We start from the raw sequence: 115343 nt of genomic DNA, 5'->3' as shown, positions 1-115343 counted from the left end.
ACAGGCGCAACCCTTAAAGCCTTGGCGGGTGATTGGGCTTTTGCGGGTAAGAGCGCCATCAGTGCCACCATCCAAGGATTAGCGGGCGAAGCGGCGATTGCCGACTTGATGATTAACGCCAATGGTGAAGCGCTGCTCGATTTATCCAAGCATGAGTTTGCCGCCCTCTATATTTACCAAGGTGGCTTGAGTAAGGGCGAAGGCTCACTGTGGTCATTCAATGAAGGCGAGTTTTTAGTGCTCGATAGCCAAACGCCATTGCAGCTTAAGGCCGATGATCGCGGTGCGGGCATGTTACTGTTTGTGGGTAAACCGATTCGCGAAAAAATTGTGCAGATGGGTCCCTTTGTGATGAACACCCAAGCGGAAATTCAGCAGGCGATTCGCGATTATCAAGAAGGCCGTTTTGGCCAAATCGCTTAATCTGTTAAGTCTGCCGCGCTGAGCAAAACCAAAGCCTTGTATCCCAGCAGGGCTTTTTTATTGCTGTTTACGCCGACGATTTCGATTGTTTAAGGACTTGAGTTTAAGGATTTGAGGTAAAAGTTGCCCGTTGTTGCTACAATAGCGGTACTTTTGGGTTGAGCGAATGCAGAACTGAATTCTTGCCTTACGTAAACCTGAATCTTGATAAACCCGTTTAATCGATAAGTAACGCAATTTTAGTAACCTAGCAGCCGCTTCGTTACCCACCACAGGATATTCGCCTTGAGCAATTCAGATACTAAGCCTACTTCATCACTGGCTTTCTTGACCCTTAAGCTAAAAACCGAACTGCTTGAGAACCTTTCTTCTATGGGCTACAACGAGATGACGCCCATTCAGGCGCAAAGCTTGCCAGCCATTTTAGCGGGCGAGGATGTGATAGGTCAGGGTAAAACGGGGTCAGGTAAAACGGCGGCCTTTGGTCTAGGTTTACTAAATAAATTAGACGTTAAGCGTTTTCGCATTCAAACCTTAGTGCTGTGTCCAACCCGCGAGTTGGCCGACCAAGTGGCGCAGGAGATCCGTACTCTCGCCCGTGGTATACACAACGTGAAAGTATTAACCCTGTGTGGTGGTGTGCCAATGGGGCCGCAAATTGGCTCTTTAGAGCATGGTGCCCATATTATTGTGGGAACCCCGGGGCGGATTGTCGATCACTTAGACCGCAATCGTTTAGATTTAAGCAATCTAAGTATGTTAGTGCTTGATGAAGCTGACCGTATGCTCGAAATGGGGTTCCAACCTCAGCTCGATGCGATTATTGAACAGTCACCACGCGAGCGCCAAACGCTGCTGTTTAGTGCAACATTCCCTGAGCAAATTCAATCGATTGCTAAACAAATCATGTATAACCCTGTGATGGTTAAGGCCGCGGTTACCCATGAAAAAAATACCATCGAACAGCATTTTTATCAGTTAGATGACGATAAGTCGCGCATGCAAGCGCTGCAATTATTACTGTTAGAACATAAGCCAGAAAGTGCCGTGGTGTTTTGTAATACCAAGCGTGAAACGCAAAAAGTGGCCGACGAACTCGAGGGTTTAGGCTTTAGTGTCTTGGCCTTGCACGGCGATTTAGAACAGCGCGATAGGGACGAAACCCTGTTGCAATTTGCCAACAAGAGCGCCTGCGTGCTGGTGGCTACCGACGTGGCCGCCCGTGGTTTAGATATTGATGCGCTAGATGCCGTATTTAACTACCATGTGGCCTACGATACCGAAGTGCACATTCACCGTATCGGCCGTACTGGCCGTGCGGGCAGTAAAGGCGCTGCTTATACCTTTTACAACGATCAAGACGGTTACAAGATCGCCTTACTAGAAGAGTACTTAGATCGAGAAATTACCAGTGAATCACTGCCATCATTAAGCTTGCTTGGCAGTGCGCCTAATGCGCCAACCATGATCACTCTGCAAATCGATGGTGGTAAAAAAGAGAAACTTCGCCCTGGTGATATTCTTGGCGCCCTGACCGGTGATAATGGCATTGAAGGTACGCAGGTGGGCAAGATCCTCGTGACCGACTATCGTGCTTATGTGGCGGTAAACCGTAAAGTGGCTAAAAAGGCACTGAGCAAGATCACCAGCGGCCGCATTAAGGGTAAGTCTTACCGCGCGTGGTTGATGAAATAAACTGCTATTAAGTGAACAAAGAGCGAAGCCAAATGGCTTCGCTTTTTTGTTTTTAGCGCATCTAACTTGATAGTGCCTTGTCATAATCCGAGTGCTTGGTCGTAACTAGCGACACTTGCCATTACGGCATCGGTGTCGATGCAGAGTATGATTGCTAAATGAGGAAAAGGGTGATTTACTTTTTTATTCAATCACATAGTTACTGACATCTTTTTGCCATGGGGTGATGAGGGCTGAGCTGCAATAAATCCCAACGGTTGCCATAGAGATCTTCAAATACGGCAACAGTGCCGTAATCTTGCACTTGTGGCTCGCGAATAAAGTGAATGCCTATTGACCGCATATGCTCATAATCGCGCCAAAAATCATCGGTATTTAAGAATAAAAACACTCGTCCTCCGGCCTGATTACCGATAAATGATTCCTGCTCGGGTTTGGAGGCTTTGGCTAATAGTAGGGCCGTACCATGGGAATTAGGCGGCGCAACCACAACCCAGCGTTTATCTTGCTCGGGTTGATAACTGTCTTCAATCAATTCAAATTTGAGTTTATTAACATAAAAATCAATCGCCTCATCGTAGTCTCTTACTACGAGTGCGATATGGACAATAGTCTGTTCATCTCGGTATCTCGGTTTTTGATCGCGACTACAACCGCTATTGCAATCGCTATCGCAATGGTTAGCGCATTGCCGCGACAGCACAATCAACTCATGGCGAAAGTGAGTGGCTTGAAGTCACTCACTTATTAGCTGCTCATTGTAAAAGCTAAGGGCAAGGTAATCTAAATTGATCTGAGAGTTCATTTAGACGGCTGAGTAACTCAGGGGAGAGGCTGACTTTTAAGCTGTCGATATTCTCTTTTAGCTGGTATAAATCTGTGGCGCCAATAATGTTTGAGCCAACAAATTTACGTGAATTAACAAAGGCTAGCGCCATTTGCGCGGGGGATAGATTAAACTCGCGGGCTAAGTCTACGTAGGCCGCTGTGGCATCGAGTGCCATTTGCGAACCAGTATAACGGGCGAAGCGTTTAAACAGGGTTAAGCGCGCGCCTTCGGGCCATTGGTTGTTGCAATATTTGCCGCTCAGGGCGCCAAAGGCTAAGGGCGAGTAGGCTAGCAGCGGTAACTCTTCGCGGTGGCTGATTTCACTCATGCCCACCTCAAAGCTGCGGTTGAGCAGGTTATAGGGGTTTTGCACTGTGACAATGCGCGGCAGGCCGTGTTTTTCCGCCAGTTGCAGGTACTTCATCAGTCCCCAAGGGGTTTCGTTCGATACACCGATATAGCGCACTTTACCTTGGCGAATGACTTCGGCGAGGGCTTCGAGGGTTTCGAGGATCGGCGTTTGCTGCTCAATCTCTTGCTCGTCGTAAAATAATTCCCCGAAGAAGTTGGTATTGCGATCCGGCCAATGAACTTGATAGAGATCGATAGTATCGATTTGCAGGCGTTCGAGCGAGGCATCAACTGCTTGGTGAATGTTGTTCCAGTCTAGCGCCATGTTTTTGCGAATATAGTCACTCTTGCCACCTGGCGCGGCAATCTTAGTGGCGATAACTAAGTCATCACGGTTGCCACGGGCCTTGATATATTGGCCCAAAATGCGTTCGGTTTCCCCTTGGGTTTCCGGCTTTGGCGGCACAGGGTACATTTCCGCAGTATCAATAAAGTTGATGCCACTGCCTATGGCGTAGTCTAGCTGTGCAAAGGCTTCGGCTTGGGTATTTTGTTCGCCCCAAGTCATGGTGCCTAAACAGATTTTGCTCACCTCGAGATTAGAATGCGGTATGCGTCTGTATTCCATCTATTTCTCCTACGGAAACTATCTTAGTTCGAGGCTATCAAGCTTTTGCTGTAAAGCAAAGGTTAATGCGGCGCTAAGAATGTTAGTGGGTTAAAAATAACCAATGCCTTGTGGGGATTTTGCTAGGTTTATTGCGACATATTGTGCACTAACTCGCCACTGACTCTGGGTTTTGTGCCTTTGCCCCGATTCGGGGTCTAAGAGGGGGATTTTTGTCTGTTTTTATATAGTTAAGTTATTTCTAAAACAGTTATGACGTAATTATGAATTATTTGTTATAAAACTACATTTGAAGTTTTTGTTCAGAATCCGACTCGATCTTCATCACAAAATAATGCAATTTTACGTATATTACTTACGAAATTGCAGCGGAATGTGACGCCACTATCGGATTATCTGTTAACAAACATCTACCCTAAATTTATCTAAAAATTTTCATGGTTGATATTTGTGATGGCAGATTTTTCAAACCAAGTTATAACGATCAAAAAAGGCCTCGACTTGCCGATTTCGGGTGAGCCTAGGCCGATCATCGAACCCGGTAATAGGCCATCCCAAGTGGCCCTGTTGGGTGAGGAGTATGTTGGCTTAAAACCGACGATGTTGGTGGAAGTCGGCGATAAGGTCAAAAAAGGCCAACCTTTGTTTGAAGATAAAAAAACAAAGGGCGTACTGTTTACCGCTCCCGCCAGTGGCGAGATTGTGGCAATTAACCGTGGCGAGCGTCGAGTCTTACAATCCGTGGTGATCCGCTGCAATGGCTTAGACGCCGATGAGCAGATCCGTTTCGATATCCACACCGATTTACAGGCACTTTCTGCCGAGGTGGTTCAGGCGCAATTAGTTAACAGTGGTCTGTGGACTGCGCTGCGTACCCGTCCTTTCTCCCGTGTTCCCGCACTCGATGCCAAACCCGCAGGTATTTTCGTGACGGCGATGGATACCAATCCACTCGCCGCCGATCCTCGATTGATTATTGCCGAGCAGAGCGATGCCTTTAAGGCGGGCTTAGCGGTACTGAGTCATTTAACCGAAGGCAAGGTTTACCTCTGCCAAGATAAGGGTGAGACCTTAGTCGGCGCCGACTTACCTAAAGTGCAAGTGCGCCGTTTTACTGGGGTACATCCCGCCGGATTAGCCGGAACTCATATTCACTTTACCTTGCCCGTGAGCATTGAGCGTCAGGTATGGCACATCGGCTATCAAGATGTGATCGCCTACGGCAAGCTGTTCCAAACAGGTGAACTCTATACCGACCGCGTGGTGGCTTTAGGTGGTCCAAGTGTGCTTAATCCACGTTTACTGCGCACTCAGTTAGGGGCAGAGCTGAGCGCCTTAGTGGCCGATGAGATTAAACCCGGTAATAACCGTGTGGTGTCAGGCTCAGTGTTATCGGGCCATACCGCCCAAGGCGTACATGACTTTTTAGGCCGCTTCCACAACCAGGTATCGGTTCTCGCCGAAGATGCACAGCACCAAGTATTGCCTTGGGTGCGTGGCGGTTCGGACAAATTCTCTATCACCCGTGCGGTAACCTCCCGTTTATTTGGCCTGACTAAATCCTTCGAATTTACCACCCATCAGGGCGGCTCTCAGCGCGCCATGATGGCCTTTGGTCAGCTCGATCGCGTAATGCCGCTGGATATTTTACCCACTCTGCTAGTGCGTGACTTAGTGGTGCGAGATACCGATGAGGCGCAGGCGTTAGGCGCATTGGAGTTAGATGAAGAAGATTTGGCCCTGTGTACCTTTGTGTGCCCTGGCAAGTATGACTTCGGTAAAGAGCTACGTGCTTGTCTAGATGTTATCGAGAGGGAAGGTTAATGACGACACAACCTAAAAAACCTGATTTACAGGACGCCCCTGATTTGCAGCAAGAGTATTACGCCACGGGTAAATCGATGAAGGGCTTTGTGCGCTCATTGGTGATCGCCAGTGGTCGCAGCACTAAGGGACAAGTGCACGTACGTGACGCCATTGACGTAAAACGTACCATGACCTTAGTGGGCCTTTGTTTATTGCCTGCCATTTTATTTGGCTTATATAACGTAGGCTTACAGGCTCAGCTCGCACTAGCAAGCGGCTTAAGCACTCCAGATACCTGGAAACTCGTGCTGTTTAACGCTTTAAGCGGTGGCTTAAGTGCCGAGACAGGCGTGATTGGTTTATTCCTCTACGGCTTAAGTTTTTATCTGCCGATTTACTTAACGGCATTGCTGACAGGCCTGTTTTGGGAAGTGGTGTTTGCCAAGGTGCGTCGCCAAGAATTGCACGAAGGTTTCTTTGTCACAGCCTTGTTATTTACGCTGATTTTACCTGTTTCGATTCCGCTCTGGCTGGTGGTAATGGGGATTAGCTTTGGGGTAGTGATTGCCAAAGAGCTGTTTGGTGGTATGGGATATAACTTCCTTAACCCCGCATTAGCTGGCTTGGCCTTTATCTATTTTGCCTATCCATCTGAAGTCACAACCGTTAAGCAACTGGTTGCCGTGGATGGTTTTTCTGGCGCGACAGCCCTAGCGCAAGCCGCTGCCGGTAAGCTGCAATTTGCCGATTACGCTTGGTACAGTGCCTTTAGCGATCCTAACTGGTGGAATAATTTCTTCGGTTTTACCGTGGGCGCGATTGGTGAAACCAGCACTCTCGCTGTGTTGCTTGGTGGTTTATTGCTGCTGATCACCCGTTTAGCCGACTGGCGCATTGTGGTGGGTGTGATGCTGGGCATGATTGCCACTGCAACCTTGTTCAATGTTATTGGTTCAAGCACAAACCAGATGATGGCAATGCCTTGGACATGGCACTTAGTCACGGGCGGCTTTGCTATCGCGATGATGTTTATGGCGACCGATCCTGTCACGACCTCTTATACCCGCCAAGGCAAGTTCGCCTACGGCGCCTTGATTGGTTTTATGACAATCCTTATCCGTGTGGCTAACCCCAAAATGCCAGAAGGCGTGATGTTAGCCATCCTGTTCGCCAACCTGTGGGCACCGCTGTTCGATTATCTGGTGGCCCGTGCCAACATCAAACGGAGAGTAAAACGTCATGGTATTTAAGAAAGATACTGTGGTGGGGACCATGATCTTCACCATTACGCTCTGCCTTTTGTGCTCCTTTATGATCACCGGTACCGCAGGCGTATTAAAAGAACGCAAACTCGCGAAAAAACGCGATGAGTTACAACGTTATGTGTTGATGGCGGCCGATGTCAATTTAGGCCAAGGTAATGAGTTTAGAGAGATTTTTGCTAAATCCGTTAAGCCATTATTGATTAATCTCGACACAGGCAAAGTGGACTCTGATGCCAATGTACTCGACTTTGACGAGCGCATGGCGGCGATTAACCCTGAAACCTCAAGCGCCCCTAAAAAGGATATCGCCAAAATCAAGACCCGCGCCAACGATGCCCGCGTGTTTAAGGTGTTCGATGATAGCGGCAAATTAACCAGCGTCGTAGTGCCTTTCTACGGTAAAGGGCTATGGTCGATGATCTACGGTTACGTGGCCGTCGAGCCTGACTTTAATACTATTAAAGGCATGGTGGTTTACGAGCACGGTGAAACCCCAGGTATCGGTGACTTTGTGACTGACCCACATTGGTTATCCCTGTGGAAGGGTAAACAACTCTTTGATGAAAAAGGCAAGTTTGCGATGCGCCTCGTGAAAGGCGGTGCCAAAGAGGGTGATATCCACGGTGTTGATGCTGTGAGTGGCGCGACCATGACAGGCCGTGGCGTACAGCGCGCAATGGAGTTTTGGTTTGGCGTCGAGGGTTTCCAAACCTTCTTCAACCAATTAAAGGCATCGGCTGAGCAAGGTGAGTTGGGAGGTGCAAAATGAGCAACAGTTTATCCATGCGGGACATGCTAGCAGGCCCTGTATTTGCCAATAACCCAGTGGCGATGCAAGTGCTGGGGGTATGTTCGGCGCTGGCGGTGAGTAACTCCATGCAGACGGCCGTGGTGATGACACTGGCGGTGACCTTCGTACTGGTGTTTTCTAACCTGATTATCTCCGCCATTCGCAACTTTATCCCTAATAGTGTGCGGATTATTGCCCAGATGACGGTGATTGCCTCCTTGGTGATTATCGTCGACATGGTATTGCAGGATGTGGCTTACGAACTATCTAAGCAACTCTCTGTATTTGTTGGGTTAATTATCACTAACTGTATCATCATGGGCCGCGCCGAAGCCTTTGCGATGAAGTATCCACCGCACTTAGCTGTGGTCGATGCCGTGGGTAACGCGGCGGGTTATGGCTTGGTGCTGATCAGTGTGGCCTTTGTGCGTGAGCTGTTAGGCACGGGCAATCTATTTGGTCATAGCGTGTTGACTACGGTTGAAAACGGCGGCTGGTACTTACCTAACGAGATGTTTAAGTTGCCACCAAGCGCCTTCTTCCTGATTGGCCTGCTGATCTGGACCATTAACGTGATCCAGCGTAAACGCGGTTAAGGAGCGGATATGGAACACTATATTAATCTGTTTTTACAGGCCACATTCTTAGACAACATGGCGCTGTCGTTCTTCCTCGGTATGTGTACCTTTTTAGCCGTGTCTAAAAAGGTGTCGACCGCTTTCGGCTTAGGCGTTGCGGTTATCGTGGTGATGACCTTAGCTGTGCCCTTAAACCAACTGATCTATGCGAAGGTACTAGCACCGGGCGCATTGGCTTGGGCGGGCATGCCTGGCATCGACTTAAGTTACCTGCAACTGATCACCTTTATCGGTGTGATTGCGGCCTTAGTGCAAATCCTTGAAATGTTTTTAGATAAATACATTCCAAGCCTGTATGACTCCCTCGGGATCTTCCTGCCACTGCTCACCGTAAACTGCGCGATTTTTGCCGGGGTGATTTTTATGGCTAACCGTGATTACAACTTTGCCGAATCGGCGGTGTTTGCCATGGGTTCGGGCACGGGTTGGGCGCTGGCGATTGTGATGCTGGCAGGGCTGCGTGAGCGGATGAAGTTTCATGCGATTCCCGAAGGCTTACAGGGGATTGGTATCACCTTTATTACCACAGGGTTGATGGCACTTGGCTTTATGTCTTTCTCGGGGATCTCGCTGTAACGCGTGGCTGAGAAAGTGAAACCGCATTCTGTTTAGAAAAAGGGTTATCGAATGGAAATGGCAATAGGCATAGGCATGTTCACCCTAGTGGTGTGCCTACTGGTGATAGTAATCCTTATCGCCAAAAAGAAATTAGTGACTACCGGTGAGATCACTATCGGGATTAACGACGATGCCGAGAAAAGCATTAAAGTTGCCGCAGGCGACAAACTGCTTGGCGCCTTGGCGAGTAAGAATATTTTTATTCCCTCAGCCTGTGGCGGCGGCGGTACCTGCGGCCAGTGCCGGGTGAAAGTCAAATCGGGCGGTGGTGATATTCTGCCAACAGAACAAGGGCATATCACTAAAAAAGAAGCCAAAGAAGGCTGTCGTCTCGCCTGCCAAGTGGCGGTGAAGACCGATATGGAACTTGAGCTAGAAGAAGAAATCTTTGGCGTGAAGAAGTGGCAATGTGAGGTGATCTCAAACGATAACAAGGCCACCTTTATCAAAGAGTTACTGCTAAAACTGCCCGAAGGTGAAGACGTGCGCTTTAAGGCGGGTGGCTATATCCAAATTGAAGCGCCAGCCCATGTGGTGAAGTACGCCGATTTTGATATTCCGGCTAAGTACCGCGACGATTGGGAAAAATACGGTCTGTTCGACTTAGTCTCCACCGTTAATGAAGATGTGCTGCGCGCCTATTCAATGGCGAACTATCCCGATGAAAAGGGCCGCATTATGCTTAACGTGCGTATTGCCACGCCACCATCGGCCAATGTGCCACCGGGTAAGATGTCTTCTTACATCTTTAACCTCAAGGCGGGGGATAAGGTGACTATTTCTGGCCCATTCGGTGAGTTCTTTGTGAAGGATACCGATGCAGAAATGGTATTTATCGGCGGTGGTGCGGGCATGGCACCGATGCGCTCACATATTTTCGATCAGCTAAAGAGTAAAAAGACCAAGCGTAAGATGAGTTTTTGGTACGGTGCCCGTTCGACCCGTGAGGTGTTTTACCAACAGGATTTCGATGCATTAGCGGCTGAGAATGACAACTTTGTTTGGCATGTGGCGCTGTCGGAGCCGTTACCAGAGGATAACTGGACGGGTTACACTGGCTTTATCCATAATGTGATTTACGAAAATTACCTTAAACATCATAAGGCACCAGAGGATTGCGAGTACTACATGTGTGGTCCTCCAATTATGAACTCCTCGGTGATCCGTATGCTTGAAAGCCTAGGGGTCGAGCCTGAAAATATCCTGCTCGATGACTTTGGTGATTAAGCGGTAAGTGGTAAGTGGGATAGAAAATCGCGTTAGGCAAAGCTAGAACAGCGGAGCCTAACGCGATTTTTGTTTATAGGGCTTTTAGTTGGCTTTGATATCTAGCTAAAGGATTTACCGCCATGGTGGCTTAAATAGCTCACCATACGCTGACTTTCAGTGGTATAGCATCCCATGCGAAACTCTCCTTGCCAGTAAGCAATATCGAGCGGACGATACCCCAGCGCATTTGGATGATTCACATCGGCACCCGCATCCACTAATAGTTTGAGCAGTTCAAAAGACTGTAGATCACAGGCATGCAACAGTGCCGTCATCCCATTCTCGTCAACCCCTTGAATATCAGCGCCATTAGCAATAATGCGCTTAACCGCAAGTGTATCCTTGGCTTTAACTGCATGGATAAGTTCAGTGCTCATAGGGATATTTAACCTAATGATTTATTGGTTATTCGAGTCTTTGATGGTGCGATTTTTTGTAAAAAAAACAGCCAATAAGAATACACATAAAAGCAGAGTATAAAATGTGGTTGAATTGCCCCATATCGATTGAGTTAGAAAATCATAAGTTGGCATTGATATGTGTACCACTAGCCAAATCATGGCATCTTTATCTGCTAGATAGTCTGCCAATAGAAGTAATTCACCAAGTTTTGGGTGAAAAAAACTGATAGCACCGCGAACGATAAGAACATATGCCGTGACTATGAATATCACCGTAAACATTCTTTTTAATCGTGCAATATATAAATTTTTAATTTGCGATTGATTAATTTTCTGCTTGGTAGCCATGTCACACTTGCTTGTTAGTATTTTTATGTTCAAAGCCTCTAACAATGACATATGCGATAAGGGCAAATATAAATACGATAAGGTACATCCATGCAATACTTTGCAACGTTTCAATAATCGTCCGATAAATCTCAATAGTCCAACGTTCTAGTGTTAACTGAAGAATCTCTACATCTTTATGTCGAGCGGTAATGTAACGCTCTAAATCATAAATCCTAACGCCACCAGAGATGCCCACAACATATGTGGCAAAAATGATATATTTTTGCCAAGCGGCACTGATTGAATCTTGAATAATTCGAGAAAATATTTCGCCTAATGGTTTTTTAAAAATTGAAACAACCAGAAATGAAACAGTTATAGATAGTGCAAAGGTAATAAACAGTAATGTAAAAAACATGCTCTCTCCTTAGAACAAATATTCAAATTGAAATCTTTACCAGTCATTTAAAATCAACAACATAATCTGTTTTATGCTTACGTTCAAGCGAATAGTTATTGAGGTTGCTCTAAAGATAGGTGCCGAGTGCTGAAGAATCCCCTGATGATTTACAAATAAATCATCAAATTAGGGTGGAAGCGCATCTTGTTGCATGATCAAATGGTTTCGCCAAAAACTACACTTGGACAACAAGATGCGCGAAGCCAATATCCTACTACATTCTTTACACCAATACTGCCCAGAACTTCACCTAAAACGATTAAACAGCTTGATGCTGGCCTCTAAGGCGCTGATTGAATGTAAGACACTGACCTTGACTGAGTTAGGTCGAAATTTACCAACCACGGCCCGAACCAAGCACAACATCAAGCGCATTGATCGTTTGCTCGGCAACACGCATCTGCATCAAGAACGGTTAGCTGTCTACCAATGGCATGCCAGCCTCATCTGTTCTGGTAACCCTATGCCGATTGTGCTCGTCGATTGGTCAGACATCCGAGAGCATAAACGCATCATGGCTCTGCGCGCCTCAATAGCCTTCAACGGCCGCTCTATTACCCTGTATGAGAAGTCCTATCCCCTATCAGAACAATGCTCTAAGGCCTCCCACAACGGTTTTTTAGCGGACTTAGCCAAGATTTTACCTTTGCATGTTACCCCTCTCATCGTGACTGACGCGGGGTTCAAAGTGCCTTGGTACAAAGAGGTTGAGGCGCATGGTTGGTTTTGGCTAAGCCGTATTCGCGGTACAGTTCAATTTGCAGATATTGGCGCTGAAAATTGGCGTGCAGTTCGCAGTACACATGACTTGGCCAACGGTCAAGCGAAGAGCCTGGGTTGTAAGACCTTGACCAAAACTAACCCTATCAATTGCCATCTCACGCTTTATCGTAGCAAACCTAAGGGGCGTACAAATCAGCGTTCAACGAGGACTAATTGCCACCATCCATCGGCAAAAACGTACTCAACATCGGCGAAAGAGCCTTGGGTGTTAGCCAGCAATTTACCACCAGAATCTCGGAGCCCAAAGCAGCTGGTAAACCTGTACGCCAAACGTATGCAAATAGAGGAAACCTTTCGTGACCTCAAAAGCCCGGCATACGGCTTTGGCTTACGCCAAAGTCGTACCAACAGTCCAGAGCGATTCGACATCATCCTACTGATAGCGTTGATGGTTCAATGCCTGTTGTGGCTAGTTGGTTTACACGCACAGCAACAGGGCTGGGATAAGCATTTTCAGGCCAATACCATTGGGCATCGAACGGTACTCTCAACGATTCGCTTGGGATTGGAGGTACTCAGGCGGCCTGATTATCAAATCACGGAGAAAGAATTGCTGGCGGCCTGGGTATTATTCGCCAATCAGTTGCTCAAATATGGCTATGCTATGGCTGATTTATGAGGGGATCCTTCAGTGCCGAGTGGCAGTCAAGGTTTGTGAATGACTTTATATTAAAAACTCAATCCATACTTTGATTGCTCATCTCAAACGCCGCAACACTATGAAAACTTATGATAAGCTGGCCGCTTTCTAATCAGGCAGTATTTGCTAATTAAGTTAAGGATAACCCATGCGTTTGAGTGTTATCGGCTCCCTGCTATCGGGGTTGTTATTATTCCCAAGTGCCAATAGTGTTGGCGAGTCGCTTGAAGCTGCGATTGTGTCGGAAAGCGCGCAAGGCGGTCAGTCAGTTAAGCTTGAAAGCCAAACCGCATCTTCTGCCTCAAAGAGTGCGGAGATTAAGAGCTTAATCCAAGCCGCGATCAAGGATTCGCCGCAGCCATTGAGTGGCAGTGTTATCCTGCTTGAGCGGGGTAAGCCGCTGTTTGAATTGCAAAAGGGTGAAGGTATTAGTAAAGATTCGCGCTTTGTGATGGCATCGCTCTCTAAACAAATCACTGCAACCTTGATATTACAGGCGGTCGATGCGGGGAAACTCGATTTAACTCAAACGCTTAATCATTACCTTTTGGGTGATGCGAAGGGAGATAACAAGGCACTAAAAGCCGTTGTGGCGGGCACAAATTCAAGTGCAAACGCTTTAAATCCCGGTCGATATGATGAGCGGATTACGCTGCATCAACTGCTGACGCATACATCGGGGGTCGATAAGCTAGGTAAGGCCAATCGATTTGAGCCGGGTAGCCAATTTGAATATTCCAACTTTGGTTATTCACTGCTTGGGCAAGTGCTTGAAAAGGTCAATCACCAATCCTTTGCCGAGCAGGTGACGCAATTTGCTGCGCGATACCAGCTTAATGGCCTGAGTGCTGAGCAGGGTAGTCTTGAGGCGATTCATGCCAAAGTACCTAGCTTGGCGGTGGGATTACAGGAAAGTGAAGTGATTGCACCTGCTGAGCTGGTAATTGATGAAGCGTTATTGCCCGCTGGTGGATTAATTGCCTCGGCGGCCACTTATGCCGATTTTCAGCAGCAATTACATGCTGGCAAGTTGTTGAGTCCAGAGAGTTATCAAAGGATGACAACGGCGTATACCGAGATCCAATTTTTGTGGCCGAATATGCGTTATGGTTATGGAATAAGGATCAATAAGGACGATGGCCTCGTCGAATACAGTCATACGGGCTATTTAACTGGTTATATGTCGATGACCCTGCATTATCCCGAATTTAATTTGGACTTAGTCATGCTGGAAAATCTATCGCTAAATCTTAATGATCGCGCTCGAGTATTTGAACTGCATAATCAGATCCGCCAAATTATCCGTAGCCAGTTGCTGCTTGCTAAAGCCGCTAATGTTTAAGCCTTTGATGTTTAAGCTTTAGCTTTCGCCATTATGTTGGCTAATAGGCGGCCAATTGAGTTGATGTGAGTCTCGAAAGCATAAAGCCCCAGCGTTGGGGCTTTATGCTTGGTCTTTTTAGTTGCCAAGGTGCTAACTGCTACCAAAAGCGTTTTCTAAGTGCGGTTTCTATCTCAATATCAACCCTAAAGTATTGCAAAATCGTCCAAACGGAATCGACTAAGGCTTCGGTAAGCGCGGGGTAATCATCCTCGATAATCCCGTTAATTTCTTCGACGGTTTCATCGATATATTCCTGAACACCTTCCTCAAATTCGGCCTTTGTCGCTTGATTGCGGAAAAAGCTAAAGTTGTCGAGCTTTTCAATCAATCGTTCCACCTGCTCTTTAACCGAGTTTAACTGTTGAGCTGTGATGCTTGGATCGCTGGCTATCGGCTTAAAGAAATGCTGCACTCTGTTTTTGAGATCAAACAGCGTCGGGATTTGGCTTCTATCCACCGCCGCATCACTGACCTCTAGTCTAGTTTTTTGGGGTTGAGCGGTTTTTGGCGCCTCCACATGGGTTGTGCCACATTCAAGAGTAAGCGATGCGACTTCTGGCTTCGCTACCTTATGTTCGATAATTGTGGGGGCTGCTGGTATTTCACGCCCTAGCTTTTGTAATAGCCGACGTTGGAAATAACTTTGTGGCTGGGCTTTGCTCAGGGCTTGCTCAAGTTGTGACTCACTGTAGGGGACGATTTGCAGTAGTACTTCGAAAATCTCTTTATATTCCTGCTCCATAGTCACACTCAGCGGGCTATAACCTAAGCTGTTACTTACGGTTAAGTCGCCGCCATGTTGCTGCAACAGTCTTAAGATCCGCACCGCTGTTGATTCAAAGCGTGGAAACTCATTCGAGCTGCCGCCCATCACGGCGCAAAGGGCTGGGGTGGTGTCTTCGGCATTGATGGCATTGGGGTTAGCACCTTGCTCGAGTAACACTTCAACGCAGGACTGCGCGCCGTAATAGCAGGCGCACATCAGAGGCGTAAATTGTTCATCTACTGAGAATTCTTCAATTTTGGCTCCGTGGCGCAGTAATAGTTCCACAGTATTACGTCGCATCGGGCCTGTGATTTGATCCCACCAGTAGGTTGAAATTGCCTTGTGCAATATGGGCGAATTATCATGGCCGCAATGGGTGAAAATATCTCCGCCTTGGTTAATCAACCTGAGCTTCGGATAAGAATTTAGCTCCCAAAAGGAACTAAATGCTCGTTCCCTGATCCGATCATTCGACCAAGAGTGATTAGAAAAAGGAACGAGCATGAACAAACTAGTTGAAACTTACTGTGATGTCGATGATTTCTGTCAGTTATTTATCCCACATTGGCAACGCTTATTGCTTGATAATGGTGAAATGAAGCGTAATAGACCTTGTCGCCTTTCTCCCGCAGAAGTGATGACCATTATCATTCATTTCCATCAATCACATTACCGAGATTTCAAAAATTATTATCTGCACTATGTTTGTCGCCAGCTAAAACCCTATTTTCCAGAGTTGTTGAGCTACACTCGTTTCCTTGCATTAATGCCTAGCGTCGTTGTCCCTATGTGTAGCTATCTGACTTCAAAGCTTGGAAAGCCAACGGGAATTCAGTTTGTCGACTCCACTAAAATTGAAGTCTGTCATATTATTCGAGCGAAGCGAAATAAGGTTTTTGAAGGCATTGCCGAACATGGAAAGGGAACTATGGGCTGGTCGTTTGGATTTAAACTGCATCTTATTATCAATCACTTGGGTGAAATTGTAGCGTTAAAACTGACGAAAGGTAATGTCGATGACAGGCAACCTGTCAGTGAAATGGCTGAGTCTCTTTTTGGTAAGCTTTATGGTGATAAAGGCTATATTAGCCAAGCCCTAACAGGTGAGCTTTTGGAAAAGGGCGTTGAGTTAATCACCACAGTTCGTAAGAACATGAAGAAAAAGTTTATTTCTCTATGGGATAGAGCAATCTTAAAAAAGCGATTCATCATTGAAACAGTGAATGACCAATTGAAGAACATTTCCTATATTGAACACTCAAGACACCGCAGCGAGCATGGGTTCATGCTCAATCTACTTGGTGGATTGATTGCATATTGTTTAAAAGAAGAAAAGCCATCGTTAAATCTAACAGCTCAGGAGCTTGAACTGTTAGATAGCTCTAATTTAGTGCTGGCTTAACCAGATCTGAGGTTAATCAGCCATTCGAGAACTTGGGTTCGACAGGCGATGGCCGCAGCGGACACGTAGTTAGTGTTGTAAATATTGGTAAGGCTTAAATCGAGTCCCTTGGTGAGCAGATATTCCATCACTTGGATAAGTGTGGCTTGATCTTCCTTACCCGAACCACGTTGGCAGATAGTCAGCAAGCTTGGTTCATCCACCGCACCAAACTTTTTATTGATATCCATGCCATATTTTATGAAGAGGTCGAGAAACTCCGGTAGAAAGGTTTTCTTCTCGACCATCGGATAAACCAATAGTCTCAAGTTCGACCAGGCTAACATTTCATAGGGTTTACCCGCATTCATAAATACGGAATTTGGATCCGCGCCATATTTGAGCAACAGATCTAGAGCTTGATAGATATACTCCCGTTTATTCACATCGGTAAATTGGGCGTTATCAATAAATTGGTTGAGCACGGGGGAATGGTCGGCGTCAGGCGGTGTCATCCTATAGATGCGATTGATATCGACGGTCGCCTTAATCAATTTTTCGATAATTCTGAGGTCAAATTCTGAGGTCAATGCCGCGTAGAGCAAACTTTTCGCGTGGGAGTCGGCTTTGAGCTGCGGATAATGATCCAGCAGAAATTCAGTGTATTGCTGCGCTTTTGCGTAGACACAGAATTCGAGTAAATTGGCGTCATCCCAAAAGCTGCTATCGTTGGCCATAATATAACGAGGCTTTTTAAACTCAGGATAGCGTTTTACTAATGGCGCGAAAGCTTCTATTCCCCAAAAGTCACTGGAGAAAATAATCTCTTCTATCAGACTTAATTGACCAATATCTAAATAAAGGTCTTTGTTAATAATATGTAGGAATAGCTCTTTGCTGCGCTCTGCATAAAGGATTTCTAAGGGATGATTTAACTCGCCATTGGTCCAGAAACTCACCGAATGATTGATATCCAGCCCCTGTTCAAGCAGCAGATCTAGCATAGCGATGCGCTGATTATCTTGATAAATATACTGAGGGTTAGGGTGAAATAAGTAGTTTAACCAGCAGTTATTAAATTGATTTTGGTAGTAAAGATTTGCGCCAGCCTTGAGGTAGAGCTTTACCAACTCAGGACTGAAGAATCCCCTGATGATTTACAAATAAATCATCAAATTAGAGTGGAAGCGCATCTTGTTGCATGATCAAATGGTTTCGCTAAAAACTACACTTGGACAACAAGATGCGCGAAGCCAATATCCTACAACATTCTTTACACCAATACTGCCCAGAACTTCACCTAAAACGATTAAACAGCTTGATGCTGGCCTCTAAGGCACTGATTGAATGTAAGACACTGACCTTGACTGAGTTAGGTCGAAATTTACCAACCACGGCCCGAACCAAGCACAACATCAAGCGCATTGATCGTTTGCTCGGCAACACGCATCTGCATCAAGAACGGTTAGCTGTCTACCAATGGCATGCCAGCCTCATCTGTTCTGGTAACCCTATGCCGATTGTGCTCGTCGATTGGTCAGACATCCGAGAGCATAAACGCATCATGGCTCTGCGCGCCTCAATAGCCTTCAATGGCCGCTCTATTACCCTGTATGAGAAGTCCTATCCCCTATCAGAACAATGCTCTAAGGCCTCCCACAACGGTTTTTTAGCGGACTTAGCCAAGATTTTACCTTTGCATGTTACCCCTCTCATCGTGACTGACGCGGGGTTCAAAGTGCCTTGGTACAAAGAGGTTGAGGCGCATGGTTGGTTTTGGCTAAGCCGTATTCGCGGTACAGTTCAATTTGCAGATATTGGCGCTGAAAATTGGCGTGCAGTTCGCAGTACACATGACTTGGCCAACGGTCAAGCGAAGAGCCTGGGTTGTAAGACCTTGACCAAAACTAACCCTATCAATTGCCATCTCACGCTTTATCGTAGCAAACCTAAGGGGCGTACAAATCAGCGTTCAACGAGGACTAATTGCCACCATCCATCGGCAAAAACGTACTCAACATCGGCGAAAGAGCCTTGGGTGTTAGCCAGCAATTTACCACCAGAATCTCGGAGCCCAAAGCAGCTGGTAAACCTGTACGCCAAACGTATGCAAATAGAGGAAACCTTTCGTGACCTCAAAAGCCCGGCATACGGCTTTGGCTTACGCCAAAGTCGTACCAACAGTCCAGAGCGATTCGACATCATCCTACTGATAGCGTTGATGGTTCAATGCCTGTTGTGGCTAGTTGGTTTACACGCACAGCAACAGGGCTGGGATAAGCATTTTCAGGCCAATACCATTGGGCATCGAACGGTACTCTCAACGATTCGCTTGGGATTGGAGGTGCTCAGGCGGCCTGATTATCAAATCACGGAGAAAGAATTGCTGGCGGCCTGGGTATTATTCGCCAATCAGTTGCTCAAATATGGCTATGCTATGGCTGATTTATGAGGGGATCCTTCAGAACTCAGGATTATTAAATTCAAGCGCTGAGTGTAAGGCGCTAAAACCATTGCATTCAATTTTAGCGCCATTATCCAGCAGATATTGTATTAATTCGAGGTCGGATTCAGGGCTACGAGAAAGCGGGACTAACACATTACAGGGGGAAATATCGGGATCAATAAAATTAATATCACCGCCATTGGCGAGGTACTTATTAATTTTTTGAATTTTCTTGGCTGTAGACAGCTCGTTATTAACACATATTTCCCGCAGGGTGAGATTATTATCACCAAAAATCCAATTTAGCATGGGCTTCCCTATTTAATGCTTTAACAATAATGCAGCAAAATCATTTCAAATAAACATCATTTAACTGAATGATTTTATGTGTATTTTAATATGGTTAGCCACTAAAACTCTATGCTAATAAGGAGAATTAAAGACTGATTTTAGTTGAATAAGTGATTAACTGTGTTGGTTGGCATTGATTGCCGCTTATTATCAGGCAGGATGTTTAGCGAAGAATATAGCGGGGATTTACTCGGTTGGCAGACCATCCGTGGTCTGCTAAATGGAATTATTTAGGTTGCAATGGTAATAACATCGGGATCTCACAGGCATCGTGGCCGGTATTTCCTAGTGGTGCGCTCAGAGAGTAAAAACCTAAGTGTTCATAGAGCTTGAGTGCTTCTTTTAATATCGCAGTCGTTTCTAAGTAGCAGCTTTGGTAACCCGTTTGACGGGCAAAGTCGAGAGCGAGTAGTGCTAAACGCTTAGCTAAGCCTTTACCGCGGATTTCGGGCATAAAGTACATTTTTTGTAGTTCACAAATGCCTGCATTATTGGCAAGTGGGGCAATGCCTGCACCACCAACGACTCTACCTTCATATTCAACAACCCAATATTGAGCACCCGCTTGCGAATAAATCTGACTTAAACAATCTAAGGTCGGGTCGGCCACGCTATAGCCTTTATCTGCGGTTAAACCATATTCGGCAGATACATCGCGGATAACTTGGGCTATGGCGGCATCATCGGTGGCTGAGGCTGCACGAATTATGCAGCCTGACTGTTGTTTGGCTTTGTCTATTGCTTGGTTGTACTGCATGAGGGCTTGCTCAATATGGTGGATTTGATCAGAGGTGAGTTGCGCTAAGATTTCTTGAAAAAGCTGATTTTGTTGGCTATTGAGTTTTGCGAGTAACTTTTTACCTGTAGGCGTCAGTTGTACGACAAGGCAACGACTATCCTTAGGGTGCATTTGGCTCTGGGCGAGATGCTTATCGATTAAGTGCTTTATTGCTCGGCTAGCATTGGATTTATCAATGCTTAGTTTACTGGCGAGATCTTTAATGGTTTGCGGTTGATTACCGATCTCAAGCAAAGCATGGGCTTGCACGGGGGAGAGAGGTAAATCACCGACTGCTGCGTTAAGCATGCCTAGATGCCTCACCATATAGCGAGAGAGCTGCCGGAGTTGGCTAGATGAGTCTAAATCATTTGCCATAGTTTAATTAAACGCCTTTACGTTATGCAACGTTGAGCCTGACGAGTATTGCAAGCCGGTGGGCTAGCTAGGCTTATATCGCATAATTTAGTTGCAAGTTACAACTAAATTAGCGGGCTTTACGTTGTTTTGCAATATTTTATTAACAAATTTATGGGTAAATCTCGGGATTTAAAAACGGCGCCATCGCGAGGATGATCGCTTGGGTATAATTGCTTTCACGGGTGGCATGGCCGTGGGTGAGCAGGCCTATTGCGCCACCTTTTTGTTTGATATTGACAGTATTAAACAGTCTATCCATCACATGACCCAGCTCTTCACCCGCTTCAAGTGCCTGATAAACCTGCATCGGCAGCGGTAACAGTGCGCCACGGCCAATGCTTAAGCGTTGCTGGTGAGCAATCGCAATATAGGCAAAGGTTGCTGGGCCAAACTCGAAATGGTCGACGCCGCCTTCCATCGCAAAATAATAATCAGCTTCGGTATGCCGTTGGCAATAGTTAACGCGATTCACTGCACCTTGGCGGGTATCGCTATCTGTCATGGGTTGGGCGGGGACGCCAGAAGGTGCGTCCATGCTGAGGGTTTCAATCTGGGATTCAGGAAACAGCAGCTTCATCGCATTGGTCGCAGCATTCACTTTGACGGGGTTTTTCGACCCAACGATTACCTTGATAATATTTTGTTGCATATAAGTTATTTATTTTGATTTTTAAAGTGGACGCTCATATGGATCATTGCTTAAATGGTCGGAGGTGTCTCGCCTATGGGTTTTCTATTCTGCCATATTCATTGCTATGACTCAGTAAAAACAGCTCAGTAAAAGCAAATGTTTGGGAAGCAAATAGCCATAGCAGAGCATCAGGAAGCGACATGCCATTATTGCTCCTTCAGTAAGTTAGCTGATTTAAGCAGTAAAGCGATGTCATTAAAGGAACCAAAATTAAGAGATAATAATAATGAAATTCAACAAACTCATGATCGCGATGGGGATGGCCTGCGGGGTGATGCTCACAGGCTGTAACGATAGCGAAGATAGTACTCCACCAACCGAACCTGAAACCCAACTGCAAACCTTTGCCCCTAATGGCTTACTCAAAGCCAATATCCGACGAACCACCTACGGCGTACCCCATATCCAAGCCGACAATTTAGAAAGCCTAGGTTTTGGTAGCGGTTACGCACAAGCGCAGGACAACCTCTGCGTGCTCGCCGATGGTTTCATTAAGGCGAATTCCCAGCGCTCTATGTACTTTGGCCCCCATGCGTCGATAGATTTCACCACAGGGCTACCTACCGCCGAAGATAATGGCAACTTAATCTCCGATTTTGCCTACAAAGCCTTAAAAATCCGTGAGCAAGCCGAAGCTAAGTGGCCGCAGTTTAGTGAACGCTCTCGTGCATTGATCCAAGGTTTTACCGCGGGTTATAACCAGTATCTTGCGGATGTGGAGGCGGGCAAACAAACAGCAGAACCTTTCTGTGGCGGCCAACCTTGGGTAAAACCTATCGTGCCTGAAGATGTGGTCACTTATTTGTTTTCCATTGCATTGTTACCCGGAGCGGCTAACTTCCTCGATTTGATTTTCTACGCTAATCCCGGGGATGCACAGGAATATATGCCACGTATCGTGGGTCCAGCGCCGAGCCAAGAGCAGACCGCGTTTGTCAGCGATATGCAGTCTAAATTGATTGCCCGCGCAGCCCGTATTACCACGCCAGAAACCAATCCACGGGATTTAGGTTCTAACGGCTGGGGACTCGGTAAAGACAAGACCGAAAATGGCCGCGGTATGGTGCTCGGCAACCCGCATTTCCCGCACACGGGTAACCTGCGTTTCTGGCAATCCCATATCACTATTCCTGGGCATTTAGATATGATGGGTGGCTCGCTGGTGGGGATGCCTGGCCCGATCAATATAGGTTTTAACAAAGACTTAGCTTGGACTCATACCTTCTCAACTGCTGAGCATTTTGTGATGTACAACCTTGAGTTGGTCTCGGGCGATAGATTGCAATATCTGTTTGATGGTAAGCCCATGCCGATCAATAAAGAGACGGTTTCTATCATAGTGAACGCCGGTCCTGCGGGCATGTTAGTGGCTGAAAAGGATATTTACACCACGGCCAAAGGCCCTATGGTTGAGGCGCCACCTACGCTTGCGCCTTTTGGTTGGGATGATGGCAGTGCCTTTATGATCCAAGATGCCAATATGGCGACAATGGATCCTGTCGATCACTGGCTCGCCATGAACTTAGCGACCAATAAAGATGAATTTCAACAAGCCTTTAAAGATTACGACGGGGTTATTTTCAACAACACTATGTATGCCGATAAAGAGGGCAATGCCTTCTATATCGATGACTCGACAGTACCCGGTTTGTCCGAGTCTGCCGTTGTGCTGTTAAAGACTTCGCCCGATATTAAGGCGGCAAAAGAGAAAGCAGGCTTTACTATTTTGCCGGGTAATACTTCCTTGTTTAGCTTTAGTGGCCCCACGCCCTATGAACGTGCGCCTAAGCTGGAGCGTAGTGACTTTGTGCAAAACTCCAATGACTCCTTCTGGTCAACAAACTTGAATGAGCCCCTGACCTACTTCTCGCCTATGTATGGCCCAGAAGCAGGGCAATTATCACTGCGTACCCGTATGGGATTAACGCTAATGCAGGATGCGGCAGGCAGCGATGGTAAGTTCAATCTCCAAGAGTTGGAGGCTGCCGTATTATCAAATCGTAGTTACTTGGCTGAACTGGTCTTGCCGGCATTAATTGCCCAATGTGAGGCACAAGGCAGTACGCCTGTGGTAGTGTCTGCCAGTTTATCAAAAGATCTCACCTCAGCTTGTGCGGCGTTAAAAGCCTGGAATGGTAAGCAAGATAATGACAGCAAAGGCGGCGCCTTACTGCGCGAATTTGCCCATCAGTTTAATCAAAAGACGATGCTGACCAAGAGATTTGATCCCGCGAATGCGGCGACCACTCCGAATACACTGGCTACCGACGGCAGTGCATTAGTGGCGCTTGCCCATGCGGTGCTGAATTTAGAAGCCGCAGGTTTTGCTTTAGATGCACCGCTAGGTGATGTGCAGTTTGTCGAGAAGTCTCTTCCCGATGGCACTGCCAGCGGAGCGCGTCTACCTTGGCCAGGGAGTCACAACGCTGAGGGTGGTTTTAACGTGTTTTCAACTAGCTTATCAGGCGACGATACGTTAATTCCACAACATAAATATGCGCCTCTGATGGACGTCGTTACAGGCAAAGCCATGGGTTCTGGCTTAACGGCGAAGGGATATCAAATACGTTATGGTTCAAGTTGGATGATGGCGGTGAGCTTTACCGATGAGGGCCCTGTTGCGCGCGGCATACTCACTTATTCTGAGTCGAGCAATATACTGTCGCCTTCGTTTACCGACCAAAGCAATCTGTATTCCAGCAGTAAGAGTTTCCGTCCTTTACTGTTTAAGGAAGCTGATATTGCGCCAGCCGTAGTCTCAACCACTGAGTTGGTGCTGCAAAAAGCCCAATAATGCTGCGCTAGTCGGGTGGTGATTCATTGGCCCACTTAGGTGGGCCTTTTTATTGGGTGGGCTTTTTATAGGTTGTTCAACGTTACAAAATGTAAAAATTTAACAATGCCGCTAGTGATCTAGTTCAAGTTTTTATAGTGGTTGTTTGAGCTTTGTTGTATTTATCGGTTTTTTGCGACTTAACACGTTTTTGTGGCTTTTATCGACGACAGAGTAATGTCGCCATTTAGGCTTAAGGGTAAATTTACTGTACTTTCTTGGTGATTAATTGTGATCACTTTGATGCACCATTGAAAATTTATTACATAAATTCATAGATCTAGATCTCAATCCCAGCTTTATTTGAAATTCCATTACTTAAAATGGTTTTAGATCAACTTTTGCTTAAGCTTTTTCGCTATCCTTACGCCGAATTTTTTATGCGGTTTCACCGTAAGGTAATTTTACTATGCAAAAAGATGCGATCAGTGTTTTAGAAACACCTCAAAGCACGCAAGAAAGCACAACAAGACGCTTACCTTGGACGCGCCAAGATACTACTTGGATGCTGAGTTTATTTGGTACCGCTGTGGGGGCGGGCATTCTCTTTCTACCTATCAATGCGGGTATGGGTGGTTTTTGGCCCTTAGTCTTGATGGCCATCATCATCGGACCTATGACCTATTTGGCCCACCGTGGTCTTTCACGCTTTGTTTGTTCATCGAGCATTCCTGGCAGTGATATTACCCAAGTGGTTGAAGAACACTTTGGGATTGGCGCGGGCAAGGCGATTACGCTGCTCTATTTTTTAGCGATCTATCCGATTGTGCTGATCTATGGCGTGGGGATCACCAATACTGTTGATAGTTTTATCGTCAACCAATTGGGCATGGCATCACCGCCGCGTTTTCTGCTTTCTGGTATCTTGATTTTCGGCATGATGGCCGTGATGGTTGCCGGTGAGCAATTTATGTTGAAGGTGACTCAACTGCTGGTGTATCCGCTGGTAGGGATTTTGGCCTTTATGTCTTTGTATCTTATTCCTGAATGGAAAATGGATGCACTGCAAGTTGTGCCTGAAACCGGCGCCTTTTTAGGCACAGTATGGCTAACCATCCCTGTACTGGTGTTTGCCTTTAACCATTCTCCGGCGATTTCGCAATTTTCGGTTTCCCTTAAGCGCGACCATGGCGGCAATGCCGCACGTAAGGCCGATGTGATCCTGCGTAATACGTCAATGATGTTAGTCGGCTTTGTGATGCTATTTGTGTTCTCCTGCGTGTTGTCATTGTCGCCTGAACAATTGGCCGAAGCGAAGGCAAAGAACCTGCCGATTTTGTCCTATTTAGCAAACGTGCATGATAGCGGTTTTGTCAGTTATTTCGGGCCTTTCATTGCCTTTATCGCGATTGTTTCTTCCTTCTTTGGTCACTATATGGGCGCGACTGAAGGTATGAAGGGCATTATTGTTAAGCAATTACGCTCAAGCAATAAGCAAGTCTGTGACAATAAGCTGAACAAGTTTATCCTCGTGTTTATGTTTGCCACCATTTGGGGCGTTGCGATTAAAAACCCAAGTATTCTGGGAATGATTGAGGCGCTAGGCGGCCCAGTGATTGCGGCGATTTTGTACTTAATGCCAATGTATGCTGTGTATAAAGTGCCGGCACTAAAAGCTTATCGTCACCGTATCAGCAATGTGTTTGTGGTGATTGCGGGTTTACTGGCGATGACGGCGATTCTATTTGGTCTACTCAGTTAAGACTGAGATATATAAGCGGTTTAAATGAAAGGATCGAGCATTGCTCGATCCTTTTTTATTACTTTTCTTCGTACATTAGATAGTAACTTTGCTTCATCCCTAAGGCTTGGTAGGTTTGCTGGGCTGCGAGGTTTTCCTGCTCGACATATAAACGGAAGCTGGCGGCGCCACCATTGGCCTCGGCCAATTGTTTTACTTCAGCATAGAGTCTGCCATAAATCCCCTGACGGCGATTTTGCGGGCGAATATATACGCTCTGGATCCAGTAGTAATCTTTGGCGCGCCAGTCGCTCCACTCGAAGGTAACCATCAGCGAGCCGACAATTTCTCCTTCGATTTCAGCTACCAGATAAAAGCCTTTTTCGGGATGATTAAGTAGGGTATTGACGCCTTTGATAAGCGTGGTTTCATCTAAGGCAAGACCTTCAGTCTCTTGCGCCATTGCCTGATTAAATTGGACTAGGGCGCTAAGATCTTGCACTTTAGCTTTACGGATCAACATTTAACAACTCCTCGGCGGTTAATGGCATTTACCGCTCTTGTGTTTGGGATGACGCTGATGTATCGGGATGAGTTAGGCATACACTGTAGCACGGAACCCCCCATCAGAACGAGTGAGCACAGATCCCTATCGCCCTTTAATTGCGGTTAAATTTTGTACGGCTAAAGTCTAATCTGCTAGGCTTGAATAAGGTTTTCACTAGCAGAAGTGGCGCGATTATGGGATTCGTTAAATCAACTCGTCGGTTTAAACCAATATTCTTACAACCTTATGATGCTCATAAAGATTTTCAAGTTAACCATGGGATGCACTTTATGCTAACTTTAGTTACCTTTGGCTTATGGGGGTTGGTTTGGTGGTATTTGATCCTCAAATCTCAGGGGGAAAATCAGTCACTCTTTAGCGGTTTCGATGATGACTACTGGAGCTACCTTATTGAGCGCGAGCAGCCGCCTGCATCGTTGTATCGTCAACGTTTTGCTCCGTCAGACAATACGGCGCAATTCGAGGCCTAAGCGATGCTTTAGCTGGATTTTGCCGCGGTTGATATCAACGTGATATAGATCATCCTTAAAGTTTTATTGCTTATGGTAGACTCGGCGGCTGGCTAATTGAAGGTTAGTCCCGCCAAGGATAAGGCTTTGCCCTATCATCATTTCAAATTCAAGGTTATAAACATGTCAAAACAAAGGTCATCAGCCTTAGGCCGGATCTGGTCTTCTTGGATGTCAGTGCCCCTGTGGCTACAAATTTTCGTTGGTATGGTGCTCGGGATTCTGGTGGGGGTCACTTTAGGCGAGCAGGCTTCCTACCTAAAACCTATTGGCACGCTGTTTGTGAATACCATCAAAATGCTGATTGTGCCTTTAGTCTTTTGTTCCTTGATTGTTGGTGTCACCTCAATGGAAGATACCGCCAAAATGGGCCGGATTGGTTTTAAATCCTTTGCGTTTTATCTCTGTACGACGGCGATTGCGATAAGCCTAGGCTTAGTGGTGGGCTATGTGATTCAGCCTGGTGCGGGTGTTCCTTTGTTGCAACACGAGGCGGTAAGTACGGCCAAAGAAGTACCCTCGGTGATGCAAACGCTTATTGATATAGTGCCCACCAACCCCGTAGCTGCATTGGCGAGTGGCCAGATCCTACAAGTCATTGTGTTTGCCGTGGCACTTGGGATTGCATTGGTATTGATTGGCGACCATGGCAAACCTGCGATTAAGGTGTTTGAGAGCCTTGCTGAGGCCATGTACAAGTTGACCGATATGGTGATGAAGCTTGCGCCCTATGGTGTGTTTGGTCTAATGGCATGGGTTGCGGGTGAGTATGGCATCGATATGCTATGGCCACTGATTAAAGTCATTATTGCCGTTTATATTGGCTGTATTATCCATGTGTTAGGTTTCTACAGCATAGTGCTGCGCCTATTTGCCAAGCTTAATCCGTTGCATTTTTTTAAGGGGATCAGCAATGCGATGGCGGTGGCATTTACCACCTCAAGTTCGGCAGGCACTTTACCTGCAAGTATGAAATGTGCGAGCGAATATCTTGGGGTAAACAAGAAGATCTCCAGTTTTGTATTGCCCTTAGGCACCACCATCAATATGGATGGTACAGCCCTATACCAAGGCGTGACCGCGCTGTTTGTGGCGCAGGCCTTTGGGATTGATTTAACGTGGGTCGACTATCTAACGATTATTTTAACCGCGACGTTAGCCTCAATCGGCACCGCGGGGGTACCGGGCGCAGGCTTAGTGATGTTGACTCTAGTGCTCTCGACTGTGGGCTTACCCTTAGAAGGTGTAGCCTTGATTGCGGGGATTGACCGCATTTTGGATATGGCGCGAACTGTTGTGAACGTCTCTGGTGACTTAGTGGCGACGACTGTAATTGCCAAATCGGAAGATGAACTCGACGTTGAGCATTACAATGCTGATATGGTGCAGAGCGCCGTGATTGCAGAGCAAAATGCCGCAAACGAAAGTGCTGCGACTAAGAGTTAATCGATCGAGTTAAGATTTGATTCGAATAAAAAACCGCCAATCGGCGGTTTTTTATTATCGATACACTTTTATTTCAGTTGGGTTAACACTAAAACAGGTTTATCGTCGCTGCTGAGTAATGTCAGACGTCCTTGCACTAATTTGGCTTTAGCGACCAGTGGTAGTGCTTGCATGACTTTATGCTCTTGCTGCATCAATGAATCGACACAGGCTTTCATGGTGCTGCCACCAGGGATGATTTTCAGCTCTTGCCCTTGCTGGTTATATTGGCCAAAAAAGTTATTGCAGCTGTTATTGCCAGAAAGCTTACCTTCTGCATCGAAGGTGATTTGAGCTGAGCTGTAATCAACAGTCGGTTGTCCTTGGACTGCTTCAATATGCCAGCTTCCCTGTAATGACACAGTGTCTTGATGGGCGACGTCAGTACTCTGACAAGCCGTTAAGCCAAAAAGTAATGCGCTTAATAGAAATGTTTGTTTTAACATTGTCTCAGTTCCTTTTTCGATATTCATGGCAATAGTGTACAAGTTTAGCGAGAGATAAAAAGAGGTTTATATGCAAGATAGTATTAAAAGCACTATGAATTTGTTGAAGTTTTTACATTGGTTAGGGGTTTTGATGTTAGTTTGTGGACTTGGGTTTTATATGTTGACTCAATGGAGTCTAGAAATCAGTGGGATGTTATTGATCGCAAGCTTAATTGGCTTAGGCTTAGTGTTGATGTCACCTTATCCTGTGGTGTTATTTATCCAATGGGCGAAGCGTCAGGATGAGTTGCCAAAATAATAGCGTTTGCGACTTTTACAACTCGGCCGAGTCTGCAGCGGGGTTGTTATAAAGCTCGGCATTGATCCCTTTTGCCTGATTACTGCTCGATTGTGTTGGCTCTTGCAACATAGATTTTAGTTTACAGCGAGCATCTTCCATCATGGGCGCTAACTTAGCCGTCGATTCAGGGGTAAAGAAACTGTAACTGGAATCGAGTTTAAGGTGATGATTTTGCTGTTCTAATTGTTTTTCGACCCGCTTTATAATGTGCAATATATCGCGTTCGCTATCGACAAAGGCTAACACCACAAACTGAGTCGCGCTGAAATGGGCTGCAACATCGGCTGTGCGAATGGTATCTTGAACCAAATTACCGAGGAGCCTGTGATGTTTCTCTTCTAAGCGTTTTTCCGGCGAGTCAGCTTCAATCAATTCGAAGAAAAGAATCCCCGCATGGGCGCCAAAGCGTCGTCCAAGATTGAGTTGCCTAGGAGCCATCATCATAAAGCCGTAATGGTTGAGCATGCCGGTCTCTTGATCGCGCATTGATAGCGATTCGATTCTATGGTTTTGACATAACAGGGATAATTCCTGCTGAAGCAGGATTTGGAAAGGTTCAAGCATGGCGCTGTTGCTTAAAGGATCGGCCATATGGGGGTTTAACACGCATAGTGAACCAAATTGACTGCCATCTGGCCATGCAATAGGGCGGGACAGAATGTATTGAATTCCGTCAAAATCTCTTGGAAGTTCATCGAGCATAAAGCGGCTTAAATTGAGATAATCTCCGTCTATGTTGCTATTTTTTAATGCTTCAAAGAGCGGGAAGTTATTTGGAAAAAGCGTGCCAGAAGTAAAAAGCGGCGTTTCGCTGACAGAACTGACGATCACTTCAAAACCCGATTGCGTTATCTGTAATACAAACACGTGGGTAGCGCTGTAGTAACTTTTTATTAATTCGCATTGTTGCATCCAACGACCTAAATTGACTTGAAGTAGATCGTTGTCAAGCACACTGATTTGGGGATTGATAGTCTCTGGCAGCATAAAATGGCGAGTGAATGACCTACAATTCAATAAGTGTGGGAAACAATAGCGTTATTAGCAAATTTTTTCCTAAAAGATAAAGTCTTTAGTATTTATTTAAGTATACTGACGCGCTTAAAATCTAGCGATAAGCTCAACTTGGACATACCTCTGATGCAAACGCGATTAGCAACTAAACAAGATGTTGATATATTGGCCGCGTTAGAGCGCCAGCATCTCAATGATGAGTTAATGTCTAATGGTGTCAATTTGGAAGGGCAAGCATTTAATCGTAATGAATTAACTCAGCTAATTGATAAGCATTGGATTGTGGTCGCTGAAATTAACGGACGCATTATAGGTTATGTGATTGCGGGACGTTGGTCGTTTTTTGAGACCTGGCCAATTTATCGCAATTTGTTGAAAAGATTGAATCGAATCAATGGCGATGGTTCTCAATTAACGGTGCAAAACAGCTGCCAATACGGTCCTATCTGGGTTGATAAAGCATATCGTGGCCAAGGCGTTTTTGAGGCACTTGTTACTCGCATTTACCGAGAAGCTGCGCCTAGTTTTACTTATCTGGTGACGTTTATAGCTGATGAAAATGAGCGTTCTTTGGCGGCGCATACTCGTAAAGCTAAAATGCAAGTTGCAGATTTTTTTACTTTTTCTGATAGGGATTATTATATTATGAGTGTTGATATTCGCTCATATGCACTCGCTCATCGTTAACTCGTTTTCCCGCCATATTTTACGTTGTTCTGCTTTCAAAAATCAGTATTTTTTAGGTTGATTGTGTCCTAAAAGATTGATCGACTATGTTTTATTAAATAGTTGTCAATAATAACCCTGATATCATGTTTGAACTTCGAAATTTTCTGGACAGAAGTTTTCTTATCTCTGTACGTGAGTCCTTTATCGCGTTACTGCCATTTATTCTTGTTAACTCACTACTATCACTGGTTATAGCGTTATTAAGTAGTTGGATCCCGGAATGGCAAACAACGGCATTTTTTTATGGCTTAACATTTTTTTCTGTGCAGCTTGCAAAGATATTTCCGTTGCTTGCGCTTATTTCTCTTTCCTTCCATTTTGCCAAATATCTTCAGCTTTCAGCGATTGTTGTGTGCTCAATCTCCTTTAGCATCATACTGGCTTTGCATGTGCCAACCACAGAGGAAGTACTTAGCATTGATTATGTTGATGTGGTTTTAGGTGATCCTCGGGTGGTTTTATTACCGATTTTAACGGCATATCTATTGCGCATATTGGTTACTTGGCGATGGCTAGACTTAGTAAAAGGAAAAGCATTGAGTCGATACTTAAAACAGCATCTGAATATTTTTTTGCCAGTAGTTATTTGTTTTATGGTTATATTGATGCTTGTTACCGAAGCATCTGCCTTACTTAGTTGGTTTTTTCGCCACTAATTGATACTTTGCAAACCGCTAGTATTGGGATCCAATTGTTTATCCGTATTTTATTAACCCATGTGCTCTGGAGCTTCGGTGTGCACGGTGATAATGCATATCTACTATTAATTGGTGTCGATAATGGCTTGACTGAGGTTGTACCTAATCTAACCGCGAGTCAATTTATGGATTTGTTTATTCTTTACGGTGGCAGCGGGGCGACGTTATCGCTCATTATTGCTATTTTCATTAGTTCTAAAGACAGTGCAACACGCCATATTGTTAAGATTGCAACGCCCTTTGCATTTTTCAATATCAATGAAATATTGATTTATGGTTTACCTATTATTTTTAACCCTAGATTATTATTGCCATTTATACTCTCGCCCATAGTGAATTTTATATTAGCCTATAGCGCCATCAGTATAGGTATTCTAGAATTTGATGCTCATAGCTTTCCTTGGATAACACCTCCATTTATTAATGCTTATATGGCGAGTGGGCATTTTAGTTCTGTGTTATTTCAATGTTTTTTGATAGCTATCGGTGTGTTGATTTATCTACCATTTGTACAGCGATTTTCTTTAATGAGTGAACACTATGAGTTCGATCGTGAGCTTATAAAAAGGATTCAATTTCAAGCAGATATTGAGCTGATGAATGAAACACATTATCTAAAAAAACAGTCAGAGTCTTTAAAGGCTGAAATTAATTTAGAGAAAACCATCAAAGAGGTGTTAGCCGGTGAATTGCAGCTTCACTATCAACCTAAGATTGCTTTAATTGATGGTAAAGTGGTTGGATTTGAGGCGCTAATTCGTCTTCGGGATGAGTATGGGGCCTTAAAAGGCCCTTATTTTATTGATGCGTTTCAACGTGCGGGCTATTCCCACATTATTGATCGTTTTGTAATTAATACCGTTGCAGAAGATCTTGCTCGTTGGGCATTAGAGGGCTTTTTTCCTAAGGTCAGTATCAATATTGACCCAAATAACATCACCGATAGTCAATTATTAGCGATTATGAATGATAGATTAGGTAGTGTTGCTCATCAGGTCGAAATTGAGATGTTAGAATCGGCATTCATGTTGGATATAAGCCGCATTGATAGCAGTATCAAACAGCTTAAGCAGTGTGGTTTCCGTTTTTGGTTGGATGATTTTGGTACTGGGTTTTCGAGTTTAAGTCTACTGAGTCGAATCAATGTCGATGGTATTAAGCTCTGAAGGATCCCCTCATAAATCAGCCATAGCATAGCCATATTTGAGCAACTGATTGGCGAATAATACCCAGGCCGCCAGCAATTCTTTCTCCGTGATTTGATAATCAGGCCGCCTGAGCACCTCCAATCCCAAGCGAATCGTTGAGAGTACCGTTCGATGCCCAATGGTATTGGCCTGAAAATGCTTATCCCAGCCCTGTTGCTGTGCGTGTAAACCAACTAGCCACAACAGGCATTGAACCATCAACGCTATCAGTAGGATGATGTCGAATCGCTCTGGACTGTTGGTACGACTTTGGCGTAAGCCAAAGCCGTATGCCGGGCTTTTGAGGTCACGAAAGGTTTCCTCTATTTGCATACGTTTGGCGTACAGGTTTACCAGCTGCTTTGGGCTCCGAGATTCTGGTGGTAAATTGCTGGCTAACACCCAAGGCTCTTTCGCCGATGTTGAGTACGTTTTTGCCGATGGATGGTGGCAATTAGTCCTCGTTGAACGCTGATTTGTACGCCCCTTAGGTTTGCTACGATAAAGCGTGAGATGGCAATTGATAGGGTTAGTTTTGGTCAAGGTCTTACAACCCAGGCTCTTCGCTTGACCGTTGGCCAAGTCATGTGTACTGCGAACTGCACGCCAATTTTCAGCGCCAATATCTGCAAATTGAACTGTACCGCGAATACGGCTTAGCCAAAACCAACCATGCGCCTCAACCTCTTTGTACCAAGGCACTTTGAACCCCGCGTCAGTCACGATGAGAGGGGTAACATGCAAAGGTAAAATCTTGGCTAAGTCCGCTAAAAAACCGTTGTGGGAGGCCTTAGAGCATTGTTCTGATAGGGGATAGGACTTCTCATACAGGGTAATAGAGCGGCCATTGAAGGCTATTGAGGCGCGCAGAGCCATGATGCGTTTATGCTCTCGGATGTCTGACCAATCGACGAGCACAATCGGCATAGGGTTACCAGAACAGATGAGGCGGGCATGCCATTGGTAGACAGCTAACCGTTCTTGATGCAGATGCGTGTTGCCGAGCAAACGATCAATGCGCTTGATGTTGTGCTTGGTTCGGGCCGTGGTTGGTAAATTTCGACCTAACTCAGTCAAGGTCAGTGTCTTACATTCAATCAGTGCCTTAGAGGCCAGCATCAAGCTGTTTAATCGTTTTAGGTGAAGTTCTGGGCAGTATTGGTGTAAAGAATGTTGTAGGATATTGGCTTCGCGCATCTTGTTGTCCAAGTGTAGTTTTTAGCGAAACCATTTGATCATGCAACAAGATGCGCTTCCACTCTAATTTGATGATTTATTTGTAAATCATCAGGGGATTCTTCAGTATTAAGCTAGATCGCAGTATTCTCGCCAATGCCAGTGAGCCTAAAGGTCGTACTTTATATCTGCAAATTTGCAAGCTTTGTAGTAGTTTAGGTTTTAGCTTGACAGCTGAGGGGGTTGAAACCCGTGTTGAAGCCGAGTTTGTAAAAGAAGCTGGTGTTGCTTATGTGCAAGGTTGGTTATATGCCAAGGCAATGCCAGGACCCGATGCTAAAGCCTTTTGGTTGGAGATAAATGGTGAGTAAATCCTTGGTCAATATCTTGTTGGCTAACTATGCCCAGACTAGTTTATCGGCGTGGGACAACCTGCGCGTATTATTATCCGAGTGTGCCTTGCTGCAATGTGAGGCCCGAGGATTTGAAGTCGATTGCGACGATAGTCGCCCCCATTATTGGTTACAGATTGAAGATTGTTGGCTCGATTGCGGCCGCACCAATGCTTACAGTGCGGCTATAGTATGTTTAACGCCCGAGGTCGTTCAAGGTGCAAGGATAATTGGCGAACAAGAGTGTGCACTGTTATCCGCCGCGCAGATAAATCTGCTGTGTATGCAAAACGCCCATTTTGACCATTGTTAATCTGGATCACAGGATTAACCATTTCCCCGTCGGGTAATTTCCTTGATAGCCAAAAGGAAGCCGTCCCTGCAAGTACCAGGCTAAACGTTCTTGTGTGAAGTCGCATAGCGTGACTTCGGCTAACAATAAGGTGGCTAAGGTTTCGGCATCATCTGCGACTAGTGCGCAAATCTCGGCAACGGGCATTATTTTCCACGTTTCCAGATAGGCGGTTTTCGCTATTTGAGCGACGATTTCGCTAGAGACTTGGGGCTTTAATCTGTCGGCTTGTTGATGGTCGCTAACACATAAGCTTTCATAGGGTTCAGTGTAGGGCGGTTCGAAAAAACGGTCGGGATCCCTTTCAAGGCAAGTGGCTATGTCTTCTAGGCTACCTAAGGTGTTGGCCATGGGCTCGTAATGGCCCACTTTGTTCGCCCAAGAACAGGATTGGAGTTGTGCGATTAACGGCTTCATTGAGTCTCTGTCTTTTGCATAGAGTAAAAGCCATCTTGCTGAGAGGAATGGAGTTAGGCAATACATCCTAAGCATAAAAAAACCGCCATTAGGCGGTTTTTTCTTGTAAAAGCATGAGCTTAATGTAGATTACAGACCTGCATCGGCGCGCAGTGCGTCAGCTTTATCCGTCGCTTCCCATGGGAACTCGCTGCGGCCAAAGTGACCATAAGCGGCTGTCGCTTGGTAAATTGGACGAGCTAAGTTCAACATCTCAGTCAGGCCGTATGGACGCAGGTCGAAGTGTTGACGGACTAACTTGATTAAGACTTCTTCAGATACTTTACCCGTACCGAAAGTCTCAACACTGATAGAAGTCGGTTCAGCTACACCGATAGCGTAAGACACTTGGATCTCACAACGGTCTGCCAGACCCGCTGCTACGATGTTTTTCGCAACGTAACGGGCAGCGTAAGCAGCACTACGGTCAACTTTTGATGGGTCTTTACCAGAGAATGCACCACCACCGTGACGCGCCATACCACCGTAGGTATCCACGATGATCTTACGACCGGTTAAACCACAGTCACCCATAGGACCACCGATCACGAAACGGCCAGTTGGGTTAATGAAGTATTTAGTGTCCTTGCTCAGCCATTGTGCTGGCAGAACTGGTTTGATGATGGTTTCCATCACGCCTTCAATCAAATCCGCTTGAGCGATATCAGGGCTGTGTTGGGTAGACAATACGATCGCATCAATACCAACAATCTTGTTGTCTTCGTAGGCGAAGGTCACTTGGCTTTTCGCATCTGGGCGTAACCATGGCAGGGTGCCATTTTTACGCACTTCTGATTGACGCTTCACTAATGCGTGGGCATAAGTAATAGGTGCTGGCATCAGAATGTCAGTCTCGTTGCTGGCATAACCAAACATTAAACCTTGGTCGCCGGCACCTTGCTCTTTTGGATCTGCGCGGTCAACACCCTGGTTGATGTCCGGTGACTGTTTACCAATCGCGTTTAATACGGCGCAAGAATCGGCATCGAAGCCCATATCTGAATGGATATAACCAATTTCACGAACCGTTTTTCGGGTAAGCTCTTCAATATCAACCCAGGCAGAGGTGGTCACTTCGCCACCTACTAATACCATGCCAGTTTTGACATATGTTTCGCACGCAACGCGCGCTTTAGGATCTTGGGCCAGAATCGCGTCTAGCACAGCATCAGAAATCTGATCTGCAATCTTATCGGGATGACCTTCTGAGACCGACTCAGAAGTAAACAAGTGCTTTGCCATAGTAGGAAAATCTCGTCGTTAGCAATCAAACGTGTAGAAGCATCTACATCTAGACGGCTATTTTAGTGGAAATTCATCGCCATGACACCCCCAAAGCTAAATATTTCTGTACTTAGTGAGGTAAATCTCAGCTTTAAAATTTGAACTAAAAAGCGTTTAAGTTAATTAACTTTTTGAAAATTATAATTAAAAACTATAATCACTCTCTGCAAACCGTTGGGTAAACTTGGAATCGTTGCTGTTTTCCCATCACGGACTCTTTAAGGTTAATGACACTGAGTGATTGTCATTGCGAGTTTAGTACGATGTTTTGGCTTGAATAGTTCATCTTTAAGCTATTTTTTTATCGTAAAAAGTCCCATTGGGAGTGCGAAGACAAGATTGTGGTGAATTTTCGTTTGCGTCGCTTCGCTATGTAGGGGAAAATATGCATCCAAATTGCCCGCTAGACCCCCACAAATTAAGCAGGAGAGAGCATGCCTTCCCGTAAAGTACTCGCCAACGCAATCCGTGCGTTAAGTATGGATGCAGTTCAAAAAGCAAACTCAGGCCACCCTGGCGCCCCAATGGGCATGGCAGATATTGCGCAAGTGCTGTGGAATGATTTCCTTAAGCACAATCCGAACAATCCGAAATGGGTAGATAGAGATCGTTTTATCCTCTCTAACGGTCATGGCTCTATGCTGATCTACTCTTTATTACACCTCACGGGCTACGATCTGCCAATGGATGAGCTGAAGCAATTCCGCCAGTTACATTCTAAAACCCCAGGTCACCCAGAATATGGTTACACCCCAGGTGTTGAAACCACCACGGGTCCATTAGGTGCGGGGATCAGCAACGCTGTGGGTATGGCGATTGCAGAAAAAACCTTAGCGGCACAGTTTAACCGTGAAGGTCACGAGATTGTTGACCACTACACATACTGCTTCCTCGGCGATGGCTGCTTGATGGAAGGTATTTCCCACGAAGCGTGTTCTCTGGCTGGTACCTTAGGCCTAGGCAAACTGATCGCATTTTGGGATGACAACGGCATCTCTATCGACGGTCATGTTGAAGGCTGGTTTACCGATGACACGCCAAAACGTTTCGAATCATACGGCTGGCATGTGATTGCTAACGTAGATGGTCACGATAGCGATGCGATTCGCGCGGCTATCGAAGCGGCTAAAGCGGTCACCGACAAACCAACCATGATCTGCTGCAAAACCATTATCGGTTTTGGTTCGCCAAACAAATCTGGCAGCCACGATTGCCACGGCGCGCCATTAGGTGATGCGGAAATCGCCGCGGCCCGTGAATTCTTAGGCTGGCCACATGCGCCATTCGAAATTCCTGCCGACGTATACGCTGGTTGGGATGCTAAAGAAGTGGGAGCAGCCCGTGAAGCGGCATGGAACGATAAGTTTGCCGCTTACGCGAAAGCTTACCCAGAACTGGCTGCTGAATACGAGCGCCGTGTACTGAAAGGTGAATTACCAGCCGATTTCGAAGCCAAAGCACAAGCCTTTATCCAAGAATGCCAAGCCAAAGGCGAAGGTATTGCGAGCCGTAAAGCGTCACAAAACGCGATTGCAGCCTTTGGCGCTATGCTGCCTGAACTGTTAGGCGGCTCAGCAGACTTAGCGGGTTCTAACCTCACCTTGTGGGCAGGTTCTAAAGGGATTCAAGACGATCCAGCGGGTAACTACGTGTACTACGGTGTGCGTGAATTCGGTATGAGCGGCATCATGAACGGTGTGTCTCTGCACGGTGGTTTCATCAACTACGGCGCGACTTTCATGATGTTCATGGAATACGCACGCAACGCTGTACGTATGTCTGCACTGATGGGAATTCAAAACATCTTCGTTTACACCCATGACTCTATCGGTCAAGGTGAAGACGGCCCAACTCACCAACCCGTTGAGCAATTAGCTAACCTGCGTATGACGCCAAACATGGCGGTATGGCGCCCATGTGACGCGGCTGAAACCGCAGTAGCGTGGAAAGCGGCTATCGAACGTCGCCATGCTCCAACATCACTGATCTTCAGCCGTCAAAACCTGAAGGCTCAAGCACGTACTGCTGAGCAATTAGCCAATGTGGCAAAAGGCGCTTACGTACTGCAAGACTGCGCGGGTACACCTGAGTACATTCTGATCGCTACTGGTAGTGAAGTGCAATTGGCGGTAGAAGCTGCTGCGGCCCTGACTGAACAAGGCAAACAAGTTCGCGTGGTATCTATGCCATCAAACACTGAGTTTGATAAGCAAGATGCTGCTTACAAAGAATCTGTACTGCCAAAAGCCGTAACTAAACGTATTGCTATCGAAGCGGCCCATACTGACTTCTGGTACAAGTATGTTGGTTTCGAAGGCACAGTTGTGGGCATGACTACTTTTGGTGAGTCTGCGCCAGGCAACGTGCTGCTGAAGCACTTCGGTTTCACCGTTGAAAATGTGCTGAACGCTGCAAAATCACTAGGCTAATTGTTTAGGTGATGGGATTACCGACAAAAGGTTAAACTTTTGAAAGGTTAATCTGTATAATGCGGCCTGCAATTGTTTGCAGGCCGTTTTTGTATATGCAGTATTGTTAAGAGGAAATAAAGACCTCAATGATCCGAGTCGCAATCAATGGTTATGGTCGTATTGGCCGCTCAATCCTTCGTGCTTTATATGAGTCCGGAAAACGCCAGCAAATCCAAATTGTCGCAATCAATGAGTTGGCTAAGCCTGAAGCCATTGTCCATTTGACCCAGTACGATACTACCCACGGTCGATTTCAGCCCAGAGTCAAATTAGTCGATGATCAGATGCTGATCGGCGATGACGCCATCAAAATTCTCCATGAACCTGATCCAGCCAAGCTACCTTGGCGCGAGATGGACATCGATATCGTCTATGAAGCGACAGGTGCCATTTTAGATCGACAAAGCTGCGAGGCCCATATCCACGCGGGTGCCAAACAAGTCTTAATCAGTCATCCTTCATCGGCCGATGTCGACGGCACAATCGTTTACGGTGTGAATCAAGAATTACTGCGCGCCGAGCATACAGTGGTCTCCAATGCCTCTTGTACCACCAACTGTATCGTGCCTGTGATTGATGTACTGGATAAACACTTTGGTGTGAAAAGCGGCGCGATTACCACCATTCATTCGGCGATGAACGATCAGCAAGTGATTGATGCCTATCATGATGACTTACGCCGCACCCGAGCTGCGGGTCAGTCAATTATCCCTGTTGATACTAAACTTGCCCGTGGTATTGAGCGGATTTTGCCGCACATGAAGGACAAATTTGAGGCGATTTCGGTGCGAGTGCCGACGATTAACGTTACCGCTATCGATCTTTCGGTAACATTAGATAAAACAGTGGATATTGCGACCGTCAATCAAGTGTTAGAATTGGCCGCCAATGGACGATTTAACGGCATCTTAGGCTATACTGACGAGCCGCTGGTATCCTGTGATTTTAACCATGATCCGCGCTCCAGTATTGTCGATGGCACCCAGACTCGGGTGAGCGCAGGGCAGTTGGTTAAACTGTTGCTGTGGTGCGATAACGAGTGGGGCTTTGCCAATCGCATGTTAGATACCAGTTTAGCGATGATTGCAGCTAAACAAAGCTGAAGATAAGAATTGATACCAATGGGTTAAAGCGTAGTGGCCAATTCGACGGGATGTCGAGTGCCGAATCGCCATCTACACTAACCGATTGATGAAAAACCAGTTTGTTTTTTGATTATAAAAGGAAGCGTTACCATGGCAATTATCAATATGTCAGATTTAGATCTCCAAGGTAAGCGAGTGCTTATTCGTGAAGATCTCAATGTGCCTGTCAGCAACGGCGTCGTCACCAGTGATGCACGTCTGCGTGCCTCACTCCCCACTATCGAGTTAGCCCTTGCCAAAGGTGCAGCGGTGATGGTGATGTCTCACTTAGGTCGTCCAACCGAAGGTGAGTACAACAGTGAATTCTCCATGCAACCTGTAGTCGATTACTTGGCCAAAGCCCTGTCTTGCACCGTCCGTTTAGCGACCGACTATTTAGACGGCGTTGAAGTTGCGGTAGGCGAAGTGGTTGTGTTTGAAAACGTTCGCTTTAACAAAGGCGAGAAGAAAAACGATGAAGCGCTGTCAAAGAAAATGGCAGCCTTATGTGATGTGTATGTGATGGATGCTTTTGGCACGGCTCACCGCGCAGAAGCCTCAACGAATGGTGTTGGTTTACACGCCCCTATCGCCTGTGCTGGTCCATTACTGGCCCAAGAGTTAGATGCTTTAGGTAAGGCGTTAGATAATCCTGCTCGTCCATTAGTTGCGATTGTTGGTGGCTCTAAAGTGTCAACTAAGCTGACCGTATTAGAAAGTTTATCCGGCATTGTGGATCAATTAGTGGTTGGCGGTGGTATCGCCAACACCTTTATCGCTGCGGCGGGCCACAACGTGGGTAAATCCTTATACGAAGCGGATTTAATTGATGAAGCTAAGCGCTTAGTGGCGAACGCCCAAAGCCGCGGTGGCGATATTCCTGTGCCTACCGATGTGGTTGTGGCGGGTGAGTTTAGTCCAACGGCTGCTGCGACCTTAAAAGCAGTGAGTGAGGTTGGCGATAGCGACATGATTTTCGACATCGGTCCCGACAGCGCCGAAGCGTTAGCGAAAATCATTGAGTCTGCTGGCACTATCGTATGGAACGGTCCTGTGGGCGTGTTCGAATTCGACCAATTCGGTGAAGGCACTAAGCGTATCGCGCAAGCTATCGCTGATTCTAAAGCCTTCTCTATCGCTGGCGGTGGTGACACCTTAGCGGCGGTCGATAAATACGGTATCGCCGATAAAGTCTCTTACATCTCTACTGGTGGTGGTGCTTTCCTCGAGTTCCTCGAAGGTAAAGAGTTACCCGCTGTAGCTATGTTGAAAAAACGCGGTGCCTAACATTGAGTTAGGTATTGCGCTGTCGCGGCACTGCGCCGCGACAGCACAAAAAATGATAAAAAATTATAAAAAAAACCGCTCCTTCTCTAAAGGGATTTACACATCACTAGAGCGATTGAGCATAAAAATCCATCCAAACGATAGCGACCTCGGTGACCCAGCGTTAATGTGAAGTCACCCTATTATTGGAGTTAAAAAAATGGCGTTAATTTCCCTACGACAACTACTCGATCACGCGGCAGAACATGGATACGGTGTGCCAGCGTTCAACGTAAACAACCTTGAGCAAATGCGCGCCATCATGCAGGCCGCAGAAGCCACCGACAGCCCTGTTATCGTGCAAGCCTCTGCGGGTGCGCGTAAATATGCGCGTCCACAATTCTTAAAATACCTGATGACGGCTGCACTTGAGCAGTATCCCGATATCCCAGTTTGTATCCACCAAGACCATGGTACTGACCCTGATATTTGTCAGCGTTCTATCCAATTAGGTATGTCATCAGTAATGATGGACGGCTCATTAATGGCCGACGGTAAAACCCCAGCGTCTTACGAGTACAACGTTGATGTGACTCGCAGAACTGTTGCATTCGCCCACGCGTGTGGTGTGTCTGTCGAGGGCGAAATCGGTTGTTTAGGCAGCTTAGAAACCGGTACTGCCGGTGAAGAAGACGGTGTGGGCGCTGAAGGCGTATTAAGCCACGACCAACTGCTGACCAGCCCAGAAGAAGCGGCACGCTTCGTTGCTGATACCCATGTTGACGCGCTAGCGATTGCAATTGGTACCAGCCACGGCGCATACAAGTTCAGCCGTAAACCAACGGGTGATGTACTGCGTATCGACCGCATCAAAGAAATCCATGCCCGCATTCCTAACACTCACTTAGTGATGCATGGATCTTCTTCTGTGCCGCAAGAATGGCTTAAGATCATCAACCAATACGGTGGTCAAATTCCTGAAACTTACGGCGTGCCATTAGAAGAAATCGTTGAAGGTATCAAACACGGCGTGCGTAAAGTGAACATCGATACCGACTTGCGCTTAGCGTCTACTGGTGCGGTACGTAAATACTTGGCCGAACACCCAAGCGAGTTCGACCCACGTAAGTTCCTGAAAGCCTCTATGGAAGCGATGGCAGACATCTGTACCGTTCGCTACGAGGCCTTTGGTTGTGCGGGTCAAGCCTCTAAGATTAAGCCTTTGTCTTTACAAGCAATGTACAAAGCGTATCAATCAGGTGCTTTAGACCCTAAGATCAACCTGTAAGCCTTAAATCACTTTTCAAAGCCCGCTGATTAGCGGGCTTTTTTATGCAAAAAATCGATGAATTTTTATTTTTCAATCGTAAATGTTAGTATTACGCAGATTTTTAGGGGATTAAACGGAACAGGAACGGATAAACATGAAGAAAGTACTGACCGCTGCACTATTGATGACGGCGCCATTTATGGCGAATGCGGGAGCCGATTTTGTTAAAGGCGATAAAACATTCGCGGGCGAAGCCGAGCTAGGTGCAACCTTAACCACAGGCAACACAGATACCTCATCTTACAAAGGTCGCTTAAACTTCAAACACGAATTAGGTGATTGGGAAAACCAATATCTTTTAGAAGGTTTATATAAAGAGGATACTGGCGAGGTTACGGCTAAGCGCTATTTAGCGGGGGCACAAGGCAACTATAAGATGACTGACCGCAGCTATCTATTTGCTAACGCTAACTACGAAGTTGACCCTTTTACCGGTTATGACTACACAGTATCTGGCGCGACGGGTTATGGTCATAGGCTCTATGACACCAGCAAGACTTTCTTAGATGTTGAAATCGGTCCCGGTTATATCTATCAACGCCTCGATTCAGAGCAAGCTCTGTTAGAGGGCACAGATTCCAATGACAGTGTGGTTGCCCACGGTGTGATTAACTTCGAAACTGAAATCACAGAAACCTCAAAATTCCAACAGCGTTTTGTCGCCGACTATGGTGATAAATTAGATGCGCGTTCGGAAACCTCACTCACTGCGAATATTATTGGCGCCTTGGCAATGAAGTTTGCCATTATCGTGCGTTATAACAGCGAGCCGCTGGACAATAAAAAGAGCACCGATACCGAAACCAATATGACCTTGCTCTATTCGTTCTAATCAATGTGATTGATATCAACATAAAAGCACCGAGAGGTGCTTTTTTATTGGCTGTTTTTAGACTAACTTGAAACAAAGTTAGTTAAATCTTTATTAGTTTCGCCTGTAGTTATACAAAAATTAATGTTGTAAGTGCCTTTGGTTATCGGGAAATACATAGAAAGTTGCGTTTTATCAAAATTTACAGAACCCGAGCTATGGTAATTTGCGAACTGATTTCCCTTGCAGAGATGAATTTAGATGAAATTACAGCGGTGGTTTAGAAACAGTGGAATGGCATTATTTAGCCTATTCTGTGTTGCAATATTGAGCGGATTCTCACCAGCAGTTTGGGCAATGACCGAAGGAACAGAACGGCTCGATTTAACCGCTGCATCAGTGGGGTATATTGCCGTATGCGTCTTCGTGCTTGCCTATATTTTGGTGATGGCCGAAGAGGCGCTGCACCTGCGTAAATCCAAACCCGTATTGGTCGCAGCTGGCATTATTTGGGGCATGATAGGTTTTGTGTATGTGCAAAATGGTATGTCAGAGGTCTCTGAAGCAGCCTTTAAGCATAATTTATTGGAATATGCCGAGTTATTACTCTTCCTATTGGTGGCGATGACCTATATCAATGCCATGGAAGAACGAAATTTATTCGATGCCATTCGCGGTTGGTTAGTGGGACGTGGTTTTAGCTTACGAACCGTTTTCTGGTTGACAGGCTTTATGGCTTTCTTTATTTCGCCCGTGGCTGATAATTTAACTACCGCATTATTAATGTGCGCTGTGGTCATGAAAGTTGGCGCTGGACAGCGAAAATTTATTACCCTCGCTTGTATCAATATCGTGGTGGCGGCCAATGCGGGCGGCGCATTTAGTCCCTTTGGTGATATCACGACCCTGATGGTATGGCAAAAAGGGTTAGTGCACTTTGCCGATTTTTTCCATCTATTTATTCCTGCATTAGTCAACTTTGTCGTGCCAGCGGCAATTATGAGTATATTTATTCCGCATTATATCCCTGAGCCTGAAAAAGAGCAGGTTTACACTAAACCTGGCGCTAAACGTATTGTGGCGCTCTTTCTGCTGACGATTGCTACTGCAGTATGTGCTCACTCTTTCCTTGGTATGCCACCGGTGCTGGGGATGATGACAGGTCTTGGCTTCTTGCAATTCTTTGGTTATTACCTGCGTAAAACCTTTGATCGCTCCGTTGCTCGTGAACGGGCAAAGGCGGAGTTACGTCAGGATAAACAGCGTCTTCAACAGTTAGGTAGTGTCGTACCGTTCGATGTGTTTAATCGGATCTCCCGTGCTGAGTGGGATACATTGCTGTTTTTCTACGGGGTAGTGTTATGCGTAGGTGGTCTTGGTTTTATGGGGTATTTAAGTCTCGTTTCTGAGGCCTTGTATTCCCATTGGGATGCGACCTTTGCCAACGTAGCCATCGGTTTGTTGTCTTCAGTCGTGGATAATATTCCGGTGATGTTTGCGGTGTTGACTATGAATCCAGATATGGCCTTAGGTCAGTGGTTACTGGTGACGTTAACCGCAGGGGTGGGTGGCAGTTTATTGTCCATCGGCAGTGCGGCAGGGGTAGCATTAATGGGTCAGGCGAGGGGGATTTATACCTTCGGATCACATTTACGTTGGACTCCTGTCATTGCGTTGGGATATGTGGCGAGTATTTTAGTACATATGTGGCTCAATGCTGCAATGTTCTAAAAACAAATGAAACATAATGTATCCTTGTTTGTTTTTAGCATTAAATTTTTTATTGATGTAATTCACAGATTATTCATCTGATGCGGGGAGATGTCCTCGGATTACTGCGTTATTAAAGTTCAAATTGTATACTCGGCTTCAAGTTAGGTAATGCTAGGAGCCGAGATGCAAATTGGTGATTGTTGGTTTGATGCCCAAGAACATTTGTTAGTCGATGCCTCTGGCTGTCGCTGGATACTGAGTAGCGATGAATATCAAGTACTGAGCGTATTGGCTAAGCATCGAGGTAAGGTGGTTTCCCGCTTTGAATTAACGCAGTTATTGTCATCCTATGTTAAGGGTGCCCGTCGGTGTGATGATACTCTCGATGATGTTATCAAGCGGTTGCGTTCTATATTAGGAAAAAAGCCATATTCTTTACTCGATACGGTACGGGGTGAGGGGTTTATTTTATATCCTTCATCAGTGTCGATTAATCATAAGCTACTTGACTCCCCAACATATCAAATCAATCCGTTACAGTTCGCATTGATCATACTTGTTACCCTGATAGCTCTATGTGGGATTGGGGCGCATATTAGCCATCCAACGCAAATTGCACCGAATTATAGCCAGCAGATCCAGAAGCCAAATGGTTTGGCGTCAGAGGTTAAGTTCTACACTGGGCAATACTACTGTGCGGAGATGAAGTCCCTCGTTGAACAAATGATGGGGCAAATTGAAGCGTGTGCCGTGTTTCCTTGGCAATCTGTGGCGGCGAATATTTCTATTGATCGCAAGTTAATCAGCTTTATTTTACGGGATAACCGTGAGAATGGGCTTAAGTTTCAGACGATAAAATTAATGTCTGACAATTTTATGAGTGATACATCGCAACCTGATTGGTTAACACTTGCGGGGATATGTAGCTAAGATGGTATCCAGCATTTTCTCGTTAAGCCGTTTAAAACCATGGCAACTCCTGTTAATCATTATGCTCGGATTGGGGGGGCTGCTATATGGATATGGGCAGAGTGTTAGCCATAAAAGTTTACACTTAGATTGTCATGCTCAGTTATTCCAGCCACCATTTTCCGATGCATCTTCGTCATTATTGCGCCATTCTTTATCGCTTTCGGTCCAAGTGCAGGGGCAAAAGGCAACTTTAGATTATAGTTATGGCATTGATAATAAGGATCTTGCGTCCATCAACTATTCTGGTGAGGTTAAACATTTTGACATTGGCACTATGACCTATCAATTTGATTTAGCTCAAGCGAATATCAAAATGGATCTGCTGCAAACAGAGCTCCCTGAGCCGATTCGAGAGGATGTGCAACGCTCAAGGGCTGCATTAATCGCGCTGGGAACCATGAGCTTTAATATGCAGATTGTGGATATTAATCGTATTGATGACTATACCCTGATTAAATTTATGCCCAGTGGTAATTTATGGGCGTGTAGTAGTCGCTAATAACAAAATAGGCATCCAAACCTAGAAGTGGATGCCTATTTGATTAGGAGTCGATGAAAAGGATTACAACGGAACGACTGGAACTAAGGTCAGTTCATTATTGGCTTTGGTACCATAAATTTGAATCGCGACTTTAATTTGCGCCACGGCGCCACTTGGGTCCTGTTGCTGCCAATCAAGTCCTGCTATTTCAAACTGATATTGACCATTTTTTACCTCGGTTAATTTACCGCTGCATTCACCTTTGCTTTGGCAACGATAGCTTTGAGTGACATGCCAACGTTTCCATGCTTTAGCATTTGACGACGATTTATTCTTGTCAGGAAAGCCAAAATAGTAAATATCGTAGTTTTTAGCCGCAGTGATTGCCGCTTGTGACGCATCAGCCAATGTAAATAACAACGTGCCGGTATTGGGATCAAATTGCTTTACTGCCAGATTAATTTGCGTCGCCTCGTCAATACTCACGGTTTTTTCGACGGGCGGAGGAGGTGGTGGAGGTGTAATTTCCTCTGACTTGTTATCGTCACTACCACAGCCAGCAAGGGCAAACGAAGCTAGGGTTAACGCAAGTAATGGGTATTTCATCACTGCCTCCTTAATTAAAATGTCCAGTGTGGCAAGTGGTACATTCCATATCCGTTTTAACGCTTGCTGCCGAGCCTAATGTTCCAGTGCTGCCATGACAAACTTGGCAATCCTGAGCCTCAAGTGAAGGTTTGCTACCTGGTAAGGCACCGATATTCTCTCCTTGATGGGCACGGTTTAGCAGTTCGACCAGGTAATACGCCATGGAAGCTGATAGGCGATAACAGCGTTCACCTTTTTTAGCAAAGGGTAGGCCTGATGCCCTAGACCAGTTACTAATAGAAGAGTGGCACAATACGCTCATGGCTTTTGATGAACTACCAACCAGAGCCGTTTTTTCTGCGGTTGAGCCTATGCCTGCAATAAATTCAGGGGAAGATAAAGGTAGCGTTGTATTTTCATAATAACGGAATGTGTTAGCAATCACGGCGCTGTTCTGACCATTAATATCATCTAAGATATTGACTAACATACCGATAGCGTTGAGGTTACCACATAAGGTGCCTTGGCCTGTGACCCCTGCAAAACCATAACCGGCAAGCGCGGTTGGGATAGTTTTAAACTTATCAGCATCGGCACTATTAGATTGCGCTAGCATAGTGACGACAGAGTGAAATACTTGGTGCATACAGCCACCACCTGTCTCGTAGGTGAGTTTAGCGGTTGCCATGGGGTCTAGTGGTGCGTATTTGAGTTTTTCGCCGAGTGCTAATTGATATTGACCGTCGGCATTGGTCGCCGCAAAGGCTGACGTACCCATTAATGTTGCGCCCGCTGCCGCTGTGCTGATACCGATAATACGAGTTAATGCTTGGCGTCGATTAATGCTCATCATAAATTCCTCTTTAGTAATTGCTTTTATTTATCAATCAGAAAACTGGGTTGATGAAAGCCATTCTAGGGAGCTAAAAGATAAATAATGTGATTTGCCAGAGAGGATATTTCCCTTATTAGTGAAGAAGATGTCGTTGAATTTTTAATTGCTTTATAAGGTTGAATTTTGGGTAATAATTCGCTTTTTTAGATTGAAATTTGTGCTGACACACATTATTTGTGATATTTATGTAAATTTGTAAGCATTTATCAGCCAACGCTATTGTTTGCAAATACCATTTACATCTGTGAACTAAATCAGATTTTTATTTTATACACCCAACCTGCGGCTTATCTCACGAAATGTAATTATTTGCCGCCTTGGGTTAACAGGATCACAGTAATCATTAGAAGCCTTGCATAGACTTAATTCCATGATTTTATAGGCTTGGGATTTTCTTTATGCAAGTGGGGAGCTGTTGGTTTGACAAAGAGCGTGGTTTGCTCGTCGAACAAGCTCGGAATGAATCTTGGCACCTTCCCCGTGCTGAGTTACAGGTGTTGACCTTATTGGTTGAACATCAAGGTAAACTGGTCTCAAAGCATGAGCTTAAGACTGGTGATGGTGAGCACCCACCGCTAACAGATACTTCACTCGCTCGCGCAGTATTTATGATCCGCTCTTTTCTTGGTCCGCAGTATGAAGGGCTGATTGAAACCGTCAAAGGTCAAGGTTATTTGCTACACAATACCCAAGGGCAGCGGTTAAAAAGCTTTCATTATCCTCGATTACAGTCACTACCTTGGTGGAGTGCGCTACTGGTTTTTGGTTTTATGCTGGCGATTTCGGGTTTTTATCTTAGCCGAATTGATCATAGTGTGCCGACTGAATCCTTGTTATCGACGGAACTTCCTTTGGCATCAGGACAACATATTCGCTTGCACCTTTACGCTAATTCTAAAACGAACAATACCATATTGTTTGAGTTAGGCGATCGATTGGGCCAGGGACTAAGCCGCTGCGGACAGAGTGATTGGTCCGAGGTTTATTCTTCTCTTTCACATGATAAACAAGTACTTAACATTACTTTGCGCGGCCATAAGCTCGGGCAGTCCGTTATTCGAAACTTAAAGATAAGTGATTTTAGACGCCCTAAAGAGTTTATTGATGCACAGTGGCTACAGGAGATTGGGATCTGTGGCTAAGTGGCTAAAGTGGACGATAAATCTCACGATTCTCACTGCGCTGATTGTGGCTTGCGGGGTGATTTATCTGCAATCAGTCTCAAATAAGGCGGTGATCCTCAATTGCAGCTCCGAACTTTTTGACCGTCATGCTCAACGGGTTGAAGATGGTAAATACTATCTTTTAGTCGATGTACTGATCTCCGCAGGCAATGCACAGATTAATTATCGATATTTTAACCTCGATGGCTCCAGTGCAGGCACCATTCTGATGCAGGGCGAAGTGCAAAATATGGAGCTCAATCGTATGGCCTACAACGTGTCGGTTAAGACCAAGACAGAATCTGAGGAGGTCGATAAAAAACATTGGCCAGAGCATATGAAGTATCTGTCTTATATTAGTAGCTTACATTTTAGTGAGTCAGGCAGACATAACCTTAGCATTGAGGTGCTTGATAGTGACCCAGACCAAGACTACGCCGTGGTATTGTTTCAGCCCAGTAATACGGTTTGTGGTTGTCGAATCGTCAATAGCCGAATTTAATCAGTGAATTTAGCGCGCTTTCGGTTTAGATTGTATTTTCGATGGTGTTAATGCTGACTCTTTGGCTCCAATCATTAAGGTTTTTGTGTTTAAGATACGTGTCAAACAAGAAGAATCCCTGTCGATTAAGTTCAGCCACCAGATGGAAAAGGGCGATAATCGTCAGCTTGACCTCTATTTCTTTTTACCTAAGGAAATGGGCATAGGTGCGCACACCTTAAACGAAGAAGAATATTATCATAGCGCCATTGTTGGCCGCCGTTCTTACTATTCCGAAGGTTTGCATTTACCGCTCGTACAAGGCCGTTTTGCCAGTATGAATCGCCGCACTGTGGAAGAGTTTAGGCTGTACTTAAACTTGTTTGCCTACCAATTTGCGGTAGCGGTTGAAAACGATGTCAAAGAACTCAATCGGATTGCTGATGTTGAGCATTTTTATCTCGCACTCGATGAGTTGTGTGAACAGATAACCCAATTGCTGAAAAAGTTTCGCCGTAATGAACCAGGCGATGCTAAATGGAAATCCTATTTTGAAAATGCGGATAACTATCTGTCTTGGTTTTGTGAGCAGCAACTGCTAAAAGTATTAGCCCACGCTACCCGTACCAGTGACTTTTCCGACATTCAAGAGCGAGTGCTAACTCTTTGTCGAAATGAATCAGCCTATCGTGATGCCAATAACTATAACTCGGCACAGACAAAACAAGATCCTAATCGAATTTCGAATAAGATGCTGTTATTACGGCGTTTGATTCAGCAAGGGGTCGTACTTAAAGAAGAGTTAAAACCGCTGGGGATCGGCCTTAAAAAGTTCACAACGGGGCTTGCCACGGCATTAGTGATGTTGGTGGTGTCGGCGCTGATTATTGAGGCACAGGGCGTTTTTAGCGGTTTTACTATTGCCCTCGTATTGACCTTAGCGGTGATATACGGATTTAGGGAAATCTTTAAGGACGATGTGCGTAATGCTCTTTGGCGCTTTATCCAGCGTGGTCGGCCGCGGTGGAGCCGTATCTTAAGGGATACCACTAGCCAGGCTGTTATTGCTAAACAATTGGTGTGGTTGGAGTTTATGCGGCCACAGGATTTACCCGAAAAGGTAAACGAAATCCTAAAACACCGACATAGCCAGAACAAAGTCGATGCCGAGATCCTCCATTACAAAATTGCGACTCGGGTAAACCAAGGCGAGTTTCAGGCCGGCTATTCAACAATTCAAGAGCAAGTCAACTTTAGTTTTGTGCCGTTTGCCCGCTACTTAGAGCGGGGCAAAGCGAAGATTTACAAGGAGCTTGAGGGCAAAATCAGCCATGAGTCGGTCGAGCGTCGTTACCAGGTTAATCTGATTTTAGTGCTACGTGATGGCCGTGAAGAACCGGAATATGCTCGCTATAAAATCACGATGAACCGCTCTGCGATTATCGAAATAACCCAAAGCCAACTGCCAGACTCTTTTAATCCGCCCGTTAAGACGGCTGGCGAGTAAAAGCCTGGCCGATATTCTGGTCGTTATTCTGTTTTGCCCGTTTGAGTGCTACCTCGGCATTGCTGAGGTATTGCTCCAGACTTTGTCCTTCTTGATAGCTAGCTATGCCGATGCTGATCCCTTCACCTAAACCGTTGCTGTTAAGCTTTTCTATGGTATTAAGGGCAAAGTGATGTGCCGCTGTTGCATCGGTATCTGGAAGTAATAACAACAGCTTACCCAGTTGCCAATGGAGTATTTGATAGTGGGTTGGTATCTCAAGTAATAGCTGAATTTCCACTTCTTGCTGGCGATTTTCGAGTTGATCGATATCGCTCATGTGGCTCAGTAATCCCTCCGGATTAATGTCCATCACGAGTAGACTCGAGTGGTTGCGGCTTTGGGGCGAAAGTGAAGCAAAATAGCGTTCTAAATCTGACAGGTGCTGCAAAATCGTGCTGCGATGTGGCACAAAACTGCGGGGTTCTGCGCCACGTTGGCCATCGATAGCTTGTTCTAAGGTACAGATGATGTAATCAATCTCACCGTCAGTCGCGACATGTCCCTTGAGGGTGGCCTGTAAACAATTTGAGTGACGTAGATTGGGTGAGCAAAGGATCTGGCCTTGCCATTGGCCTTGCATGCTGATTTGGGCAGTGATCCGTTGCCATTGATTACCTAAATCGTTAGACAGCAATGACGCTAAATCATGATTCAGATCGCCGTTGAGTTGCATGAGCTGATCAAATACGGGGTTAATTTTTATCAACTTACCATTGGCATCCGTCAGTGCGGTCGCCACCGTAGTATCACACAGCAGCTCACTTAAGAATGCTTGGTTCTGACTGTTTATAATGGCGCTGATATCTTCAAGCGTGATCAACATATGGGGTAAACCTCGCCCTAATCGTGGGGCTTGTCGTACGTTGACTCTTAGTGTTGAACCCGTTTCATTGTCGAGCGACAAGTGACCAGACCATTCACCCAATCGGTGCACTTGTTCAAGGATTTGCGTGTGCGTTAGATCATCGAGATTTAAGGCTCGTTGCAGACTTCGATCGGTTAGTTCATCTTGGGGAACTCGAGTCGCTTCTGCCGCTTTAGGGTTGGCACTGATAATGCGCGCCTGTTCATTGGCTAATATAAAGCCTATTTCACTGTTAAACAGTGAGTTTGCAACGTCAATGCTGTATTGGCGCGAGCGATACTGTAACCGATACATGTGGCTAAGTAGAATGACCCAAGCGGCCAGTAACGTCAGAACTAAAGAAGCGACGATAACGATGTTCTGCCACTGCGAAAACTTTGAGGCAATATCGTCGTTACGGATATAAGAGAGTAAAAAATATTCCCGTCGCAGCTCGGGTTGGTTAGTGAGTTCAACTTTAAGGTAAACAAACGTCGCGTCTTCACCGTGAAACTGGCCAAAGTTGCTCATCGACATTTCGCGCCATAGTGCCGGATAACTTTGGCGTAAACTCGCGCCTAAGGTATCTGGAATATGGGTTAACGGTGCAAGATCGCTTACCCCTGCATAGAGTAATCCTTGGGTATCCAGTACTAACATGGGGGATTTATTGCTTGAGAAAGCCGGTTTTATCGCTTCTAACATCTGTACCATTGAATTGTAGGTAACGAGATAACCTAAAGAGCTTTGATCGGGTTTTTCTAACCAGGTCATTTGATACATATAGGGTTCGAGCATGCCATTGAGTGGCACAAACTCTAAAGGTGAGGTGAACACTTCTTTTCCACCTAAATTACGGCTAGAACCAAGAAGGGTCGCTGGAAGTGCATCCTGACTAAAGTTAGCCGGTGTTGCAAATTTATAATTTCCCTGAGGGTCGAAGAGGGCAATCCCTAGTAGTTCGGGAATATGCTCAACGAGTTCTTGCCAACTTGCCTGTAATTTTTGCTCTGCTGCAGGAGTTGGATTTTTAAGATATTGATTGAGTAGTTCATCCTTGGCGAACAACTGAGTGCGAAACTGCTGAAAGGCAACCTTATCTGTGATCAGCGTGCCTATCGTTTGTAATTCGCTATATCTTTGAGTTGCCCATTCTTCCTGTAACCTACGCTCACCTAAGGTAATGATTAAATTAGTTAAAATGATCATACCTATCACAAGCATCGATAACTGACTCGCAACAGCCAACAGGCGTTGGTGAGACCAATGCAGCCCTTGGGTCAATGAAAGTAATGGTGCGAGTGGATGTAGGCTTGATTTGTTCTTCAGCATGGGCCGATTTTGAGTTGATGATCTGTTAATTTGGCTATGTTAACACGAATGAAATGTTACGACAGTGGCAAGTTGCTCGGTGATGGCGTTATCCCGAGCAAGAGATTCAATCTAGTGGAGAGTCAAGGAGCTTGCTAGCCGAGTGTGCCGAGTACTCTGTGTTTAAACTCGCAGCCAGTTGCGAGCACTTGCTCACGGCAAAGGTCGATATCTACTCCATCTAATCCTTCAATCGCTGAGACTTGCACTCGCTCAATATAGTGGGGTGCGAGGGCGATAAAGGCATTTACCGCGGCATAGGAGTCTGCAAGTTTAGGTCGGCAATGTTGGTTATAGGCCGCCTCATTATCGGCATTGAGTGAGATAGATAAGCCATCAACACATTCAGCCAGTTCGGGCAGGATGTTACGTCGATGCACAAGATTACCCAATCCATCGGTATTGACCCTAACTCGACCGCCACGACGTTTAATTTCCTTGGCGACGGCAAGCAGCGTTGGAAGATTCATGGTCGGCTCGCCATAGCCACAAAACACATATTCCTCAAAGTCTTCCACATTGCCTAACAGCGGGATAATTTCCTCCGGTTTGGGCTGGTGGGTTAGTGCCAATTGATATTCATGGATTTGCTTGCTGCCATTGTGTTTCGGACAAAAGATACAACGCAGAGTACAGCGGCCAGTGATGTTGAGATAACGGCTTTTACGAATGTCGTAGACCAGGGTTTCGGTTGCGCAGGTCTCATTGGTACAGACTTCTACGGTAGTATGGCCATTGGCTAAGGTCTCAGTGGCGATGAGCGGTTCAGGTTTGGCTCTAGCAGTGTGTGAGTTTGGCATACAACGACTTTATTTGGGTCTAAGCGATAACTTAAGGTGAGTGTAACCAATGCCCACAGGGATAACTGCCACTTAGATCGCACTACGCGTTTTAGAATGACGCACTGCAAAAGCAAAAGAGAGCCTAAGCTCTCTTTTTATGGGATTCTCATAGATTACAGACGATAACTAATCCCGCTTATAGTCTGACTCATGTATGGCATCCAAGGAGATACTGTGGCTCTCGTTGATATGCAATGGAGTATCCTGTGTTTTTTTCGGACGCCACCACCAATGGTAGAAGCGGCTACCAACGCGCTTTGCATCATCAAGTATGATATACAGTAGCGGCACTAGGATTAAGGTCACCACAGTCGAGAATAGAATACCGAAGGCGAGTGAGGTCGCCATGGGGATCACTATCTGCGCCTGTAAGCTGCGCTCAAGAATAATAGGCACTAGACCGACAAAGGTGGTCAATGAGGTCAAGATAATCGCCCTAAAACGATAACATCCTGAATCGACCGCTGCTTGCCTCACCGATTGACCTTGTTCACGAGCTCGGTTAACAAAGTCAACTAAGATCAGCGAATCGTTCACCACGACCCCTGCAAGTGCAACGATACCACAAAGACTCAACACACTCATGGCAAGCCCTTGGATCAAATGCCCAAACAGGGCGCCGATAATCCCAAAAGGGATCACTGACATAATGATCAGTGGCTGGCTGTAGGATTTAAGCGGCACAGCCATCAAGGCATAAATGGTAAACAGTGCAAAGAAGAAACCTTGTATCAATCCGACCATGGCATTCTGTTCATCCAAACTGCCACCATCGAGAGCCGTTTGAATCTTAGGATATTTTGCCTGAAGTTGCGGCAAGTAATCTTTCTGGATTTCATTAACGACTTTAGAAGGTTCAACCTTGTTTTTATTCGCGTTAGCGTTAATGGTTATTGCTCGCTTACCATCGACACGGGTAATAGACGCATAAGATTCACCCTTTTCGACTTCAGCAACGGTGGAGAAAGGTACCGACTTACCTTGCGGCGTTCGGATCAACATATTCTCCAGATAGCCAACGGTACGGCGCTGTTCTAAGGGATAGCGAACCATGACTTTGATTTCTTCTTTATTACGTAAAATACGTTGTGCTTCATAACCGTAGAAGCCGTAACGGACTTGGCGTGCTAAATCGGATAAGGTTAAACCTAATGCTTCCGCCTCGGGGCGGATTTTTAAACGGATCTCATGGCTGCCCGAGGAAAAGTTATCGGCGATATCATACACTCCCTCGTAGGTCGCTAGCTTTTGCTTAAGATCGCGAGCCGCAGCTGATAATTCTTCTAAATCGCTTGAGGTTAATCTAAAAGAAATATCGCCACCACCGCCGCCACCGTTACCTCTAGCGTTAAAGTCGAGTTTCTTGACTGACAATAACTCGGGCAATTGTTCACGCCACTCGGTAGCAATGGTTTCACCGTCGACATTCCGATCTTCACCCTTAGTCAGTTCGGCAAAAATAAAGGCAGAGGTGCGTGAGCTCATGTTGATAAAGCTGTGTTTCACTACTTCGCTGCCGTTATCTTTCTCCATTTTGGCGTTCATTTTGTACAGGGCTTCTTCAATCTCCTGTACCACTTTAAGGGTGTTTTGTTCTGAGCTTCCCTCATCCATTTCTAATTGAACTTGGATAAAGTCGGAAGGAATATCAGGGAAGAACACCCAGCGCACTTTCCCGCTTGCCACTAAAGCGACAGACAAAATCAGCACACCTATAAAGACTGCTACTACGTTATAGCGATGCTGGATACAGCGCTCGAGGAAGTTGCGGTAACTGTGGTGAATAAAGTGTTGAACACGATTGTTAAATTTTTCTTTAAAGCGCCCAAAGAAACCCGTAGGTTCCCCTGGCTTTTTAAACTTCATATGGGCCAAGTGTGCTGGGAGAATAAATTTAGATTCAACCAGTGAAAATGCCAGGCACATGATGACGATCATGCCGATGGATTTCCAAATAATTCCCATCGGACCTGAGACCATTAGCATAGGGATAAAGGCGGCGATGGTGGTTAATACCCCAAAGGTGGCGGGCATGGCGACCTTTTGCGCACCGCGGATCACATTGTCAATCGAATGTCCGTGGCGTTCGACCTCACTGTAAGCGCTTTCCCCTATAACAATTGCGTCATCGACCACTATCCCCAAGACCAAAATAAAGGCAAACAGTGTCAGCATGTTGATGGTCATGGAGAAAGGTTCAAGCGGCATGATCAGCATTGTACCGAGGAAGCACACGGGGATGCCCATCATCACCCAGAAAGCGAGTTTAAGATCGAGGAACAACGCCAAAATCACAAACACTAACAGTGCGCCATAAAACATGTTCGACATCATCATGTTTAAACGGCCCTTGAGGTAGTGAGTTAAGTCGCCCCAAGTATCCAATTGAGCATTCGCAGGTAGGGTTGCACGACGTTTCTCGACGTAGTCTTTTACCTGCTGAGCAATATTGAAGGCATTTTGATCGTTGACGCTGGTGACTTCGATAATCGCGGCGGGTTTGCCGTTAAAACGGGTGTACTCTAGACGCTCTTCAAAATCGTCCTTAATGGTGGCAACTTGCGGTAACATCACCCGGCTACCGTCGGCACGGGTAGTGACAACGATATTGGCAAAATCATCGCCTGTATAGGCTTGACCTTTAGTGCGCAGCAGAATGTCGCCATCTTCGGCGCGTATCGAGCCGCCTGGTAAGTCGATGGAGGAGTTTTGTACTGCCGTTGCGACTTGTGAGAAAGTTAAGCCGTATTCCCGCAGCTTATCTTCCGAGACTTCGATACCGATTTCATAGTCGCGAACTCCCGTGACTTTAGCACGGGTTACGGCGGGGAGCTGGGTCAAATCATCACGCACCGATTTGGCTAGCTCCTTCATATCGTGCAGTGACATATCTCCGTACACCGACACCCAAATCACGTTGTTTTCGGGCTCGATTTTAAAGATTTGTGGTTTTTCGATGTTAACCGGGAAGGTGGAAATCGCATCCAGTCGTAACTTGGCTTCATCGAGTACGATTTGGACGTCGTAGTCGTCTTCCACTTCTACCGTGATTGAACCAACACCTTCACTGGCAACCGAGGTGACTTTTTTAATGCCGTTGATATCTTGAATGGCTTCTTCAATCTTGATGTTGATGCCTTCTTCGATTTCCTGTGGCGCAGCACCTGGGTAAGCAACGGTAATACTCAATAAATTCAGGTTGAAAGAGGGAAATACCTCTTTATTGATCAGCACTGTGCTAAACATCCCGCCAATCAGCAGTGCCCACATTAACAGGTTCGCTGCCACGCTATTGCGGGCAAACCAAGCTAAGATCCCTTTTTGCGTATCCATTATTTTACTCCAGTGGCCGCAAGACTCGACTCAGGAGCATCTTCCTTAGGCGTCTGCACTGGTTTTGTTTCTTCGCCTATCACTTTGACTAATTGGCCATTGGCCATGTTATTAAAGTGAGTGATAGCAACTCGCTCACCAGTTTTTAAGCTGTCCTTGATAAATACGTTTTCAAGATCGCTACGCACGACATTCACATGGCGCATTTCGACGATATTGTTATTGTTAATCAAGGCGACATGCTCATTGCGTACCACATGGCGAGGCAGTTTGACTATACCATCGACGGTGCGGCCCTTAATCACGGCGTTGACAAAACTGCCGTATTTCAGTGGTAAACTGCCTTGGGTTTTGTGCTCTCGCAGGTAAGGATCTTTTATCTCGGCGACGAGGTAAACCATGCGGTTATCGGCATCAATCACCCCTTCACTGCGGATGATATTGCCTATCCAGGTATTTTCCTTGCCTGCCAATGAGGCGCTTAAGGTGACTTGGGTATCGGGATTATCGACGGATTCCAAATAGGCCAAATCATCGTTAGAGATAGGTAGGCGAATTTCTGCAATGCGGGTGTCATACAGTTCACCAAGATTTGTACCTAGGGTAACGTATTGTCCTAAGTCGACATTTCTTGCCTTGATAATGCCATCAAAGGGCGCACGAATAATGGTACGTTCTAAGTTACGCTGGGCGCGAGCTAAAGCCGCCTGCGCATATTTAACGTTAGCTTGTTCTTTTTTCAATTGAGGGATGCGCAAACCGAGTTCAGGCGGCAATCCTTTGTCGTAACCCTTAAACTCAATTTTGGCAACTTCGCCGCGGGCGATTTCCTCATTGAGTGCTGCGGTTGCTTGAGCCAATGTCGCTTCGGCTTGCATTAAGTCGGCTTCGTAATCTGAAGGTTCGATCTGGGCAAGTTGGTCGCCTTTTTTCACTATGCCACCGGCAACAAATTGAGGTGAAATCGTCAGCATCCGCCCTTGGACTTCAGTCACCAGTAGCGTTTTATATTTGGGCGTGACAACACCGTAGGAGGGTAAGTTAAGCGAAACCGTTTGTTGCTCAACCCGGGTGACATCCACTATCGGGATCGGCATTTCTTCGGGTTTCTGCTCAGGTGTCTCCTTGGTTTTCATCAGCAAACCAGCGCCAACAATAAAGAGCAGTAAGATAAAAAAAGGAGATAATCTCCTTAGTAAGGTTTTGATCATATGATTGTTACATCCGTGCTAAATCGCTTAATGCGCCTAAAGTATCAGAGTCAGGCTGCGCAATAAATTTATTTTTGTAAATAAAATGTGTCTAAAGATGATGCTATCGAGTTTGTGTCCTGTTACCGCGTCGGTTTAGTTTGCTGAGGATACAATTGCGTAGGAGTAGAGTGTTTTTTGTCATATAGGGTTCCACCCCGTACAAAAATATTTGCTAGGTCAATGAGCATAAAAAAAGCCGCAATTTTGCGGCTTTTAGGCGGAAGTAAATATCAGCTTATTCCAAGATTAGAAAACCTAGGACTGTTTTTTGCGGGCAATTTTGCTAGCTTTTTTTGCCGCTTCTTTTTTGCTGGTTTTTTTCGCCGCTTCTTTGGCTTTTACTTTTGCCTTTTTCTTGGATGGAACTCGCGCCTCTTTGTGCTTAGGACGTAATTCCTCAATGATTCGGCGTTTAAGGGGTTGCTCAATATAACGCTCAATCTTACCAACGATGCGCATATCATGGGCTTCAGCCAGAGAAATTGCCGTACCTTTGGCACCCGCGCGGCCAGTACGACCAATACGGTGGATGTAGGTATCGGCTGAACGTGGCATATCGAAGTTAATCACGTGGGTGATATCATCAATATCGATACCGCGGGCAGCCACATCGGTCGCCAGCAATACATTCACTTCGCCCTTAGTAAAACGACTTAAAGCTTGGAAACGTTTCTTCTGTTCCATATCTCCGCGCATAAAAGCACAAGGGATGCCGGCTTGGAGTAACTGACCTTCGAGGCTAGAGACTACATCGCGAGTCTTCACGAATACGATGGCGCGTTTTACTTCTTCCTGTTTTAACAAGTGGCAAAGCAGGGCAAATTTATGGTCTTTATCATCGGCGAGATGGATCCATTGGTGGATCTTGGCTTTCTCTTTGCGCGGTGCATCAACATCGATTTCGATAGGATCATTAAGCACTTCGCGGGCAAAGCGGATAACACCACTGCCTTCAAGGGTGGCTGAAAACAGCATATTCTGCTTGCGGCCTTGGGCTTCGAGTGCGATGGCTTTAACCACGGCAGAGAATCCCATATCGAGCATACGGTCAGCTTCATCGATGATCAGTATGTCGACGGATTCTGCACTGAATTTACCTTTATCTAAATATTCCATCAGGCGACCCGGTGTCGCGACCAGAATATCGATATTGCCCTTTAGCGCTTCTTCTTGAGGTGCATAGGGCACTCCACCCGTGATAATGGCAATATTTAGCCCTTGGTCTGTGGCTAAATGGCAGGCATAGCGGTGAATTTGACTCGCCAATTCACGGGTTGGGGTAAGAATTAATACACGCGCTTGACCCGAGTAACGACGCGGGAAGTCGATTAGATGTTGTAGCGCGGGTAATAAGAAACTGGCGGTTTTACCTGTACCCGTCGGGGCGCGCGCCAAAATATCCCGTTGCTCTAAAGCATGCGGCAACGTTTCTTGTTGGATTGTGGTGGGCGTATTGTGCCCCATGGCTTTAAGTGACTCTAATAAGCTAGGGTCAAGCTGGAAATCTTCAAATTGCATGCGCAGCGTCTCGACGAATAATAGCCCAGCATTATAAAGCTTATGCCTGTTAACTTAAATAACTTAATCCCAATGGCTTCGCTTTTCGGTGACGGAGTTGATAGAAAGGCCTCTTTTACTCTGAACCCCACAGATAAATTCGCAGTGATAATGTGATTTGTCGCATTTTGAGGCAGACAATTGGTAAAACTTGTATAAGATAAAAGTGATTTTTGTAACAAATGTCTGGCGTTTATTCAGAGTGTTGGATGGATTGTATCCGCGTGGTTTGGCGTTTAAGCAATAAATCGATGCCATTTATAGACCATACTCATCATTTTATGGCCCCTAAGCGTTAGCCCTACTTGAATTGGCAAAACATTTCGGCGTGATTCTATTTATCTAATATGGGCTTGAATATTATGATTTTTAATTGGTTATCATCTTTTTTTACTTCATCTCAAGATAGCCTGTTACTCAATGTTTATTACGACCCTTTATTGGTCACTATTTCTATTTTTATTGCTATTTTTTCTGCCTTTATGGCGTTTCAAGTTGCGACACAAGCTGCACGAACCCAATCTAAATCGCGACAGCAAATTATGTTATTCACTGGGAGTCTTGTCCTCGGAGGGGGCGTGTGGTCAATGCATTTTATTGGCATGCTGGCCTTTAATTTATGCACTCCAGTTTCTTATCAGTTTGGTCTTACTGCCTTATCGGTGTTACCCAGTATTGCAGCCTCGTGGGTAGCGCTTAGCCTACTATCTCAACCACGTATTCGGTTTCCCCAAGTATTGATTGGCGGTGTTTTAGTAGGTGTCGGTATTGGGGTAATGCATTATGTGGGGATGGCTGCCATGGATATGGCGCCATTATTGCGTTACGACCCTCTAATATTTGCTCTGTCGATTATCGTTGCGGTGATTTTAGCCATTATTGCACTTTGGGTTCGTACCGGACTGAATCAGTTTATCTCATCCAGCATGAGCACTATTACGAGTAATTTTATTGCCAGTATCGTGATGGGATTGGCGATTGCAGGTATGCATTACACGGGTATGGCGGCGGCGCGTTTTGTTAAACCCGCTGGACTAGAGCTTAGCGAACAAACGTCTGAAATTTCGTTTTATCTTGCGCTCGGGGTATCGATTATTACCGTCATCATTATCTGCTTAGTGCTGATTGTGAATGTGATCTTTAAATATAAAGATCTATCTTTACTCGCTAAATCAAACGAAGATCGAATGCTGGCTATGATGGATACCGCAGTGGATGGCATTATCACCATCGATGGTCAAGGTATTATCGTTAGCGTAAACCAAGCGGTGACGCGTATCTTGGGGTGGCCCTCGACAGAGTTACTTGGTAGCAATGTCAAAAAAATTGTGCCCGCCTCCATTCGCCCCCAGCATGATAGTTATATCGCTCAATATGTTAAAACCCGTGAGGCACAGATTATTGGTACGGGACGAGAGGTACTGGCGCAGCATAAAAATGGCCATTTAGTGCCCGTCCGCCTCGGTATTGGGCATATGATGCAAGGCAAATCCCATTACTTTGTCGGTTTTATTTCCGATCTCAGCCAGCGAAATGAGATGGAGCAAGAGCTGAAAAATAATGAGGCCAAGCTGAGATCGTTGATCAGTAATATCCCCGGGGTGGCCTATCGCTGTATGAATACTCAAGGTTGGCCCATGGTTTACATCAGCGATGCGGTATTAAATATCACGGGATACCCGGCTTCAGATTTTGAGCTTCCTAACGCTAAACGTTTATTCTCTTCGCTTTATTATCCCGATGATGTCGATACTATTTACGCACAAGCACAGCCACCAACCTTTTCGATGGAATACCGTATTATCCGTGCCGATGGTGAGGTGCGTTGGCTGTTTGAGCATGGAAATTATATTTTTGATGAGCAAAATCCAGACGGGTGGATTGATGGTTTTATCATGGATATTACTGAACGTAAGGTAATGGAGCAGGATCTGGTGGCCGCGAAGAATACTGCTGAACAAGCTGCCGCCGCTCGCTCAGCCTTCTTGGCCAATATGAGCCATGAGATCCGTACCCCAATGAATGCCATCATAGGTTTTAGCGATATTTTGTTAGAATCATCCTTGGATTATGAGCAACAAAAGCAATTATCAACCATTAATCGTTCGGCCAAATCATTATTGCATTTACTCAATGATGTTTTAGACAGTGCCAAACTCGACAAAGGCAAGCTGGAACTTGAAACCCGCGTTTTCTCTTTAACGGCTGAAATTGATACTGTTATCTCAACCTTGTGGTTGCAGGCCCAAAAGCAGCATTTATTACTGGAAGTGGATATCGCGCCAACGATGGGAACCCACTTTATGGGGTCGCCTGAGCGGATACGCCAAGTGTTGCTCAACTTAATAGGTAATGCTGTTAAATTCACCGCAGAAGGAAAAGTGACCGTAAGAGTTTTCTCTCCGTTAGACAATCAAGTGACATTTGAAGTTATCGATACTGGGATTGGCATGTCGCCAGAGCAGCTTGAGCGAGTGTTTGATGCCTTTTCCCAGGCGTATGCCTCTATGAGCCGTAAATACGGTGGTACTGGCTTAGGTACTACTATCAGCAAACAATTAGTAGAGTTAATGGGCGGGCATATTGAGGTTGAAAGCCGCTTAGGTTTGGGCAGTACCTTCAGATTTACAATTCCTCTCATTCAAAGTGTTGAAGACTTAACTCTACCGAGTTATGACAAGGTGTCACTGCCTCCATTAACAATACTGGTAGTTGATGATATTCAACAAAATATTGATCTGCTTTCAGTATATTTAACTCGACATGGACATCGAGTGATTACTGCCCGTGATGGTGAGCAGGCTCTATTACGAATGCAAAGGCATGATATTGATATCACCTTAATTGACTTACAGATGCCAGTAATGGATGGCTTAACCGCAGCAAGGCGTAGACGCCAACAGGAGCTTGAATCTGGGTTAACCTACATGCCAATGATTGCGTTAACAGCGAGTGTGCTTGAACAGGATAAACTCGAGACACAACAAGTAGGAATGGATGGTTTTGCTAATAAACCCATTGATTTTTATTTATTAAATGTCGAAATCGCCCGCGTATTAAACCTTGAACTGTCCACACAGTCATTCAATAAAAATGAGCCCGATCTCAATGCCATCATCGATGAGCAAAGAGGGATACAACTCTGGGGAAGTAAAGCAAAGTTTATCCAAGAATTAGAAAAGTTTATCGCTCAATGGCCCGAAAAGTCTCGGCAGCTTGAGCAGGCAATTAACCAATCGGATCGGGATGCGATTGTCCAACAAAGTCATGGATTAAAAGGCATTTCTGGCAATTTAGGCTTATTCCGTTGCATGGCCTTGTTTGCGGCATTAGAGCAAATGGCTGACTCAGAGCCACAGGTTTTAGTGGCTAGACAGCAGTTATTCAATGAACTTGAATCAACCATAGTGCAGATCACTCGTTATGTGCAGCAACTCGCTCACTATAAAGACGTGCAGATATCTACTCCTCAGACTGATCCAAACCAAGCTTTACCGCATATTGATGCTTTAATTGCGGCAGTACAACACCACTCCTTTGAAGAAGCTGATTTAACCGCCATTGAAAATCTATCGGTCCATCAACCCATGGTAAACACCATTGTTGATGCCCTCGATAATTTTGATTTTGATATTGCCCATACTGAATTAGTTAAGTTGCGGCTTGTCATTAGCTCAAATAAGGAATAGCTATGCAGATTGCGACTGACGATAAGAAGACCTTATTACTGGTAGACGATCAGCCAGTTAATTTGCGGGTTTTGAAACAAATATTGCATCAAGACTATCGTTTGATTTTTGCTAAAAGTGGTGAAGAAGCATTGCATCTTGCCAAGGTTGAGCTGCCGGCTTTAATTTTACTCGACATCATGATGCCTGATATGACGGGTTTAGAAGTATGCCAAGCGCTTAAAAGCATGCCTGAAACCCTGCCGATTCCAGTGATCTTTGTGACTGCGCTTAACGACGAGCATGATGAGGCGGCAGGTTTTGACGTAGGTGGCGTTGATTACATAGTCAAACCTGTGTCACCAACCATAGTTAAGGCTCGCGTTAAAACCCATCTCTCCCTTGTGCAGGCAGATGAATTACGTCGAACACGTCTGCAAGTTATTCAACGCTTAGGTCGCGCCGCCGAATATAAGGACAACGAAACCGGCACCCATGTAATGCGCATGAGCCACTATGCTCAAATCTTGGCGTTGGCCTATGGTCTTAGTGAGGCACAGGCGGATGACTTATTACATGCAGCACCTATGCATGATATTGGTAAGATTGGTATTCCCGATAGCATTATGCTTAAGCCTGCTAAACTCACCAAAGACGAGTTTGCTATTATGAAAACTCACCCCCATATCGGTGCTGAAATTATCGGTGAAGCCGATTCTGAGTTGTTACGGTTAGCAAAATCAGTGGCACTAACCCATCACGAAAAATGGGATGGTACGGGTTATCCAAATGGCCTAAAGGGAAAAGACATCCCGCTTGAGGGGCGCATCGTTGCCCTCGCGGATGTGTTTGATGCGCTCACTAGCAAACGTCCTTACAAAGAAGCTTGGTCGATTGCAGAAACGATGGCGTATCTTCATGAACAGAGTGGCTCCCATTTTGACCCTGAATTAGTGCAGTTATTTACCGAAAATTTAGATAAAGTGATTGAAATTAAAAATAAATGGATAGATAAGTAGCCATTGGTTTATCAGGCGCCTAACTAGCATGCCTATAGTTTAAGATAGAAATCCTTTGTCAGTTCGACCATTTGATTCGTGTAACTTCCCTCTAATCCACGGATGGTGAATACGGTGTGCAGGCACTGGCTCCCCTGTGTTTTAGTCAATAACAGCAAAACGCGATTGGCGGCTTTATTCTCCACACTTTTAACCTGTACCTCTTGCCTGAGATAAAGTGCGAACTGATTTAGGCAGACTTTAAAGCGTATAAGACTTTGAATCGGCAATATAAGACTTGCAGAACCCTCAGGTGATAAGCATTGGGAGATTGCTTTTAGCAATGGCTCAAATCCTAAGGTATCGGTATGGCGCGCCATCGCTCTATGCTGGTCGTTCGCCTTGGGGCCATGTTCGAAATAAGGCGGGTTGCAGATGATATGATCAAAATATCCGTAATACTGAGTTTGCTGGCAAAAGTCTTGAATATCGCTATGGATAATACTGAGCCTGTCCGCCCAAGGACTTTGCACCATATTGAATTGGCATGCGGCGGCGGCTTTTTCCTCAAGCTCCACCGCGGTGATCTGCCCAAGGCTTCGCCGCGCTGCCATTAAACTCAATAATCCACTTCCGGCCCCTATATCTAGAATGTGTTTTGCCTGAGCAAGCGGTGCCCATGCGCCTAATATCACGCCGTCGGTGCTAACGGGCATGCCACAATTAAGATCATCAATGTGGAATTGTTTAAAGGTAAAAGCCATGAAAACTCATTTATCCGATGAATAAGGGAATTCGATTTAAGATCGTGGCTATTTTAAAGGGCGAGTTGTGCTTTCGCTAAGATTTTTATGGTTATGAGTCGGGCGCATTGATGTTTAAAGATTCGTCCTGAAACGCCAACATACCCTAATCGCTCTATTCTTCCAATGAGATCGCGTTTGTGTATTTTTGTGCTGTTTTGAGTCTAAGTTCACTTAATTGGCGGTTTAATTTATTACCTTGGTAACTCATTGTTAGCAGTTAATTAGCATTGGAACGCTTTTTTCGATAAAAACTATCTTACCTGTTGTATTGATTTTTGAATTCTGATATTAGTTTCGCCCCCATTTTTAATCAATTTTATGATTAACGGATAGGTGAACGGGTTTTTAGGTGAATAAATCGGCAATGAAGCCAATTTTTAGTTCATTTTTGTTTATAAACTCAGCAGATATCGCACATATTTACCACGGAATTGTGTAAACATAGATTTGCACTCCGGATGGGCTTTGTTTTAGCTATGGCTAATCGACACATAATCACTTAAGTTTATTAAAAACAATAAGACAAGATGGGGCTTTCCGTGCAAGACAATCAGATGAGTATTGGGGATACATTAGGCTTAGGTTTTATGACCTTCGCGTTTTTTTTGGGGGCGGGTAACTTAATTTTTCCTCCCTTTGCGGGGATGTTAGCTGGGGAGAACATGCTCCTTGCAATGCTAGGGTTTCTCATCACTGCCGTAGGTTTACCTTTGGTCGGGCTCATTGCTGTTGCTAAGGCTCAAGGTAAGGTTATGGCGATGTTGCCTGTGTTTGCGGCAACGGCATTAGCCATTGCGATTTATATCATCATCGGGCCTGCATTTGCAGCGCCGCGTACCGGTCTAGTGGCCTATGAAATCGGTGCTAAGCCCTTTATTGATAACACCACAGCAACCATTATGCTTGGCAGTTTATCGCTTAATCTGTCGCAACTAATTTATACCTTGTGCTTCTTTACTGTGACTATGCTGCTGGCATTGTTCCCCGGGAAATTACTCGACAGCGTCGGTAAAGTATTAACCCCTATCCTATTGTTATTACTAGTAGGTTTAGCCTTGTCTGTGGTGTTTTTACCCGCTTCTGATGTTGGCGCGGCCGTAGGTGATTACAAGAACCATCCACTGACTAAAGGTATCCTTGAAGGCTATAACACCATGGATACTCTGGCATCTTTGATGTTCGGTATGTTGATTATCGATCTGCTGCGTAAAAAGGGCATCGAGCAGCCTAGCGCCCAGACTAAGTACCTTATTCGCGCCGCCTTTATTGCCGCAGCCGGTCTTGCCTTTGTTTATGTGTCATTGTTCTTTTTAGGTGCCACGGCGGGTGATATTGCCGCAGGTGCTAAAAATGGCGGTGAAATTTTAACTAACTATGTGACCCGTGAGTTTGGCAATTTAGGCACTGTGTTGTTATCGGCAGTGGTAACGCTAGCCTGTTTAACTACGGCGGTGGGATTAGTGAGTGCATGCTCTGAGTTTTTCAATGAGCTAATGCCAAAGCTGTCTTATCGTTTTCTGGTGATTATATTAAGCGCTATCTGTGCTGTGATTGCGAACGTTGGGCTGTCACAACTGATTAATATCAGTATTCCGGTATTAATGACGGTTTACCCTGTGGCTATTGCACTGGTCGCGGTAACCTTTTTAACTGAATATTTCCCTCGTCCGCAGTTTGCTCACCGTGCGACCCTGTCTGTGGCACTCCTGTTTGGCATCTTTGACGGTATGAAGGTTGCCGCAAAAAGCCTCACGGGTGAAGACGGTAAAGGCGTGACTGAAGCGGCGCAAAGCTTTATCGATCTGGTCAGTGGTATGTCTCCCACCCTGTCTCTCCTACCGCTGTATGAAGAGGGAATGGCGTGGTTATTGCCAACCTTAGTTGTCATTGTGCTGTGTTTAATGATTCGCGGTGGCGGTGCAAAAGCAGTCACTGCCGCCTAAATAAAGGCGACTGCCAGTCGCGGAGAAATTAAGTTAATATCAACGGCGTATCTACCATACGCCGTTTTTTATGGAGTTTTCGTGGCTAAAACCTATCAGTGTGATCCGCTTATTGATGCATTTCTTGATGATCTTTGGTCTAGTAAGGGCTTAAGTGATAATACCTTGAGTGCCTATCGCACCGATTTACGCCATTTTGATCGCTATCTGCAAAGCCAAGGATTGGGTTTGTGCGATGTGGGTCAAGCTGACGTTCGTGCTTACTTAGCTTATCGGGTCGAGCAACAATTTGCCCGCACTAGTAGTGCACGTTTGCTGAGTAGTTTACGGCGTTTTTACACCTATTTATTGCAGACCAAACAGATTGCAGGCGATCCCATGGCACTGATTGAATCGCCTAAGTTAAGTCGGCATTTACCTGATTCTCTAAGCGAGTCACAGGTTGATAGGTTACTGGCTGAGCCCAATGTGGACGACCCCGTTGAATGCCGTGATAAAGCTATGCTTGAGTTGTTATATGCCACCGGACTGCGGGTGAGCGAGCTGGTGGGATTAACCATGGAGCAGATGAGCCTTCGCCAAGGCTTAGTGCGGATTGTGGGGAAGGGCGGTAAAGAGCGTTTAGTGCCAATGGGTGAGGTAGCAATAACCGCCGTAGAACATTATTTAACTTCGGCGCGGCATGAACTCTTAGGCTATGTTCAATCTGACGTGGTGTTCCCTTCAAAGCGCTCGCAGATGATGACGCGGCAAACCTTTTGGCATCGTATTAAGCTCTACGCGAGCCGAGCTGGAATTGAAACTGAACTTTCACCCCATACATTGCGTCATGCCTTCGCCACCCATTTACTCAACCATGGCGCCGATCTTAGGGTTGTACAATTACTTTTAGGCCACAGTGACTTATCGACAACTCAAATCTATACCCATGTCGCCCGAGCGAGATTACAAGAGTTACATCAGCAGCATCATCCACGGGGATAGGCTTTGTGGATCACAAAACCGTGAATGGTTGAATTTAGTTACAGTATAAATTTGCATTCTATTTGGCTTGTCTGTAACTTTTTGCCCCCATACAGGGTCTATTAACCTGACCCATATGTCGCAGTAGCGATTTACTTAATAGGAAGTCCCCATGAAGTTGACCCGAGCATTATCTTTAGTTTTCGCGCTTGTTGTTGCGCCTCTGGCCAGCGCCGCAACGGCGACCACTCCAGACACTGCTGCGATTAAGCAAAAACTCAGTGAAATGTTAGATGTTGAAGTGATTTCAATGCAGGATTCGCCCATCGAAGGTTTATATCAAGCGATGACTAATCGCGGCGTGCTCTATATCAGCCGTGATGGTTCAAAAATGTTCCACGGTAATTTATACGATCTTGATAAAGGGATGAAAAACCTGACAGAAGCGGCACTTGCAGGCCCACGTTTGGCGATGATGAAACCGCTTGAAGATCATATGTTGGTGTATAAAGCGAAAGATGAAAAACACGTTGTAACTGTGTTTACCGATGTGAGCTGTGGTTATTGCCGCAAGTTACATAGCCAAATGGCCGAGTATAACAAGTTGGGTATTACCGTACGTTACTTAGCCTTCCCACGTGCGGGTGTGCCATCTGCCAATGCCGATGAAATGCAGGCCATTTGGTGTGCTAAGGATCCATTAAAAGCCATGACAGAAGCCAAGGCGGGTAAAAAAGTCTCTGCCGCGACCTGTGATGCTAAAATCGCCGAACAATATGAATTAGGTACCAGCTTTGGTGTTAACGGCACGCCTGCTATCGTGTTAGAAGATGGCAATATGATCCCAGGATATCAACCACCTGCGGATTTATTACGTACTTTAGAAGCGCGCCAATAGTCGCAATTCGGCTAAACTTATCCCATTAAAGGTGAGCCTAAAGCTCACCTTTTTGTTATCTTAGCCCCATGATTGTTTAAGAGTTTGTTCCCTTGATCCATAAAATAATCCGTCGTCCAACTGTTGATGATAGCCATTTACCCGCTCACCTTCCGCCGTTGTTAAGACAGCTCTATGCTCGCCGTGGAGTCATGTCCGCCGAGTGTGAACTGGTACTTAAAGGCTTGTTAAGGCCCGATACGATGAAGGGCTTAGATAACGCCGCCAAGTTGATTGCCGATGCGATGCAGCTTGATAAGTCGATTCTGATCGTTGGCGATTTTGATGCCGATGGCGCCACCTCGACAAGTGTGTGTATCCTCGCGCTACGAATGATGGGCGCGAGTAAAGTCGATTATCTGATCCCCAATCGCTTTGACTACGGTTATGGCCTGAGTCCTGAGATTGTCGCCGTGGCGGCAACCAAACAGGCAGAATTACTTATTACTGTTGATAACGGTATTTCCTCCATTGAAGGCGTTGCTGCCGCCAAGGCCTTTGGCATGCAGGTGGTGATCACCGACCATCACTTACCCGGCCATGAGTTACCTGCGGCCGATGCCATAGTGAATCCCAATCAGCCTGGTTGTCAGTTTGCCAGTAAATCCATTGCTGGCGTTGGGGTCGCCTTTTATCTGATGACGGCGCTTAGGGCAGAGCTGCGCACTCGTGATTGGTATCAAGCTCGCGGTATTGCCGAGCCTAACCTTGGCACTCTGCTGGATATTGTTGCCCTTGGCACTGTGGCCGATGTGGTATCGCTCGATGCCAACAATCGTATTCTGGTCGAGGCGGGATTGCAGCGGGTACGCAGTGGCCGTTGCCGCGTGGGCATTACTGCCTTACTCGAAGTGGCCAAACGTAATCCTGCTCGGATTGTTGCCTCTGATTTTGGTTTTGCCGTGGGGCCAAGGCTCAATGCCGCCGGCAGGCTGGATGAAATGGCGCTCGGGGTCGAAACCCTGCTGTGCGAAGACATCATGTATGCAAGGCGGATGGCGGCAGAGCTTGATAGCCTCAACCAAGAGCGACGCGAGCTTGAGGTGGGGATGCAGCAAGAGGCGCTGAAAAGTCTTGAATATCTAAAGCTTAATGAAGAACAGCTCCCATGGGGTATCGCCCTTTTTCAAGAGGATTGGCACCAAGGGGTTATTGGTATTCTGGCCTCGCGAATTAAAGATAAATACCACAGACCCGTTATCGCCTTTGCCGACGCGGGTAATGGTGAAATTAAAGGTTCGGCGCGCTCCATCAAAGGTTTGCATATGCGTGACTTGCTGGAGCTAGTTAACTCACGCCATCCGGGGCTGATTTGTAAATTTGGCGGCCACGCGATGGCGGCAGGTTTAACCTTAAAGTCCGGTGGCTTTGCAACTTTTGCCAAAGCCTACGATGATGCAGTGCGTGAACTGTTAAAGCCTGAGCAGCTGACGGGCGAGCTTTGGTCTGATGGCGAGTTAACCCCAACCGAGTTAACGCTTGAAATTGCCCAGTTGCTTCGTAATGCGGGGCCTTGGGGCCAGTCCTTCGAGGAGCCATTATTCGATGGTTATTTTAAGATTATCCAGCAGCGGATCGTGGGGGAGCGCCACCTTAAATTAGTGCTTGAAACCCCATGTAGTACCCTGATGTTAGATGCGATTGCCTTTAATGTGGATTTACACACTTGGCCCGATGCGACGATTCAACATGCGCGTATCGTCTATAAGCTCGATGTGAACGAATATCGCGGTAATTTCACCCTGCAGTTGATGGTCGAGCAAATTGAGCCGATGTGATCCGCGCTGATAGCGGGTAAATAGAGGTGAAAAGGAATTTTAGATTGAAGTCATTATCAGACAAAAAGATTCGTCAGTTACTTAAGCGTTTTGCTTGGATATATGCGGTTTGCCTTTGTATTCCCTGGGTTTCGGCGGTTTTGACTACAAAGGCTCAGGGCCAAACCTTGATTATTGGCATTTGGCCCGCGGCCTCATTATTTTATTTTCTTGCTTATCGCCACTTGGCTAAGTCCTTTCGATTTGAGATCAATCGCCATCTTGCTTTTAGCTATCACGGTGGTGGTTCCTTTGCTGGAGCCATGTATTCATTAGCAAAAGTGGTGTTATTAGGCATGGTATTGATGATATTTATGAGTGCAAAACATACCTAGATTAAACGGTATTTAACGCTATATTGGAGCGACAAATGGAATATCGAGTCAGCAGTGAGCTATCGGAAATGGATTTTGATGTTATCCATGGTTTTATTGCCAACAGTTATTGGGCGCAGGGCATGCCTGCTGCGCTGCTGCAAAAGGCGCTTAGCAACAGTTTATGTTTTGGAGTATTTGATAAGGATAATCAACAGCTTGCTTTTGCGCGACTGATTACCGATAAAGCCACCTTTGCCTACCTTGCCGATGTGTTTGTCCTCGAATCCCACCGCGGCTTAGGTTTAAGTAAGATGATGATGGCAGCAATTATGGAACATCCTGATCTGCAAGGATTAAGGCGCATAATGCTCGCCACCCGAGATGCCCATGGACTCTATGCGCAATTTGGTTTTGGCGCAGTGGATCATCCTGAAACGCTAATGCAAATTCGGCTTGAGAAGCCTTACCTTTAGAACAGGATTGTTAGCACTATCCTTGTTGAAATAGTCATGATTAAGATACGGAGATTCATATGACACAATTGCAGTATGCCTATCTTGCCAGCTTTGCTGTTTCATCTGCTTTTTTGAATTGGTTACTTGAGGGACAAGCGCCTTGGGTGAGGCTGCTTTGCTTAATCTTGTGGTCTTCTACCATGGGGTTTGCTTGTTTGTACCATAGTTTAAAGCGGTCAATAAAATCAAAAGACTCGAAATAAATGCTATTAAATACAAAAAGCCAGCTTGCGCTGGCTTCTTATCTTATGCGGTTAATGATTAACGATTAAGCCGCTTTGGTGTCTGTGGTTTTGGTTTCGGTACTGTCATCGCTATGGCGAATTAAGTAATCAAATGCACCCAGTGAGGCATTGGCACCGCTACCCATGGCGATAATGATTTGCTTGTAAGGTGAGTTAGTCACGTCACCTGCGGCAAATACGCCTGGGATAGAGGTTTGGCCGCGCTCATCGACGATGATTTCGCCGCGAGGAGTCAAATCCACTGTGCCTTTTAACCATTCGGCATTGGGCACTAAACCGATCTGTACGAAGATCCCTGCCAGCGCGATATGGTGGCTTTCACCTGTTGCACGGTCGGTGTAGTTTAGGCCATTCACCCGAGTACCATCGCCTGTCACTTCTGTGGTCATCGCCTGAGTAATGATTTTGATGTTACCCATAGAGGCCGCTTTACGTTGCAGTACATCGTCAGCGCGCAGTTTGCTGTCGAACTCGAGTACTGTGACATGCTCAACGATGTTGGCTAAGTCGATGGCCGCTTCGATACCTGAGTTACCGCCACCGATAACCGCTACACGTTTGCCTTTAAATAATGGGCCGTCACAGTGTGGGCAGTAGGCTACGCCTTTACCGCGGTATTCTTTCTCGCCGGGGACGTTCATTTCGCGCCAGCGGGCACCGGTTGCCAGTAGTATGGTACGGCTGCGCAGTTTCGCGCCGCTTGCTAACTCGAGCTCGAATAAACCATCGCTCGCCAGTTTAACGGCTTTTTGGTTATCCATGATATCGACTTCGTAGTCACGCACATGGGCTTCAAGGTTTGCCACCAGTTTTGGACCTTCAGTCGCTTTAACCGAAATAAAGTTTTCGATACCAACAGTTTCGGCGACTTGGCCACCGAATTTATCGGCCACCACTCCAGTACGTAGACCTTTACGGGCGGCATAAATCGCTGCCGCAGCGCCAGCAGGGCCGCCGCCAACGACTAAGACTTCGTATGGGGCTTTTTGGCTGAGTTCTTCCGCTTTACGGCTGGCTGCGCCAGTATCGAGTTTATTTAAGATCTCACCGATGCTGATACGACCCGCGGCAAACACTTCGCCGTTTAAGTACACAGACGGTACGGCCATGATGTTGCGGCTGGCGACTTCATCCTGGAACAGGGCGCCGTCGATCATCACGTTGGTAATGTTCGGGTTGATCGCGGCCATCATATTCAGCGCCTGAATCACATCAGGGCAGTTTTGGCAGGTGAGTGACACATAGGTTTCAAACTCATATTTGCCGGGCAGATTACGGATCTGCTCGATGATGTCATCGCTGAGTTTGATTGGGTGTCCACCCGTGTGCAGCAGGGCTAGCACGAGTGAGGTAAATTCGTGACCCATAGGCAGACCAGCAAAGCTAATCTGAGTATTGAGTTCTGGGTTAACCACTGTCATCGCAGGCGTACGAGAGCCTTGAGCTTCTTTGAGGCTCACTAAAGAGGAAAGGCTAACGATGTCATTGGCTAAGCTTTTTAATTCTTGAGACTTCTTGCTTTCATCTGCTGACACGACAAGTTCAACTGGTCTCTTGAGGTTTTGCAGATAGGTTTGCAGTTGATTTTTTAAATTCGCATCTAACATGATGACTCCAAATCAGCGTAAAAATTGAAAAATATTGAAAAACGCGAGGGGTGCCAATCTGACTCATGCAGGGGGGAGTCAGATTGGCGGGGTTGACCTTTAGGCGAGATTAGATTTTGCCAACGAGGTCTAAAGATGGTGCTAAGGTTTCGTCACCTGGTTGCCATTTAGCTGGGCAAACTTCACCATCGTGAGTCGCAACGTATTGAGCCGCTTGGATCTTACGAACCAGTTCTTGAGCGCTACGGCCGATACCTAAGTCATGGATTTCAGCAACTTTCACTTGGCCTTCTGGGTTGATAACGAAAGTACCACGTAGTGCTAAACCTTCTTCTTCGATCATCACACCGAAGTTACGGCTGATCACACCAGTAGGGTCTGCCAGCATTGGGAAGTTGATCTTCTTAATAGTGTCAGAAGTATCGTGCCATGCTTTGTGAGTGAAGTGAGTGTCAGTAGAAACTGAGTAAACTTCAACGCCCATAGATTGTAACTTAGCGTAGTGATCCGCCATGTCGCCTAATTCAGTTGGGCAAACGAAAGTGAAGTCTGCTGGATAGAAGAATACAACTGACCATTTACCTAACAGATCTTGTTCTGTTACAGGCACGAACTCACCATTGTGGTAAGCAGTGGCTTTGAATGGTTTGATGGTGCTGTTGATAATTGATTGAGTCATTTTATGCTTCCATTTAGTTGATTATGGTGAATTTAGTGACGGGCATTAGCTTGTTCCCCCGTCGATGAGAAGTATATTACTGACCTAACGACGATAAATATAACGGATAAAAACTATCATCCTAATCGATTTTATCGAATTTATTGGGTTTGATATGATGGATTAATCGATTTTTCAGCACTGGCGTGTCTTAGCGGCTAATCGATTGTTTAATTTGGTTATGTAGCGTTAGGGAAGGGTAATAAAAAAGGGATATCGACGATATCCCTTTAAACATAAAAACGGTTGCAACAAGCTACTGAAGTTCTAGGTTCTAGTTTTGCGCCTTAGGCTGGGTTAACCACGTGCTGAGCAGGCGTACGCCATAACCTGTGGCACCAGCGGGCACCACGGCAGTATCGGTGGCAGTTAAGGCATTACCAGCGATATCGAGGTGAGCCCAAGGTTGCTCACCCGCAAAGCGTTTGAGGAACATGGCGGCAGACGATGCTCCCGCGCTGCCTTCTTTACCGGTATTCTTTAAGTCGGCGATGGTGGATTTTAGCTCGTCGTCGTAGGCTTGATCTAACGGCAAGCGCCAGACTTTTTCACCCACCTGTTGACCCGCAAAGGTGAGTTGCTGCACTAGCGGCTCTGAATCGGTAAATAACCCCGCATAAACGGTGCCTAGCGCACTGACTTTTGAGCCTGTAAGGGTGGCAACATCAATGATGACCGATGGGCGGTAGTTTTCACGGGCATACCAGAGACCATCGGCGAGCACTAAACGGCCTTCGGCATCGGTGTTGAGCACTTCAACCGTAAGGCCTTGGGCGGTTTTAATCACATCACCTGGGATCATCGCATGGCCCGACACCATATTTTCAGCCATCGGCATAATGGCGACAAGGTTAACTGGCGCCTTTTGAATCGCCATCGCCTTGACTGTACCGAGTACAGTTGCCGCGCCCGCCATATCGGACTTCATCCGCGCGATGGAGGTGCCTGTTGCTTTAATGTTGTAACCGCCAGAGTCGAAAGTAATACCTTTACCGACGAGGGCGATAGGTGCTTCTTTACTGCCTGGCCAGTGGGCGACAACCAGCTTAGGTGGGCGCTCACTGCCTTTACCTACGGCCGCTAAGGCGCCGAGGTTTAAGCGTTCAATATCTTTGGCTTCGAGTACTGTGACTTTTACGCCGAGGGCTTTGAGTTTACGCGCCTCGTTAGCAAAGCTTTCGGGATACATGTTTCCCGCTGGGGCATTGGTAAGATCGCGCGCTAAAAACACACCCGCTTCGATAGCTTGCAGATTCTTATGATGTTTTTGGTTTTTGCTTAAGTCATCAACGCCGATTTGATAGTTCTTCTCGGCGCGATTGCTGGTTTTAAATTGAGTGTAGCGGTAGCTACGCAGCTCAATGCCGTGGGCGAGCTCTGAACCAAAGAGAGGTGCGTTACTGAGGCCTTGGCTCAGCACGCGTACCGTGGCTTGTGGCACGGTTTCAAGTTTGGCGGCAATGTTGCCACCTAAGGTATTGATTTCACCAGGTGTTAGGGTTTTAGCATCGCCAATCCCAACCAGTAATACTCGTTTTGCGTCGATTTCGCTCGGGACTAAAATCTCTAAAATTTCTCCGCGTTTACCCGAAAAACTATTATCAGCTACCGCAAGATTGAGTTGATCCTGAGTCGACTGGGGCAAAAAATCGAGACTATAGGTTGTTGAATCAGTACTTTGGAACAGTACTAAGGTATCTGAATTAAGTGAATTACGAGTGTCAAAACTAAAGGTTTCGGCGTTAGCATTGAGAGAGTTAAGGCACGCCAGAGCCATAACGCTTAACAAAAATTTATTCTTATTTTTCATGGTGACAACTCATATCTGTGGAGAGTGAGAAGCATAGCAAAGCTGAGTCTTAGGGTTAACTAATTTACGCCATTTGACTGAGATTAATCTTAAATCCAAGGGCCAAAACGTGTTAGTGAACGCTCAAGGGCAAAATCCAATTGCTGTGACAGGCTTTGGGCTTGGCTCTTAAGTGCGCTGGCGCCAAGTGATTGCGGTATTTGGCTAGCAAAAATCACCCAGTTTCCGCCACTGGTGAGGCAGGCATGTACGTGGGCAAAATGGTGCTGCAAATCGGCGAGTAACTCCCGATTTTGGCTATGTTCCTTCCAGCAGTTCAGCACTAAATAGCCATCGGGTTTAATCCGTTGAGTACATTGCTCAAGGAAGGTCGCCGAGAGTTGCCCGGTGTTAACGCCTTTGGCGCTGTAGATATCAGCAAAAATCACATCGACTTTTTTATGCTCGGCCGATGCCATAAAGACGAGGGCATCATCATTGATAACATTCAGCTTTTTACCTATTGGGAGTTGGAAGTAACGCTTGGCCAGTTCGATAACCGTGGGACGAAGCTCTACTGCGGTTAGCTTGATGGCTGCGTCAAATCGGCGCAGCACATGGATAAGTGCACCGCCACCCAGACCCAGTACTATCGCACTTTTGGGTTTACAAAATAACAGAACCAGCATCATGCCCTGTACATAGGTATGCTGTGGAATATGGGGAGCGGTTTTTAGGATTTTGCTTTGTTCATCGTTGTCACCGAAGGAGAGCACGCGCGAATCACCATAGTCGAGCACGCGGATAGGCCCGAATGTATCGTGAGTTTCGTGTAACAAAATTGCGTCGGCCATGGTCATTATTACTCTATTTGCGTTGAGCTGATTTGCGTGCAGGTATAAAAAAGTTAGAATTCAGCTGGTTTCGTTTTTTAAGTGGCTATTATGACAAATCAAATCCTGCTTGCCTGTATTTATCTTGTGGTGTTTATCTTTTTGCAGCGAGCATTAACTCAATGGGTGAAAAAACTCTCATTAATGAAGCAGGTGAGTGCGGCCCGTACTAGCCTTGTGACGCGGTTTATTTCCTATGTGATGTTTTTTATCACTTTGTCGTTAATGGCGGTTTCACTTGGATTAGGTTATCAAGATGTGTCGCTGTTTGTTTCCTCCGCGTTTGCGGTGATGGGTGTCGCCTTAGTCGCTCAATGGTCTATCTTGAGCAACTTAACGGCTGGTGTGCTGATTTTTTTCGTGTTCCCGTATCGGATCGGTGAACGTATTCGGGTGGTGGATAAGGATGAAGATATCAGTGGAGTGATTATTGAAATCGCGCTGTTTCATGTACTTATTCTAAGGGATAATGGCGATACCATCACCTATCCCAACAACTTGATGCTGCAGAAGGCGGTGTTAAAGCTGGCCGATCAGTCACCGCTTGCCGAGCGTCAAGCGTTGCAGGATGGCAAAAAGAAACTCGACCTCGAGTAACCATTCTCCTGTATGTGCGCCATCGCGGTACATTTATTAGCAAACTGTTGTCGGCGCACTCGCAAGCACTTAGTTTTATTATCTTGACGTTAGCTTTCGTTGCTTAATCTGTTTTATATAACAAAATCAGTGTTATTGATTACATTTCCCTCCATTTGTTTACCTTAGATTGTGCCCTGTTGCACGGTTTAGTGCCCACGAATCCGTAGAATCCGCGCTTTTGTTTTTACCTAATGGATCTAATTTAATGAAATCTAAACTTTTAGCTGTGACGATTGGCACGCTACTCGCGACCCAGTTAACCGGTTGTATGGGACAAATGGGTTTAAGCCAAATGGTGACTAAGGGAAATTTAAGTGCGGTGGATAACCGTTATGGTCGTGCAGGCTTGTTTATGCTGTTAAGCCCTGTGTATGGCATCGCGGCGACAGGCGATCTGTTCATCTTTAATACCATTGAGTTTTGGACTGGCAAGAATCCGATTACCGATAAATCACCCGCTGTGGTTGATATGCCAGTTGAGGCGATTTTTAAGATTAATCCACACGTGAGTGATGAGCTTAGATCTGCGCCAGTGAAGCTGACTCAGGCGCAAATTGCCTACCCCGATGAGCATACGGTCACTATGACGTTAGCCTACGAAGACGGTAGCACCCAGTTATTATCGGGCCGTAAAGTTGGCGAAGATGTGGACTTTTTCCTCGATGGTGCTTTTATCACGCGAGTGAGTAACCAAGAACTTGTTGCTTATAGCCAAAGCCGTTTACATGCGCCAGCAACACCTGCTGCTTAAGCTTTTGAATTATCCAACCCATAAAATGGTTTAGATTTATGGGTTGGATAATAACAATATTATCGCAGTACCCTCTGGAAAAACGCCACAGCTTGCTGATACATCTGCAGTGCTAGCGCGGGATCGTAGCGCTCGCCCTCATCACGCATAAAGGCATGCTGAGCATTCACCTCAAGCCAACTGAAGTTGCGGTTTTTAGCCATCAACTGTTGGTGGATCAATACCCGCCCCTCGGGCGATACATGGGGATCTTGCTTACCAAACACTAACACTAATTCCCCTTGAATATCGCCTGTGCGACTCAGCGAGTCATTGCCATAGGCACAGGGTAGGGTATTGGAATGTATGTCGGTGGGATAGAGGCAAAACGCGCCCAAAATCTCGGGATTGAGTGCTGCGCGGTAGGCTAAGTGGCCGCCAATACACACGCCCATACTGCCGACTTTTTCGGTGCAATAACTCTGCTGACGGGCAAAATCGATAAGGGCTTGGGTGTCGCTGTCGTGCTGCTCTAAGGGCTTGGCAAATTTATCGGCATTGCCTTTGTCTTTACCCATATCATCGTAGGCCAGCACTGTGCCTATCGGATTAAGCTCGTGAAATACCTCTGGCACTAACACCACAAAACCATGGCCTGCGAGTATTGTTGCGGTGCGGGCGATGGGCGCGGTTTGCTGAAATATCTCAGAGTAAAAAATGATACAGGGGAATTGCCCGGTGGCATCTGGGCGGTAGAGGTAAGTACGCATTAGCCCTGAAGGCGTGGAGATATCCTGAGTTTCCTGAGTGACTAACATATTGAGATTCTCTCTGTGAGGCTTCAAACGTTGAAGCCTCACTTTAGCAGTCAGGTATTAATCTGTCAGTTAAAACAGTTCATTACCACAGCGCCCGCCCGCGAGCACGGCTTTCACATTGCTCAGCGTTGTGTTGGCGATCGCGCCCAATGCTTCTTCGGTAAGGAAGGCTTGGTGACCGGTAAAAATCACGTTGTGACAGGCGGATAAGCGACGGAAAACATCGTCCTGAATGATTTGGTTCGACTTATCCTCGAAAAACAGTTCTTTTTCGTTTTCATACACATCTAACCCTAAGGAGCCAATTTGGCCGAGCTTTAAGGCTTCCATCGCATCGAAGGCATTGAGCAGACCGCCGCGGCTAGTGTTGATCACCATGACGCCGGGTTTCATCTTGGCAAAACTTTCTTTATTCAGCAGATGGTGGTTATCGGCGGTTAATGGGCAATGCAGGCTGATAATATCGCTGGTGGCGTAAATGGTATCGAGATCTAAATATTCCACATTGAGCGCTTCTACCGCAGGATTTGGGTAGGGGTCAAAGGCAATCACTTTACAGCCAAAACCGAGCAATACCTTAATGGTGGCGACCCCAATCTTACCAGTGCCAATTACACCAACAGTTTTGCCAAACATGTTAAAGCCGACTAACCCCTCGAGTGAAAAGTTAGCATCACGGGTGCGTTGGTAGGCTTTGTGGATTTTGCGGTTTAGGGTCAGCATTAAGGCGACCGTGTGCTCGGCTACGGATTCGGGGGAATAGGCGGGCACGTTGACCACTTGCATACCTAAACGTTTTGCGGCGACTAAATCGACATTGTTAAAGCCTGCACAGCGCATGGCGATGATTTTTGTTCCGCCGTTAGCGAGTTCGACCAACACTTCTTCACAGAGAGAGTCGTTAACAAAGGCGCATACCACCTCAAAACCTTCGGCAAGCTTTACCGTTTGCATGCAGAGACGATAATCGAAATACTCAATTTGCGCACCAAATGCGGCATTAGTACGGTTAAAATGCTGCATGTCATAATGTTTTGCGCTAAAAAATCCAATTCTCATTTCAATCACCTAAGGGTTACATTGTTACTGGCACTGAGTGTATGTGACTCGGCGACATTTGTCCTCTGGTGATGAATTTACCCCGTAAAAAGAGTGAGCTTAGTCATCAATTGCTCAAAAAAGCATAAAAAAAGCGAGCCCCTGACGGCTCGCTTGTGTCGATAAGCTTGAGTGTTCAAGCTTGGCTCTCATGGTCGTGCTATGTGAGCCTAAGGTTAGTCCATTAACCTAGAAAGGATTGATATTAGTGATCTTTCGCGAATTTAGCGGCTGATGCACCTGCGATACGGCCATAGGTCACGATATCAGAGATAGCGTTACCACCTAAGCGGTTAGCACCATGCACACCACCAGTGACTTCGCCCGCAGCGTATAAACCTTCAATAGGTTTACCAGTTTTTTCACTCTTCACTTCGGCTTTAGTATCAATCACGATACCGCCCATTGTGTGGTGAACCGCTGGCGCGATTTCTAAGGCATAGAAAGGTGCGACAACTAACTCACGTGGTAAATCAGGACGTTCGAATTGAGTGTCTTTACCTGATTTCACGAAACCATTATAAGCAGTCACTGTTTTTGCCAGTTCAGCTGCTGGTATATCGAGTTGTTTCGCTAACTCTTCGATGGTTTTACCTTCTTTAACGATGTTCAAGTGAACATAACCTTCGATGGCTTTCAAGCTCTTACGGATAGAGTCATCGAATACGAGGTAAGCACTTTCACCTTTTTGTTTCAGGATCGCAGCAGATGCTTTGTCACGGGTAGTGATTTCGTTCATGAAACGGTCACCATCACGGTTAACCACGATCGCACCGTTACCACGTACGGCTTCGGTGATCATCACACCGCCGGCTGGTGAGTAAGTTGGGTGAGCTTGGATATATTCTAAGTCACGTGTTGCTGCGCCAGCTTGCAGAGCGACGTCTAAGCCGTCACCGGTAGCACCTGGGTGGTTAGTTGCTTTAAAGCCTTTTAATTTAGGATCGTACTTAGCAACGCGGTCGTTGTTTTTCGCGAAACCACCAGCAGCAATAACTACCGCATCGGCTTTGATCACATAGTAACCAGTGTATTCACCTTTCACTAGAACGCCGGTCACTTTACCGCTCGCATCCTCAAGGATACGTACAACACGGCTGTTTAAACGAATATCAGTACCACGTTTAACGGCGTTGTCCCACAGTACTTGTGCAACGTGAGCACCAACACCTGCACCACCGGTTGGGCGGTGGCTACGGTTAACGCTTGCGCCACCCATACGGCCTACGTCAGTCATGTCGGCACCCATAGAGGTTAACCAATCAATAGAGTCTGAAGAGTTGTTGGCCAGGACTTTCACTAATTCAGGATCGTTAATGTTACGACCACCTTTCATGGTGTCGTCGATCATGATTTGTTTCTTATCTTGGATACCTAACTTAGCTTGTGGCTTAGTTTCTGCGGCGTTCATACCACCAGCAGCCAGTTTAGTGTTACCACCTGGGATAGGTTCTTTTTCTAACAGGATCACTTTTGCGCCAGCATCACGGGCTGAAACGGCGGCAGCAAGACCTGCACCACCAGAGCCGATAACGACAACGTCAGTTGTTTCTTTCACGCCTGCGGCAATGGCTTTATCTTGAGCTGCTTTGTCTGCATCAACAGGAACAAACTTACGTTCCCACTTGCCGCCAAATGGCATATCAAAGCCGAAGCTATGGCAAGCATCACAGTAGGTTACTGATTTTTCGTGGCCTTTGTGGCAGCTGGTACAAGCGATTTCACCGATTAAGTGAGATTTGTGCGGAGAAACTTTATCTTTTGGCGCTGCAGCAGCCAGTTCTTTTAGATCACCGTGGCAGCTAACACATTGGCCATTTTCATGAGTCAGGTTGTCGTTGGTTACGCCACCTTTGTCTGATACGTGGCAGCTATCACAGCCACCCATTTCACCGTGAAAATCGGCTAGTACTTCTGGTGCAGCATAGGCTGTGCCAGCCATTGCACCAGAGATCAGCATGGCTAGTGCTGTTTTTTGAATCTTTCTTGTGAACATAATTGTTCCTCCGCCGTACATTTCATCTACTTAATAAGGGTTATTCATCATGGCGTGATATTTATATTTTACGTGGCTCACGCGCTTTTAGAGTATTCTCCACGAACAAAGTTACCACTATCTAAAGAGGTATATGCGTACTTAGGTCACATAACGATTGTTACAGTGAGAATTACATAATTGAAATGTGCAATATGGCTGAAAATATTACTGAAATTGAAGTTAATCACTTAGAGAATACGGTATAACTTGCGTGAGTTAACATATTTTGGTGGGCTTAATTATAATTTAATAATTGTTTTTTAGCGTGGGTATAGTCAGTTTTTTGTTGTTATAGATTTGATTTTAATGGTTTATTTTTGATTTTGCTCTTGGTCATGAATGTGCGAGAATTTATAATGTGAGTATTCTATAAATAATTAAATTCCACCAGTGTTTTTTGAATAAATATATTATATTTTTCCAAAATGTTATTTAAGTGGTGTTGAGGGGTTAAATTTATGCCTAGGCAGCAGATTTCTGAAAAACGTTTTTGGGTACAGCGACTTAGTAAAACAGCCTTAAGGGCTTTACATATATTAGGCATTGCAGGTGCGGGTGGCGGGATATTATTAAACATTGATAAATCCCTTTGGTTAAATTATTGGTATCTCGCCATGAGCACCGGCAGCATATTAATGTTGTGGGAAATTATTCGGGATTGGCGTTGGTTAATTCAACTTAAGGGTGTGTTAACCCTTGGAAAATTAGGTTTGCTTTGTCTGTTTATCCCCCTTGCCAATTACAAGCCAGAGTTGTTTATCTTGGTGTTATTTTTATCTGTGATAGTCTCTCATGGCCCGTCTGGACTCAGACACTATTCGATAGTGCATCGCAAACAGATAGACACTAAAAAAGAGATAAAGGGATGACACACGCTACACTCTGCACAGCTTCGAGCTTAATTACCCAGTTTCAATGGCCCGAGCTTGCAGGGCTTAAGGTATTGGATTTAGCCTGTGGTTCTGGGCGAAATGGATTGTGGTTTCTGAATCAAGGCTGTGAAGTGACCTTTATCGACCAGGATTTGAGTACATTGGCCAAGCTAACACACGACAAAGCACATCAATGGCAGTGGAATTTAGAAGATGGCAGCGCCCCTCTGTTACCCCAAGACACTTTTGATATAGTGCTAGTCTTTAATTACTTACATCGGCCACTGTTTCCGCAAATTGCCGCTAGCCTTAAGCTCGGGGGACTCATTGTCTATGAGACCTTTACGTGGCAACAGGCGGAAATTGGCCGCCCTCGCAATCCCGATTTTTTACTCAAAGAACACGAACTACAATCCGTATTTGCTAACTGGCGACCTTTGAATTACTTTGAAGGGCGGTTAAGCGATGCTGTTACGGGTATTGAAAGTGCTAAGGCGCAGTTGATCGCGCGAAAACCGCTCCAGTGATCCCATTTGGGGTCAACTGCCACCATAAGTATTAAATAAGTGTAAGAGGCCAAGGATGTTTCCGTATCCAGAGCAGTATCGTGTTGCCATGCCACCTATAACCACGGCGCTAATGGTGGCTTGGGCCCTGTTAAGCCACAGCTTGTTAGCCGATGCTAGCCCTTTTGCCTTGTATCCACTGTTTACCTTGTTTCCAGCTGTTATTGGGCTGCATTTATATTTGATTTGGCTTGCCAAAGGGATGAGTCGACTCGACCAATGTTTTTATGCCTTAGTGCATATTCCTCTGGCCTTTGTTGTGTGGACTTTCACTATTATGCATGTGAATGGTAATGCCTTTTCTTAGGGCTGAACCGGGCAGAGCCTCAGGTTAGCCCGTTCAAATGGCTTAACTTCATTCGAATACCTTAAATAAAAAAGCGCCCCGATGTTCGGGGCGCTTTTTATCAATCTCTTGCGGGTGGGTTAGGCCGTAGTGTTGATATTGTGGCCGGTATTTCCCACGGGTTGAGGTGTGGCTGCGTTAATTAAATCAACGGCAATTTGACCTTCCGCCTTTTGCTGCTCTTTGGCTAACTGCGCCACTTTAACGCCAACGGCACCATTTTCTAAGTTAGGCGTGATAGCTTGGGTGTTCAGTGAAATAGACATAACTAACCTCAATTGTAAGCTGAGTCTTTGTATCGGCAAGCTCAGGTTTTACTTTAGTCCTTTATCCTAAGTTTGCCAATCCAAAACCCTGTTATTGCTTATACCGCTTTATTCGCTTTTGCCGTGAGTAACTTACGACTAAGTACTATGATGGCGGTTAAGCCCAATGAACCTAGAATTAATCCCAGTGCCAGCCCAACACTCTGTAGCGCAGTGGGATCAATCACTAGCGCAACCCCCATACCAAACATCATCACACCCGACATCAGCTTGAGTGCTTGGCCTTCTTTTTCGGTCAGTTTACGTTTGCCTAAGGTCGCACTAAATACAATCACAATAATTGCCAGCGGGATCACATAGACAATGTTGTATAAAACCAGATACATATAGCGCTCAATCTCAGGCAGGTTATGCATGGATAGTACGCTGGTATAGATCATTGGGAAGCCTGCGGTGCAGAGCAGTTCGTAGGCATTGGCTAAAATCGCCAGTACAGTCGATCCCAGAATTAAGGCGCCTAAACTACTGGAATTAGAGAGTTTCCCCATGCGTTTGATCAGGCTCGTACGGTTTTCAGCTGACATTGAGAGGGTGACTTCTCCTTTAGTAAAGAAGTAGTCTTTTACGTTAATGGTGCCTGCGATCAAGGCTAAGACCCCGGCCGCTAAGATGATCATTCCACCATCACTACCTGCTCCTAGCAGTTTGAAGATATTCAGCCATGCCGTCATAAACAGGAAATAAATAAAGCCAGAGAAGAACACGAAGATACCGCCGACTAACAGCATACGGCTACGGCTCTTCGCATTAACCATAATCGACAGTAAAAACAGCAATACGAAGAAGGCGCAAGGGTTAAAGGCATCGACGCCAGCAAGTACTAACGTTAGCAGCGGGAGTGACATCGTCTCGGGAGTGACCACTCCGACAAGTGGTAATTCAACGGGTTGTACTTCAGCTTGGTCGGTACTTGCCAAGCTAGTTGCATCGCAGGTGCCTTCACCTGAATCGGTTCCGCAAGTGCCAAACAGAGGTTCACTATTGGTCGGTGCAGTTGACGCAGCTCCCTTTGTTGGCATATCCGCTTCGCTTAGCTGACCACCTAAGGATAAGTAACAATTCTTCAAACGATTAACGAGGAACTCGCCAGTAACCGCTTCGCTGGAATAACCGATAATGGCTTTTTCGCAGCTCGCCATATAAGGAACTGAGCGGGCTTCTGTGGCAGTTTTGGCGGCAATATTTTGCCAAATATCCTGTACGCCAGGTGCAGAAACCATATGGGATTCAAGTTCTATCCACGGATATTTTTGCGGTAGTGAATCAATAAAAGGGTGAGCTTGTGCGCAGTGTGGACAGGTTTTCGACCAAAAAAAGTAGAGTTTAATCTTAAGCTCACCTTGGGCGTTGACGTAATGCCACGTTTGATCGGAAGTATTTGGGGTGTCGGCCCAACTAGGTGCACTGAGCATTGCTAATGCGAGAGAGCATAGCAGAGCGAATTGGGTTAAGTATTTAGTCATAGTGCCTCCACAATTGTGGACAAGATGTGTTTTAAATGGATTTCTGACTATTACTCTACTGAATTCAATCCTTTTGATTAAATTAAGCATTAAGAAATGTTAGTTAACTCGCGATTAACTGGTTTTTGGGAAGTGAGGCAGGTTTACTGTTGGGGAAATAAGCTGCGAATAACTGAAAAGCACCCCAAGCTGCTTTTCAGTCTATGGTTAAGCGCTTAGTTTAATGCTATGCCATTAACACTCAGTTTTACATCGATATTATTACGTGTAGCGTTAGAATATGGACACACTTGATGGGCATGTTGTACTAAGGCTTCGGCTTCAGCTTGCGGCAGGTCAAGATTGACTTCTAGGGCGACAGTTAAGGCAAAACCTCCCGCATCATTGGCACCAATGCCAACCACAGCACTGACAGGCGCTTCAGTAATGGCCACTTTGCCGATTTTGGCAACGTGCAAAACCGCATTAGAGAAACAAGCCGCATAACCTGCTGCAAACAGTTGCTCAGGGTTCGTTGCTAATCCACTTCCGCCCATTGCCTTTGGATAGGCGAGTGCTACATCGAGTAACCCATCATCGGTACTGACTTGGCCTTGACGACCTGCTCTGGCGGTTGCTCGGGTTTCATACAATGTTTTCATGTTTAGATCCTCAGTGTTTAAATGGTTAATTTAAGTTGTGCGCAATTTAATTGTGGTAAACTATAGTTCGATCTTTAGTGTGAATGCAAGTATATTGTGCGCAATATATTTAAGTTTTTTGGAATGACTATGCCAAGCTATGAGTTAACTTCAATGGAAAAGGCGTTAGAAATGTCTGAAACCACCAATACAGACAATGTGTTATGCCTAGAGAATCAAGTTTGTTTTTCTCTATACAGTGCAGCAAATGCCATGGTGCGAGCTTATCGTCCTATGCTTGATAAGCTAGATTTAACCTATCCCCAATATTTGGTCATGCTAGTGTTGTGGCAGGAGCAGGGGATTAGCGTGAAGACCTTAGGAGATAAATTGTTCCTCGATTCGGGTACATTGACGCCGTTACTTAAACGTTTAGAGTCAAAGGGATTAGTGAGTCGCGGTCGTAGCGAACAGGATGAAAGGGTTCGGGTGCTCAGTTTGACTTCTGCTGGTCAGGCGTTAAAGCAACAGGCCAGTGAGATCCCGCATTTAATGCGCTGTAAAATTGGGGCTGAGATTGATGATCTTAAAGCGCTAAAAGCCATGTGTGATAAAGCATTGGCACAGTTGCACAGTGTAGATTAGGTATCTCTATTCGAAAGAATTGGGATACGTTAGCCAGAAGCACGTCAGGATGGATAAAACCTCTATGAGTTCATTCGATATTGCTATTATCGGTGGTGGCATCAGCGGTGTCGGCATTGCCCAATATGCCGCAGCGGCAGGGTATTCAACTTTACTTATTGAAAAAGGTGAGATTGGCGGCCAAACCTCAGCCAATTCCAGTAAGCTTATCCACGGTGGCCTACGTTACCTTGAGAGTGGGCAAGTTAATCTCGTGCGTAAGTCACTGCTTGAGCGGCGAAATTTACTGGATCTGGCGCCTAGCTTAGTCAAACCTGTTCCTTTCTACATTCCCGTCTATCAGGACAGTCAACGCAATCCGTTGACGATACGTGCTGGGCTGAGTTTATATGCATTGTTGAGTGAATTTGATCCGCTTGGGCGTTTTGTCTCTATTCCCGCAGTGCATTGGCATCGTTTTAACGGGCTTAAACTCACGGGGTTAAAAGCGGTATTCCAATACTGGGATGCACAAACCGACGATAAATTACTCACTCAAGCAGTGGCGCGCAGCGCTCAAGCACTTGGCGCGCAGATCTATGCCGAGGCAGAGTTTTTGCAGCTCAATCATTTACGGGAGCATATTGAGCTTAGCTTTCGCCATTGCGGCCAAGTACAACAAATTGATGCCAAGCTCGTGATAAACGCCGCTGGCCCTTGGGTTAATCAGGTATTAGCTAACGTTGAGCCGCCTCTTGCGGGTGTTGAAATCGATTGGGTGCAGGGAGCGCATTTATTGCTCGACTTGCCTGCACCAGAGGGGATTTTATATTTAGAATCCTGCTTCGATAAGCGGGTGATTTTTGTGATGCCTTGGTATGGACAAATGCTCATTGGCACCACTGAAACAGTGCTGACATCCATCGATACCCCTCCCCAAGTAACGGAATCTGAAACTCATTACCTCTTAGGTATTTATCGTCATTACTTTCCACTTTCCCCATCGATTGAGGAGCTTAAGGCTAAGATAGTGCAAACCTATTGTGGCGTGCGAGTGCTACCTAAACAGGCTAGTTCCGCTTTTGAGCGGCCTCGGGATACCTTAATGCAAACCTCAGTTTCGCATCCAAGGCTGCTGAGTTTATATGGTGGCAAACTCACGACCTTTAGAAGCACTTCTGCTGAAGTAATTGAATGGATTGAACAAAAGTTAGGGAAACGTCCACCAATCGCCGATGTAGACAGCCTCAGATTAACTTAATTCTGTCTAACATTGGGTGTGATGCTGTGGTTGAAGATGATCTTTTTGCATAAAAACGCTAAAGTGTGGCGCTTTTTAACTGAGGCCGTTACGGTATTTGTTATGCTTCAGTTGTTATCTCAATTTCACTCGCCATCTCAATAGATAAGATAGACGGGAACTGCTGTGGGTACGATGCTGTGAGTACATTAGTGCAATGTGGGTATTTTGAACAAGGCCAATGCCAATCCTGTCGTCATATTAAGCTCCCTATGTCGATGCAATTAGCGGCGAAAACCCAAGAATTACAGCAATTGTTAGCCCCATTTGTTGAGCATACTAATACCCAATTTTTGCCGCCCGTAGTGGGTGAGAACCAAGGTTTTCGTAACAAGGCGAAAATGGTGGTGCTGGGCGCGGCTCATGCGCCTGTACTGGGGATTGTCAGTCCAAGCGGTGAGGCGGTGAGTCTCTGTGACTGCTTGCTGTATCCTGCTGATATGCAAGCGTTGCTCCACCGTCTGGAGCGTTTTGTGCAGCAAGCGGGTATCCCGCCGTATCGTATCGATAAAGCCAAGGGCGAGCTTAAGTTTATTCTACTGACGCGCAGCCAAGTGCGCGGCGAATATATGCTGCGTTTTGTGCTGCGCTCATCCGATGCCATTGCCCGTATTGAACGGGAATTACCCGCGTTGCTGGCTGAATATCCACAAATCAGCGTCGTATCGGTAAATATTCAGCCCATTCATATGGCGATCCTTGAAGGGGATGAGGAAATTTTCTTAACTGAAAATACTCGTCTTGAAGAGCGCTTTAACGATGTGCCTTTGTTTATTCGCCCAAAAAGCTTTTTTCAAACGAATCCACAGGTTGCTGCAAAGCTGTATCAAACCGCCCGTGAGTGGGTTGGTGAATTTGCACCAAAGTCCCTGTGGGATTTATTTTGTGGTGTGGGCGGTTTTGGCTTGCACTGCGCCTCCAAAGATATCCCTTTAACTGGGATTGAAATCGAAGCCGAGGCGATTGCGTGCGCTAAGATGTCGGCGCAAATGATGGGGCTGGATAACGTGCAGTTTATGGCCCTCGACTCTACCGATTTTGCCAAGGGTGATGCGGCGCAAACAAAGCCCGATTTGATTATTGTCAATCCGCCGCGTCGTGGGATTGGTGAGTCCCTGTGTCACGCCTTAAGTGAATTTGCCCCTAGGGCGATTTTGTATTCCAGTTGTAATCCCAAAACCCTTGCTAAAGATCTCGCCCATATTCGTGGCTATCGATTAACTAAGGTGCAGTTGTTCGATCTCTTTCCCCATTCGGATCATTTCGAAGTCTTAGCCATGTTGGTAAAAGATTAAGCGATCTAAATGAATGATCTCCTGAGCAGTAGATCGCTATAGTTTAGAGGTTGATAAAAAGGAATTTTGTTCATTTTACCTTTGGTTGAGTATTTTTGTGTCTTGCTGATTTAGCTTTCATTAAACTGTCTTTTTAGTGACATAATCTTGTTCACTTTATGCGTCGAAGGGCAAAGTTTATGCTACAGATATTCTTACGTTTTTTTTCTCTTGGTCTGATGAGCTTTGGTGGCCCAGCGGCGCATATTGGTTATTTTCGCCAGACCTTTGTCAACGAACTCGCCTGGCTTGATGATAAACGTTATGCCAGTTTTGTAGCCTTAAGCCAATTTATGCCGGGGCCGGGATCGAGTCAGGTGGGGTTTGCTATTGGTTATCATCGTGGTGGGCTTTTAGGGGCGATAGCCGCCTTTGCTGGATTTACCTTGCCTTCCTTCGTGCTGATGTATTTGTTGGCGGTGACGACTGCCGCTTGGTTAGGTAACGAGTACATGCAAGGCATTGTGCATGGCTTAAAACTGCTGGCCGTCGTGGTTGTCGCAGATGCGGTATTGGCGATGTTTAAGCAATTTTGTCAACGGCAAACGGCGCGTTTACTCATGCTCGGTAGTGCCGCTGCGATACTCATTCTGCCTTTCTTATGGACACAAATCACCTTACTGTTGCTTGCTGCCATTTTAGGTATGTCATTCCTGAGTGCGACTGAGAGCGAGTCCAGTAAAAATGAACCGATTAGGTTAAATTACCTGAGCTTAGGATTATTCGTTGTCTTATTTGTGGCGAGTTTTTTTGCCTTAAATCTGGGGATTGAAGCAGGGATTTTTGGTGAGTTTTTTCGTGTCGGGAGTTTAGTCTTTGGTGGCGGCCATGTGGTGCTGCCACTGCTTGAAACCGCTGTGGGTGATACAATGAGCGGCGATCGTTTTCTCACCGGATACGCCTTTGCCCAAGCCGTGCCTGGGCCTATGTTTACCTTTGCCACCTTCCTTGGCGCTGAGATGATGCTAGACAATCCCTTTGTCGGTGCGGTCATCGCAACTGTAGCAATATTCTTACCGGGATTTTTATTGATGCTGGTGGGCTTAAAAAGTTGGCATGCGATTGCCGCAAGGCCCAAGATTGCCGGCATGCTCTCGGGCATAAATGCCTGTGTGGTGGGATTATTGGCGGCTGCGCTGTATCAACCTGTATTTACCCAAGGGGTGTTATCTGCGGTGGATATGGCTGTTGTCTTGCTTGGTTTTGGTGCATTAAAACTCTTTAAACCGCAGATGTTGTTACTGGTCTTAGGTTTTAGCCTATGTGGCATAGGACTGATATTATTAGCTTAAAATCAGTTGAGTATAATTTTTATCCTCTATAGAAAATTTTGTTAACCCAAGCGCTAAGTGGATGCACCTTTTTGGCTATACTTCGACCATATAAAAAATATAAATTACATCACTCTGGAGTAAGCAAGCATGTCGAATTTAAGCCCTGAAGGATCCCCTCATAAATCAGCCATAGCATAGCCATATTTGAGCAACTGATTGGCGAATAATACCCAGGCCGCCAGCAATTCTTTCTCCGTGATTTGATAATCAGGCCGCCTGAGTACCTCCAATCCCAAGCGAATCGTTGAGAGTACCGTTCGATGCCCAATGGTATTGGCCTGAAAATGCTTATCCCAGCCCTGTTGCTGTGCGTGTAAACCAACTAGCCACAACAGGCATTGAACCATCAACGCTATCAGTAGGATGATGTCGAATCGCTCTGGACTGTTGGTACGACTTTGGCGTAAGCCAAAGCCGTATGCCGGGCTTTTGAGGTCACGAAAGGTTTCCTCTATTTGCATACGTTTGGCGTACAGGTTTACCAGCTGCTTTGGGCTCCGAGATTCTGGTGGTAAATTGCTGGCTAACACCCAAGGCTCTTTCGCCGATGTTGAGTACGTTTTTGCCGATGGATGGTGGCAATTAGTCCTCGTTGAACGCTGATTTGTACGCCCCTTAGGTTTGCTACGATAAAGCGTGAGATGGCAATTGATAGGGTTAGTTTTGGTCAAGGTCTTACAACCCAGGCTCTTCGCTTGACCGTTGGCCAAGTCATGTGTACTGCGAACTGCACGCCAATTTTCAGCGCCAATATCTGCAAATTGAACTGTACCGCGAATACGGCTTAGCCAAAACCAACCATGCGCCTCAACCTCTTTGTACCAAGGCACTTTGAACCCCGCGTCAGTCACGATGAGAGGGGTAACATGCAAAGGTAAAATCTTGGCTAAGTCCGCTAAAAAACCGTTGTGGGAGGCCTTAGAGCATTGTTCTGATAGGGGATAGGACTTCTCATACAGGGTAATAGAGCGGCCATTGAAGGCTATTGAGGCGCGCAGAGCCATGATGCGTTTATGCTCTCGGATGTCTGACCAATCGACGAGCACAATCGGCATAGGGTTACCAGAACAGATGAGGCGGGCATGCCATTGGTAGACAGCTAACCGTTCTTGATGCAGATGCGTGTTGCCGAGCAAACGATCAATGCGCTTGATGTTGTGCTTGGTTCGGGCCGTGGTTGGTAAATTTCGACCTAACTCAGTCAAGGTCAGTGTCTTACATTCAATCAGTGCCTTAGAGGCCAGCATCAAGCTGTTTAATCGTTTTAGGTGAAGTTCTGGGCAGTATTGGTGTAAAGAATGTTGTAGGATATTGGCTTCGCGCATCTTGTTGTCCAAGTGTAGTTTTTGGCGAAACCATTTGATCATGCAACAAGATGCGCTTCCACCCTAATTTGATGATTTATTTGTAAATCATCAGGGGATTCTTCAGATTTAAGCCTGCGTAATAAATTACTGCTGTTATCTTTGTTTCCCCTCATCTTGACCTTATTAGTGTTAATGACCGTTTCCTACTATGTCGAACAGGAATCTCTCGCGGAAGAGGTTGTGACCTTTAGAACAAAATTAGTGGGCGAACGTAAACAACAAATTAAAGAAGCGACCGAAATTGCCGCGGGAATTGTGCAATACCAATTGTCCTTAAAGGAGCAAGGTAATGTGAATCAAGCATTGCGAGATATTCGTTTTGGCAGTGCGGGTTACTTCTTTATGTATGATTCTCAAGGTAAAAATATATTCCATGCCTTAATGCCTAATTTAGAAGGGCAAAACAAAATCGATATGACCGACCCGCGCGGCACCAAAATTATTGTTGGTTTGCTGGATGCTGCTAAACGGGGTGATGGTAACTTTTCTTACTATTATCAGAAGCCTAATACCAATGAGCAAATTGAGAAGATAAGCTACGTGATGATGGTTCCCGGTACTGACTGGATGTTAGGAACTGGCGCTTATATTGATGATATTGAAGCCGTAGTTGAAGATTATCGACAAACTGTGACTGAACAGATGGCTGAGAAATCGTTTATGATCCTCCTCATCGCCATTGTGTTAACGGGGATTACGGCGTTTATCATTATGGTCGCCGCCCATCGAATGGTCGTGCCGATCAAAAATATGGCTGATAATCTTAATGATATCGCTCAAGGTGAAGGGGATTTAACTAAGCGCTTAATGGTTAAAGGTGAAGACGAGATTGCTCAATTAGGTCGAGCTTTTAACTTGTTTGTCGATAAGCTACAAACCATTATCGGTGATGTGGCGAATGCGACCGCCAAAGTCAAAACGGCTGCCAATGCGATTCATGACCAAACGAAAGTGATGTCACACCAACTGCTCAGTCACAACAATGAGACTGACCAAGTCGTTACCGCGATTACTGAAATGTCATCTACCGCGAGTGAAGTCGCGCAAAACACCACCCAAGTGGCCGAAGCTACTCAAGCGGCGACAGGTGATGTGGCTAACGCTCAGCGCTGTGTCGATGCATCATTAGAAGAAATTGCTGGATTGATGGCGCAAATCAATAATGCCGCGGGCAGTATCAAATCGTTGAGTGAACAATCGCAGAAGATTAACAGCGTATTGTCGGTGATTGGTGGCATTGCCGAGCAAACCAATTTGCTCGCTCTTAACGCAGCCATTGAAGCTGCCCGAGCCGGTGAACAGGGACGGGGTTTTGCCGTAGTAGCCGATGAGGTACGTAACTTAGCCAGCCGAACTCAGGCAAGCACCTTAGAAATTAATGAAATGCTATCAGAACTGCATAAGCTGGTCTCGCAGGCGGTGAAAACCATGGACGAGAGTCAGCAGAGTTGTGTGCGCTCGGTTGAATCTTCCCGTGCTATTTCTGAAAGCTTAGGTTCGGTTACCTCGGCGGTAACGGCGATTAACGATATGAGTACCCAAATTGCCACCGCGGCTACCGAGCAAAGCTCTGTGACCGAGGAAATCAACCGTAACGTTTATGCTATCCAAGAAATTGTGAATGAGCTGCTACATTCCAGTGAAGATGCGGCAAGGGTGAGTCAGACTGTGTCGCAGGAAGGGACCAATCTTGGCAAGTTAGTTGGGCAGTTTAAAATTTAATACTGATTTATTATTGAGTTATAAAATAAAACGGGAGATAACATCTCCCGTTTTTTATATCCATTTATTGAGTCGTATCCCCAAATATCTGTTTAGGCTGGTTCGATAACCCGCTTAGTCACCTTTTCAACTCTTACTGCGCAAACCTTATATTCAGGGATATAAGCCACGGGATCTAAGGCATTGATGGTGAGTTTGTTCGCTGCGGCTTCGACAAAATGGAACGGCAAGAACAGTACACCGGCTTGGGCGCGTTTAGTCACAAAGGCATCGATTTCAATCTCTCCGCGGCGGGTGATAAGGCTAATTCTGTCGCCATTATTTATCCCGAGTTGCTCGGCATCATAGACTGAAATCATCACTTTAGGTGCGCCGAGTAAATCCAGTCCCGGTGTTTTACGGGTGAGTGTACCTGTGTGGAATTGTTCCAAGAGCCGCCCCGTCGATAGCGTCAGTGGATACTCGTTGCAGGGCATTTCGGCGGGAAGACGATAACTGACGGGCGTAAATAAGCCTAAACCGCGGGTGAATTGACTCTGGTGCATAATCGGTGTCCCCGGATGATTTTCATCCGGACAGGGCCATTGAATACCCTGAGGCACTTTACCCTCTGCACTTGTGGTTAATCTCTCCCAACGAATACCGCGATACTGGGGTGTTAATACATTGATTTCAGCCCAAATAGCCTCTTCATCTTTGTAATCCCAGTTTGCGCCCATGGCATTAGCGAGCGCTTGTACGATCTGCCAATCGGATAAGGCTTCCCCCGGTGAGGCAAGCGCTTGCTCGAGTCGTTGTACCCGACGTTCGGTATTGGTAAAGTGACCGCGTTTTTCTACGAATGCGGCGGCGGGCAAGACCACATGGGCAAGCTCGGCCGTCTCGGTTAAAAAGATATCCTGCACTACCAGAAACTCAATTTGACTCAGTGCATTAAGCACATGAGCTTGATCGGGATCGCTCAGCACTGGATTTTCACCCATCACATATAAGGCTTTGATTTTGCCCTTGGCAATGTCGTGCATCATGTGGGTTGCCGTGACGCCAATTTCCCCCGATAACGGCGTTTGCCAGTGGTTTTCGAAGCGCATTCTGGCATGAATATCCGTGACCTTTTGATAGCCTGTGAAGTAGTTGGGTAATGCACCCATATCACAAGCCCCTTGCACATTACTCTGGCCGCGTAGCGGATTGATACCCGCCCCTGATACTCCGATATTGCCGCAGAGTAGTTGCAGGTTAGAAATGGCGGTGACGTTATCGTGGCCTGTCGTATGCTGAGTGATGCCCATGGCGTAGTAAACTGCCGTTTTTTGTGCAGTGCCTATGGTACGCGCGATGCGGGCGATATTCTCAGCCTTAACGCCTGTGATTAGTGCCGCGTTTTCAAGGGAATAGTCCTCCTTGGCAAGCTCGGCATACAGTGCCTCAATGCCTTCGGTACGCTCGGCAATATAGTCTTTATCCTGCCAATTATTGCGAATAATCTCCGCCATAATGGCGTTTAATAGCATCACATCCGTGCCCGGTCTGTGGGCAACATAGAGTTCGGCCTTTTCTGCTATGCCTACGCGTTTAGGATCGGCCACGATTAATCGTGCGCCGTGCTGCATTACCGCCTGCTGGATTTTTGAGGCAATAATCGGGTGGGCGCAGGTGGTGTCTGAACCGATGATAAAGATAACATCCGAGTCCTTAATACTTGGAATATCATTGGTCATCGCGCCACTACCAATACTCTGTTGTAAGCCCGTTACCGTCGATGAGTGGCATAGGCGGGCGCAGTGATCGATATTATTGGTACCAAGAACGCTGCGGACAAACTTTTGCAGCACAAAGTTATCTTCGTTAGTCGCTTTGGCAGAGGCGAGACTAGCGATCGCATTGCTGCCATCTTGCTGTTTTATCTCGGTTAAGCGTTTCGCCACATAAGCGATGGCTTCGGGCCAACTACAAGGTTGTAGTTCGCCATTTTTACGTATTAATGGTGTCGTGAGGCGTTTGTCGCTGTGAATAAAATCGAAACCAAAACGCCCTTTAACACATAACATGCCTTGGTTAACAACCGAGTCTTTATTGCCTTCGATATGGCGAATGCGATTGGTGTTAGGGTCAATTTTAAGATCCAGACGACAGCCTACACCGCAGTAAGTACAAATCGTCGAGGCGGTTTTAAGTGCTGTTTTATCGCCTTGGCGTTTGTCCCGCGCATCGACCAGTGCGCCAGTGGGACACACCTGCACGCAGTTGCCACATTGTACACAGCGACTATCGGCCATGCTCGCGCTAAAGCCAACTCTCGGCGCGCGGCGCACGAGGCTTTGACTGATTTCCTGTGGCAGCGCCTGATAGGAATCTTCGGTAAATTGGATGGCGCAGTGGCCGCTCTGCTGCTGGCACACATCAACGCATTTGCCGCAGCTAATGCAACGGTTAGCATCGAATTGAATAAAGGGTGAACTCTTATCTACGCTGAAATGCCGTGCATTTTCAGTGGATAAGCTTTTGCTCTCAACACCGTAATCCGTAGCGTAATCCCTTAGTTTACAGTCGGTATTGGCCTGGCAGGCGCACTCAAGGCAACGCGCCGCCTCTTGCATAGCGGCATCTGTGGGAAAGCCCAATTCGACTTCACTGTAATTCAGCAGCCGTTGTAGTGCTGTTAATTCGGGCATTTTCAAGCGGGGCTGACGTGGCGTATGGGGATAAAGCGTTGGTGCGGCTTCTGATGTTGTTTTTGCTTGCTTAAGGGCGCTCGGAATGGTTTTTACCGAGTTAAAATCGTGGGCATGTAAATCACAGCTAAGGCCAATTTGAAGCATTTTATCAATGGCTTTTGCCGCTTTCCGGCCATCACCAATGGCGGCAACCGCGGTGGCTGGGCCGCGGCGGGCATCGCCCATCACAAACAGTTTTTCCACACCCGATGACATGGTTTGCTCACAACCAATGAGGGTGTTCCAGCGACTGAGTGCCAGCTCGCCATGGCTGAGTTGCCCCATGGGATCTTGCATAAAGCTCAGGTCTGGTGCCTGCGAGACGGCGGCGATAACAGTGTCGAAGGCTTCGGTAAAGGTTTCCCCAGTGTCCACGGGGGCGCGTCTGCCTGAAGCATCAGCTTCGCCGAGCGCCATTTTGCTGAAGGTAACCGACTGTACATGTCCATTGGCATCACTATGATTTTCAATGGGATTGGTTAAGAAGTGGAATTTTACTCCTTCAACTTCGGCCTCGTGTACTTCGTAGGCTTCGGCGGGCATTTCGGCGCGGGTACGGCGGTAGATTAAGGTAACATCGCAGCCTTCACGTACCGCTGTACGAGCACAATCGATGGCGGTATTGCCGCCGCCGATGACTGCGACTTTTTTACCCAACTTCAGTTGCTTATCGAGGCAATGAGCCTTAAGAAAATCTACTCCAAGATAACAGCCCGCCAGCTCCGAGCCTTTATAATTCATTGGCACCGCTTTTTGGGCGCCGATCGCAAGGCACACCGCATCGAAGTCGGTGACCAACTGGGCTAAGTGAACCTCATGGCCGAGTCGAGTCTGGGTATGAATGATTAAACCATTACGACTCAGCAGCTCGATTTCTTTATCGAGAATCGCCTTGGGTAAACGGTATTCGGGAATACCGTAGCGCAGCCAACCGCCCGCCTTGGGCATGGCTTCAAATATCTCGACATTATGCCCTTGATTCGAAAGATAATAACCCGCACTTAAGCCCGCAGGGCCTGCGCCTATAATGGCAATTTTCTTACCCGTGTCTGCGAGGCGTGGCGGTTGATAGCTATTGCCGTGCTCGTCATCGGCTAAATCTAAATCGGCAGCGTGGCGCTTAAGTTGGCGGATGGCAATAGGGTCGTCGACGAGGCCGCGGCGGCATTCGGTTTCGCAAAACGCGGGGCAGACACGGCCAATCGACAGCGGCAGTGGCAGAGTGTCTTTAATGACTTTAATCGCTTGGGTGTGGTCACCTTGGGCAATGTGGTAGAGATAGCTTTGTACATCGACCCCCGCAGGGCAGGCCTGTTGGCAGGGCGCTTCACAATCGGCAAAGTGATCACTCAAGATGGTGTTCAGTGCCGCTTGGCGCTGTTTGGTTAAAAACGCCGATTGGGTGATGACCTTCATGCCTGTTTGGGCTGGGGTTTCACAGGCTTTAACGCAGCGCAGACTGGCATCGCTATTTTCGATTTGCACCAGACAGAGGTTACAGTCCTGCTTTTCGGCATGGGCTTGCGTGTCCAATTGCCGTGAGGCGTCAGTGGGATCGCACAGGCTGGGAATAGCAATACCCGCCTTACGGGCTGCGTGTAATAGGTTATCGCTCGGCTCGGCCGAGACTATCTGATTATCGATTCGAAGTTCTATCATCCCATGGCCTTTTATATTTGTAGGGTGCTTGCTGCATGGCAGGCTTAAGGTGGATTTGAGTATAACTAGAGCGCTTTAGAAGACGCTTATGGTCGAGGGAAGTTTGATGCTAAATTGCTGCTGTCATCACAAACAGGCGTCAGACTGTGCGCTGATGAAAGTTTATTGGTGGAATACTGTGATTATCTCAGCATTTTATATGTGTTTTATCTGTATCTTGTTTAATCCTATGCAGTTTTTAGTGATTATCACTGTTTAGTAAACTCAATTTTTAATTGAATTGGGGCGTCAAGCTGGCAATTTCATGTAAGATCACAGTCTTAACTCGGCTTTGTTTGTTAATCTGCCGACCCTAACGGTGCTTTTTATGCTGATAAAATCGCAGTGAAACGCTATCACGCCCTAGGTTTACCAGCGTTGTTAGGTTAAAATGCGCGGTTGCAATTACCGTTAAGCGCCGCCTGCTTTGATGGGAAACCCATTAAAACGGCAAAAATAAGCGAAGTTAAAAATCCATGTTTGAAGTTAATCCAGTAAAATTCAAAATTAAGGAGCTTGCCGAGCGTACGCAGCTTCTTAGGGGGTATCTTTGACTACGATGCTAAGCATGAGCGTCTAGAAGAAGTCAGCCGTGAACTTGAAAGTTCTGAGGTGTGGAACGAGCCAGAACGTGCTCAAGCCCTAGGTAAAGAGCGCGCCAGCCTCGAAGCCGTCGTAAAAACTATCGATGATATGGACTCAGGTCTTGAAGACGTTGAAGGTCTACTTGAGCTTGCCATCGAAGAAGAAGACGAAGACACCTTCAATGAAACCACCAAAGAGCTGGATTATTTAGAGAGCCGTTTGGCCGAACTCGAATTCCGCCGTATGTTCTCTGGTCCACAGGACGCCTCAAACTGTTACTTAGACATTCAGTCGGGCAGTGGTGGTACAGAGGCGCAAGATTGGGCCAACATGGTACTGCGTATGTATCTGCGTTGGGGTGAAGCCCACGGATTCAGTCCTGAGCTGATGGAAGTGACCGACGGTGACGTGGCTGGTATTAAGGGCGCGACCATTAAGTTTACCGGTGAATATGCCTTTGGTTGGTTACGTACCGAAACTGGCGTGCACCGCTTAGTGCGTAAATCGCCATTTGACTCATCGGGTCGTCGCCATACGTCTTTCTGCTCGGTATTCGTTTACCCTGAGATTGATGACGATATCACTATCGATATCAACCCTGCTGACTTACGTATCGACGTATACCGCGCCTCGGGTGCTGGTGGTCAGCACGTTAACCGAACCGAATCTGCGGTACGTATTACCCACTTACCGACCAACACGGTAGTGCAGTGCCAGAACGACCGTTCACAGCACAAGAACAAAGATTCGGCGATGAAACAGTTAAAAGCCAAACTGTTCGAATTAGAAATGCATAAGCAAAATGCCGAAAAGCAAGCCGCCGAAGATGCCAAATCTGACATCGGTTGGGGCAGCCAAATTCGTTCTTATGTATTGGATGATTCCCGTATTAAAGACTTACGCACTAGCGTGGAGACGCGCAATACCCAAGCGGTACTCGATGGCGATCTGGACAAGTTTATCGAAGCCAGTTTGAAATCAGGGCTGTAATTAATTCAAAGGTATAGACGAGAAATAAGATGACTGAACAAGTACAAGATGAAAACAAACTGATTGCCGAGCGTCGTGCCAAGCTAGACAGCATTCGCCCGAACTGCAGCGCTAATGCTCACCCTAATACGTTCCGTCGCACCCATAAAGCGGCTGAGTTGCAGGAAAAATACGGTCAAAACACTAAGGAAGAACTCGAAGCCTTAGGTTTTAGAACCAGCATCGCTGGCCGTATCATGGCAAAACGTGGCCCATTCCTGGTGATCCAAGACGTGTCTGGTCGCATCCAAGCTTATGCTGAAAAGGGTGTACAGGCAGATCTGAAGGAGCGTTACCAAGGTCTGGATATCGGTGACATCATCGGCGTAACTGGTCAGTTGCACTTGTCTGGTAAAGGCGATCTGTACGTGAACATGGAAGAGTACCAACTGCTGACTAAAGCACTGCGTCCTTTGCCTGAAAAATTCCACGGCTTAACCGACCAAGAAACCCGTTACCGCCAACGTTATGTGGACTTAATCGTTAACGAAGAATCTCGTCAAGCCTTCGTAATGCGTTCAAAAGTGGTTGCTGCAATCCGTAACTTCATGATCAAAAAAGAGTTCATGGAAGTTGAAACCCCAATGATGCACGTGATCCCAGGCGGTGCTTCAGCCCGTCCATTTATCACTCACCACAATGCGCTGGACATGCCAATGTACCTGCGTATCGCGCCAGAGTTATACCTCAAGCGTTTAGTGGTAGGTGGTTTTGAGCGTGTGTTCGAAATCAACCGTAACTTCCGTAACGAAGGTTTGTCGCCACGCCATAACCCAGAATTCACTATGATGGAATTCTATATGGCCTATGCTGACTACAAAGATCTGATGGACTTAACCGAAGAACTGTTAAGCTCTATCGCGATTGAACTGTTAGGCAGCGCGCAAATGCCATACGGCGAGCACACGGTCGATTTCGGTGGCCCATATGCCCGTTTAAGCATGTTAGAAGCGATTCAGAAGTACAATCCTGACAACGCGACTATCCAAGCCATGACTTACGAGCAAGTGAAAGATCTTGAATTCATGCGTGAACTGGCTATCAGCCTAGGCATCAAGATCGAGAAGTTCTGGACCTGTGGTCAACTATTAGAAGAAATCTTCGGTGAAACTGCTGAATGGCAGTTAATGCAACCGACCTTCATCACTGGCTACCCAGCGGACATTTCGCCACTGGCACGTCGTAACGATGACAATCACTTCATTACCGACCGTTTTGAATTCTTCATCGGTGGCCGTGAAGTGGCTAACGGTTTCAGCGAATTAAACGATGCTGAAGATCAAGATAGCCGCTTTAAGGCGCAGGTTGATGCCAAAGACGCGGGTGACGACGAAGCCATGTTCTACGATGCAGACTATATCACTGCGCTGGAACACGGTTTACCGCCAACAGCGGGTCAAGGTATTGGTATCGACCGTTTAGTGATGTTATTCACTAACACTCACACTATCCGTGACGTGATCCTGTTCCCAGCGATGCGCCCACAGGCTTAATTGCTGTATCGGGTTGCAGATAAAACCTGCGACCCAATGGCATTGGATGAATTTAAAAAACCAGCCTTTTGGCTGGTTTTTTATGGGCGATTCAAGGGGGGAGCAATAGCTATTTTGCCAGTTTACATTCTTGAACGTTTTTCATGCCTTCGGTATCTGAGACTGCTTTTAGTCCTGCACCACCCACAAATACACCCATCTTGATATATTGCTCGAAGAAGTAGTTTTTACCCCCTTCTGTTTTCACTGTTAAATCATTTTCGCTGAATTCAGATTCGGTCGATAACTTTTGCTCACCGGGATCAACTTCTTTGTAAAAATAAACTTTGTTTGCTGACTCACCAATTAGATTGCCGTTAATGTAGATATTTTTCTTCAGTGCTTGTCCAGCAAAGCTATTACGGTAAACATAGATACCGCTTTTATTGTCAGCTGGTTTTTGGAATGTTTTTAATTTGGCATCTTCTTCCTGTGATGCCATCGGCACTGAAGCACAACCAGTCAGAAATAGGCAAATAGCTAACATGGGGGTAAGTAGTTTTTTTAACATCATCAATCCCTAATTTAAAAATAATAACAAGCCTGTGGAGTCGGCTCTCTATATCCATTAATACTGATTAGCTCGGTATTAACTCCTGTTTTCAAGGAAAGGGGGGGCGGGGGATGAACAGAAAAAACATCATCCTGACACAAGCCTACGTGATTTCATATGGCAAATGATTAGTAAAAAGTGCTATTTAATCAGTAAGCTAAACCTACTATCCTTGATGTTGCGCAATATAGCTTAACTTGTATCGGCCCGCTATCTGTTTGTAATTTAAAGTGTGATTTTGTTGCGCCAGTTGTTGGTTTTTGTGATGAGCTTCATTGGCAATATTTCATTTTTCACTATTGAGGTGTTTTAAACTCATTAATGTTATGGCTATAGAGCTTGAGGAAATTAAGAAAGGTAGCTCTATCTTCCATTCGGATCGTTTGCTAAGGCTTTTATCGAAATGGCGGCTTGTCTGCACATCAATGAATAGGTGATTAATAATCTCGATAAGCCAAATGTATTTAGTTTATCATTCTGAATATTAAATCTTTTTTAGCTTTTATGATTGCCGATTTACGATTGTTTGTTAATAGGCACTTTTACTCTGATGTGTTTGTTGGCTCAAAATTAAGATTTTTCTCATAAAGTGAGTGTAAAAAGTGCTGATATTGCTGATAAAAGTCGTGTTCAGTTCTATTCCTTTCGGCATATACCTCTTATACTTAGCCTCAACCCTGTGCCGTAGCACATTCGACTTATTAACGACTCAGTGAATTCTACATGAAGATCCCTTCTCTGCTTGGTAGTTTTATCTTGGTATGCAGCAGTTTAACTGTTGCCGCGACAGCGCATTCAGCCGATTCGGCCTCTGTCACTACAAAAAGCACCGCAACTAAAGCAACTTCTGCTAAAAAAGCCCCTGCTAAGCAGGAGGTGGCAGCTAATAGTGCATTAGTCGTTGATCTTAAAACTAATGAAATTCTCTATTCCAGTAATCCCGATGCCGTAAGGCCCATTGCCTCTGTGACTAAGCTAATGACCGCGATGGTGACCTTAGATGCTAAGTTACCTATGGATGAAAAGCTTACTATCAATATCAATGATACTAAGGAAATGCGCGGCGTATATTCGCGGGTGCGTATTGGCAGTGAAATTAGCCGTAAAGAAATGTTATTGCTGACATTAATGTCATCTGAAAACCGTGCCGCCGCAAGTCTTGCCCACCATTATCCCGGTGGCCATAAAGCTTTTATTAAAGCGATGAATGCTAAGGCGAAAGCCCTAGGGATGAAAAACACTCGCTATGTAGAGCCTACTGGATTGTCAGAGAAGAACGTCTCGAGCGCGCGGGATTTGGTGGTGTTACTAAAGGCTAGCGAAGGCTATCCCATGTTAGGCCAGTTAAGCTCGACCGAAAAGAAAACCGTAACCTTTGGCAAACCAAAGTACAGCCTCGATTTTAGAAATACCAATCGCTTGGTTTATAAAGATAACTGGAATATCCACCTCACTAAAACGGGCTTTACCAATGAAGCAGGGCACTGCTTAGTGATGCGTACCGAAATGGCCAAACGCCAAGTGGCCTTTGTTGTGCTCGATGCCTATGGTAAGTATACCCATATGGCCGATGCTAACCGTTTACGTACTTGGTTAGAAACAGGCAAAGTCACTCCGATCCCCGCGGATGCTAAGCAATATAAGAAGCAGCGCAATCAGCAGCAATTTGCTAAGGTCAGCGAGACCTAAGGCAGGCGTTTCCTGCTTATCCATGTCCCGTCACAGGATAGGTTGACCGTTTTTAGGCCAGAATCGTTCTGGCCTTTTTATTGTCATTTTTCTAGCACTTGTGTTGTAGATGATTGATAGGCTTAACTAAAAGTCAATTAATCACCCCGTAGAGGGTGCGTTGTGTGGCGATACACCGTATTATTGGCAGGTTTTTTCTCTCAAGGATGATATGCGTGTGGCGTTAGTCTTAAAAAAACTCCAGTTGATCTATGTGCCCTTTATACTGCTCTGCCTGCTATTTGTCTCTGGCTACAGCTTGCTCCATTGGTTGTTGATTATCGAGTTCCAACTGCTGAGCATTGACGAATCGATGATCAATTTTTGGCTGCCGCTGATATTGCCTTGGCCCTTGCTGTTTTTCTACTTAAGACCTCGGCTTAAGTTATTCCGCTTTACCAAGAGTAATAGCCGTTTTATCTATTTTGTGATTGCCGTGCTGTTGCTAGCCGTGCCCACTATCGTGGCGCAGGAATACCTTAATAGCGCAACGGGCAAATTGACTCAACTCGAGTCCATCAATGCACTATTGCACCAGCCGCAAACCAAGTATTACCAATTAAATCAGTTTTATATCGATAAAAAACATATCGGCGTACAGCGCAATATTGAGCCGATTGGCAAAGGTAATAGTGAGCTGCGTATGAGCCTGTATATTGCGATGCCGATATTTGCTAAACGTAACGAGAGTTGGTTGGTTGGTGCTAAAGCCTTGGCATGGTATGGCAAAGTTTATGAGAAAACGATCAGTAATAGACTCGAACCGCAGCAGAAAGAAGCGCTATTTCAAGAGTTTATTCATCAGAGCCAGCACGATTTTAATGCCTTTAAGCCTGAAGACTTTGTCTATCTTGACCGTATCGGTCCGTCGACCCGCTACACTCAGCTACTGACCGCTGCCCAAAAAAGCTCAGTGTATTTCGATGGTTATCAAACTGTCTTGATGCCAGTGAATAAGCCCTTCGAGGCGCGTAATGGCCATAAATTAGCGTGGATTATCGCCTGGTTAAGCTTTGGGGCCATTCTGTGGTTGTTGATGATTCTGATGCTAAAACTGGATGAAACGCAGGCGTCTAAGGCGGCGCAGCTAAGCATAGAAAAACCTAAGGCAGAGCTTTATGGCTTTTTGGCAGAATTTAAACCTAGGCAGGGTTTTGTTATCACGCCTATCTTGCTTTATATCAATAGCTTGATATTTGTGTTGATGGCTTTTGCTAGCCAGCACGTTATCGCCTTTCCAAACAGTCTGTTGCTCGATTGGGGCGCAAACCTTCGCCAGTTGGTTTTGGATCAACAAGTTTGGCGGTTGATCAGCAATGTGTTTTTACATGGCGGCTTGATGCATTTGGTTTTTAACTTATACGGACTGTTTTTTGCGGGGATGTTTTTGGAGCCGCTGCTGGGTAAATGGCGTTTACTCGGGGTCTATTTATGTTGTGGTTTAGTGGCGAGCATTGCCAGTATTAGCTGGTATGAGGCGATGATCAGTATCGGTGCCTCGGGTGCCATTATGGGATTATTTGGGGTGTTGATCATGTGGATTTGGTTGGGCTTATTGCCCTTGGCGGACAATATGCCACTTGCTCTGAATCTGACCCTATTTGTTACTGCAAGTCTTGTGATGGGGCTCTTTGGCGGCGTGGATAATGCCGCGCATCTTGGCGGTTTGGGCTGTGGATTATTGCTTGGGAGCCTGCTACGGCCAAATAAGATGCAACCGCAGGCCAATAAAAAGCCGAGGTAAAACCTCGGCTAATGGGTTTTACTATTAAATGTAAGCGGTATTTAGGCGTGCTCAAACATCAGGAAAAGGTACACAATAAACAGCACTATATGGGTCGCACCATGGAGAGCATTGGTTCTACCGCTGCTAAAACTGACTTTGCAGACCATTAAACTGGTGGCTAAAAGCACCATATCCGCCGCAGAAAGGCCTAAGTGTACCTCTTGATTTATCACACTTCCGACAATCAATACTGCGGGCACGGTGAGAGCTATGGTGGCGAGCACTGAACCAAAATAGAGGTTCATCGCCCGCTGCAGTTGATTATTGAGTGCAGCCTTAAAGCCACCTACGGCCTCTGGAGATAAGATCAAACAGGCGACAATAAAGCCGCCCAGTGCTGGCGGCGCCCCGAGAGAGGCCACGCTGTAATTAATGGGCATAGCAAGGGTTTTGGCGAGCAGAATCACCACCAGCAAATAACCAATCAACAGCATAGTGTGGTAGATATTACTGCGCAGTATGCCGTGATGCTCTTCGTGGTCCTCGTGGTCGGCATCGACAAAGAAGTGGCTATGGCTCTTAGTTTGGATCACCAAAAAGATGCCATAGAGCAAAATCGAGATGATGATGAGCATCCAAGACATGGGCTTGGACATGCTGCCAATGGTGCCGCCCTCGGTAAAGTTAGGTAGCACTAAACAGAGCAGGGCGAGGGGAATAATCGCCACTAAATAGGATTTCACCCCATCTAAATTAAAGTGCTGAGTGTGATAGCGCCAGCCACCAAGTAGCAGAGTGATACCAACTAAGCCATTGGTAATAATCATGACTACGGCAAACATGGTATCCCTTGCCATCACTGGATTTGGCTCGCCCGTTAACATCACCGAAGAAATCATCACCACTTCGAGCGAAATTACCGACAGGGTTAAAATCAAGGTACCGTAAGGGTCGCCGAGCTTGATGGCAAGCGCATCCGAGTGACGCACCACGGAGAAAATCGCCCAAGTTACCACTCCGAGTAGGGCGAGTGAAACGGGAATATAGGTTGAGAGAGCCGTGCCATCGGCGAGCAAACTTTCACCGCCAGTCTTGAAGAATACTAACGTGAGTATTCCGAGTAGCAGGGCAAATTCGTCTTTGATAAATGTCTTCATAGGCAGTTGATCCAAAGCGGAAAAAGGCCGTTAGTATAGACATTGGTTATGGCACACTTTGCATGAATATTCTTTTAGATTTGGGGTTAGGCATAAAATTTTGAGCGAGATCGCTTTTTTATTCAAAACCCCAGTTATCGATTAATACCTTTTGCTTAGCCGATTTTGCGAGTCACAAACTAGGCAAACTGCATGCAAGCTAACGTAATTTCTTAGCCATGGTGCTCGGTATTGATCAACTTGCCGAGCTGATCGTAATGATTCCAATCACCCGCTTGGCGATCGGCTATATAGCTGCCTTCACTGCGTTTTTCGCCATTGGGCCAAAACTGTTGCCATAAGCCTTCCCTGCGATCCTTCAGATAAGTGCCTTGTTCGGCGAGTTTGCCATTGACGTGATAATAGCTAGCTTCACCTTCTTTTTGACCCTTTAGCCAAGTTTCACTCAGTTTAGGGTTACCATTTTGATGGTATTCCCTGCGCTCGCCGTCGAGTTCGCCTTTTGTGTATTGGGCTTCGAGTTTGAGCTGGCCATTGCTGTAATACTCTTTGCTGCTGCCATGCTGCTGATTATCTAAAAATTCGCTGCTGGCGGCTAAAATGCCATCCTCATACCAGCTTTCCCATAATCCTGTTTGCAGGCCTTTATCCATAGTGCCGCTAAGTTTAAGCTGGCCATTATTGGGATAATATTCGGCATAGGTGCCCGTTTTATCATTGTTATCATAGGTTTCTAAGCGATAAACCACTTGTTTAAAGCTGTAGTACTCGCTAGTGCCGTGGCGTTTATTATCTTTCCAGTAGGTTTTTTGGCTGATATTGCCCTCGGGGATCGCGCCGTAGGTTGGATCTTTGGCTTCATAGCGGTAATCAATCCACAGGCCAGTTTTTTGATTATCCTCGTATTGGCCGGTGACGCGGCGGCGACCTTGGTAATATTCGGCGTAATCGCCATTGAGTTTGCCGTTAACAAAGGTTTGTTCTTTTTGCTTAAGGCCAGAAGCATATTGGACCCAAAGGCCTTCTTTTAAGCCTGCTTTATATTCGCCTTCTTCATTAAGGTCGCCATTGTAGTACCAACGGCTAAAGTGGCCGTCGAGGGGATAACTATTGCTGTTATCCGCTTTGCTGCGGGCATAGTGAGCAAGTTCTTTCGGTTTGCCATTATCATAAAAAGACTCGTATTTACCGACCCAAGCGCCCTCGATACGCTCGCCGCGCTCATTGACTGTGCCATCTTGGTAAAAGGATTCGGAGCGGCCGGTGAGTTTGCCATCCACATAAACATCTAAGCTGCGGAGCTGGCCATTGGTGTGGTAACGGCGAAATTCTCCGTCACGTTGACCTAGCTTCCATACCTCTGCGGTTTGCAGTTTGCCGCCGTTATAGCGCTCAAATAATCCATCCTTTAAGCCCATGTTGTAGCTGCTTTTTTCGATAAGATTACCGTCCGCATCATATCGCTCAGAAGGGCCGTGCAACGGATATTGACCATTATCAGCCAGTTGCGAGTCCTGGTAGGTGCGCAGTTCTTTAAGTTGGCCATTAGGGTGAAAGTACTTTTGCACGCCTGCGAGCATATCCTGCTTGTAGTTCAAATCGCTGGTGAGCACACCCTCAAGGTTAAAGTATTGCTGGCGCCCCTCTAGCACATCGTTGAGGTATTGCTCTTCGACTTGGAGTTTGCCAAGTTCATTAAATTGCTGGCACTTACCGTGGCGAAGCCCCGCTTGATAGTGGCACAGGCTCGCCAGTTCACCACTGGGGTAGAAGGTGCGTTCTTCACCCTCAAGTTTATCAAGATTAAATTGGCTGGCACTGGCTTTGATGCCATCGTCGAAAAAGGTTTCCCATAATCCTTGGCGACGACCATCAGCATCAAAACGGCCGCTTACGACCACTTGGCCTTCGGAGTTTTGTTCAAGATAGGGGCCGGTGAGTTGGTTATTGGCGTAGGTTTGGCTTTGGGAGAGGGTGCCGTTTTCATAAAAGCTTTCCCATTTACCATGGCGCAGGTTATCAAGATAACTTTCTTGTGCCTGCAATTTACCGCTGGGGAAGAAGCGCTTAACTTGGGATTTTTGGCCATTTTGGTAGACAGTGCTTTGGTTAACATGGCCGTTAGGGCTAAATTCTTTCCATTCGCCAACGGGGACGCCCTTAGCAAATTGTTGTTCTTCGGTTATCGTGCCATCTAAGTCGAACAGCCGCCAAGTACCATCTTGGTAGCCCTGTTGGTAATTACCTTCAACGATTCTGCTGTTATTAGTATGAAATACTTGCCATTTCCCATTAGGTATTCCCTGAGAAAATTGCCCTAAGGTATAGCCTTGGTTATCGCGAACGATGGCGATATCGCCATTTAAGGGCATGCCCGTGGCGAGATTGTAATAGCTGGGGATCCCGTCTTGCTGGCGAATGTCGACCATCATGGAAGATAGATTTTGCGCTGCCAGAGCATGGACACTGACTAGGCTGGCTGCGGCAGTCGCGAGGCTGATAAAGCGAAATGGCGTATAGAACATGCTGATTCCTTGCTCTGGGTCTTAAGGCAGCGCCTTTGCGGCCTATATAATTACTCTGTTGAATTTATGTCTTTGGCGCAGGACATAATGCAGTGCCCTGCGCCAAGGTTTACGTTAATTGATTAAGCTAAAACGTTGAGAAAACAGGGTCAGGAGTCACTACCGGCGGCGGTGTTTCCTGATTCAAAAACTGCCCATGATTGTAGCGATTAATCACCTCTATCCAGCCATGCTCCTCAAACTCGTATTGCTTACCATCAAGCCTGCCCTGATCGTCATAATTGGCGATTTGAAGCACATAATCTTCAGATGAGCGCAGTTCCCAATGGCCGACTTGTTTACCTTGATCGAAGCGACCATACCAATAACGTCTTTCAGGGTTGGGTATTGGGCGGAAACCGTACTCACCATCGGTAAATATCCAATCGCCATCCTGTTGACCATTGCGGTATACGCCTTTTTCATACAGTTGACCATTGTTGGCATAACGTTGCACTAAGCCGTCGGGGTTTCCATGGTTAAAATTTATTAATTCAAGCAGTTGCCCTGAACTTGTCTCATTACGAAACTCGCCATGGAGTTCACCATTGTCATCATAGCTAAAGGTGAGGCTGGCATCTTCTTGCTGCTTCTTCCATTTGCCCGAGGGCTTGTCATTGGTATATTGACCCTGTTCAGCCACCCAACGCTTACCCGTTTCATGGTCGAATTTCACCATTTCATAGGGGCCTTCACGCTTGCCTGCGTTAAAATGCTCGCGGGTGATAACGTCTGTGCCACTTCGGCTCTTGACGGATTCGACATACAAGCCTGTTAATTTTTTATCGAGTTCCTCGCGACGATTCACTAATTCGCCTTGCTCGTAGTCTTCGCTAAGTGACCAATTTTTGAGTAGGTCGTTTTCTGTGCTCTCAATCAGTTGGCCTTTACTAAAGCGCTGCTGTTTACGATAAACCCAGCGATTACCTTGGTATTTGCTATCGGTGGTTTTTTTAATTTGCCCTTGTTCATCGTATTCAATGGCTTGGAGGGCATCACCTTTATCGTTAGTCAGTTCCTTTAATTGGATTTGGCCATTTTCATAGTAAGTCAGTTGCTCACCAACCTTATAATCAGCTTGATATTGGTAATGGCGTTTGACGTTGCCATTGTCAAAATACTCAAAATAGTCACCGTGTCTTTTGTCTTTAACATACTCTTGGGTCGAGATGACTTGCCCATTTAGGCCCCAAGTGGTCTCAGTTCCTTGCAATAGACCATCAACGCGATGCTCTTCACGGTTAAGTTTGCCAAGATTAAAATATTGACTCACGCAGGTTGGGTCATTGCAGATCTTGGCGGTGACTTCACCTTCGGGGCCAAAATGTTCGCTGATGCCGACTTCTTGGCCATCTTTAAAGGTGGTTTTGTAGCGGATATTGCCACCATTCCAATAACCCGTTTCTAGACCTTGTTTCACACCATTTTCATAGTGCGATTCAACATACAGTTGGCCAGTGGCAATGTATTTTTTAAGCAAGCCATGAAGTTGGCCTTGCTCGTTACGAAAGCCTTGCTCGTACGGCTTGCCATCCTCAAAGTAACATTGATATGCACCGCGAAATTGTTCGCTGGTGAGTTTGTTACCGATCTTGTTATCGGCGAGGGCACTGGCGCAAAAAAGCATATCTTTGTTTTTGTAATAAACCTCAGCCTTATAATGGCCGTCGATCACTTCGGTCGATTGTTTTAGATAGTACTGAGCCTGTTTTTCATCTTTGACAACCTTCCAATGGGCATCGAGTAACACCTTTTGTGCACTGGCATGGGTACTGATAAGTACGAGTGCTCCTAGGAGCAGTTTTACAGTAAATGGACGCATAACCGCTCCTTAAGGCAAAGGTTTAAAGGTGAATTCATAGGGGATATCGCTGGGTTCTTTGGCGATCGTCATATAACTCACCTTGGCGGCTGGGCCTGCAATACTCAAATAGCGCCCATCGACTAGCACCTCGTTAATCGGCAGCTCAGTATTTTCGGGGAGTCGAATGCTTAACAGATTGCCTTGGGCATCTTCGACCTTAAAGTAATTGTTAAGATTGCTACTCGGCTCATTGCCATATCCCGTTTGCGCCAGCCAAGATTGTAAATCGATTAACCAAGGGCGGTCTGTCGCGGCCAGTTCTAAAGGCTGCCAATGGATATCACCTTGGCAACGGATCTTACCCTTGATCTGTTTATCGTAGAAAAACTGCCGCACATGATCCGGAGTCATCAACATATAGGCACTGCCGCTTAGGGCATTGGGAACAAACTGCCAAGTGACGGGATTTTTACCCTCATTAAAACCTTGTTCTATTTCAGGTTTACAGGCGGTCGCCAAAGCCGCTGACATGGGAATAGATAGATTATGGCCATTGTCAGACACCAGTTTTATCCCTTGGATCGTATTGACCTCATTTTTAGCGCTATCTAGCGTCGGATTGGTGAAGCTACCTAGGCTGGCGTTACCAAACTCGGTGGGAGGATTCGCCAGATTTTTGTCGTACTCGGTAAATTGTACAAAGCGAATCGTCTTGGTTTGAGTCAACTCCGGCTGGGGTTGTTTCTCGATTAACACCACGGTTTTTGGGGTCTCATCGAGCTTGAGTAAGAGTGCGTTGCTGGTGAGGTGATGGCTCTCATCGGCTCCAATTAATTGTTCTAGCAGCTCCTTTTCCGTCGCCGTTAACCAGGAGGGATAATTACCTTCGCGACGGGCATCTGCGATCATGCCTTTAAACTGTTGGAAAGGCAGGTTAATACTCTGATCCTCACTCTGTTTTGATATGACTTTAAACAGTTTCGCCTCGGCATCGAGCACCTGGATTGTTAGGCTGGCATCGCCAAAGGTGTAAGGTGTTGCCAGCAATTCATCCCACGACTTTTCGACGATCTTATTCGTCTGTGGGATAAGCGTTAGCTTGGCATTAATATGGTCTATCTGCTTGAGTTTATTCGCAGTGTTATCCCACCCCGTCGCAATAATATCGGTTGCAGATTCAATCGAGGGATTATAATTCCTCGCCCAACCTCTACCGTGCTGCCAGAAGTGAATGTCAATCGCTTTGCCGTTAGCATCAAAGGCGCTTAAGTCCTCATAACGTACATCGGCTTCCACATATTGCGGGCTCATATTGTGGACAAAGCGCAATTGCAGATCTTCAGGGGTATCAGTACCCCAAGGGCCAACATTATCTAAAATACCTTGTTGATCAGGTAATAAGGATTTTATAAATGCCTCATTATTGGGGCGATACTCCTGCGGTACCTCGCTAATGCGGTATAGCTCCTTTTGCCGATCATCCCTATCGCGCTCAGCATCAAATCTATCATCGGCATGCCAAAGCGTGCTCATGATATACGGCCTATCCTTAGGCGCCATCACGGTACGGTGGGTGAAAGTACTGCCTTGGCGCTCTTCCCGTTGAAAAAACGCCATGCTCTCTAACCAACCGGTTTTACGGTTAACTTCGAACTTGCCATAGGCCTTATACTTGCCTTTTTCACCTTGTAACACGGCGATTAATTTATCTTCACTGACCTGCTCAACCGTCCAAGTTAAGCGCCCATCCATCGGGGCGCTTGTGCTATAACCGACGCGAGGCTCAAGCGCCACAGGCAAGGTTGGGGCTTGTTTAAACAAGTTATTAAGATTTTGCCAGCGCTCAAATAACTCCTTGATATCTTTTTGATCCATCTTGGCAATGGGTGTCAGTTGGCGGACTTCACCATTGTTAAATTCCACATTAAAGCCATCTTTAACCAACTGAGCGAGTTCATTGGATTTGGCTTTTGGGTCGATATTACTCACCGGGATCGGCATGCCATAATCGCTAATTTGCAGCAGGTTAGGTTGGATAAAAAAGCGGGCATTATGGGTTAGTGGCGTGGTTAAGCTGGCCGCCTTACCTTCTGTATCTTGTAACTGGTAATCCAGCAGCAATCGTGCCTGCAACACTTTACGAGTTTCGAAACCATCGTTGAGGTGTGAAGTAGAAATAATCTGATACTCGCGCGAAGCGGGTATACTTGCTGACTTATCAGAAACCTGATTATCGCAAGCCGTTAACCCAAGCGTGAGCGTGACAGTGGTACAAAGTACCCTGCATATCCCTATAGCCATTTGAACTCCATTGGTAACTTATGTTATTGAAATGTAATGATATTAATATGTTGTTTGGCGACATTATACACAAAAATGCCCCTAGGGAATAAAAAGCTCACGCCAATTTGGGCGCATGGTCAACCATAAATTGGCTATTGATGAGTGGAGAATTATTAAATGGGCGGCATAAAGCTAATTGCCCTGATAAGCTCTCATCCTTTACTCTTGGTAAGGCCGCTAGATAACTCACAAGCTAGGGAATATAAACCAGTGGTTAGCTTGTTTAATGGAGAAAGAACGATGAGCCCAGATCATAAGCCAGAACTAACCACACCACCTTTCCCTGTCATTCCTCAGGAAGCCTTTGACTGGTATGACGAATATGCCCACGGCATTATCGACCGCCGTGAGTTTATGGCTCGCCTTGCGGGCCTTGTGGCACTGGGTTTTACCATGACCACGCTGACGGGCGCACTAATGCCTAATTACGCCTTAGCCGAGCAAGTCTCCTTTAACGATCCCAGCATTCAAGCCAGTTATGTAAAGTTTCCATCTCCCGATGGTTATGGTGAAGGCCGCGGTTATTTAGTCTTGCCAAACGCGTTGCTGATCCCAGGCCAAAAGGCGGGCGATCCTAAGACCTTAGATCTCAGTAAAAAAGCCCCTGTGGTATTGGTGGTGCACGAAAATCGTGGCTTAAATCCCTATATCGAAGATGTGGCTCGCCGCTTAGCGGCCAAGGGGTATATCGCCTTTGCCCCAGATGCGCTTTACAGCCTTGGTGGATATCCTGGTAATGATGATGCGGGCCGCGCCATGCAAGCTAGCCTTGATAGAGCCAAAATCGAGCAGGACTTTATCGCCGCCGCGCGCTTTTTAAGGTCGCACCCGCAGAGTAATGGCAAACTCGGTGCCGTCGGTTTCTGCTTTGGTGGCTATATCGTCAATATGCTCGCCGCCACCATTCCCGATGAGCTAGCGGCGGGTGTGCCTTTTTATGGCACACCCGCAGCAACTGAGCTGCGCAGCCGCGTGAAAGGCCCACTGATGTTGCAATTTGCCGCTTTAGATCAACGGATTAACGATACATGGGCCGAGTATGAAGCCCAGCTAAAGGCTAATAAAGCCGATTACGTCGCTTATCTTTACCCGAATGTGAATCATGGTTTTCATAATGACTCCACCGCCCGTTATGATGAGCCAACGGCTGAGCT

At 46.1% G+C, this 115343-nt stretch carries 97 protein-coding genes (2 of these 97 only partly in view); 56 read left to right on the top strand and 41 right to left on the bottom strand.

Going from position 1 to position 115343, the window contains the following annotated elements; all coding sequences use genetic code 11:
* Window positions 1-423 carry the 3' end of a pirin family protein gene (locus CEQ32_RS11995; RefSeq protein WP_088586085.1) on the top strand. 435 nt of this gene lie to the left of the window's left edge, so 423 of the gene's 858 nt are visible here — the last part of the coding sequence; its start codon lies beyond the left edge, outside the window; it ends in the stop codon at window positions 421-423.
* Window positions 424-708: 285 nt separating this feature from the next.
* Window positions 709-2118, top strand: a complete 1410-nt coding sequence (dbpA, locus tag CEQ32_RS11985; protein ID WP_169547368.1) for an ATP-dependent RNA helicase DbpA — start codon at window positions 709-711, stop codon at window positions 2116-2118.
* A 199-nt stretch (window positions 2119-2317) separates the two neighbouring features.
* Here the strand turns inward: dbpA and CEQ32_RS11980 are convergent, their stop codons facing one another.
* Both CEQ32_RS11980 and CEQ32_RS11975 read right to left on the bottom strand, forming a co-directional pair.
* Entirely contained in the window at window positions 2318-2728 is a 411-nt protein-coding gene (locus tag CEQ32_RS11980; protein WP_088586985.1) for a VOC family protein, read from the bottom strand.
* Window positions 2729-2885: 157 nt separating this feature from the next.
* Window positions 2886-3926, bottom strand: a complete 1041-nt coding sequence (locus CEQ32_RS11975; protein WP_069453455.1) for an NADP(H)-dependent aldo-keto reductase — start codon at window positions 3924-3926, stop codon at window positions 2886-2888.
* A gap of 453 nt (window positions 3927-4379) precedes the next feature.
* Between CEQ32_RS11975 and CEQ32_RS11970 the strand changes: the two genes are divergently transcribed.
* From CEQ32_RS11970 to nqrF, 6 genes are read left to right on the top strand one after another with little or no spacing between them, the layout of a single operon-like run.
* Window positions 4380-5750 (top strand): Na(+)-translocating NADH-quinone reductase subunit A, encoded by a 1371-nt coding sequence (locus tag CEQ32_RS11970; RefSeq protein ID WP_088586083.1) that lies wholly within the window; start codon window positions 4380-4382, stop codon window positions 5748-5750.
* Entirely contained in the window at window positions 5750-6982 is a 1233-nt protein-coding gene (locus tag CEQ32_RS11965) for an NADH:ubiquinone reductase (Na(+)-transporting) subunit B (RefSeq protein WP_088586082.1), read from the top strand. The genes CEQ32_RS11970 and CEQ32_RS11965 overlap by 1 nt, the downstream gene beginning before the upstream one ends.
* Complete coding sequence (locus tag CEQ32_RS11960) at window positions 6972-7766, top strand: Na(+)-translocating NADH-quinone reductase subunit C (protein WP_037414594.1); 795 nt, start codon at window positions 6972-6974, stop codon at window positions 7764-7766. The genes CEQ32_RS11965 and CEQ32_RS11960 overlap by 11 nt, the downstream gene beginning before the upstream one ends.
* A complete protein-coding gene (locus tag CEQ32_RS11955; protein ID WP_011621547.1) occupies window positions 7763-8383 on the top strand; it encodes an NADH:ubiquinone reductase (Na(+)-transporting) subunit D in 621 nt (206 codons plus the stop codon). The genes CEQ32_RS11960 and CEQ32_RS11955 overlap by 4 nt, the downstream gene beginning before the upstream one ends.
* A gap of 9 nt (window positions 8384-8392) precedes the next feature.
* The gene (gene nqrE, locus CEQ32_RS11950; protein ID WP_037429000.1) at window positions 8393-9001 is read left to right on the top strand and encodes an NADH:ubiquinone reductase (Na(+)-transporting) subunit E; all 609 of its coding nucleotides are present in this window, start codon (window positions 8393-8395) and stop codon (window positions 8999-9001) included.
* 51 nt (window positions 9002-9052) lie between these two features.
* Window positions 9053-10270, top strand: coding sequence for an NADH:ubiquinone reductase (Na(+)-transporting) subunit F (gene nqrF / locus CEQ32_RS11945; RefSeq protein WP_037429485.1), 1218 nt, complete (start codon window positions 9053-9055; stop codon window positions 10268-10270).
* Window positions 10271-10371: 101 nt separating this feature from the next.
* On the opposite strand, the gene CEQ32_RS11940 is transcribed toward nqrF, so the two are convergent.
* The 3 genes from CEQ32_RS11940 to CEQ32_RS11930 are packed head-to-tail and all read right to left on the bottom strand — an operon-like array spanning window position 10372 to window position 11461.
* Entirely contained in the window at window positions 10372-10689 is a 318-nt protein-coding gene (locus CEQ32_RS11940) for an ankyrin repeat domain-containing protein (RefSeq protein WP_086024056.1), read from the bottom strand.
* Window positions 10690-10710: 21 nt separating this feature from the next.
* Window positions 10711-11061: a hypothetical protein gene (locus tag CEQ32_RS11935; RefSeq protein ID WP_037429481.1), complete on the bottom strand. Its 351-nt coding sequence runs from the start codon at window positions 11059-11061 to the stop codon at window positions 10711-10713.
* Between the two features lies 1 nt (window position 11062).
* Window positions 11063-11461 (bottom strand): hypothetical protein, encoded by a 399-nt coding sequence (locus tag CEQ32_RS11930; RefSeq protein WP_037429479.1) that lies wholly within the window; start codon window positions 11459-11461, stop codon window positions 11063-11065.
* 235 nt (window positions 11462-11696) lie between these two features.
* Here CEQ32_RS11930 and CEQ32_RS11925 point away from each other — a divergent pair, with 235 nt between their 5' ends.
* A complete protein-coding gene (locus CEQ32_RS11925; protein WP_088585542.1) occupies window positions 11697-12905 on the top strand; it encodes an IS4-like element IS10A family transposase in 1209 nt (402 codons plus the stop codon).
* Window positions 12906-13074: 169 nt separating this feature from the next.
* The gene (locus CEQ32_RS11920; protein WP_037429477.1) at window positions 13075-14268 is read left to right on the top strand and encodes a serine hydrolase domain-containing protein; all 1194 of its coding nucleotides are present in this window, start codon (window positions 13075-13077) and stop codon (window positions 14266-14268) included.
* A 139-nt stretch (window positions 14269-14407) separates the two neighbouring features.
* On the opposite strand, the gene CEQ32_RS11915 is transcribed toward CEQ32_RS11920, so the two are convergent.
* Window positions 14408-15580 (bottom strand): ankyrin repeat domain-containing protein, encoded by a 1173-nt coding sequence (locus CEQ32_RS11915; RefSeq protein WP_226871823.1) that lies wholly within the window; start codon window positions 15578-15580, stop codon window positions 14408-14410.
* On the opposite strand from CEQ32_RS11915, the gene CEQ32_RS11910 reads away from it, so the two are divergent.
* Window positions 15579-16478, top strand: a complete 900-nt coding sequence (locus CEQ32_RS11910; RefSeq protein WP_088585327.1) for an IS982 family transposase — start codon at window positions 15579-15581, stop codon at window positions 16476-16478. The genes CEQ32_RS11915 and CEQ32_RS11910 overlap by 2 nt on opposite strands.
* Here the strand turns inward: CEQ32_RS11910 and CEQ32_RS11905 are convergent.
* Window positions 16475-17587, bottom strand: a complete 1113-nt coding sequence (locus CEQ32_RS11905) for a hypothetical protein (RefSeq protein WP_226871822.1) — start codon at window positions 17585-17587, stop codon at window positions 16475-16477. The two genes, CEQ32_RS11910 and CEQ32_RS11905, sit on opposite strands and share 4 nt — an antisense overlap.
* Window positions 17588-17700: 113 nt before the next feature.
* On the opposite strand from CEQ32_RS11905, the gene CEQ32_RS11900 reads away from it, so the two are divergent.
* Complete coding sequence (locus CEQ32_RS11900; RefSeq protein ID WP_001206290.1) at window positions 17701-18909, top strand: IS4-like element IS10A family transposase; 1209 nt, start codon at window positions 17701-17703, stop codon at window positions 18907-18909.
* 9 nt (window positions 18910-18918) lie between these two features.
* On the opposite strand, the gene CEQ32_RS11895 is transcribed toward CEQ32_RS11900, so the two are convergent.
* The 3 genes from CEQ32_RS11895 to yjjX form a co-directional block, all read right to left on the bottom strand.
* Window positions 18919-19212, bottom strand: a complete 294-nt coding sequence (locus tag CEQ32_RS11895) for a hypothetical protein (protein ID WP_088586081.1) — start codon at window positions 19210-19212, stop codon at window positions 18919-18921.
* Between the two features lie 268 nt (window positions 19213-19480).
* Window positions 19481-20410 (bottom strand): bifunctional helix-turn-helix transcriptional regulator/GNAT family N-acetyltransferase, encoded by a 930-nt coding sequence (locus CEQ32_RS11890; protein ID WP_037429474.1) that lies wholly within the window; start codon window positions 20408-20410, stop codon window positions 19481-19483.
* Between the two features lie 151 nt (window positions 20411-20561).
* Window positions 20562-21101, bottom strand: coding sequence for an inosine/xanthosine triphosphatase (gene yjjX, locus CEQ32_RS11885; RefSeq protein ID WP_037414615.1), 540 nt, complete (start codon window positions 21099-21101; stop codon window positions 20562-20564).
* 268 nt (window positions 21102-21369) lie between these two features.
* Here yjjX and CEQ32_RS11880 point away from each other — a divergent pair, with 268 nt between their 5' ends.
* Window positions 21370-23937: an acylase gene (locus CEQ32_RS11880; protein ID WP_088586080.1), complete on the top strand. Its 2568-nt coding sequence runs from the start codon at window positions 21370-21372 to the stop codon at window positions 23935-23937.
* Window positions 23938-24385: 448 nt separating this feature from the next.
* The gene (locus CEQ32_RS11875; RefSeq protein WP_037414617.1) at window positions 24386-25678 is read left to right on the top strand and encodes an HAAAP family serine/threonine permease; all 1293 of its coding nucleotides are present in this window, start codon (window positions 24386-24388) and stop codon (window positions 25676-25678) included.
* A gap of 58 nt (window positions 25679-25736) precedes the next feature.
* Here CEQ32_RS11875 and CEQ32_RS11870 read toward each other — a convergent pair whose 3' ends face one another.
* Window positions 25737-26180: a GNAT family N-acetyltransferase gene (locus CEQ32_RS11870; protein ID WP_037414619.1), complete on the bottom strand. Its 444-nt coding sequence runs from the start codon at window positions 26178-26180 to the stop codon at window positions 25737-25739.
* Window positions 26181-26398: 218 nt separating this feature from the next.
* Between CEQ32_RS11870 and CEQ32_RS11865 the strand changes: the two genes are divergently transcribed.
* Together CEQ32_RS11865 and CEQ32_RS11860 are read left to right on the top strand one after the other, a co-directional pair.
* The gene (locus CEQ32_RS11865) at window positions 26399-26695 is read left to right on the top strand and encodes a DUF4234 domain-containing protein (protein WP_037429472.1); all 297 of its coding nucleotides are present in this window, start codon (window positions 26399-26401) and stop codon (window positions 26693-26695) included.
* Between the two features lie 162 nt (window positions 26696-26857).
* Window positions 26858-28180, top strand: a complete 1323-nt coding sequence (locus CEQ32_RS11860) for a dicarboxylate/amino acid:cation symporter (protein WP_037429470.1) — start codon at window positions 26858-26860, stop codon at window positions 28178-28180.
* A 68-nt stretch (window positions 28181-28248) separates the two neighbouring features.
* Here the strand turns inward: CEQ32_RS11860 and CEQ32_RS11855 are convergent, their stop codons facing one another.
* Window positions 28249-28665 (bottom strand): META domain-containing protein, encoded by a 417-nt coding sequence (locus CEQ32_RS11855; protein WP_037429466.1) that lies wholly within the window; start codon window positions 28663-28665, stop codon window positions 28249-28251.
* A gap of 70 nt (window positions 28666-28735) precedes the next feature.
* Between CEQ32_RS11855 and CEQ32_RS11850 the strand changes: the two genes are divergently transcribed.
* Window positions 28736-28966 (top strand): hypothetical protein, encoded by a 231-nt coding sequence (locus tag CEQ32_RS11850; RefSeq protein ID WP_037414628.1) that lies wholly within the window; start codon window positions 28736-28738, stop codon window positions 28964-28966.
* A 15-nt stretch (window positions 28967-28981) separates the two neighbouring features.
* Here CEQ32_RS11850 and CEQ32_RS11845 read toward each other — a convergent pair whose 3' ends face one another.
* Complete coding sequence (locus CEQ32_RS11845; RefSeq protein ID WP_037429465.1) at window positions 28982-29995, bottom strand: GGDEF domain-containing protein; 1014 nt, start codon at window positions 29993-29995, stop codon at window positions 28982-28984.
* 153 nt (window positions 29996-30148) lie between these two features.
* On the opposite strand from CEQ32_RS11845, the gene CEQ32_RS11840 reads away from it, so the two are divergent.
* The 3 genes from CEQ32_RS11840 to CEQ32_RS11835 all read left to right on the top strand — a co-directional run bounded on the left by CEQ32_RS11840 (window position 30149) and on the right by CEQ32_RS11835 (window position 32615).
* Window positions 30149-30709: a GNAT family N-acetyltransferase gene (locus tag CEQ32_RS11840; RefSeq protein ID WP_088586984.1), complete on the top strand. Its 561-nt coding sequence runs from the start codon at window positions 30149-30151 to the stop codon at window positions 30707-30709.
* 125 nt (window positions 30710-30834) lie between these two features.
* Complete coding sequence (locus CEQ32_RS23125; RefSeq protein ID WP_226871821.1) at window positions 30835-31407, top strand: hypothetical protein; 573 nt, start codon at window positions 30835-30837, stop codon at window positions 31405-31407.
* A gap of 35 nt (window positions 31408-31442) precedes the next feature.
* On the top strand, window positions 31443-32615 hold the full coding sequence (locus CEQ32_RS11835) for an EAL domain-containing protein (RefSeq protein WP_240199971.1): 1173 nt from the start codon (window positions 31443-31445) through the stop codon (window positions 32613-32615).
* Between the two features lie 9 nt (window positions 32616-32624).
* Here the strand turns inward: CEQ32_RS11835 and CEQ32_RS11830 are convergent, their stop codons facing one another.
* Window positions 32625-33833: an IS4-like element IS10A family transposase gene (locus CEQ32_RS11830; RefSeq protein ID WP_088585397.1), complete on the bottom strand. Its 1209-nt coding sequence runs from the start codon at window positions 33831-33833 to the stop codon at window positions 32625-32627.
* Window positions 33834-33919: 86 nt separating this feature from the next.
* Between CEQ32_RS11830 and CEQ32_RS11825 the strand changes: the two genes are divergently transcribed.
* Window positions 33920-34183, top strand: a complete 264-nt coding sequence (locus CEQ32_RS11825) for an EAL domain-containing protein (protein ID WP_088586079.1) — start codon at window positions 33920-33922, stop codon at window positions 34181-34183.
* A complete protein-coding gene (locus CEQ32_RS11820; protein ID WP_083848334.1) occupies window positions 34176-34517 on the top strand; it encodes a hypothetical protein in 342 nt (113 codons plus the stop codon). Before CEQ32_RS11825 ends, CEQ32_RS11820 begins: the two co-directional genes overlap by 8 nt.
* A gap of 6 nt (window positions 34518-34523) precedes the next feature.
* On the opposite strand, the gene CEQ32_RS11815 is transcribed toward CEQ32_RS11820, so the two are convergent.
* Together CEQ32_RS11815 and metK are read right to left on the bottom strand one after the other, a co-directional pair.
* On the bottom strand, window positions 34524-34973 hold the full coding sequence (locus CEQ32_RS11815; RefSeq protein WP_037429463.1) for a hypothetical protein: 450 nt from the start codon (window positions 34971-34973) through the stop codon (window positions 34524-34526).
* 129 nt (window positions 34974-35102) lie between these two features.
* Entirely contained in the window at window positions 35103-36254 is a 1152-nt protein-coding gene (metK, locus tag CEQ32_RS11810; protein ID WP_037414745.1) for a methionine adenosyltransferase, read from the bottom strand.
* Between the two features lie 476 nt (window positions 36255-36730).
* On the opposite strand from metK, the gene tkt reads away from it, so the two are divergent.
* From tkt to CEQ32_RS11770, 8 genes are all read left to right on the top strand, one after another.
* Window positions 36731-38725 (top strand): transketolase, encoded by a 1995-nt coding sequence (tkt, locus tag CEQ32_RS11805; protein WP_037429460.1) that lies wholly within the window; start codon window positions 36731-36733, stop codon window positions 38723-38725.
* A 128-nt stretch (window positions 38726-38853) separates the two neighbouring features.
* On the top strand, window positions 38854-39870 hold the full coding sequence (gene epd / locus CEQ32_RS11800; protein ID WP_037429458.1) for an erythrose-4-phosphate dehydrogenase: 1017 nt from the start codon (window positions 38854-38856) through the stop codon (window positions 39868-39870).
* A gap of 132 nt (window positions 39871-40002) precedes the next feature.
* Complete coding sequence (locus CEQ32_RS11795; RefSeq protein ID WP_037429457.1) at window positions 40003-41178, top strand: phosphoglycerate kinase; 1176 nt, start codon at window positions 40003-40005, stop codon at window positions 41176-41178.
* A 199-nt stretch (window positions 41179-41377) separates the two neighbouring features.
* Window positions 41378-42445, top strand: coding sequence for a class II fructose-bisphosphate aldolase (gene fba / locus CEQ32_RS11790; RefSeq protein ID WP_011071213.1), 1068 nt, complete (start codon window positions 41378-41380; stop codon window positions 42443-42445).
* Window positions 42446-42581: 136 nt separating this feature from the next.
* Window positions 42582-43319, top strand: a complete 738-nt coding sequence (locus tag CEQ32_RS11785) for a YdiY family protein (protein ID WP_037414718.1) — start codon at window positions 42582-42584, stop codon at window positions 43317-43319.
* A 240-nt stretch (window positions 43320-43559) separates the two neighbouring features.
* Window positions 43560-45029, top strand: a complete 1470-nt coding sequence (gene nhaD / locus CEQ32_RS11780; protein ID WP_047539845.1) for a sodium:proton antiporter NhaD — start codon at window positions 43560-43562, stop codon at window positions 45027-45029.
* A 165-nt stretch (window positions 45030-45194) separates the two neighbouring features.
* Complete coding sequence (locus CEQ32_RS11775) at window positions 45195-45941, top strand: winged helix-turn-helix domain-containing protein (protein ID WP_037430314.1); 747 nt, start codon at window positions 45195-45197, stop codon at window positions 45939-45941.
* Window position 45942: 1 nt separating this feature from the next.
* Window positions 45943-46482 carry a hypothetical protein gene (locus tag CEQ32_RS11770; RefSeq protein ID WP_037430316.1) on the top strand — a complete coding sequence of 180 codons (540 nt, stop codon included), beginning with the start codon at window positions 45943-45945 and terminating at the stop codon, window positions 46480-46482.
* 63 nt (window positions 46483-46545) lie between these two features.
* Here the strand turns inward: CEQ32_RS11770 and CEQ32_RS11765 are convergent, their stop codons facing one another.
* Both CEQ32_RS11765 and CEQ32_RS11760 read right to left on the bottom strand, forming a co-directional pair.
* Window positions 46546-47070 (bottom strand): hypothetical protein, encoded by a 525-nt coding sequence (locus CEQ32_RS11765; RefSeq protein WP_088586078.1) that lies wholly within the window; start codon window positions 47068-47070, stop codon window positions 46546-46548.
* Window positions 47071-47080: 10 nt separating this feature from the next.
* Window positions 47081-47902 carry a cytochrome C gene (locus tag CEQ32_RS11760; protein WP_181159861.1) on the bottom strand — a complete coding sequence of 274 codons (822 nt, stop codon included), beginning with the start codon at window positions 47900-47902 and terminating at the stop codon, window positions 47081-47083.
* Between the two features lie 443 nt (window positions 47903-48345).
* Between CEQ32_RS11760 and CEQ32_RS11755 the strand changes: the two genes are divergently transcribed.
* From CEQ32_RS11755 to CEQ32_RS11745, 3 genes are all read left to right on the top strand, one after another.
* Window positions 48346-49089 (top strand): winged helix-turn-helix domain-containing protein, encoded by a 744-nt coding sequence (locus tag CEQ32_RS11755; protein ID WP_088586076.1) that lies wholly within the window; start codon window positions 48346-48348, stop codon window positions 49087-49089.
* On the top strand, window positions 49082-49612 hold the full coding sequence (locus tag CEQ32_RS11750) for a hypothetical protein (protein ID WP_037414709.1): 531 nt from the start codon (window positions 49082-49084) through the stop codon (window positions 49610-49612). Before CEQ32_RS11755 ends, CEQ32_RS11750 begins: the two co-directional genes overlap by 8 nt.
* 85 nt (window positions 49613-49697) lie before the next feature.
* The gene (locus CEQ32_RS11745; protein WP_037414753.1) at window positions 49698-51098 is read left to right on the top strand and encodes a hypothetical protein; all 1401 of its coding nucleotides are present in this window, start codon (window positions 49698-49700) and stop codon (window positions 51096-51098) included.
* Here CEQ32_RS11745 and CEQ32_RS11740 read toward each other — a convergent pair.
* The 5 genes from CEQ32_RS11740 to srmB all read right to left on the bottom strand — a co-directional run bounded on the left by CEQ32_RS11740 (window position 51079) and on the right by srmB (window position 60301).
* Complete coding sequence (locus tag CEQ32_RS11740; RefSeq protein ID WP_088586075.1) at window positions 51079-53316, bottom strand: PAS domain-containing protein; 2238 nt, start codon at window positions 53314-53316, stop codon at window positions 51079-51081. The two genes, CEQ32_RS11745 and CEQ32_RS11740, sit on opposite strands and share 20 nt — an antisense overlap.
* A gap of 134 nt (window positions 53317-53450) precedes the next feature.
* On the bottom strand, window positions 53451-54155 hold the full coding sequence (locus CEQ32_RS11735; RefSeq protein ID WP_088586074.1) for a TatD family nuclease-associated radical SAM protein: 705 nt from the start codon (window positions 54153-54155) through the stop codon (window positions 53451-53453).
* 168 nt (window positions 54156-54323) lie between these two features.
* A complete protein-coding gene (locus CEQ32_RS11730) occupies window positions 54324-57530 on the bottom strand; it encodes an efflux RND transporter permease subunit (protein ID WP_088586073.1) in 3207 nt (1068 codons plus the stop codon).
* Window positions 57530-58741, bottom strand: coding sequence for an efflux RND transporter periplasmic adaptor subunit (locus CEQ32_RS11725; protein ID WP_088586072.1), 1212 nt, complete (start codon window positions 58739-58741; stop codon window positions 57530-57532). The genes CEQ32_RS11730 and CEQ32_RS11725 overlap by 1 nt, the downstream gene beginning before the upstream one ends.
* Window positions 58742-59038: 297 nt before the next feature.
* Complete coding sequence (gene srmB, locus CEQ32_RS11720) at window positions 59039-60301, bottom strand: ATP-dependent RNA helicase SrmB (RefSeq protein ID WP_037414703.1); 1263 nt, start codon at window positions 60299-60301, stop codon at window positions 59039-59041.
* Window positions 60302-60687: 386 nt separating this feature from the next.
* On the opposite strand from srmB, the gene CEQ32_RS11715 reads away from it, so the two are divergent.
* Both CEQ32_RS11715 and CEQ32_RS11710 read left to right on the top strand, forming a co-directional pair.
* On the top strand, window positions 60688-64029 hold the full coding sequence (locus CEQ32_RS11715; RefSeq protein WP_088586071.1) for an MHYT domain-containing protein: 3342 nt from the start codon (window positions 60688-60690) through the stop codon (window positions 64027-64029).
* A 2-nt stretch (window positions 64030-64031) separates the two neighbouring features.
* The gene (locus CEQ32_RS11710; protein WP_088586070.1) at window positions 64032-65027 is read left to right on the top strand and encodes a two-component system response regulator; all 996 of its coding nucleotides are present in this window, start codon (window positions 64032-64034) and stop codon (window positions 65025-65027) included.
* A gap of 32 nt (window positions 65028-65059) precedes the next feature.
* Here the strand turns inward: CEQ32_RS11710 and CEQ32_RS11705 are convergent, their stop codons facing one another.
* Window positions 65060-65770, bottom strand: coding sequence for a tRNA1(Val) (adenine(37)-N6)-methyltransferase (locus CEQ32_RS11705; protein ID WP_088586069.1), 711 nt, complete (start codon window positions 65768-65770; stop codon window positions 65060-65062).
* A gap of 569 nt (window positions 65771-66339) precedes the next feature.
* On the opposite strand from CEQ32_RS11705, the gene brnQ reads away from it, so the two are divergent.
* The 6 genes from brnQ (at window position 66340) to CEQ32_RS11675 (ending at window position 72262) form a co-directional block, all read left to right on the top strand.
* Window positions 66340-67755, top strand: a complete 1416-nt coding sequence (gene brnQ / locus CEQ32_RS11700; RefSeq protein ID WP_069453432.1) for a branched-chain amino acid transport system II carrier protein — start codon at window positions 66340-66342, stop codon at window positions 67753-67755.
* 81 nt (window positions 67756-67836) lie between these two features.
* Entirely contained in the window at window positions 67837-68739 is a 903-nt protein-coding gene (gene xerD, locus CEQ32_RS11695) for a site-specific tyrosine recombinase XerD (protein WP_037430831.1), read from the top strand.
* A gap of 151 nt (window positions 68740-68890) precedes the next feature.
* Window positions 68891-69616, top strand: coding sequence for a bifunctional protein-disulfide isomerase/oxidoreductase DsbC (gene dsbC, locus CEQ32_RS11690; protein WP_037414691.1), 726 nt, complete (start codon window positions 68891-68893; stop codon window positions 69614-69616).
* 92 nt (window positions 69617-69708) lie between these two features.
* Window positions 69709-71433: a single-stranded-DNA-specific exonuclease RecJ gene (gene recJ, locus CEQ32_RS11685; protein ID WP_088586067.1), complete on the top strand. Its 1725-nt coding sequence runs from the start codon at window positions 69709-69711 to the stop codon at window positions 71431-71433.
* Between the two features lie 44 nt (window positions 71434-71477).
* Window positions 71478-71807, top strand: coding sequence for a hypothetical protein (locus CEQ32_RS11680; protein ID WP_088586066.1), 330 nt, complete (start codon window positions 71478-71480; stop codon window positions 71805-71807).
* 35 nt (window positions 71808-71842) lie between these two features.
* The gene (locus CEQ32_RS11675; protein ID WP_088586065.1) at window positions 71843-72262 is read left to right on the top strand and encodes a GNAT family N-acetyltransferase; all 420 of its coding nucleotides are present in this window, start codon (window positions 71843-71845) and stop codon (window positions 72260-72262) included.
* 310 nt (window positions 72263-72572) lie between these two features.
* Here the strand turns inward: CEQ32_RS11675 and ahpF are convergent, their stop codons facing one another.
* The 4 genes from ahpF to CEQ32_RS11650 form a co-directional block, all read right to left on the bottom strand.
* Complete coding sequence (ahpF, locus tag CEQ32_RS11665; RefSeq protein WP_088586063.1) at window positions 72573-74156, bottom strand: alkyl hydroperoxide reductase subunit F; 1584 nt, start codon at window positions 74154-74156, stop codon at window positions 72573-72575.
* A gap of 109 nt (window positions 74157-74265) precedes the next feature.
* Window positions 74266-74835: an alkyl hydroperoxide reductase subunit C gene (gene ahpC / locus CEQ32_RS11660; protein ID WP_011621596.1), complete on the bottom strand. Its 570-nt coding sequence runs from the start codon at window positions 74833-74835 to the stop codon at window positions 74266-74268.
* A gap of 313 nt (window positions 74836-75148) precedes the next feature.
* On the bottom strand, window positions 75149-76684 hold the full coding sequence (locus CEQ32_RS11655) for a leucyl aminopeptidase (RefSeq protein WP_088586062.1): 1536 nt from the start codon (window positions 76682-76684) through the stop codon (window positions 75149-75151).
* Window positions 76685-76773: 89 nt separating this feature from the next.
* Window positions 76774-77517 (bottom strand): spermidine synthase, encoded by a 744-nt coding sequence (locus CEQ32_RS11650; protein WP_050991411.1) that lies wholly within the window; start codon window positions 77515-77517, stop codon window positions 76774-76776.
* 90 nt (window positions 77518-77607) lie between these two features.
* Here CEQ32_RS11650 and CEQ32_RS11645 point away from each other — a divergent pair, with 90 nt between their 5' ends.
* Together CEQ32_RS11645 and CEQ32_RS11640 are read left to right on the top strand one after the other, a co-directional pair.
* Complete coding sequence (locus tag CEQ32_RS11645) at window positions 77608-78153, top strand: mechanosensitive ion channel family protein (RefSeq protein WP_037414676.1); 546 nt, start codon at window positions 77608-77610, stop codon at window positions 78151-78153.
* A gap of 247 nt (window positions 78154-78400) precedes the next feature.
* Window positions 78401-78946: a DUF3332 domain-containing protein gene (locus CEQ32_RS11640; protein WP_037414674.1), complete on the top strand. Its 546-nt coding sequence runs from the start codon at window positions 78401-78403 to the stop codon at window positions 78944-78946.
* Window positions 78947-79005: 59 nt separating this feature from the next.
* Here CEQ32_RS11640 and CEQ32_RS11635 read toward each other — a convergent pair whose 3' ends face one another.
* The 3 genes from CEQ32_RS11635 to fccA all read right to left on the bottom strand — a co-directional run bounded on the left by CEQ32_RS11635 (window position 79006) and on the right by fccA (window position 82837).
* Window positions 79006-79743: a dienelactone hydrolase family protein gene (locus CEQ32_RS11635; protein ID WP_069453423.1), complete on the bottom strand. Its 738-nt coding sequence runs from the start codon at window positions 79741-79743 to the stop codon at window positions 79006-79008.
* A gap of 69 nt (window positions 79744-79812) precedes the next feature.
* Entirely contained in the window at window positions 79813-80802 is a 990-nt protein-coding gene (gene ldhA, locus CEQ32_RS11630) for a lactate dehydrogenase LdhA (RefSeq protein WP_055647423.1), read from the bottom strand.
* Window positions 80803-81046: 244 nt separating this feature from the next.
* Entirely contained in the window at window positions 81047-82837 is a 1791-nt protein-coding gene (gene fccA, locus CEQ32_RS11625) for a fumarate reductase flavoprotein subunit FccA (protein WP_037414671.1), read from the bottom strand.
* A gap of 500 nt (window positions 82838-83337) precedes the next feature.
* On the opposite strand from fccA, the gene CEQ32_RS11620 reads away from it, so the two are divergent.
* From CEQ32_RS11620 to CEQ32_RS11610, 3 genes are read left to right on the top strand one after another with little or no spacing between them, the layout of a single operon-like run.
* Window positions 83338-83748: a hypothetical protein gene (locus tag CEQ32_RS11620; RefSeq protein WP_037428760.1), complete on the top strand. Its 411-nt coding sequence runs from the start codon at window positions 83338-83340 to the stop codon at window positions 83746-83748.
* Window positions 83745-84278, top strand: a complete 534-nt coding sequence (locus CEQ32_RS11615) for a class I SAM-dependent methyltransferase (RefSeq protein ID WP_088586061.1) — start codon at window positions 83745-83747, stop codon at window positions 84276-84278. Before CEQ32_RS11620 ends, CEQ32_RS11615 begins: the two co-directional genes overlap by 4 nt.
* A gap of 55 nt (window positions 84279-84333) precedes the next feature.
* Window positions 84334-84624, top strand: coding sequence for a hypothetical protein (locus CEQ32_RS11610; RefSeq protein WP_037414668.1), 291 nt, complete (start codon window positions 84334-84336; stop codon window positions 84622-84624).
* A 119-nt stretch (window positions 84625-84743) separates the two neighbouring features.
* Here the strand turns inward: CEQ32_RS11610 and CEQ32_RS11605 are convergent, their stop codons facing one another.
* The 3 genes from CEQ32_RS11605 to CEQ32_RS11595 all read right to left on the bottom strand — a co-directional run bounded on the left by CEQ32_RS11605 (window position 84744) and on the right by CEQ32_RS11595 (window position 87093).
* The gene (locus tag CEQ32_RS11605; RefSeq protein ID WP_011621607.1) at window positions 84744-84929 is read right to left on the bottom strand and encodes a hypothetical protein; all 186 of its coding nucleotides are present in this window, start codon (window positions 84927-84929) and stop codon (window positions 84744-84746) included.
* Between the two features lie 98 nt (window positions 84930-85027).
* Window positions 85028-86452 (bottom strand): cytochrome C biosynthesis protein, encoded by a 1425-nt coding sequence (locus tag CEQ32_RS11600; RefSeq protein WP_088586060.1) that lies wholly within the window; start codon window positions 86450-86452, stop codon window positions 85028-85030.
* A gap of 215 nt (window positions 86453-86667) precedes the next feature.
* A complete protein-coding gene (locus CEQ32_RS11595) occupies window positions 86668-87093 on the bottom strand; it encodes an organic hydroperoxide resistance protein (protein ID WP_047538267.1) in 426 nt (141 codons plus the stop codon).
* Window positions 87094-87222: 129 nt separating this feature from the next.
* Between CEQ32_RS11595 and ohrR the strand changes: the two genes are divergently transcribed.
* From ohrR to chrA, 4 genes are all read left to right on the top strand, one after another.
* A complete protein-coding gene (ohrR, locus tag CEQ32_RS11590; RefSeq protein ID WP_088586059.1) occupies window positions 87223-87717 on the top strand; it encodes a hydroperoxide resistance transcriptional regulator OhrR in 495 nt (164 codons plus the stop codon).
* A gap of 64 nt (window positions 87718-87781) precedes the next feature.
* Window positions 87782-88957 carry a glycerol-3-phosphate dehydrogenase/oxidase gene (locus CEQ32_RS11585; RefSeq protein WP_088586058.1) on the top strand — a complete coding sequence of 392 codons (1176 nt, stop codon included), beginning with the start codon at window positions 87782-87784 and terminating at the stop codon, window positions 88955-88957.
* A 179-nt stretch (window positions 88958-89136) separates the two neighbouring features.
* A complete protein-coding gene (gene rlmC / locus CEQ32_RS11580) occupies window positions 89137-90291 on the top strand; it encodes a 23S rRNA (uracil(747)-C(5))-methyltransferase RlmC (protein WP_088586057.1) in 1155 nt (384 codons plus the stop codon).
* Between the two features lie 179 nt (window positions 90292-90470).
* On the top strand, window positions 90471-91622 hold the full coding sequence (chrA, locus tag CEQ32_RS11575) for a chromate efflux transporter (RefSeq protein WP_109277515.1): 1152 nt from the start codon (window positions 90471-90473) through the stop codon (window positions 91620-91622).
* Window positions 91623-91780: 158 nt separating this feature from the next.
* Here the strand turns inward: chrA and CEQ32_RS11570 are convergent, their stop codons facing one another.
* Entirely contained in the window at window positions 91781-92989 is a 1209-nt protein-coding gene (locus CEQ32_RS11570) for an IS4-like element IS10A family transposase (RefSeq protein WP_088585397.1), read from the bottom strand.
* Between the two features lie 78 nt (window positions 92990-93067).
* Here CEQ32_RS11570 and CEQ32_RS11565 point away from each other — a divergent pair, with 78 nt between their 5' ends.
* Window positions 93068-94753 carry a methyl-accepting chemotaxis protein gene (locus CEQ32_RS11565; protein WP_088586056.1) on the top strand — a complete coding sequence of 562 codons (1686 nt, stop codon included), beginning with the start codon at window positions 93068-93070 and terminating at the stop codon, window positions 94751-94753.
* A gap of 92 nt (window positions 94754-94845) precedes the next feature.
* Here CEQ32_RS11565 and fdhF read toward each other — a convergent pair whose 3' ends face one another.
* Window positions 94846-99129 carry a formate dehydrogenase subunit alpha gene (fdhF, locus tag CEQ32_RS11560; RefSeq protein WP_088586055.1) on the bottom strand — a complete coding sequence of 1428 codons (4284 nt, stop codon included), beginning with the start codon at window positions 99127-99129 and terminating at the stop codon, window positions 94846-94848.
* A gap of 515 nt (window positions 99130-99644) precedes the next feature.
* Between fdhF and prfB the strand changes: the two genes are divergently transcribed.
* Together prfB and lysS are read left to right on the top strand one after the other, a co-directional pair.
* Window positions 99645-100743 (top strand): peptide chain release factor 2 gene (gene prfB / locus CEQ32_RS11555; protein WP_164925631.1). Its coding sequence is split into 2 segments (ribosomal slippage): window positions 99645-99719 and window positions 99721-100743, totalling 1098 coding nucleotides; the frame shifts between segments, so codons are not numbered across the junction.
* A 29-nt stretch (window positions 100744-100772) separates the two neighbouring features.
* Window positions 100773-102275, top strand: coding sequence for a lysine--tRNA ligase (lysS, locus tag CEQ32_RS11550; protein ID WP_047538282.1), 1503 nt, complete (start codon window positions 100773-100775; stop codon window positions 102273-102275).
* A gap of 109 nt (window positions 102276-102384) precedes the next feature.
* Here lysS and CEQ32_RS11545 read toward each other — a convergent pair whose 3' ends face one another.
* A complete protein-coding gene (locus tag CEQ32_RS11545; protein WP_037428736.1) occupies window positions 102385-102825 on the bottom strand; it encodes a DUF2846 domain-containing protein in 441 nt (146 codons plus the stop codon).
* Window positions 102826-103590: 765 nt separating this feature from the next.
* On the opposite strand from CEQ32_RS11545, the gene pbpG reads away from it, so the two are divergent.
* Both pbpG and CEQ32_RS11535 read left to right on the top strand, forming a co-directional pair.
* Window positions 103591-104556 carry a D-alanyl-D-alanine endopeptidase gene (gene pbpG, locus CEQ32_RS11540; RefSeq protein ID WP_037414829.1) on the top strand — a complete coding sequence of 322 codons (966 nt, stop codon included), beginning with the start codon at window positions 103591-103593 and terminating at the stop codon, window positions 104554-104556.
* A 211-nt stretch (window positions 104557-104767) separates the two neighbouring features.
* Window positions 104768-106339: a rhomboid family intramembrane serine protease gene (locus CEQ32_RS11535; protein ID WP_088586054.1), complete on the top strand. Its 1572-nt coding sequence runs from the start codon at window positions 104768-104770 to the stop codon at window positions 106337-106339.
* A 41-nt stretch (window positions 106340-106380) separates the two neighbouring features.
* Here CEQ32_RS11535 and CEQ32_RS11530 read toward each other — a convergent pair whose 3' ends face one another.
* The 4 genes from CEQ32_RS11530 to CEQ32_RS11515 all read right to left on the bottom strand — a co-directional run bounded on the left by CEQ32_RS11530 (window position 106381) and on the right by CEQ32_RS11515 (window position 114147).
* On the bottom strand, window positions 106381-107478 hold the full coding sequence (locus CEQ32_RS11530) for a calcium:proton antiporter (protein WP_055648638.1): 1098 nt from the start codon (window positions 107476-107478) through the stop codon (window positions 106381-106383).
* Window positions 107479-107690: 212 nt separating this feature from the next.
* Window positions 107691-110003: a toxin-antitoxin system YwqK family antitoxin gene (locus tag CEQ32_RS11525; RefSeq protein WP_088586053.1), complete on the bottom strand. Its 2313-nt coding sequence runs from the start codon at window positions 110001-110003 to the stop codon at window positions 107691-107693.
* Window positions 110004-110130: 127 nt separating this feature from the next.
* On the bottom strand, window positions 110131-111864 hold the full coding sequence (locus CEQ32_RS11520; RefSeq protein ID WP_088586052.1) for a toxin-antitoxin system YwqK family antitoxin: 1734 nt from the start codon (window positions 111862-111864) through the stop codon (window positions 110131-110133).
* A gap of 9 nt (window positions 111865-111873) precedes the next feature.
* On the bottom strand, window positions 111874-114147 hold the full coding sequence (locus tag CEQ32_RS11515) for a hypothetical protein (protein ID WP_088586051.1): 2274 nt from the start codon (window positions 114145-114147) through the stop codon (window positions 111874-111876).
* Between the two features lie 282 nt (window positions 114148-114429).
* On the opposite strand from CEQ32_RS11515, the gene CEQ32_RS11510 reads away from it, so the two are divergent.
* Window positions 114430-115343 carry the 5' portion of a dienelactone hydrolase family protein gene (locus tag CEQ32_RS11510; RefSeq protein WP_037428724.1) on the top strand. 49 nt of this gene lie beyond the right edge of the window, so 914 of the gene's 963 nt are visible here — the first part of the coding sequence; the start codon lies at window positions 114430-114432; its stop codon lies beyond the right edge, outside the window.

Origin of the sequence: Shewanella sp. FDAARGOS_354 (assembly GCF_002209245.2) — a bacterium.
Taxonomy (GTDB): Bacteria; Pseudomonadota; Gammaproteobacteria; order Enterobacterales; family Shewanellaceae; genus Shewanella; species Shewanella xiamenensis.
The sequence above is the reverse complement of the archived record's forward strand: the minus strand, read 5'-3'. Positions and strand labels throughout refer to the sequence as shown.

Excerpts from the sequence above, each read along its gene's own strand:
- CEQ32_RS11975 (WP_069453455.1), bottom strand. The coding sequence starts at position 3,926 with ATGGAATACAGACGCATACCGCATTCTAATCTCGAGGTGAGCAAAATC.
- CEQ32_RS11970 (WP_088586083.1), top strand. The coding sequence starts at position 4,380 with ATGGCAGATTTTTCAAACCAAGTTATAACGATCAAAAAAGGCCTCGAC.
- CEQ32_RS11965 (WP_088586082.1), top strand. The coding sequence starts at position 5,750 with ATGACGACACAACCTAAAAAACCTGATTTACAGGACGCCCCTGATTTG.
- CEQ32_RS11960 (WP_037414594.1), top strand. The coding sequence starts at position 6,972 with ATGGTATTTAAGAAAGATACTGTGGTGGGGACCATGATCTTCACCATT.
- CEQ32_RS11955 (WP_011621547.1), top strand. The coding sequence starts at position 7,763 with ATGAGCAACAGTTTATCCATGCGGGACATGCTAGCAGGCCCTGTATTT.
- nqrE (WP_037429000.1), top strand. The coding sequence starts at position 8,393 with ATGGAACACTATATTAATCTGTTTTTACAGGCCACATTCTTAGACAAC.
- nqrF (WP_037429485.1), top strand. The coding sequence starts at position 9,053 with ATGGAAATGGCAATAGGCATAGGCATGTTCACCCTAGTGGTGTGCCTA.
- CEQ32_RS11940 (WP_086024056.1), bottom strand. The coding sequence starts at position 10,689 with ATGAGCACTGAACTTATCCATGCAGTTAAAGCCAAGGATACACTTGCG.
- CEQ32_RS11935 (WP_037429481.1), bottom strand. The coding sequence starts at position 11,061 with ATGGCTACCAAGCAGAAAATTAATCAATCGCAAATTAAAAATTTATAT.
- CEQ32_RS11930 (WP_037429479.1), bottom strand. The coding sequence starts at position 11,461 with ATGTTTTTTACATTACTGTTTATTACCTTTGCACTATCTATAACTGTT.
- CEQ32_RS11925 (WP_088585542.1), top strand. The coding sequence starts at position 11,697 with ATGCGCGAAGCCAATATCCTACTACATTCTTTACACCAATACTGCCCA.
- CEQ32_RS11920 (WP_037429477.1), top strand. The coding sequence starts at position 13,075 with ATGCGTTTGAGTGTTATCGGCTCCCTGCTATCGGGGTTGTTATTATTC.
- CEQ32_RS11910 (WP_088585327.1), top strand. The coding sequence starts at position 15,579 with ATGAACAAACTAGTTGAAACTTACTGTGATGTCGATGATTTCTGTCAG.
- CEQ32_RS11915 (WP_226871823.1), bottom strand. The coding sequence starts at position 15,580 with ATGCTCGTTCCTTTTTCTAATCACTCTTGGTCGAATGATCGGATCAGG.
- CEQ32_RS11900 (WP_001206290.1), top strand. The coding sequence starts at position 17,701 with ATGCGCGAAGCCAATATCCTACAACATTCTTTACACCAATACTGCCCA.
- CEQ32_RS11895 (WP_088586081.1), bottom strand. The coding sequence starts at position 19,212 with ATGCTAAATTGGATTTTTGGTGATAATAATCTCACCCTGCGGGAAATA.
- CEQ32_RS11890 (WP_037429474.1), bottom strand. The coding sequence starts at position 20,410 with ATGGCAAATGATTTAGACTCATCTAGCCAACTCCGGCAGCTCTCTCGC.
- yjjX (WP_037414615.1), bottom strand. The coding sequence starts at position 21,101 with ATGCAACAAAATATTATCAAGGTAATCGTTGGGTCGAAAAACCCCGTC.
- CEQ32_RS11880 (WP_088586080.1), top strand. The coding sequence starts at position 21,370 with ATGAAATTCAACAAACTCATGATCGCGATGGGGATGGCCTGCGGGGTG.
- CEQ32_RS11875 (WP_037414617.1), top strand. The coding sequence starts at position 24,386 with ATGCAAAAAGATGCGATCAGTGTTTTAGAAACACCTCAAAGCACGCAA.
- CEQ32_RS11870 (WP_037414619.1), bottom strand. The coding sequence starts at position 26,180 with ATGTTGATCCGTAAAGCTAAAGTGCAAGATCTTAGCGCCCTAGTCCAA.
- CEQ32_RS11865 (WP_037429472.1), top strand. The coding sequence starts at position 26,399 with ATGGGATTCGTTAAATCAACTCGTCGGTTTAAACCAATATTCTTACAA.
- CEQ32_RS11860 (WP_037429470.1), top strand. The coding sequence starts at position 26,858 with ATGTCAAAACAAAGGTCATCAGCCTTAGGCCGGATCTGGTCTTCTTGG.
- CEQ32_RS11855 (WP_037429466.1), bottom strand. The coding sequence starts at position 28,665 with ATGTTAAAACAAACATTTCTATTAAGCGCATTACTTTTTGGCTTAACG.
- CEQ32_RS11850 (WP_037414628.1), top strand. The coding sequence starts at position 28,736 with ATGCAAGATAGTATTAAAAGCACTATGAATTTGTTGAAGTTTTTACAT.
- CEQ32_RS11845 (WP_037429465.1), bottom strand. The coding sequence starts at position 29,995 with ATGCTGCCAGAGACTATCAATCCCCAAATCAGTGTGCTTGACAACGAT.
- CEQ32_RS11840 (WP_088586984.1), top strand. The coding sequence starts at position 30,149 with ATGCAAACGCGATTAGCAACTAAACAAGATGTTGATATATTGGCCGCG.
- CEQ32_RS23125 (WP_226871821.1), top strand. The coding sequence starts at position 30,835 with ATGTTTGAACTTCGAAATTTTCTGGACAGAAGTTTTCTTATCTCTGTA.
- CEQ32_RS11830 (WP_088585397.1), bottom strand. The coding sequence starts at position 33,833 with ATGCGCGAAGCCAATATCCTACAACATTCTTTACACCAATACTGCCCA.
- CEQ32_RS11815 (WP_037429463.1), bottom strand. The coding sequence starts at position 34,973 with ATGAAGCCGTTAATCGCACAACTCCAATCCTGTTCTTGGGCGAACAAA.
- metK (WP_037414745.1), bottom strand. The coding sequence starts at position 36,254 with ATGGCAAAGCACTTGTTTACTTCTGAGTCGGTCTCAGAAGGTCATCCC.
- tkt (WP_037429460.1), top strand. The coding sequence starts at position 36,731 with ATGCCTTCCCGTAAAGTACTCGCCAACGCAATCCGTGCGTTAAGTATG.
- epd (WP_037429458.1), top strand. The coding sequence starts at position 38,854 with ATGATCCGAGTCGCAATCAATGGTTATGGTCGTATTGGCCGCTCAATC.
- CEQ32_RS11795 (WP_037429457.1), top strand. The coding sequence starts at position 40,003 with ATGGCAATTATCAATATGTCAGATTTAGATCTCCAAGGTAAGCGAGTG.
- fba (WP_011071213.1), top strand. The coding sequence starts at position 41,378 with ATGGCGTTAATTTCCCTACGACAACTACTCGATCACGCGGCAGAACAT.
- CEQ32_RS11785 (WP_037414718.1), top strand. The coding sequence starts at position 42,582 with ATGAAGAAAGTACTGACCGCTGCACTATTGATGACGGCGCCATTTATG.
- nhaD (WP_047539845.1), top strand. The coding sequence starts at position 43,560 with ATGAAATTACAGCGGTGGTTTAGAAACAGTGGAATGGCATTATTTAGC.
- CEQ32_RS11775 (WP_037430314.1), top strand. The coding sequence starts at position 45,195 with ATGCAAATTGGTGATTGTTGGTTTGATGCCCAAGAACATTTGTTAGTC.
- CEQ32_RS11770 (WP_037430316.1), top strand. The coding sequence starts at position 45,943 with ATGGTATCCAGCATTTTCTCGTTAAGCCGTTTAAAACCATGGCAACTC.
- CEQ32_RS11765 (WP_088586078.1), bottom strand. The coding sequence starts at position 47,070 with ATGAAATACCCATTACTTGCGTTAACCCTAGCTTCGTTTGCCCTTGCT.
- CEQ32_RS11760 (WP_181159861.1), bottom strand. The coding sequence starts at position 47,902 with ATGAGCATTAATCGACGCCAAGCATTAACTCGTATTATCGGTATCAGC.
- CEQ32_RS11755 (WP_088586076.1), top strand. The coding sequence starts at position 48,346 with ATGCAAGTGGGGAGCTGTTGGTTTGACAAAGAGCGTGGTTTGCTCGTC.
- CEQ32_RS11740 (WP_088586075.1), bottom strand. The coding sequence starts at position 53,316 with ATGCTGAAGAACAAATCAAGCCTACATCCACTCGCACCATTACTTTCA.
- CEQ32_RS11735 (WP_088586074.1), bottom strand. The coding sequence starts at position 54,155 with ATGCCAAACTCACACACTGCTAGAGCCAAACCTGAACCGCTCATCGCC.
- CEQ32_RS11730 (WP_088586073.1), bottom strand. The coding sequence starts at position 57,530 with ATGGATACGCAAAAAGGGATCTTAGCTTGGTTTGCCCGCAATAGCGTG.
- CEQ32_RS11725 (WP_088586072.1), bottom strand. The coding sequence starts at position 58,741 with ATGATCAAAACCTTACTAAGGAGATTATCTCCTTTTTTTATCTTACTG.
- srmB (WP_037414703.1), bottom strand. The coding sequence starts at position 60,301 with ATGCAATTTGAAGATTTCCAGCTTGACCCTAGCTTATTAGAGTCACTT.
- CEQ32_RS11715 (WP_088586071.1), top strand. The coding sequence starts at position 60,688 with ATGGGCTTGAATATTATGATTTTTAATTGGTTATCATCTTTTTTTACT.
- CEQ32_RS11710 (WP_088586070.1), top strand. The coding sequence starts at position 64,032 with ATGCAGATTGCGACTGACGATAAGAAGACCTTATTACTGGTAGACGAT.
- CEQ32_RS11705 (WP_088586069.1), bottom strand. The coding sequence starts at position 65,770 with ATGGCTTTTACCTTTAAACAATTCCACATTGATGATCTTAATTGTGGC.
- brnQ (WP_069453432.1), top strand. The coding sequence starts at position 66,340 with ATGGGGCTTTCCGTGCAAGACAATCAGATGAGTATTGGGGATACATTA.
- dsbC (WP_037414691.1), top strand. The coding sequence starts at position 68,891 with ATGAAGTTGACCCGAGCATTATCTTTAGTTTTCGCGCTTGTTGTTGCG.
- CEQ32_RS11675 (WP_088586065.1), top strand. The coding sequence starts at position 71,843 with ATGGAATATCGAGTCAGCAGTGAGCTATCGGAAATGGATTTTGATGTT.
- ahpF (WP_088586063.1), bottom strand. The coding sequence starts at position 74,156 with ATGTTAGATGCGAATTTAAAAAATCAACTGCAAACCTATCTGCAAAAC.
- ahpC (WP_011621596.1), bottom strand. The coding sequence starts at position 74,835 with ATGACTCAATCAATTATCAACAGCACCATCAAACCATTCAAAGCCACT.
- CEQ32_RS11655 (WP_088586062.1), bottom strand. The coding sequence starts at position 76,684 with ATGAAAAATAAGAATAAATTTTTGTTAAGCGTTATGGCTCTGGCGTGC.
- CEQ32_RS11650 (WP_050991411.1), bottom strand. The coding sequence starts at position 77,517 with ATGGCCGACGCAATTTTGTTACACGAAACTCACGATACATTCGGGCCT.
- CEQ32_RS11645 (WP_037414676.1), top strand. The coding sequence starts at position 77,608 with ATGACAAATCAAATCCTGCTTGCCTGTATTTATCTTGTGGTGTTTATC.
- CEQ32_RS11640 (WP_037414674.1), top strand. The coding sequence starts at position 78,401 with ATGAAATCTAAACTTTTAGCTGTGACGATTGGCACGCTACTCGCGACC.
- CEQ32_RS11635 (WP_069453423.1), bottom strand. The coding sequence starts at position 79,743 with ATGTTAGTCACTCAGGAAACTCAGGATATCTCCACGCCTTCAGGGCTA.
- ldhA (WP_055647423.1), bottom strand. The coding sequence starts at position 80,802 with ATGAGAATTGGATTTTTTAGCGCAAAACATTATGACATGCAGCATTTT.
- fccA (WP_037414671.1), bottom strand. The coding sequence starts at position 82,837 with ATGTTCACAAGAAAGATTCAAAAAACAGCACTAGCCATGCTGATCTCT.
- CEQ32_RS11620 (WP_037428760.1), top strand. The coding sequence starts at position 83,338 with ATGCCTAGGCAGCAGATTTCTGAAAAACGTTTTTGGGTACAGCGACTT.
- CEQ32_RS11615 (WP_088586061.1), top strand. The coding sequence starts at position 83,745 with ATGACACACGCTACACTCTGCACAGCTTCGAGCTTAATTACCCAGTTT.
- CEQ32_RS11610 (WP_037414668.1), top strand. The coding sequence starts at position 84,334 with ATGTTTCCGTATCCAGAGCAGTATCGTGTTGCCATGCCACCTATAACC.
- CEQ32_RS11605 (WP_011621607.1), bottom strand. The coding sequence starts at position 84,929 with ATGTCTATTTCACTGAACACCCAAGCTATCACGCCTAACTTAGAAAAT.
- CEQ32_RS11600 (WP_088586060.1), bottom strand. The coding sequence starts at position 86,452 with ATGACTAAATACTTAACCCAATTCGCTCTGCTATGCTCTCTCGCATTA.
- CEQ32_RS11595 (WP_047538267.1), bottom strand. The coding sequence starts at position 87,093 with ATGAAAACATTGTATGAAACCCGAGCAACCGCCAGAGCAGGTCGTCAA.
- ohrR (WP_088586059.1), top strand. The coding sequence starts at position 87,223 with ATGCCAAGCTATGAGTTAACTTCAATGGAAAAGGCGTTAGAAATGTCT.
- CEQ32_RS11585 (WP_088586058.1), top strand. The coding sequence starts at position 87,782 with ATGAGTTCATTCGATATTGCTATTATCGGTGGTGGCATCAGCGGTGTC.
- chrA (WP_109277515.1), top strand. The coding sequence starts at position 90,471 with ATGCTACAGATATTCTTACGTTTTTTTTCTCTTGGTCTGATGAGCTTT.
- CEQ32_RS11570 (WP_088585397.1), bottom strand. The coding sequence starts at position 92,989 with ATGCGCGAAGCCAATATCCTACAACATTCTTTACACCAATACTGCCCA.
- fdhF (WP_088586055.1), bottom strand. The coding sequence starts at position 99,129 with ATGATAGAACTTCGAATCGATAATCAGATAGTCTCGGCCGAGCCGAGC.
- lysS (WP_047538282.1), top strand. The coding sequence starts at position 100,773 with ATGACTGAACAAGTACAAGATGAAAACAAACTGATTGCCGAGCGTCGT.
- CEQ32_RS11545 (WP_037428736.1), bottom strand. The coding sequence starts at position 102,825 with ATGTTAAAAAAACTACTTACCCCCATGTTAGCTATTTGCCTATTTCTG.
- pbpG (WP_037414829.1), top strand. The coding sequence starts at position 103,591 with ATGAAGATCCCTTCTCTGCTTGGTAGTTTTATCTTGGTATGCAGCAGT.
- CEQ32_RS11535 (WP_088586054.1), top strand. The coding sequence starts at position 104,768 with ATGCGTGTGGCGTTAGTCTTAAAAAAACTCCAGTTGATCTATGTGCCC.
- CEQ32_RS11530 (WP_055648638.1), bottom strand. The coding sequence starts at position 107,478 with ATGAAGACATTTATCAAAGACGAATTTGCCCTGCTACTCGGAATACTC.
- CEQ32_RS11525 (WP_088586053.1), bottom strand. The coding sequence starts at position 110,003 with ATGTTCTATACGCCATTTCGCTTTATCAGCCTCGCGACTGCCGCAGCC.
- CEQ32_RS11520 (WP_088586052.1), bottom strand. The coding sequence starts at position 111,864 with ATGCGTCCATTTACTGTAAAACTGCTCCTAGGAGCACTCGTACTTATC.
- CEQ32_RS11515 (WP_088586051.1), bottom strand. The coding sequence starts at position 114,147 with ATGGCTATAGGGATATGCAGGGTACTTTGTACCACTGTCACGCTCACG.